The 115,343-nt window shown below is 59.4% G+C and carries 106 protein-coding genes (1 of these 106 only partly in view); 67 read left to right on the top strand and 39 right to left on the bottom strand.

Annotated elements, in window-relative coordinates; translation table 11 throughout:
* Positions 1-726: the end of a DNA polymerase I gene (gene polA / locus BK660_RS10705; protein WP_123433283.1), read on the top strand. The gene continues 2,046 nt to the left of window position 1, outside the view; the window shows 726 of its 2,772 coding nt (coding positions 2,047-2,772); its start codon lies beyond the left edge, outside the window; it ends in the stop codon at positions 724-726.
* Between the two features lie 299 nt (positions 727-1,025).
* Here polA and yihA read toward each other — a convergent pair whose 3' ends face one another.
* Positions 1,026-1,667 carry a ribosome biogenesis GTP-binding protein YihA/YsxC gene (gene yihA, locus BK660_RS10700; protein WP_027926151.1) on the bottom strand — a complete coding sequence of 214 codons (642 nt, stop codon included), beginning with the start codon at positions 1,665-1,667 and terminating at the stop codon, positions 1,026-1,028.
* A 191-nt stretch (positions 1,668-1,858) separates the two neighbouring features.
* On the opposite strand from yihA, the gene BK660_RS10695 reads away from it, so the two are divergent.
* The 7 genes from BK660_RS10695 to BK660_RS10665 all read left to right on the top strand — a co-directional run bounded on the left by BK660_RS10695 (position 1,859) and on the right by BK660_RS10665 (position 9,130).
* Positions 1,859-2,149, top strand: a complete 291-nt coding sequence (locus BK660_RS10695) for a c-type cytochrome (RefSeq protein ID WP_027926152.1) — start codon at positions 1,859-1,861, stop codon at positions 2,147-2,149.
* 46 nt (positions 2,150-2,195) lie between these two features.
* Positions 2,196-2,807 carry a c-type cytochrome gene (locus BK660_RS10690; RefSeq protein WP_027926153.1) on the top strand — a complete coding sequence of 204 codons (612 nt, stop codon included), beginning with the start codon at positions 2,196-2,198 and terminating at the stop codon, positions 2,805-2,807.
* 200 nt (positions 2,808-3,007) lie between these two features.
* A complete protein-coding gene (locus BK660_RS10685) occupies positions 3,008-3,649 on the top strand; it encodes a thiol:disulfide interchange protein DsbA/DsbL (protein WP_059181884.1) in 642 nt (213 codons plus the stop codon).
* A gap of 13 nt (positions 3,650-3,662) precedes the next feature.
* Positions 3,663-4,541, top strand: coding sequence for an endonuclease/exonuclease/phosphatase family protein (locus BK660_RS10680; RefSeq protein ID WP_123433282.1), 879 nt, complete (start codon positions 3,663-3,665; stop codon positions 4,539-4,541).
* Positions 4,538-6,559 carry a GGDEF domain-containing protein gene (locus BK660_RS10675; RefSeq protein WP_123433281.1) on the top strand — a complete coding sequence of 674 codons (2,022 nt, stop codon included), beginning with the start codon at positions 4,538-4,540 and terminating at the stop codon, positions 6,557-6,559. The genes BK660_RS10680 and BK660_RS10675 overlap by 4 nt, the downstream gene beginning before the upstream one ends.
* A gap of 102 nt (positions 6,560-6,661) precedes the next feature.
* Complete coding sequence (locus BK660_RS10670; RefSeq protein ID WP_123433280.1) at positions 6,662-7,441, top strand: N-acetylmuramoyl-L-alanine amidase; 780 nt, start codon at positions 6,662-6,664, stop codon at positions 7,439-7,441.
* 75 nt (positions 7,442-7,516) lie between these two features.
* The gene (locus BK660_RS10665; protein WP_123433279.1) at positions 7,517-9,130 is read left to right on the top strand and encodes an EAL domain-containing protein; all 1,614 of its coding nucleotides are present in this window, start codon (positions 7,517-7,519) and stop codon (positions 9,128-9,130) included.
* Between the two features lie 7 nt (positions 9,131-9,137).
* Here BK660_RS10665 and BK660_RS10660 read toward each other — a convergent pair whose 3' ends face one another.
* On the bottom strand, positions 9,138-10,928 hold the full coding sequence (locus tag BK660_RS10660) for a KinB sensor domain-containing domain (protein WP_123433278.1): 1,791 nt from the start codon (positions 10,926-10,928) through the stop codon (positions 9,138-9,140).
* 10 nt (positions 10,929-10,938) lie between these two features.
* Entirely contained in the window at positions 10,939-12,285 is a 1,347-nt protein-coding gene (gene algB, locus BK660_RS10655; protein WP_123433277.1) for a sigma-54-dependent response regulator transcription factor AlgB, read from the bottom strand.
* A gap of 439 nt (positions 12,286-12,724) precedes the next feature.
* On the opposite strand from algB, the gene BK660_RS10650 reads away from it, so the two are divergent.
* The 5 genes from BK660_RS10650 (at position 12,725) to BK660_RS10625 (ending at position 17,198) form a co-directional block, all read left to right on the top strand.
* Complete coding sequence (locus BK660_RS10650) at positions 12,725-13,012, top strand: hypothetical protein (RefSeq protein WP_123433276.1); 288 nt, start codon at positions 12,725-12,727, stop codon at positions 13,010-13,012.
* Positions 13,013-13,095: 83 nt separating this feature from the next.
* Entirely contained in the window at positions 13,096-13,260 is a 165-nt protein-coding gene (locus BK660_RS10645; protein ID WP_003177151.1) for a DUF1328 domain-containing protein, read from the top strand.
* Between the two features lie 2 nt (positions 13,261-13,262).
* Positions 13,263-13,727, top strand: a complete 465-nt coding sequence (locus BK660_RS10640) for an inhibitor of vertebrate lysozyme family protein (protein WP_123433275.1) — start codon at positions 13,263-13,265, stop codon at positions 13,725-13,727.
* 705 nt (positions 13,728-14,432) lie between these two features.
* Positions 14,433-15,764 carry a glutamate/aspartate:proton symporter GltP gene (gene gltP / locus BK660_RS10635; protein WP_123433274.1) on the top strand — a complete coding sequence of 444 codons (1,332 nt, stop codon included), beginning with the start codon at positions 14,433-14,435 and terminating at the stop codon, positions 15,762-15,764.
* A 204-nt stretch (positions 15,765-15,968) separates the two neighbouring features.
* A complete protein-coding gene (locus tag BK660_RS10625) occupies positions 15,969-17,198 on the top strand; it encodes a nucleoside recognition domain-containing protein (RefSeq protein ID WP_123433273.1) in 1,230 nt (409 codons plus the stop codon).
* A 117-nt stretch (positions 17,199-17,315) separates the two neighbouring features.
* On the opposite strand, the gene BK660_RS10615 is transcribed toward BK660_RS10625, so the two are convergent.
* From BK660_RS10615 to BK660_RS10560, 12 genes are all read right to left on the bottom strand, one after another.
* A complete protein-coding gene (locus tag BK660_RS10615; protein WP_123433272.1) occupies positions 17,316-17,942 on the bottom strand; it encodes an ABC-type transport auxiliary lipoprotein family protein in 627 nt (208 codons plus the stop codon).
* Positions 17,939-18,877 carry an MlaD family protein gene (locus BK660_RS10610; protein ID WP_123433271.1) on the bottom strand — a complete coding sequence of 313 codons (939 nt, stop codon included), beginning with the start codon at positions 18,875-18,877 and terminating at the stop codon, positions 17,939-17,941. The genes BK660_RS10615 and BK660_RS10610 overlap by 4 nt, the downstream gene beginning before the upstream one ends.
* 1 nt (position 18,878) lies before the next feature.
* The gene (locus BK660_RS10605) at positions 18,879-19,682 is read right to left on the bottom strand and encodes an ABC transporter ATP-binding protein (protein WP_123433270.1); all 804 of its coding nucleotides are present in this window, start codon (positions 19,680-19,682) and stop codon (positions 18,879-18,881) included.
* Positions 19,679-20,827, bottom strand: coding sequence for an MlaE family ABC transporter permease (locus tag BK660_RS10600; protein ID WP_123433269.1), 1,149 nt, complete (start codon positions 20,825-20,827; stop codon positions 19,679-19,681). Before BK660_RS10600 ends, BK660_RS10605 begins: the two co-directional genes overlap by 4 nt.
* A 54-nt stretch (positions 20,828-20,881) precedes the next feature.
* Positions 20,882-21,910 carry a DUF5924 family protein gene (locus BK660_RS10595; RefSeq protein WP_123433268.1) on the bottom strand — a complete coding sequence of 343 codons (1,029 nt, stop codon included), beginning with the start codon at positions 21,908-21,910 and terminating at the stop codon, positions 20,882-20,884.
* Positions 21,911-22,017: 107 nt separating this feature from the next.
* On the bottom strand, positions 22,018-23,391 hold the full coding sequence (locus tag BK660_RS10590) for a M16 family metallopeptidase (protein ID WP_123433267.1): 1,374 nt from the start codon (positions 23,389-23,391) through the stop codon (positions 22,018-22,020).
* A gap of 165 nt (positions 23,392-23,556) precedes the next feature.
* Positions 23,557-25,215, bottom strand: coding sequence for a Na/Pi cotransporter family protein (locus BK660_RS10585; RefSeq protein ID WP_123433266.1), 1,659 nt, complete (start codon positions 25,213-25,215; stop codon positions 23,557-23,559).
* 240 nt (positions 25,216-25,455) lie between these two features.
* The gene (locus BK660_RS10580; protein ID WP_123433265.1) at positions 25,456-26,085 is read right to left on the bottom strand and encodes a hypothetical protein; all 630 of its coding nucleotides are present in this window, start codon (positions 26,083-26,085) and stop codon (positions 25,456-25,458) included.
* Positions 26,085-27,242, bottom strand: a complete 1,158-nt coding sequence (locus BK660_RS10575; protein ID WP_123433264.1) for a DUF2515 family protein — start codon at positions 27,240-27,242, stop codon at positions 26,085-26,087. Before BK660_RS10575 ends, BK660_RS10580 begins: the two co-directional genes overlap by 1 nt.
* A gap of 18 nt (positions 27,243-27,260) precedes the next feature.
* Entirely contained in the window at positions 27,261-27,773 is a 513-nt protein-coding gene (locus BK660_RS10570) for a PAAR domain-containing protein (protein ID WP_123433263.1), read from the bottom strand.
* A 311-nt stretch (positions 27,774-28,084) separates the two neighbouring features.
* Positions 28,085-28,852, bottom strand: coding sequence for a TerC family protein (locus BK660_RS10565; RefSeq protein WP_123433262.1), 768 nt, complete (start codon positions 28,850-28,852; stop codon positions 28,085-28,087).
* An 84-nt stretch (positions 28,853-28,936) separates the two neighbouring features.
* The gene (locus BK660_RS10560) at positions 28,937-30,244 is read right to left on the bottom strand and encodes a CitMHS family transporter (RefSeq protein ID WP_123433261.1); all 1,308 of its coding nucleotides are present in this window, start codon (positions 30,242-30,244) and stop codon (positions 28,937-28,939) included.
* 361 nt (positions 30,245-30,605) lie between these two features.
* On the opposite strand from BK660_RS10560, the gene BK660_RS10555 reads away from it, so the two are divergent.
* Positions 30,606-31,007: a GFA family protein gene (locus tag BK660_RS10555; RefSeq protein WP_123433260.1), complete on the top strand. Its 402-nt coding sequence runs from the start codon at positions 30,606-30,608 to the stop codon at positions 31,005-31,007.
* On the opposite strand, the gene BK660_RS10550 is transcribed toward BK660_RS10555, so the two are convergent.
* Positions 31,008-31,334 carry a DOPA 4,5-dioxygenase family protein gene (locus tag BK660_RS10550; protein ID WP_123433259.1) on the bottom strand — a complete coding sequence of 109 codons (327 nt, stop codon included), beginning with the start codon at positions 31,332-31,334 and terminating at the stop codon, positions 31,008-31,010. It lies immediately after the preceding gene.
* 84 nt (positions 31,335-31,418) lie between these two features.
* On the opposite strand from BK660_RS10550, the gene BK660_RS10545 reads away from it, so the two are divergent.
* Positions 31,419-32,081, top strand: a complete 663-nt coding sequence (locus BK660_RS10545; protein WP_123433258.1) for an NAD(P)-dependent oxidoreductase — start codon at positions 31,419-31,421, stop codon at positions 32,079-32,081.
* Here the strand turns inward: BK660_RS10545 and BK660_RS10540 are convergent.
* Positions 32,078-33,028, bottom strand: coding sequence for a choline sulfate utilization transcriptional regulator (locus BK660_RS10540; protein ID WP_123433257.1), 951 nt, complete (start codon positions 33,026-33,028; stop codon positions 32,078-32,080). The two genes, BK660_RS10545 and BK660_RS10540, sit on opposite strands and share 4 nt — an antisense overlap.
* Before the next feature lie 114 nt (positions 33,029-33,142).
* On the opposite strand from BK660_RS10540, the gene betC reads away from it, so the two are divergent.
* The 3 genes from betC (at position 33,143) to BK660_RS10525 (ending at position 37,407) form a co-directional block, all read left to right on the top strand.
* Complete coding sequence (gene betC, locus BK660_RS10535) at positions 33,143-34,657, top strand: choline-sulfatase (RefSeq protein WP_123433256.1); 1,515 nt, start codon at positions 33,143-33,145, stop codon at positions 34,655-34,657.
* Between the two features lie 16 nt (positions 34,658-34,673).
* Positions 34,674-35,594, top strand: a complete 921-nt coding sequence (gene choX / locus BK660_RS10530; protein WP_123433255.1) for a choline ABC transporter substrate-binding protein — start codon at positions 34,674-34,676, stop codon at positions 35,592-35,594.
* 244 nt (positions 35,595-35,838) lie between these two features.
* The gene (locus BK660_RS10525) at positions 35,839-37,407 is read left to right on the top strand and encodes a SulP family inorganic anion transporter (protein WP_123433254.1); all 1,569 of its coding nucleotides are present in this window, start codon (positions 35,839-35,841) and stop codon (positions 37,405-37,407) included.
* A 127-nt stretch (positions 37,408-37,534) separates the two neighbouring features.
* Here BK660_RS10525 and aroE read toward each other — a convergent pair whose 3' ends face one another.
* A complete protein-coding gene (aroE, locus tag BK660_RS10520; RefSeq protein ID WP_123433253.1) occupies positions 37,535-38,356 on the bottom strand; it encodes a shikimate dehydrogenase in 822 nt (273 codons plus the stop codon).
* A 13-nt stretch (positions 38,357-38,369) separates the two neighbouring features.
* Positions 38,370-39,284 carry an oxygen-dependent coproporphyrinogen oxidase gene (gene hemF, locus BK660_RS10515; RefSeq protein WP_123433252.1) on the bottom strand — a complete coding sequence of 305 codons (915 nt, stop codon included), beginning with the start codon at positions 39,282-39,284 and terminating at the stop codon, positions 38,370-38,372.
* A gap of 156 nt (positions 39,285-39,440) precedes the next feature.
* Here hemF and BK660_RS10510 point away from each other — a divergent pair, with 156 nt between their 5' ends.
* Positions 39,441-40,418, top strand: coding sequence for an NADPH:quinone reductase (locus tag BK660_RS10510; RefSeq protein WP_123433251.1), 978 nt, complete (start codon positions 39,441-39,443; stop codon positions 40,416-40,418).
* Between the two features lie 142 nt (positions 40,419-40,560).
* Here the strand turns inward: BK660_RS10510 and tsaC are convergent, their stop codons facing one another.
* The 3 genes from tsaC to BK660_RS10495 all read right to left on the bottom strand — a co-directional run bounded on the left by tsaC (position 40,561) and on the right by BK660_RS10495 (position 43,379).
* On the bottom strand, positions 40,561-41,118 hold the full coding sequence (tsaC, locus tag BK660_RS10505; RefSeq protein ID WP_123433250.1) for an L-threonylcarbamoyladenylate synthase type 1 TsaC: 558 nt from the start codon (positions 41,116-41,118) through the stop codon (positions 40,561-40,563).
* 54 nt (positions 41,119-41,172) lie between these two features.
* Positions 41,173-42,273, bottom strand: coding sequence for a DNA-processing protein DprA (dprA, locus tag BK660_RS10500; protein WP_123433249.1), 1,101 nt, complete (start codon positions 42,271-42,273; stop codon positions 41,173-41,175).
* Positions 42,274-42,353: 80 nt separating this feature from the next.
* Positions 42,354-43,379, bottom strand: coding sequence for a LysM peptidoglycan-binding domain-containing protein (locus BK660_RS10495; RefSeq protein ID WP_123433248.1), 1,026 nt, complete (start codon positions 43,377-43,379; stop codon positions 42,354-42,356).
* A 168-nt stretch (positions 43,380-43,547) separates the two neighbouring features.
* Here BK660_RS10495 and def point away from each other — a divergent pair, with 168 nt between their 5' ends.
* From def to BK660_RS10470, 5 genes are all read left to right on the top strand, one after another.
* A complete protein-coding gene (def, locus tag BK660_RS10490; RefSeq protein WP_123433247.1) occupies positions 43,548-44,054 on the top strand; it encodes a peptide deformylase in 507 nt (168 codons plus the stop codon).
* Between the two features lie 57 nt (positions 44,055-44,111).
* Positions 44,112-45,071 (top strand): methionyl-tRNA formyltransferase, encoded by a 960-nt coding sequence (fmt, locus tag BK660_RS10485; protein ID WP_123433246.1) that lies wholly within the window; start codon positions 44,112-44,114, stop codon positions 45,069-45,071.
* On the top strand, positions 45,068-46,378 hold the full coding sequence (rsmB, locus tag BK660_RS10480; protein ID WP_123433245.1) for a 16S rRNA (cytosine(967)-C(5))-methyltransferase RsmB: 1,311 nt from the start codon (positions 45,068-45,070) through the stop codon (positions 46,376-46,378). Before fmt ends, rsmB begins: the two co-directional genes overlap by 4 nt.
* Positions 46,379-46,401: 23 nt before the next feature.
* Positions 46,402-47,775 (top strand): Trk system potassium transporter TrkA, encoded by a 1,374-nt coding sequence (trkA, locus tag BK660_RS10475; RefSeq protein WP_123433244.1) that lies wholly within the window; start codon positions 46,402-46,404, stop codon positions 47,773-47,775.
* 161 nt (positions 47,776-47,936) lie between these two features.
* Complete coding sequence (locus BK660_RS10470) at positions 47,937-48,251, top strand: tetratricopeptide repeat protein (protein ID WP_123433243.1); 315 nt, start codon at positions 47,937-47,939, stop codon at positions 48,249-48,251.
* On the opposite strand, the gene BK660_RS10465 is transcribed toward BK660_RS10470, so the two are convergent.
* The 3 genes from BK660_RS10465 to tag form a co-directional block, all read right to left on the bottom strand.
* The gene (locus BK660_RS10465; RefSeq protein WP_123433242.1) at positions 48,252-48,491 is read right to left on the bottom strand and encodes a PilZ domain-containing protein; all 240 of its coding nucleotides are present in this window, start codon (positions 48,489-48,491) and stop codon (positions 48,252-48,254) included.
* Between the two features lie 72 nt (positions 48,492-48,563).
* The gene (locus BK660_RS10460; RefSeq protein WP_123433241.1) at positions 48,564-49,451 is read right to left on the bottom strand and encodes a lysophospholipid acyltransferase; all 888 of its coding nucleotides are present in this window, start codon (positions 49,449-49,451) and stop codon (positions 48,564-48,566) included.
* 40 nt (positions 49,452-49,491) lie between these two features.
* A complete protein-coding gene (tag, locus tag BK660_RS10455; RefSeq protein ID WP_123433240.1) occupies positions 49,492-50,049 on the bottom strand; it encodes a DNA-3-methyladenine glycosylase I in 558 nt (185 codons plus the stop codon).
* A gap of 81 nt (positions 50,050-50,130) precedes the next feature.
* Here tag and glyQ point away from each other — a divergent pair, with 81 nt between their 5' ends.
* The 4 genes from glyQ to BK660_RS10435 all read left to right on the top strand — a co-directional run bounded on the left by glyQ (position 50,131) and on the right by BK660_RS10435 (position 54,540).
* Positions 50,131-51,084, top strand: a complete 954-nt coding sequence (gene glyQ / locus BK660_RS10450; RefSeq protein ID WP_003213601.1) for a glycine--tRNA ligase subunit alpha — start codon at positions 50,131-50,133, stop codon at positions 51,082-51,084.
* Entirely contained in the window at positions 51,081-53,135 is a 2,055-nt protein-coding gene (gene glyS, locus BK660_RS10445; protein WP_123433239.1) for a glycine--tRNA ligase subunit beta, read from the top strand. Before glyQ ends, glyS begins: the two co-directional genes overlap by 4 nt.
* Before the next feature lie 4 nt (positions 53,136-53,139).
* Positions 53,140-53,679, top strand: coding sequence for a D-glycero-beta-D-manno-heptose 1,7-bisphosphate 7-phosphatase (gene gmhB / locus BK660_RS10440; RefSeq protein ID WP_185045059.1), 540 nt, complete (start codon positions 53,140-53,142; stop codon positions 53,677-53,679).
* Positions 53,680-53,760: 81 nt separating this feature from the next.
* Positions 53,761-54,540, top strand: a complete 780-nt coding sequence (locus tag BK660_RS10435; RefSeq protein ID WP_123433237.1) for a lysophospholipid acyltransferase family protein — start codon at positions 53,761-53,763, stop codon at positions 54,538-54,540.
* A 298-nt stretch (positions 54,541-54,838) separates the two neighbouring features.
* Here BK660_RS10435 and gyrB read toward each other — a convergent pair whose 3' ends face one another.
* Genes gyrB through dnaA form a run of 4 tightly spaced genes read right to left on the bottom strand, consistent with a single transcriptional unit; the run spans position 54,839 to position 61,058 of the window.
* A complete protein-coding gene (gene gyrB / locus BK660_RS10430) occupies positions 54,839-57,262 on the bottom strand; it encodes a DNA topoisomerase (ATP-hydrolyzing) subunit B (protein WP_123433339.1) in 2,424 nt (807 codons plus the stop codon).
* Between the two features lie 5 nt (positions 57,263-57,267).
* A complete protein-coding gene (gene recF / locus BK660_RS10425; RefSeq protein ID WP_123433236.1) occupies positions 57,268-58,371 on the bottom strand; it encodes a DNA replication/repair protein RecF in 1,104 nt (367 codons plus the stop codon).
* Positions 58,372-58,391: 20 nt separating this feature from the next.
* The gene (gene dnaN / locus BK660_RS10420; protein ID WP_017341709.1) at positions 58,392-59,495 is read right to left on the bottom strand and encodes a DNA polymerase III subunit beta; all 1,104 of its coding nucleotides are present in this window, start codon (positions 59,493-59,495) and stop codon (positions 58,392-58,394) included.
* Positions 59,496-59,534: 39 nt separating this feature from the next.
* Positions 59,535-61,058, bottom strand: coding sequence for a chromosomal replication initiator protein DnaA (dnaA, locus tag BK660_RS10415; protein ID WP_123433235.1), 1,524 nt, complete (start codon positions 61,056-61,058; stop codon positions 59,535-59,537).
* 566 nt (positions 61,059-61,624) lie between these two features.
* Between dnaA and rpmH the strand changes: the two genes are divergently transcribed.
* From rpmH to BK660_RS10290, 24 genes are all read left to right on the top strand, one after another.
* On the top strand, positions 61,625-61,759 hold the full coding sequence (gene rpmH / locus BK660_RS10410) for a 50S ribosomal protein L34 (RefSeq protein WP_003213577.1): 135 nt from the start codon (positions 61,625-61,627) through the stop codon (positions 61,757-61,759).
* A 16-nt stretch (positions 61,760-61,775) separates the two neighbouring features.
* A complete protein-coding gene (gene rnpA, locus BK660_RS10405) occupies positions 61,776-62,177 on the top strand; it encodes a ribonuclease P protein component (protein ID WP_027926203.1) in 402 nt (133 codons plus the stop codon).
* Positions 62,170-62,415: a membrane protein insertion efficiency factor YidD gene (gene yidD, locus BK660_RS10400; protein ID WP_077430980.1), complete on the top strand. Its 246-nt coding sequence runs from the start codon at positions 62,170-62,172 to the stop codon at positions 62,413-62,415. Before rnpA ends, yidD begins: the two co-directional genes overlap by 8 nt.
* 2 nt (positions 62,416-62,417) lie before the next feature.
* Positions 62,418-64,103, top strand: a complete 1,686-nt coding sequence (gene yidC / locus BK660_RS10395; RefSeq protein WP_123433233.1) for a membrane protein insertase YidC — start codon at positions 62,418-62,420, stop codon at positions 64,101-64,103.
* Positions 64,104-64,182: 79 nt separating this feature from the next.
* Positions 64,183-65,553 carry a tRNA uridine-5-carboxymethylaminomethyl(34) synthesis GTPase MnmE gene (mnmE, locus tag BK660_RS10390; RefSeq protein WP_123433232.1) on the top strand — a complete coding sequence of 457 codons (1,371 nt, stop codon included), beginning with the start codon at positions 64,183-64,185 and terminating at the stop codon, positions 65,551-65,553.
* Between the two features lie 551 nt (positions 65,554-66,104).
* A complete protein-coding gene (mnmG, locus tag BK660_RS10380; protein ID WP_123433231.1) occupies positions 66,105-68,003 on the top strand; it encodes a tRNA uridine-5-carboxymethylaminomethyl(34) synthesis enzyme MnmG in 1,899 nt (632 codons plus the stop codon).
* Positions 68,000-68,644, top strand: a complete 645-nt coding sequence (rsmG, locus tag BK660_RS10375; RefSeq protein WP_027926207.1) for a 16S rRNA (guanine(527)-N(7))-methyltransferase RsmG — start codon at positions 68,000-68,002, stop codon at positions 68,642-68,644. The genes mnmG and rsmG overlap by 4 nt, the downstream gene beginning before the upstream one ends.
* A gap of 18 nt (positions 68,645-68,662) precedes the next feature.
* Entirely contained in the window at positions 68,663-69,460 is a 798-nt protein-coding gene (locus BK660_RS10370) for a ParA family protein (RefSeq protein ID WP_027926208.1), read from the top strand.
* A gap of 8 nt (positions 69,461-69,468) precedes the next feature.
* Positions 69,469-70,341 (top strand): ParB/RepB/Spo0J family partition protein, encoded by an 873-nt coding sequence (locus BK660_RS10365; RefSeq protein ID WP_008027541.1) that lies wholly within the window; start codon positions 69,469-69,471, stop codon positions 70,339-70,341.
* 148 nt (positions 70,342-70,489) lie between these two features.
* The gene (locus BK660_RS10360; protein WP_123433230.1) at positions 70,490-70,897 is read left to right on the top strand and encodes a F0F1 ATP synthase subunit I; all 408 of its coding nucleotides are present in this window, start codon (positions 70,490-70,492) and stop codon (positions 70,895-70,897) included.
* Between the two features lie 16 nt (positions 70,898-70,913).
* Positions 70,914-71,783, top strand: a complete 870-nt coding sequence (gene atpB, locus BK660_RS10355) for a F0F1 ATP synthase subunit A (RefSeq protein ID WP_027926210.1) — start codon at positions 70,914-70,916, stop codon at positions 71,781-71,783.
* A gap of 133 nt (positions 71,784-71,916) precedes the next feature.
* Complete coding sequence (gene atpE / locus BK660_RS10350; RefSeq protein WP_002555987.1) at positions 71,917-72,174, top strand: F0F1 ATP synthase subunit C; 258 nt, start codon at positions 71,917-71,919, stop codon at positions 72,172-72,174.
* A gap of 56 nt (positions 72,175-72,230) precedes the next feature.
* Positions 72,231-72,701 carry a F0F1 ATP synthase subunit B gene (locus BK660_RS10345; RefSeq protein WP_008027535.1) on the top strand — a complete coding sequence of 157 codons (471 nt, stop codon included), beginning with the start codon at positions 72,231-72,233 and terminating at the stop codon, positions 72,699-72,701.
* A gap of 12 nt (positions 72,702-72,713) precedes the next feature.
* A complete protein-coding gene (locus BK660_RS10340) occupies positions 72,714-73,250 on the top strand; it encodes a F0F1 ATP synthase subunit delta (protein ID WP_064680523.1) in 537 nt (178 codons plus the stop codon).
* 21 nt (positions 73,251-73,271) lie between these two features.
* Entirely contained in the window at positions 73,272-74,816 is a 1,545-nt protein-coding gene (gene atpA / locus BK660_RS10335; RefSeq protein WP_027926212.1) for a F0F1 ATP synthase subunit alpha, read from the top strand.
* 50 nt (positions 74,817-74,866) lie between these two features.
* The gene (gene atpG / locus BK660_RS10330) at positions 74,867-75,727 is read left to right on the top strand and encodes a F0F1 ATP synthase subunit gamma (protein WP_123433229.1); all 861 of its coding nucleotides are present in this window, start codon (positions 74,867-74,869) and stop codon (positions 75,725-75,727) included.
* Positions 75,728-75,754: 27 nt separating this feature from the next.
* Positions 75,755-77,134 (top strand): F0F1 ATP synthase subunit beta, encoded by a 1,380-nt coding sequence (atpD, locus tag BK660_RS10325; protein ID WP_008007883.1) that lies wholly within the window; start codon positions 75,755-75,757, stop codon positions 77,132-77,134.
* 45 nt (positions 77,135-77,179) lie between these two features.
* Entirely contained in the window at positions 77,180-77,605 is a 426-nt protein-coding gene (locus tag BK660_RS10320; protein WP_123433228.1) for a F0F1 ATP synthase subunit epsilon, read from the top strand.
* Between the two features lie 116 nt (positions 77,606-77,721).
* Positions 77,722-79,089 carry a bifunctional UDP-N-acetylglucosamine diphosphorylase/glucosamine-1-phosphate N-acetyltransferase GlmU gene (gene glmU, locus BK660_RS10315; protein WP_123433227.1) on the top strand — a complete coding sequence of 456 codons (1,368 nt, stop codon included), beginning with the start codon at positions 77,722-77,724 and terminating at the stop codon, positions 79,087-79,089.
* Positions 79,090-79,269: 180 nt separating this feature from the next.
* The gene (locus tag BK660_RS10310; protein WP_123433226.1) at positions 79,270-80,046 is read left to right on the top strand and encodes a DeoR/GlpR family DNA-binding transcription regulator; all 777 of its coding nucleotides are present in this window, start codon (positions 79,270-79,272) and stop codon (positions 80,044-80,046) included.
* Position 80,047: 1 nt separating this feature from the next.
* Complete coding sequence (gene glmS, locus BK660_RS10305; RefSeq protein ID WP_123433225.1) at positions 80,048-81,880, top strand: glutamine--fructose-6-phosphate transaminase (isomerizing); 1,833 nt, start codon at positions 80,048-80,050, stop codon at positions 81,878-81,880.
* Positions 81,881-81,959: 79 nt separating this feature from the next.
* Complete coding sequence (locus tag BK660_RS10300; RefSeq protein WP_123433224.1) at positions 81,960-82,862, top strand: LysR family transcriptional regulator; 903 nt, start codon at positions 81,960-81,962, stop codon at positions 82,860-82,862.
* Positions 82,863-82,992: 130 nt separating this feature from the next.
* Positions 82,993-83,619, top strand: a complete 627-nt coding sequence (locus BK660_RS10295) for a glutathione S-transferase family protein (protein ID WP_123433223.1) — start codon at positions 82,993-82,995, stop codon at positions 83,617-83,619.
* Positions 83,620-83,682: 63 nt separating this feature from the next.
* A complete protein-coding gene (locus BK660_RS10290) occupies positions 83,683-85,713 on the top strand; it encodes a 2Fe-2S iron-sulfur cluster-binding protein (protein WP_123433222.1) in 2,031 nt (676 codons plus the stop codon).
* 23 nt (positions 85,714-85,736) lie between these two features.
* Here BK660_RS10290 and BK660_RS10285 read toward each other — a convergent pair whose 3' ends face one another.
* The 8 genes from BK660_RS10285 to BK660_RS10250 are packed head-to-tail and all read right to left on the bottom strand — an operon-like array spanning position 85,737 to position 94,725.
* Positions 85,737-86,867, bottom strand: a complete 1,131-nt coding sequence (locus tag BK660_RS10285; protein ID WP_123433221.1) for a glycosyltransferase family 4 protein — start codon at positions 86,865-86,867, stop codon at positions 85,737-85,739.
* Entirely contained in the window at positions 86,868-87,998 is a 1,131-nt protein-coding gene (locus BK660_RS10280; protein WP_123433220.1) for a glycosyltransferase family 4 protein, read from the bottom strand.
* Positions 87,982-89,349: a glycosyltransferase family 4 protein gene (locus BK660_RS10275; RefSeq protein ID WP_123433219.1), complete on the bottom strand. Its 1,368-nt coding sequence runs from the start codon at positions 89,347-89,349 to the stop codon at positions 87,982-87,984. Before BK660_RS10275 ends, BK660_RS10280 begins: the two co-directional genes overlap by 17 nt.
* A complete protein-coding gene (locus BK660_RS10270) occupies positions 89,346-90,599 on the bottom strand; it encodes an ABC transporter ATP-binding protein (protein ID WP_027926225.1) in 1,254 nt (417 codons plus the stop codon). Before BK660_RS10270 ends, BK660_RS10275 begins: the two co-directional genes overlap by 4 nt.
* Positions 90,599-91,396, bottom strand: a complete 798-nt coding sequence (locus BK660_RS10265) for an ABC transporter permease (protein WP_123433218.1) — start codon at positions 91,394-91,396, stop codon at positions 90,599-90,601. The genes BK660_RS10270 and BK660_RS10265 overlap by 1 nt, the downstream gene beginning before the upstream one ends.
* A complete protein-coding gene (locus tag BK660_RS10260; protein ID WP_123433217.1) occupies positions 91,397-92,839 on the bottom strand; it encodes a mannose-1-phosphate guanylyltransferase/mannose-6-phosphate isomerase in 1,443 nt (480 codons plus the stop codon). It lies immediately after the preceding gene.
* 3 nt (positions 92,840-92,842) lie between these two features.
* The gene (gene gmd, locus BK660_RS10255; protein ID WP_123433216.1) at positions 92,843-93,814 is read right to left on the bottom strand and encodes a GDP-mannose 4,6-dehydratase; all 972 of its coding nucleotides are present in this window, start codon (positions 93,812-93,814) and stop codon (positions 92,843-92,845) included.
* Positions 93,811-94,725, bottom strand: coding sequence for a GDP-mannose 4,6-dehydratase (locus tag BK660_RS10250; RefSeq protein WP_123433215.1), 915 nt, complete (start codon positions 94,723-94,725; stop codon positions 93,811-93,813). The genes gmd and BK660_RS10250 overlap by 4 nt, the downstream gene beginning before the upstream one ends.
* A gap of 429 nt (positions 94,726-95,154) precedes the next feature.
* Between BK660_RS10250 and BK660_RS10245 the strand changes: the two genes are divergently transcribed.
* From BK660_RS10245 to BK660_RS10215, 7 genes are all read left to right on the top strand, one after another.
* Positions 95,155-96,732, top strand: a complete 1,578-nt coding sequence (locus tag BK660_RS10245; protein ID WP_259698498.1) for a glycosyltransferase — start codon at positions 95,155-95,157, stop codon at positions 96,730-96,732.
* The gene (locus BK660_RS10240; RefSeq protein WP_123433213.1) at positions 96,726-98,021 is read left to right on the top strand and encodes a glycosyltransferase; all 1,296 of its coding nucleotides are present in this window, start codon (positions 96,726-96,728) and stop codon (positions 98,019-98,021) included. The genes BK660_RS10245 and BK660_RS10240 overlap by 7 nt, the downstream gene beginning before the upstream one ends.
* Positions 98,018-98,911: a class I SAM-dependent methyltransferase gene (locus BK660_RS10235; RefSeq protein WP_123433212.1), complete on the top strand. Its 894-nt coding sequence runs from the start codon at positions 98,018-98,020 to the stop codon at positions 98,909-98,911. The genes BK660_RS10240 and BK660_RS10235 overlap by 4 nt, the downstream gene beginning before the upstream one ends.
* On the top strand, positions 98,908-100,065 hold the full coding sequence (locus BK660_RS10230; protein ID WP_123433211.1) for an acyltransferase family protein: 1,158 nt from the start codon (positions 98,908-98,910) through the stop codon (positions 100,063-100,065). Before BK660_RS10235 ends, BK660_RS10230 begins: the two co-directional genes overlap by 4 nt.
* Positions 100,059-100,880, top strand: a complete 822-nt coding sequence (locus BK660_RS10225) for a class I SAM-dependent methyltransferase (RefSeq protein ID WP_123433210.1) — start codon at positions 100,059-100,061, stop codon at positions 100,878-100,880. Before BK660_RS10230 ends, BK660_RS10225 begins: the two co-directional genes overlap by 7 nt.
* Positions 100,881-100,968: 88 nt before the next feature.
* Positions 100,969-102,162 carry a DUF3142 domain-containing protein gene (locus BK660_RS10220; RefSeq protein ID WP_123433209.1) on the top strand — a complete coding sequence of 398 codons (1,194 nt, stop codon included), beginning with the start codon at positions 100,969-100,971 and terminating at the stop codon, positions 102,160-102,162.
* The gene (locus BK660_RS10215; RefSeq protein WP_123433208.1) at positions 102,149-104,266 is read left to right on the top strand and encodes a hypothetical protein; all 2,118 of its coding nucleotides are present in this window, start codon (positions 102,149-102,151) and stop codon (positions 104,264-104,266) included. The genes BK660_RS10220 and BK660_RS10215 overlap by 14 nt, the downstream gene beginning before the upstream one ends.
* Positions 104,267-104,269: 3 nt before the next feature.
* On the opposite strand, the gene BK660_RS10210 is transcribed toward BK660_RS10215, so the two are convergent.
* The gene (locus BK660_RS10210; protein WP_123433207.1) at positions 104,270-104,899 is read right to left on the bottom strand and encodes a LysE family translocator; all 630 of its coding nucleotides are present in this window, start codon (positions 104,897-104,899) and stop codon (positions 104,270-104,272) included.
* A 144-nt stretch (positions 104,900-105,043) separates the two neighbouring features.
* Between BK660_RS10210 and BK660_RS10205 the strand changes: the two genes are divergently transcribed.
* The gene (locus BK660_RS10205) at positions 105,044-105,517 is read left to right on the top strand and encodes an Lrp/AsnC family transcriptional regulator (RefSeq protein WP_027926238.1); all 474 of its coding nucleotides are present in this window, start codon (positions 105,044-105,046) and stop codon (positions 105,515-105,517) included.
* A gap of 122 nt (positions 105,518-105,639) precedes the next feature.
* On the opposite strand, the gene lpdA is transcribed toward BK660_RS10205, so the two are convergent.
* Positions 105,640-107,040, bottom strand: coding sequence for a dihydrolipoyl dehydrogenase (gene lpdA, locus BK660_RS10200; RefSeq protein WP_123433206.1), 1,401 nt, complete (start codon positions 107,038-107,040; stop codon positions 105,640-105,642).
* Between the two features lie 216 nt (positions 107,041-107,256).
* Here lpdA and hflK (BK660_RS10195) point away from each other — a divergent pair, with 216 nt between their 5' ends.
* From hflK (BK660_RS10195) to BK660_RS10165, 7 genes are all read left to right on the top strand, one after another.
* Positions 107,257-109,215: a protease modulator HflK gene (gene hflK / locus BK660_RS10195; protein ID WP_123433338.1), complete on the top strand. Its 1,959-nt coding sequence runs from the start codon at positions 107,257-107,259 to the stop codon at positions 109,213-109,215.
* Complete coding sequence (hflC, locus tag BK660_RS10190) at positions 109,212-110,258, top strand: protease modulator HflC (RefSeq protein WP_123433205.1); 1,047 nt, start codon at positions 109,212-109,214, stop codon at positions 110,256-110,258. The genes hflK (BK660_RS10195) and hflC overlap by 4 nt, the downstream gene beginning before the upstream one ends.
* Positions 110,255-111,313 carry a protease modulator HflK gene (hflK, locus tag BK660_RS10185; RefSeq protein ID WP_123433204.1) on the top strand — a complete coding sequence of 353 codons (1,059 nt, stop codon included), beginning with the start codon at positions 110,255-110,257 and terminating at the stop codon, positions 111,311-111,313. The genes hflC and hflK (BK660_RS10185) overlap by 4 nt, the downstream gene beginning before the upstream one ends.
* Positions 111,310-113,220 carry a cation-translocating P-type ATPase gene (locus BK660_RS10180; protein ID WP_123433203.1) on the top strand — a complete coding sequence of 637 codons (1,911 nt, stop codon included), beginning with the start codon at positions 111,310-111,312 and terminating at the stop codon, positions 113,218-113,220. The genes hflK (BK660_RS10185) and BK660_RS10180 overlap by 4 nt, the downstream gene beginning before the upstream one ends.
* A gap of 120 nt (positions 113,221-113,340) precedes the next feature.
* On the top strand, positions 113,341-113,595 hold the full coding sequence (bufA2, locus tag BK660_RS10175) for a BufA2 family periplasmic bufferin-type metallophore (protein WP_123433202.1): 255 nt from the start codon (positions 113,341-113,343) through the stop codon (positions 113,593-113,595).
* A gap of 66 nt (positions 113,596-113,661) precedes the next feature.
* A complete protein-coding gene (gene bufB, locus BK660_RS10170; RefSeq protein ID WP_123433201.1) occupies positions 113,662-114,507 on the top strand; it encodes an MNIO family bufferin maturase in 846 nt (281 codons plus the stop codon).
* Positions 114,498-115,286, top strand: a complete 789-nt coding sequence (locus BK660_RS10165; RefSeq protein WP_123433200.1) for an HvfC/BufC N-terminal domain-containing protein — start codon at positions 114,498-114,500, stop codon at positions 115,284-115,286. The genes bufB and BK660_RS10165 overlap by 10 nt, the downstream gene beginning before the upstream one ends.
* The last annotated feature ends 57 nt before the right edge of the window (positions 115,287-115,343 follow it).

Here is a 115,343-nt window from a genome sequence, read left to right as displayed (position 1 = left end):
CGTATTCGTCAGGCATTTGTTGCCCCCGCAGGCTACAAACTGCTGGCGGCGGACTACTCGCAGATTGAACTGCGGATCATGGCCCACTTGGCCAAGGACGAAGGTTTGCTGCACGCGTTCCGCAATGACCTGGACGTGCACAAGGCCACCGCCGCTGAAGTTTTCGGCGTGGAATTGGCCAATGTCACCACCGATCAGCGCCGCAGTGCCAAGGCGATCAACTTCGGCTTGATCTACGGCATGAGCGCGTTTGGCCTGGCCAAGCAAATTGGCGTGGATCGTAAACAGTCGCAGGCCTACATCGACCGTTATTTCGCCCGTTACCCTGGCGTGCTGCAATACATGGAGCGCACGCGCGCCCAGGCGGCCGAGCAAGGTTTCGTTGAAACGATCTTCGGTCGTCGCTTGTACCTGCCGGAAATCAACGCGAAAAACCCGGCCCTGCGCAAAGGTGCCGAGCGCACAGCGATCAACGCCCCGATGCAAGGCACCGCGGCGGACATCATCAAGAAAGCCATGGTGGCTGTGGATAACTGGCTGACCTCGTCAGGGCTCGACGCCAAAGTCATCCTGCAGGTGCACGATGAATTGGTGCTCGAAGTGCGTGAGGATCTGGTCGATCAGGTTCGCGAGGAAATTCGTATCCACATGAGCGATGCGGCGAAGCTGGACGTGCCGCTTCTGGTGGAAGTCGGGGTCGGGAATAACTGGGATGAGGCTCACTGAGCCGTCTGAACAGGCGTTTTCTGCTGCGGCATAGTGCCGCGGCAGAAAACAGGGAGCACCATTATGTCGAAAGATGCTTGGGCTTATTTCCAATGGGTTTGGAACTTCTTCGGAACTAATTCCGTCAACCGCCACTCAGAGTTACTGAATGGCTGGTGAAGCCCTTCGATGCTCCTATGTTGTGTTAAGTGTTGGCAGATATCTGGACCCCGCCCTAGCGGTCCGGAACTTGGACCCCGGAACTTCCCCCTCCCCATAGAAGTCCGGGGTTTTTTTTGCCCGCAATTTGCTTCAACGCCTTACTCGGCAGCCTCGGAACCCTTGTCCGCCAGCTCCATCCAGCCCGCCAGTACAGTGTAGGCGTCTTCCAGACCCAGGCGTTTTGGCGCCGAGAACAACTGGATACTTACCGCATCCCCCCAACCCTTGCGAATATCTGCCTGAACCTTGAGCAGGACATTTTTCGCTGCCCCGTACGTCAACTTGTCGGCTTTGGTCAGCAAAATATGCATCGGCATGCCGGCGGCGACGGCCCAATCGAGCATCAGCAGGTCGAAGTCGGTCATTGGATGACGGATGTCCATCATCAGGATCAGACCTTTCAAACTCTCGCGACCGCCCAGGTACGCTTCCAGGTGACGCTGCCAGTGCAGCTTCAACGGAATGGGTACTTTTGCGTAACCGTACCCCGGAAGGTCGACCAGACGACGATCATCGTCTAGCTTGAAGAAGTTCAAGAGCTGCGTGCGCCCCGGAGTTTTCGAGGTTCGCGCAAGACTGGCGTGCGTCAGGGTGTTCAGCGCACTGGACTTGCCGGCGTTGGAACGGCCCGCGAAGGCCACTTCAAAGCCTTCATCGTCCGGGCATTGGTCGACTTTGGCAGCGCTGAGCATGAAGGTGGACTGTTGGCACAGGCCGAGGATGGGATTCTTGAGTTGCATGGGATTTCCGATGTGGGCGGCGCCGGGAATGGACGCGGCAAGCGGTGTCGTTTCCGTTTCAGTGACGCCAGTATATAATGCCGCAGATTTTGTGTGCGCTTTGTCCCAGCGTAGGATGAAGTTCACGAGAGCGATTGACCTTGATTGCGCATTAGAACGCAGAACGCTCTCAACCCTGAAAAGGTCGTTTTATGACGAAATGGCTGCTAGCTGCCGGTGTCTTGATACCGCTTTACAGCGCTCAGGCTACACAGGATCCGGAAGCTGTGTACAACCGTGTTTGTGGTGCCTGTCATTCCGGCCAACTACCCATGGCGCCTCAAAAGGGCGATCAGGAAGCTTGGACGCCGAGGTTGGCGAAAGGTATGGAGACGCTGGTGCAACACGTGACCCAGGGTTTCAAGGCGATGCCGCCGCGTGGTTTGTGCATGGACTGCAGTGCCGAGGATTACCAGGCCATCATCCACTGGATGAGCGAGTGATCCCGGTCCATAACTCTTTAACCCTTAGCCGTAGTTGGATTAGCTGATGAACAAATTGATCGTGAGTCTGCTGTTGACCGTGGGGATCTCCGGCATTGCCCATGCTGCAGGTGATGCGACTGCTGGTCAGGCGAAAGCCGCAGTATGTGGCGCCTGTCATGGCCCGGATGGCAACAGCATGGCGCCTAACTTTCCGAAACTGGCGGGTCAGGGTGAACGCTACCTGACCAAGCAATTGCACGACATCAAGTCGGGCAAGCGCACCGTTCTGGAAATGACCGGCCTGCTGACCAACCTGAGTGACCAGGACCTGGCTGATATCGCCGCCTACTTCGCCAAGCAGAACGGCAGTGTTGGCGCCGCCGACCCTAAAATCGTGGCTCGCGGTGAAGCACTGTTCCGTGGCGGCGACCTGGCCAAAGGCTTGCCAGCCTGCACCGGTTGCCACTCGCCAAACGGCGCAGGCAACGTCGCTGCCGGCTTCCCGCACCTGGGTGGCCAGCACGCTCAATACGTCGCCAAGCAGCTGACCGATTTCCGCAAGGAAGAAGGTGGACGCACCAACGATGGCGATGCCAAAACCATGCAGACCATCGCCAAACGACTGAGCGACGAAGATATCGCCGCCGTGTCCAGCTACATTCAAGGCCTGCACTAAGGCCGGTTGATCGAGCGTTGCGTGCGATGAACATCTCCTGCAACGTTAACGCTCGATTAATCCGTCGCAGCAAGTATAAAAAGGGTGGCTTTGGCCGCCCTTTTTTGTGGCCGCTGCCGTTACACTACAGAACTCAAGCCCGCCAGGACCTGTCTGAAAACAGGTCGCGCGAGGCGACCAAAATTGTCCAGGAGTAAAGCATGCGTAATCTGATCATCAGCGCCGCACTCGTCGCTGCCAGCCTGTTCGGCATGACTGCCCAAGCCGCCGAAGCCCCCGCCGCCCCTTATGTCGAACTGACCAATCCGGTTCCGGTTGCCGTGCCTGGCAAGATCGAAGTCGTGGAGCTGTTCTGGTATGGCTGCCCGCATTGCTACGCTTTTGAGCCAGTGATCAATCCATGGGTTGAGAAGCTGCCTTCCGACGTCAACTTCGTGCGCATTCCGGCCATGTTCGGCGGCCCTTGGGACGCACATGGCCAGATGTTCCTGACCCTGGAAGCCATGGGTGTCGAGCACAAGGTTCACGCCGCGGTTTTCGAAGCGATCCAGAAAGAACACAAGAAACTGGTGACTCCAGAAGAAATGGCCGAATTCCTGGCCACTCAGGGTGTCGATAAAGACAAGTTCCTGGCCACCTTCAACTCCTTCGCCATCAAGGGCAAAATCGTCCAGGCCAAAGAGCTGGCCAAGAAGTATGAGATTTCTGGCGTACCAACCATGATCGTCAACGGTAAGTATCGTTTTGACGTGGGTTCTGCCGGCGGTGCCGAGCAAGCCCTGCAACTGGCCGATAAACTGGTCGACAAAGAGCGAGCGGCTAACAAGGCTGCCGCCAACTAAGCGAAGCACTGCCATGCGCCGCTGGGGAACTGAACGCGTTGTTGGCCTGCATGATCCACGGGTCAACGAACATCACCTGGAATCCACGGGCCTGCCCGCAGACAGTCGTCTGCGCCTGCTCAGTTTTAATATTCAGGTCGGTATCAGTACCGAGCGGTATCGGCACTACCTGACCCGGGGCTGGCAACACTTGTTGCCGCACACCGGGCGTGCCGACAATCTGCAAAAAATCGGCAACCTGCTAGGCGACTTCGACCTGGTCGCCCTGCAAGAAGCCGATGGCGGCAGCCTGCGCTCAGGCTACGTCAATCAAGTCGAGCACCTGGCGCAGCTCGGTGCCTTCCCCTACTGGTATCAACAACTCAACCGCAACCTCGGACGACTCGGCCAGCACAGCAATGGTGTGCTCAGCCGCTTGCGCCCGTGGGCGATTGAAGATCACCCGCTGCCGGGGCCCAAGGGTCGCGGGGCTATCCTGGTGCGCTTTGGCGAAGGTCCGGAGGCGCTGGTGGTGGTCATGATGCATCTGGCGCTGGGCGCTCGCGTGCGCAGCCTGCAACTGGCCTACATCCGCGAATTGATCGGCGGCTATAAACACCAGGTGCTGATGGGCGACATGAACACCCATGCCAGTGACCTGCTGCAAAACTCCCCGTTGCGTGACCTCGGCCTGCTCGCGCCGCAACTGGAAGCGACCTTTCCCAGCTGGCGCCCGCAACGCTGCCTGGACCACATTCTGCTGAGCCCGACAATGACCCTTGAAAAGGTCGAAGTGCTGGCTCAGCCCATTTCCGATCACCTGCCGGTCGCGGTAGAGATTCGTCTGCCGGGTTCGCTCACGGCTGATGCATTGCCCGCGTTGAGTCCTGCCCTTCGCGGATCCCATGAATGAGCGACGAAGCACAGCGCTGGAAAGAGAAATACCTCAAAAGCATCGAACAACAGGAAAAGCTTGAGCGTCGCTGGGATGCCCGACTCGACCTGCTGCGCCGTGGACTGGTGCGCAGCACGCTGGCGGCGGAGGGCACTGACCGCGCTGTCGACCAATGCATGAAAGAGATGCGCGAAGTCGTGCGCACCGATGACATGGACGCCGGCTTGGCGGCCCTGCTGCCGCGACTCGAGAAAGCCGTGCTGGATTCCGAGCAACGCCGGGAAACCCGGGTCAACCAGACCAGCGCCGCACTGACCGCGCTGGTCGCGCAACTTCAATCGCTGCCGCTGCCCCGGGAAGTCAGTCGACCGCTCAAGAGCTTTGCCAAAAAACTCGATGGACGAGTCAGTCAGGCCCGTGAGATGCCGCTGCTGCTCAGTGAACTGAGTGGCCTGCAAGGCAAAGCCTTGAGGCAATTGGAGAACCCCGCCGAACCTGAGCGGCCCGGTTTTCTGCAAAGACTGTTCGGTAGCCACGAAACGGATGAGGAAGTGCCGCAGGTCGTCGCTCCTGCCGTTCACGCATCGGCTGCACAGGCTGTGGAACGGGTGGTCGAGATGGCGCACGCCGATGACGCAGATGAGGAAGAGGAAGAGGACCTGCCGCCAGTCGCACCGCCAGCGGTGCACAGCGTCCACCCCACGGGGGCCACCCCGGAGCTTCAAGAGACTCACGCACCGGCGCCCGCTCCGGAGGTGGTAGCGTTTGTCCCGCCCGTCCTCCAGCCCGACATCGCGCCCGCGCCTGAATCGCCAACACCCTCGAACAGTGAACGGCTGGAAGAGCCCACCCGTCCCCTCCCAGCGCCAGCCATTCAGGTTCAACCAGCCATCAATCCTGATGAACTGACCCGGGCAGCGACAACTATTGATCCGGAGCAAACCGAACACGAGGACATCTTCTACGCCTTGCCTGATTCACCGGAGCCGTCCTACAGCTCTGTCGCCAAGCACATCGAAGACACCCTGCTGGGCTTACTCGACGACCTGACGCTGCCGGAGCGCCACCGTCCACAAGCCGAAGCGATGCGTGATCGCCTTCAACATGGTCTGAACTGGTACGAGCTGATCCCGATCCTCGACGATCTGGCGACGTTGATGCTGGCAATCAACGACAGCGGCCAGCACGAATTCGAAGTCTATCTACAGCAACTCAATGAACGCCTGGAGTCCTTCCAGAGTAATTTGCAGGCGGCCAGCGAAGGCCACGCGGACAACCGTACTGCGGCGCGCCAGATGGACACGCAGATCCGCGAACAAGTCGACGGCTTGCACAGCAGCATGCAGGAAGCGGCAGACCTGGACGACCTGAAACTGGTGCTGGAAAACCACCTTGAAGGCCTGCTCGGCACCATGGATAGCCACCAGAAGCAGCGCGACGAGCGCGAGCAGGAAGTGGCTGCGCGGTTGCACAGCCTGGCCGAACGGGTCGCGCACATGGAACAGGAAGCCCAGGGCTACCGTGAACACCTTGAAGAACAACGCCAGAAAGCGCTGATCGATCCGCTCACCGGCCTGCCCAATCGCGCCGCCTGGAGCGAACGCCTGGACCACGAGATCGGTCAATGGCAGCGGCACGGCAATACCCTGTTGCTGGCCATGCTGGATCTCGATCACTTCAAAAGAATTAACGACAACTACGGCCACCTGGCGGGCGACAAGGTGCTGAAGATCATCGCCAATGTTTTGCGCAAGCGCCTGCGCGGGACGGATTTCATCGCGAGATTTGGTGGTGAAGAATTTGTGCTCCTGATGCCCGGCACGGTGCCGGCAGTCGGTGCAAAACTGCTGGAAACCTTGCGCGCCGCAATCGAAGCCTGCCCTTTCCACTTCAAGGGTGAGCGGGTCACCATCACAATTTCCATGGGCCTGACGGCGCTCAAACCCGGAGAACATAGCGATATGGCGCTGAAAAGAGCCGATCAGGCACTGTACCGCGCCAAAAACGCCGGACGTAATCGGGTGGAGGCTGGTTGAGGGCCAATTGTTCCATTTTATTTAAAACCGGGCTTTTGCCGTCGGCGCGCAAGGCAGTACGTTACACTGTTGCATTACTGTCTTGCGTGTACGCCTCCTGCCATGAAATTTCTTGCTCTCATTGTGTCGCTGCTGCTGTTGGCCGCCTGTTCCAGCGGCCCGCGTATCGACACCAGCCACCCTTCGTCCAACTACGACAGCCGCATCCAGTTCGTGGTGGTGCATTACACCAGTGCCTCGCTGGAGCGCTCGCTGCAACTGCTGACCCACGGCGAAGTCAGCAGTCATTACCTGATTGGCGACGACAAGGGCGCCACCATCTATAAGCTGATGGACGAGAATTTTCGCGCCTGGCACGCGGGCGAAAGCGAATGGGAAGGAAGGACCTGGCTGAACTCCAGCTCCATCGGCATCGAGATCGTCAACCCGGGCTTCAAAGACACCCCCACCGGTCGCCTCTGGTATCCCTACAGTGAAGACCAGGTCAAATCGTTGATCGTCCTGCTCAAGGACATCAGCAAGCGTTACAACATCAATCCCCACGCCATCATCGGCCATAGCGATATCGCGCCGCTGCGCAAACTCGATCCCGGCCCGCTGTTCCCCTGGAAACGCCTGGCCGCCGAAGGCCTGGGTGTCTGGCCAAACGAGCAGGCCGTGGCACGCCAGCAGGCCCAGTTCGCGATACAACTGCCGAGCATCAGCTGGTTTCAGGGGCAACTGGCCAGACTGGGTTACGCCACGCCTCAAACCGGTGAACTGGACGTAGCGACGCGTCATGTGTTGGCGGCTTTTCAGATGCATTTCCGCCCTTCCCGCTTCGACGGCACGCCTGACGCTGAATCCGCGGCGATCCTGCAGGTCCTGAATCAGACAAAATAATGGCGCCCGTCTGACGGTTAGAGCTTTTTCCCTAATAGCAGCTATAACTCATTGGTAATTCTTCGGATATCAATAATGGCTGCCGCACGAGAGACCCTCCGTAGCTGGTTCTATCGCCCCTGGTTTCTGGCGATACTGGCTGCTGCCCTCAGCGCAACTATCTTGATGGCCGGCAGCCTGTTTGTGGCGATGCACCAGGTTGAACAGAACGAAAGCGAAGAAATGAATGCTCAGGGCGAGCGCTTCCTTGCCCGCCTGGAGCAATTGTTCGGGCAACTGCGCGAAAGCCTCGATGACCTGGAAGCCCAGCCGCTTCGAGGCTGCGATCCTGAAATGATCGCCACCTTGCAACAGGTCAGCTTCAACTACCGTTTCGTCTACGAGGCGGCCTACATCGATGCATCCCGCCTGTGCTCCAACCGTCCTCGCCAGGAAGGGCTTTCGCTGCTGCGCCCTCCCGACATCCGGGGCCCCACCTACAGCTACTGGCTGAACACCACCACCGAACCCGATGAAAACCGTGCTGCGCTGATGCTCGGCAGAGGCAACTTTCGGGTGGCGACGTCTCGCGGGCATTTGACGGACATGGTCGACCTGACGCCCGGAAGCAGCCTGCTGGTGGTGCTCGACCACGGCACTCGCGCCATTCCCGTATTGGGTGCTGCCCAAGTCTGGCCACCGACCGAATCCTGGGCACCCAAAAGCCGCGACGCACTGCAAGTCACGCAAACCCGCTTGATCTACCGCATGCCGACCAACAACCCTGAATACCAACTGGTATTGATCACGCCACGCACAGGCATCCACGTGCCGGCGGTGTGGTGGTGGCTGCTGCCGGCCAGTCTGGTGCTTGGGATCATTGTCGGCTTCCTGGTGTTTCTGCTGGTGCGCCAGCGCCAGTCACTGGATGCCGAATTGCATGGCGCCATACGCCGGGGTGAGTTGCAGGTGTTGTATCAACCGATTTTCGATCTCGACAGCCGCAACTGTGTCGGCGCCGAAGCGTTGCTGCGTTGGCGCAGGCCCGATGGCACGTTGACCAGCCCCGACCTGTTTATTCCGATGGCGGAAAATACCGGCCAGATCAGGCAGATGACCGATTTCGTCCTGCAGCGCCTGCTCGAACAATTGGGGCAACTGCTGCGTGCCAACCCGCAACTGTACATCTCGGTCAACCTGGCAGCGTGTGATGTGATGGTGCCGCGAATCGGCCAGGTGATGGCCCGCCTGCTGACGTTGCACCGTGTCGCGGCCAAGCAGATTGCCTTCGAGGTGACCGAACGGGGATTGATCGATGTGGTGGTGGCCAGGGAAAACCTGCAAGCGTTACGCGATGTCGGGCATCAAGTGCTGATCGATGATTTTGGCACCGGCTATTGCAGCCTCGCCTACTTGCAAACCCTGCCGGTGGACTGCCTGAAGATCGACAAGGCGTTTATCGATGCACTGGGCCATGACGCCGCCAGCAGTGGCGTGGCACCGCACATCATCCACATGGCTCAAGCGCTGCAACTCAAAGTGATTGCCGAGGGCATCGAGCATGAAGCGCAGGCAACGTTTCTAAGCAGCGAAGGCGTGAAGTTCGGTCAAGGCTGGCTGTTCGCTCATGCCTTGAGCTCCGTGCAGTTCATCGAACTGATTACCCGCGGCCGCCGAGTGAAAGGCCGGCGCCTTGATGACGAGGCGTGACAGCGCCTTACACTGCCAACGCCATGTAGAACTGCGTACCCTGCCCCGGCCGCGAATAGACGCCCATCCGCCCGCCGTGCAGTTGCACGATTTCCTTGCACAGCGCCAGGCCAAGCCCCGCACCGCCCTTCTTGCGGCCGACCTGGACAAAGGGCTCGAAGATTCGCCCTTGCTGGCCATAGGCAATCCCTTCGCCGTTGTCCTCGACACTGATAATCACCCGCTCGCCATGACGCCGGGCCTGCAACCGGATCAGCCCTTCCCGCGCGGTATGGCGCAAAGCGTTGTCGATCAAGTTGTCGAGCACCCGGTCCAGCTGCGGTTGATCGGCCTGCAATCGGGGCAACGGCCCTTGCACCTCTATGCGCAATTCGATGCCCTGCTCGGTCGCCGCCTCGGCAAAGCGGGCATGTGCCTGCGTCAACAGTTCCTCGATGGAGCATGGGGCCAGGGTCAGCTTCTGCAAGCCGTTCTGGTAGCGAGAGAAATTCAGCAGGTCATTGATCAACTGCATCAAGCGCTGCATTTCTTCATTGACCGTATCCAGCAGGTCGGCCTCGCGGGAATCCTGCGGAAATTTTGCCCGTTCACGGAACAGACCGAATGCCATGTGCATGCCGGTCACTGGCGTTCGCAATTCATGGGAAGCGCGCAAGACAAACTCGCTGCGCACCCGTTCAAACGCCCGCTGTTCGGTCACGTCATGCAGCACCATCACCGCACCGAGGATGTGCCCTTGAGTATGGATAACCGGCGTCAGGCTGTAGGTCAGCAACCTCGATTCACCATCGACCTCGATACTCAGGTCTTCCGGCGCACGCTCCAGCGTGCCGCCGCGCAGCACCAGTTGCAGCTGTTCGTCCAGCTCGGGTCGCTCAAGGGCCGCGCCCAGCCCTTGGCCAAGGCGATCGGTGTCCCAACCCAACTGGCGCTGAGCCACCGGATTGAGATGCTCGAGATGGCCGTCGCGATCGATCATCAACAAGCCGTCGTCGATACTGTCGAGCACCGCTTGCAGGCGTTGTTGACCGGCGAGCAGTTCATCGATGTTGGTGGCCTGATGCTCACGCAATGCCTCGGCCATGATCCCGAAGCGCTTGGTCAGCAGGTTCAATTCCACGGCGGACGAAACCGGCAGGGTCACCTCGAAATTGCCTTGGCCAATATTATCGGCGGCCTGCGCCAAGGCTTCGATCGGTCCGCCAAAACGCCTGGCAATCGCGTGGGCCGTCACGAAGCCGATGATCAGTACCGCCAACCCCACCAAACCGAGCAGGCCCGCCACCAGCAACGCGCGCTCCCGGGACTGACGTTCGGTGGTGTTGATGTCATCCAGCGCGCGCTTGTGCTCTGAGAGCAGACCGTTGCGCACGGTGTTGAATTTTTCCGTGAGGGCTTCGTTGCCATTGAGTACCTTGGTGGGCTCAGCGGCCTGACCGTAGGCCTGAACAAACTCCAGATAATCAACCTTGGCCTGTTTGAACCCGTACTGACCGCCATTGCCGGATTGCTCAAGGGCAATGCCTTCGTCGAGCAACTGCAGGTAGTGCTGCCTGGACGCCTCGAACCCAGCGGGATCAGGCTTTTCGTTGACCATGATCATCAATTGATCGCCGAGGGTCTGGCGTAATTTCAATCCCAGGTCGAGCGTGACGAAATTGTTGCGAACGAGCGCTTCCTGGGACCCGGCCATCTGCATCACGCTGACCAGCCCGAGCAAGAGCCCGAGCAGTGCCACGGTGATCAGTGCAGAAATACTCAGGAACAGCCGAGTACGCAGCTTCATCGCCAATTTCATCGGTGGCAGCTCACAAGTTGTATTGCTTGCGTTTGCGGTACAGGGTCGAGGCATCAATGCCCAAGGTCTTGGCCGCTTGATCCAGTGTATCCGCCGTGGCGAGTACAGCACCGATGTGGGCTTTTTCCAGTTCGTCCAGGCTCAACGCCGCGCCGATGCGTGGCGCGTTGTTGATCGGGGTTTCGGCCATGCCCAAATGGCTGATCTCAACCCGTTCCTGTGGACAAATAATGCTCGCCCGCTCCACCACGTTACGCAGTTCGCGGATGTTGCCAGGCCAGCGATAACCCAGCAGCGCCTCGCGGGCCTCATCGCTGAAGGCCCGGGCCGGGCGCGCGTATTCCTTGACGAAGCGAGCGAGGAAACGGTCGGCCAGATTCAGGATGTCTTCACGGCGTTCGCGCAGCGGCGGCAGGTGCAACGTGATGACGTTCAGGCGATAGAGCAAGTCTTCGCGGAAGCGGCCGTCGCGCACCATGTCTTCAAGGTTCAGGTTAGTCGCCGCGAGAATACGTACATCGGCGCGGCGGGTCACCGGATCCCCTACCCGCTCGTATTCCTTGTCTTGAATGAACCGCAGTAACTTGGGCTGCAACGTCAGCGGAAAATCGCCGATCTCGTCGAGAAACAACGTACCGCCGTCGGCCTGATTGACCCGGCCCAATGTACTTTCGCTGGCACCGGTAAAGGCGCCACGGCTGTGGCCGAACAGTTCGCTTTCCATGAGTTCAGCGGTGAGGGACGGGCAGTTGATCGTGACGCAGGACTTCTTCTGACGCTTGCTCCAGCCGTGAATCGCCTGGGACAGCTCACCTTTACCGGTGCCGGACTCACCCAGGATCAGAATGTTGGCATCGGTCCCGGCCACCTGGCGGGCGGTTTCGAGCACCACTTTCATCGCCGGGCTGTGGGAGTCCAGGCCATCCTTGGGTTTACGCACTTCGCCTTCAAGGGCTTCCAGGCGAGCCGACAGTTGCCGCACCTCCAACTGCTTGGCGGTGGCCAGGCGCAATTGATCAGGGCTGCATGGCTTGACGAGGTAATCGGCGGCGCCCGCCTGAATCGCATCGACCGCAGTGTCCACAGCCGAATGCGCGGTGACGATTACCACACGCATCCAGGGCGCCTGAATACGCATCTGCGCCAGCACATCCAGGCCATTGTCCTCACCCAGGCGCAAATCCAGAAAGCACAGGTCGAACACCTGACGCTGCAACAAGGCATCGGCCTGAGCTGCGCTGTTCGCGGTAGAGACGCTGTAGCCCTCGTCTTCGAGGCAATAGCGGAAGGTTCGCAGGATAGCGGACTCATCGTCTACCAACAGAATGCGGCCTTGATGCACCGTGGCTGATTCCATGTTCCTGCGCTCCTTTAATGATTGATCTTGGTTAGTCCCGGATAAATCGGGCAAGTTGCATGGTCGATTCTGATCCATTCCAGCACCGGCAGGGTAGCTATCTACGGTCCGCCTACCTAATACGCTGATTTTCATGGTTTTTTATCAAAACACTGCCTGTTTGGCGGTTACCCACCTTCCTTTCTGACATCTGCGCCTGTCGCTCAATTCAAAAATATTCAAAGTGCCCACGAAATTATCGTGCATTTCGCACGACCCTGAAGGGGTCATCGTGCAGGATGCGTCGCAAACGATTTTCATAAAGTTGTTAACTAATTGATTTTATTGGTTTTTATTCGCACAAAAAAGCTGGCATGCAGGCTGCAATGGTCTGGGTAATCAGGGCGTTTATCTCTATGCCCACCAACAAGATCACCACCAAAGTGGGAGGAGCTTCAGGATGAATCGCTACCGTGCCGCCCAACTGCGAATCTCGCCACTGCATATCCAGCAAGGCTTGTTTGCTGTTCTGGCCTTGCTGATCACTTTGATCGCCGGCCAACAGTTCTTGCGCTGGGAGCAGAGCCAGCAGCCAGTGGCGCCGCACGTATCGATTCAACATGCAGCCCAAACCCACTTCAGCGCCGCCAGCAGCAGTCAGGCCGACCTCACCCCGATGCGGATGATGGACGTTGACCAGGCGCAGCCTCTGGACGAGATGCCTCATCAGGAGCGCTGGGTGTTCTAAGTAATCGAACTTGGCGTGCGGTCTGCGCCGGGACAAGCACCACAAGCGACACCTCTAAATAATGAAGCGTAAGGAGAATCACCATGTTGAGCTGGGCAATCACCTTCTTGATCATTGCCATCATCGCTGCAGTACTGGGCTTCGGTGGTATCGCGGGCACCGCCACGGGTATCGCCAAGATTCTCTTTGTCGTGTTCCTGGTGATGTTCATTGCTTCCTTCTTCTTTGGCCGTCGCGGCCGAGGCTGAACATGAGCGTTTTGTACAAGACACTGGCAGCCGCCCTGCTTCTGGGCGGTAGTGCCATGGCGCTGGCGGCCAATGACGGCCAAATGCGGGCCAATGAGCTAATCACTTCCGACCCGCAGTACCGTGAAACGTGGCAAGGCGTGGTGAAGAAGGAAGAACGCCTGCCGGAATGGGTAATGAACCTGTCCGGCGATGCCGAGCAAATGAATGCTGTCGAGGAAGATCACCACAAGTATCTGGTCGGGCCGCTGTGTGAATCACAACCCACATGCCTGAACGAGCGCCTGATCGTGGCTTTCAGTTTCGACAAGGAAGATGCCTACGCCATGCTGGTCGAAGTGCCCGCAGGACTGCCGGCCGACAAATCGCCCAAGCGACATGCCAGCTACCGCTTCCTCGGCAAACCCGACCAGGGCATGCAGGACCTGTTGATGGAACAACTGAAAAAAGATCCGAACTGGTACTGAATTTGTCATGTGAAAGAAGCACCCTGCTTCTCTCTACTGCGCTACCCGAGGAAGGTAGACGCATGACCATGGGGCCGGGACGTTCTGACTGTTACAGGGTCGGAGTGACCTACGGGTACAGGGAGTACCTGCGCAAGGGCCGGGTCAGGCAAAAGCTGCGACGCAAATTCGCCGGGTCATAGGACTCGACGAATTTGCGGAGAGCTTCATTCGCGAAAAAGCAGCGTTTCAGAGCGCATCGCTCATTTATCCCTATGCCACTTCCGCTACATCCCCGCCAAAAACATTTCGCGGTGTTTCTTCGTGACCGTATATCGAGAAAGCCGTCTGCAAACGACTGCGATTTTTCGCAGCTAAACGTAGGTTTTTTCTGAAGTTTTAACCCTGAATCCTCCACTCAAAAAACAACCAACCTCCTCTGGAATGGCCGGTTCACGGCACTTATGCCTGCCGAAATGTCGTATTCGAACCGGTTGGGACGCCAGTTTCATTTGGAAAAGCTCATGCCGATTCGGCATAGGGTAGGCGTTTACGGCATTAGACGTCGCTTCCTTGCATCGGAATAGTTGCGCCTTTTTTCGCCTGCCAGAGAGCCACTAACAAGCGCTCCGGGGCTCCTTATACGGGGGCAGATGCACGCACTTTTCGCCACAAGCGAACCAGTGACTGCGTCTGCCTGAGTCAAACGCAAGTAAGGGTAATGATATGAAGAAGGCAAAGCTTAGCCTCGCCTGGCAGATCCTCATCGGTCTGGTATTGGGGATTGCAATCGGTGCGCTGCTCAACCATTTCAGTGCCGAAAAAGCCTGGTGGATCAGCAACGTCCTGCAACCGGCAGGCGATATCTTTATCCGTCTGATCAAGATGATCGTGATCCCGATCGTGATCTCTTCGCTGGTCGTCGGCATCGCTGGTGTCGGTGACGCCAAGAAACTCGGGCGCATTGGTCTGAAGACCATCATCTACTTCGAGATCGTTACCACCATCGCCATCCTGGTCGGTCTGGTGTTAGCCAACGTGGTCCATCCGGGCACCGGCATCGACATGAGCACCCTGGGTACCGTGGATATTTCCAAGTACCAGGCGACTGCCGCCGAGGTTCAGCATGAACACGCGTTCATCGAAACCATCCTCAACCTGATCCCGTCGAACATCTTCGCGGCCATGGCCCGCGGCGAAATGCTGCCGATCATCTTCTTCTCCGTATTGTTCGGCCTCGGTCTGTCGAGCCTTCAATCGGACCTGCGCGAGCCGCTGGTGAAGATGTTCCAGGGCGTCTCGGAAAGCATGTTCAAGGTCACTCACATGATCATGAACTACGCCCCGATCGGCGTATTCGCACTGATCGCGGTGACCGTGGCCAACTTCGGCTTCGCTTCCCTGCTGCCGCTGGCCAAGCTGGTGGTGCTGGTGTACTTCGCCATCGCCTTCTTTGCCTTTGTGGTGCTGGGGCTGATCGCCAAGATGTTCGGTTTCTCGGTGATCAAGCTGATGCGCATCTTCAAGGATGAGCTGGTGCTGGCCTACTCCACCGCCAGCTCCGAAACCGTGCTGCCGCGCGTGATCGAGAAGATGGAAGCCTACGGCGCGCCGAAAGCCATTTGCAGCTTCGTGGTACCGACCGGCTACTCGTTCAACCTCGACGGTTCGACCCTGTACCAGAGCATCGCGGCGATCTTCATTGCCCAGCTGTACGGCATCGACCTGTCGATCAGCCAGCAATTGCTGCTGGTGCTGACCCTGATGGTCACCTCCAAAGGCATCGCCGGTGTACCGGGCGTGTCCTTCGTGGTGCTGCTGGCCACTTTGGGCAGCGTCGGCATTCCATTGGAAGGCCTGGCATTCATCGCCGGTGTCGACCGCATCATGGACATGGCCCGTACCGCATTGAACGTGATCGGTAACGCACTGGCCGTGCTGGTCATCTCGCGCTGGGAAGGCATGTACGACGACGCCAAGGGTCAGCGCTACTGGAACTCCCTGCCGCACTGGCGCAGCAAGGAAAAGCTGCCAGCTGGCGAGATTTCCAAAAACTAAAGCAAAACCTTGTAGGAGCGGGCTTGCTCGCGAAGAGGCCGGCACATTCAACATCTCTGTTGATTGACACACCGCCTTCGCGAGCAAGCCCGCTCCCACATTAAATTGGTGCAAGTCGTACTAAACAAACCCCGGAGAAATCCGGGGTTTGTCGTTTCTGGCTACCCCGCTATCATTCGCCGCATATTCCGGGGGATTTGACTGATGCTTAATGGCCTGTGGCTTGGCTTCTTCATCGTGGCTGCCGTTTCGGCGCTGGTGCAATGGCTGATCGGCGGTAACGCCGGGATCTTCGCGGCGATGGTGGAGAGTATTTTCGCCATGGCCAAGCTATCGGTCGAAGTCATGGTCCTGCTGTTCGGCACCCTGACCCTGTGGTTGGGCTTTCTGCGCATCGCCGAGAAAGCCGGGATCGTCGAATGGCTGGCCAAGGCATTGGGCCCGTTGTTCCTGCGCCTGATGCCGGAAGTGCCGGCAGGCCATCCAGCCATCGGCCTGATCACCCTGAACTTCGCCGCCAACGGCCTGGGCCTGGACAACGCCGCCACACCGATCGGCCTCAAGGCGATGAAGGCGCTTCAAGAGCTCAACCCCAGTGCGACGATCGCCAGCAACGCGCAGATCCTGTTCCTGGTGCTCAACGCTTCCTCCCTGACCCTGCTGCCGGTGACGATCTTCATGTACCGCGCCCAGCAAGGTGCGCCGGACCCGACGCTGGTGTTCCTGCCGATCCTGCTCGCCACCAGTTGCTCGACCATCGTCGGCTTCCTGTCGGTCGCGTTCATGCAGCGGCTGCGCATCTGGGACCCGGTGGTGCTCGCGTACCTGATTCCCGGTGCCCTCGCCCTCGGTGGCTTCATGGCGCTGCTGGCGACGCTCTCAGCCACCGCGCTGGCAGGCCTGTCATCGATCCTCGGTAACCTGACGCTGTTCGGGCTGATCATGCTGTTTCTGATCATCGGCGCGCTGCGCAAAGTGAAGGTCTACGAAGCATTCGTCGAAGGCGCCAAGGAAGGCTTCGACGTGGCCAAGAACCTGCTGCCGTACCTGGTGGCGATGCTCTGTGCGGTGGGCGTACTTCGCGCGTCCGGCGCGCTGGACTTTGGTCTGGACGGGATTCGGCACCTGGTGGAGTGGGCCGGTTGGGACACCCGCTTCGTCGACGCGTTGCCGACGGCGATGGTCAAACCGTTCTCCGGCAGCGCCGCACGGGCGATGCTGATCGAAACCATGAAAACGTCGGGCGTAGACAGCTTCCCGGCGCTGGTGGCGGCCACGGTCCAGGGCAGCACCGAAACCACGTTCTATGTGTTGGCGGTGTACTTTGGCGCGGTGGGCATCCAGCGCGCGCGGCATGCGGTGGGGTGTGCGTTGCTGGCGGAACTGGCCGGTGTGCTGGGCGCCATCGGGGTGTGCTACTGGTTCTTCGGCTGACCGAGATCCCTGTGGGAGCGGGCTTGCTCGCGAAGGCGTAGTGTCAGACAACCTCAGCGTTGAATGACAAACCGCTTTCGCGAGCAAGCCCGCTCCTACATTGGGTCCGTGTCGGGTTTAAGGTCTTGCCGGCAGTTCGACCTTCTGCCCTTGCTCAACCGCCCAGTTCACCACCTGCGCCGTCAATTGATCGCTCGCCTGACCAAACCCCGCGACCACTGCGGGGACTTTCACATCGCTCAGAGGCTGACGCACTTCGAAGCGGCGGCTGGCGAGGATGCGCTGGTCGTAACCGCGCACCAGCAGAGCATCCAGGCTTACGACCACCGTGGCGGTCGTGCCCTGATACTCGGTCTGAAACGCCTGCAAATGCCCGCCCAGCTCCAGGTCCGCCTGGAAAATGCTGTCATCGGTGCTCAGCAGCGGCACCCGCCCATCACGCTGAAAACCATCGAGCAGACGATTGCGCAGCAGCACCGGCGCCGGATCGCTCCAACGCGAGCCCTTATAGCTGCTGATCACATCACCTTGCGGGATCACCGCGATGTTCGGGCCGTCCAGTGCGTTGCTGGCCTGGAGTTTGGTCAGGCGCAGCGACCAGCGTTGCGGCGTGCCATGACTGGCCGACGCGTTGCTCTGGGCCGACGGCAATCGATAGACATCGAACGGCTCGGGCTTGGGCAGGATCGAGCACGAACTGATCAGCGTGAAGCCGGCGAGGAGGGCGATACGAGTCAGCTTCATGGCGTGAATTCCTTGTTCTTGTCACTGCCCAGCAGGTAACCGCTGGGGTTTTCCTCGAGGCGTTGAGAGATGGCGCGCAACGAGGTCAGGGTTTCACGCAACTCGCGCACCGCCGGGGCCAGGCCATTGAGGCCCTGCATGCCGCTGTTGAGCGAGTCCTGATTGGTGGCGAGCAACTTGTTGATCGTCGCGGTGCTCTGCTGCAGCGACTTCATCGCCTGCTCGGCGCTGCCCAACGCGTCCTTGCCATGCTCATTGAGCAGGCCGTTGGCATTGCGCATCAGCGCCGTGGTCTGCTCCAGCATGTTGTTGGCCTGCTTGCCCACCGACGCCAGTTGCTGCATCGCTTGACGGATATCGCCGCGCTGATCGGCAATCGCCCCGGTGGTTTGTTCCAGGTGCTCCAGGGTGTTGCTGATGCGCTCGACGTTTTCCGTGGAGAACAACAGGTTGGCGTTTTGCATCAGCGTGTTCACGCCGGCCATCAGGTCGTTGCTGTCATTGAGCAGGCGCGCGATGGGCGAGGGTGACGCGACGATGGTCGGCAGGTTGCCGTCCTTGCCCTTGAGAGCCGGGCTCTGCGGAGTGCCGCCGCTGAGCTGGATGATCGAAGTCCCGGTGACGCCGGTCAGTGCCAGTTTGGCCTGGGTATCTTCCTTGACCGGGGTGTCACCGCCCAGACGAATCCGCGCCAGCACCCGGCGCGGGTCTTTCGGGTCCAGGCGCAATGTCACCACGTCGCCGACCTTGATCCCGCTGTACTGCACCGAACTGCCTTTGGACAGGCCGCTGACCGCCTCGTTGAAGACCACTTCGTAATCCTTGAACTCGGTGTCGACGCTGGACTTGGCCAGCCACAGGCCGAAGAGCAGGGCGCCCGCCACCACAATCACGGTGAACAGGCCGATCAATACATGATGGGCTCGGGTTTCCATGTCAGACCTCGTTCAACTGTTGAGCGGCCGTCAGCGCCGCGCGGCCGCGAGGGCCATGGAAGTATTCGTGAATCCACGCGTCGTCGGTTTCCGACACCTTGTCGATGGCGTCCGCCACCAGCACTTTCTTCTGCGCCAGCACCGCCACCCGGTCGGTGATGGTGTAGAGCGTGTCGAGGTCGTGGGTCACCAGGAACACACTCAGGCCCAGCGCATCGCGCAGGGTCAGGATCAATTGATCGAACGCCGCCGCGCCAATCGGGTCGAGGCCGGCCGTGGGTTCGTCGAGAAACAGGATGTCCGGGTCCAGCGCCAACGCCCGGGCCAGCGCGGCACGCTTGATCATGCCGCCGGACAGCGAAGCGGGGTACTTGTCGGCGGCCGACAGCGGCAGCCCGGCCAGCGCCAGTTTGACCGCCGCCAGGTGCTCGGCGTCTTCACGGCTCAGGCCGGCGTGTTCGATCAAGGGCAGGGCAACGTTTTCGGTCACGGTCAGCGAAGAGAACAGGGCACCTTGCTGGAATAGCACACCAAAACGCCGTTCAATCTTCGAGCGCTCCTGCTCGGACAAGGTTGGCAGGTTTTTACCGAAAACCTTCACGTCCCCTTCATTGGGCCGACGCAGGCCGACAATGCTGCGCAGCAGCACCGATTTACCGCTGCCGGAACCGCCGACCACGGCGAGAATTTCACCTTTGTACAAATCGAGGTCGAGGTTTTCGTGCACGCTTTGACTGCCGAAGCGATTGCACAGCCCACGGACTTCGATCACCGCCTCGGAAGGCGCTCGGGGTAAACGACTCACCAGCCCATCTCCATGAAAAACAGCGCAGCCACGGCGTCGAGCACGATCACCACGAAAATCGACTGGACCACGCTGGACGTGGTGTGCGCACCGACCGACTCGGCGCTGCCGCTGACTTTGAACCCTTCAAGACAGCCAATCGAGGCGATCAGGAACGCGAAAATCGGTGCTTTGACGATCCCCACCAGAAAATGCTGAACCCCGATGTCCGATTGCAGCAGCGAAAGGAACATCGCCGGCGAAATATCCAGCGACACCGCACAGACCACGCCGCCGCCAATAATCCCCGAGAGCATCGCCAGAAAGGTCAGCATCGGCAAGGCGACCAGCAATGCCAAGACACGCGGCACCACCAGCAATTCCATCGGGTCGAGGCCCAAGGTGCGGATGGCGTCGATTTCTTCGTTGGCCTTCATAGAACCGATCTGCGCAGTGAACGCACTGGCCGTGCGCCCGGCCATCAGGATCGCCGTCAACAGCACCGCGAATTCACGCAGGAAGGAAAACGCCACCAGGTCCACGGTGAATACCGTGGCACCGAAACTGGCCAACACCGTCGCCCCGAGAAATGCCACCACTGCGCCCACCAAAAAGGTCAGCAGGGCGACGATGGGGGCGGCATCAAGGCCGGTTTGTTCGATGTGCGCGACCATCGGCGTGATGCGCCAACGCTTGGGTTGAAACAGGCCGCGGGCGATGGTTTCGATAATCAGCCCGACGAAACCCAGCAGTTGCAGGGTGTCCTGCCAAACCGCGTCCACCGCGCGACCAATGCGGGTCAGCAATTGAATGCTGACGCTGATTTCCGGCTCCTTGATCGGCACACAGAAATCGGTCATCGAGCGGTAGATGGTCTGCAGCAGGGCGCGATCGGCGGTGGACAGGGTGCAATCGGGGTGTTCGGCGGATCGGCCGAGGCGCTCGGTCCCCAACAGCTCGACCAGCAACGAGGCACCGGCGGTGTCGAGAGCACCGAGACTGTTGAGATCGATGTGGGTGTTGTCGTCGTATTGACCGCGAAGCTTTTCGCACAAGGTCTTGAGATCGGCGTAATGGGCAAGCGTCCAGTCACCCGTCACCCGCAGCTGAGCAGGGGAGTGAGAGGCGTCCAGTTGGGCATTACCGGCCATTGTGCTGCTGGTCATAAGCTCCGTGCTTGTTCGGTTAATACACAGAGCTACGTAATAGCATGAACCGCGCTACTTTTCTTTGGTCGGTGTGCTGTCCGTGACGATGAAGCGCAGCACGCCGATGACCTGGCCGTCTTCGGTCAATACCCGAACCTGCCATTTGCCCGCCGGGTTGCCCGGGAAGTTCTGTTTGTGGGTCCAGGCGCGGTAGCCTTCCTTGCGTCCACCATGGATATCCAGCGGGATGCGGTCGACCTCTTTGCCGTTGAACTGCCACACGTGATAAATCCGCTCATCCAGGCCGCGCGGGGCGTTGATCGCGGTGTAGGCATACAACCCGCCGCCACGAATCTGCTCGGCCGTGACTTCATCCAGGCTTTTGCCGGGGGTGCGGTCCTGCATTTGCGTGCTGATTGCCACATCAGTCATCCACAGGGTCGCCGGCGGCACCCACGAGCGCAGGACCCAACCGAGGGCGCCGATGCCCAGGGTGATACTGAGGATCGCCAAAGCGTTGCGCACGGTGCGGATCGGGAAGATCGACGCCAGGCTCGGGAACGACAGCAGCACGGCGATCCCCAGCGCCAGTTTGAAACTCTGGGACGTGGTGAGGTGCATGATGACGGGCAGGGCGGTCAGCAATGCCGCGAACAGCGTCAGGGTATGCAGCGCCAGGAACGCCCAGCGCCGGGGCGCCAGCCATTTGTAGTACAGCGGGTCGATGATGGAAATCAGCGCGGCGATGCTCAACAGCCCGGTGAAAAACAACTGGCCGCTGTTCCAGGTGGTGGTGATGAAAAAGAACGGCAGGACGAAGAACAGGCTTTCCTGGTGAATCATCTGCGTGGCGTAGCGCAGCAGGGGCTGGGGAATTTCGCGCTTGAAGATTTTGGCAAACAGCTTGGTGAGGCTGTTTTCCAGCATCAGCCAGACCCAGCTGAACACCATGATGATGGTGATCCAGGTCGCCAGGCCTTGTTGGCGATCAACCAGAATGAAGCTGCCGACACCGGAGATGAAACCACCGAGCGCGATGACCCCAGGATAGCGCTTCATCAATTCCAGGATGCGCTGGACGTATTGGGTCAGGATCGGCATTCGGCGGTTCACATTCGTCGTAGGAAATATCCTCGACAGGTTACCCCCCGTGCGCCCCCGTGGCGAGGGGGCTTGCCCCCGTTGGGTCGCGAAGCGGCCCCTCTTTATTATCTGCGATGAAACCGCCAGCCCAATAGTCCGAGCACCAGCAGCCCCAACACCCCGGCAATCACCCACATCACCTGGTCATCCCCCATCAGCGGCTTCTCGATCCGCAAATACCCGGGCTGCAGCAGCAACTCACGCAACGCCTTGTTCGCTTCCTCCAGCGTCACGCCCTGCAGTTCCCTCGCCGGATCGGCGAAGCGCCCGTCCTCATAGTCGCCCAGGGCACTCCAGTAATAATCCGCCAGCGCGCTATTGCCTTGCACGGCCCAGGCCTGCCGGGCGATGGCCGCCTGCTTGAGACGGTTGAAGGTGTCGGCGTCGAGACCGTCCTTGAGCAGTTGCGCTTTCAACTCCTCAAGGACTTGCTCCGCCTGGGGCACATCGTCGCGCTCAAGGTCGGCGTTGAGGCTCATGAAGCCCACACCGCCAAACAGCTCACGCTCCGCCGAAGGCCCGTAAGACAAGCCGTGGACCAGACGCATCTGGCGATAAAGCGCCCAGTCCAGATAGTCCTTGAGCAGATCGAACGTCTCGTCGTGCTCATCCTCCAGCACCGGTTCCGGCACCAGCCAGTGCAACTTGGCACCATCGCCGACGAAGCCGCTGCTCAGCGTGCGCTCATGGGCGGCACTGGCGCGAATTTCCGGCAGGGGCAAGTGTTCGCTCGGGTCGACCGCCACCAGCTCACCCCAGGCCCGTTCCAGATAGGCCGGCAGCAAGCGGTCAAGGTCGCCGACCATGATCAGGGTCATGTTGTTGGGCGCGTACCAGAGCTTGCGCACCTTCTCCAGTTGTTCACGGGTCAGGTGATCGACTTCGGCGCGCTGTGGGCATTTGAGGCCCAGTTCCACCGCCAGCTGATTACTGGCCGTGTGGCCGAGGTCCTGGCGATCCAGCCACCGTTGCAGGCGAGTGTAATGACCACCGTCTTCGCGCTCGACCACTTGCTTGGCGGCGTTGATGGCGTTGTCGTCGATGCGGGTCTGGGTCAGCAACGCCAGCAACAGGTCGAGGACCTTGCGCTGGTTTTTTGCCGGGGCTTCGATGACGAACGTGGTGTCGGCGTTGCTGGTGTAAGCATTCCACTCACCTCCCAGCGCCTGCATGCGCTCCTCCAGCCCCCCTTCGCCGGTGGCGTCGATGCCGCTGAACAACAAGTGTTCGAGCAGATGGGGCAGTTCTTTGTCGGCGCAGTTGAAATCATCCAGGCCAACGCCGACGACCAGGCGAATCGCCACATGCCCGCGGTCAGCGCCCGGTTTGAGCAGCAATTGCAGACCATTGGGCAGCGTATAGCCCTCGACCTGAAACCGATCCAGGGCAAACGAAGGAAATGAACCGAGCAGCAAACAGGCGAACAACAAACAACGCATAACAGGTTTCCATACGGCTGATTGGAGATCCGTGTCGCTTTCCGGGCAGCCATCGCGAGCAGGCTCGCGCCCACGGTTTCACCGAAGCTCCAGTGTGGGAGCGAGCCTGCTCGCGATGCTTTTAAGCCGGAACCCATGTAACTGACTGACCACACAGCCAGACGTTCAAGGCGAATGCGTGATGTCCGCCAAATCGTCGACCGACAACGCGCCCGTGTCGGACGTCTCCAGCACCACATACGCGCTGCTGCAAAACAGCGAATTCAAACGTTTCATGTCGGCAATGAGCTCCAGGTGCAGCGAACTGGTCTCGATACTTTGCACAATCTTACGTTGCAACCGGCTGACATGGGCATGAGCCAGACGCCTTTCCTGTGCGCGAAAGCGACGTTTTTCCCGCAACAACTGGCGGGCACTTTCCTTGTCGGCACTCAGGAACACGGACAACCCCAAGCGAAGATTGGAGATTAGCTGACTGTGCAGCCCGGCCAATTCCTCCAGGCCCACCTCGGAAAAAGACCGGCGCTGCGAGGTTTTCTGCTGCTGAACCTTGCGCAACATGCGCTCGATCAGGTCGCTGGCGAGCTTCAGGTTGATCGCCAATTCGATGATTTCTGCCCAGCGCCGGCTGTCCTGGTCGCTGAGGTCTTCCCGGGGCATTTGCGCCAGATAGAGTTTGATTGCGCTGTAGAGGGCCTCGACATCATCGGTCAGGCGGCGCATTTCCTGGGTCACGGCGGTTTGCTTGCCGCGCAGCACATCGAGCATCGCTTCGAGCATGTTGTCGATCAGATCGCCCATGCGCAGGGTTTCCCGCGCCGCATTGGCCAGCGCCAGGCTCGGCGTGACCAGCGCGGTGGGGTCGAGGTGCCGGGGCTTGGCCATTCCGTTGACGACTGGCCGCTCCGGCAACAGCCAGGTGCACAGCCTGGCCATCCCTGCGACAGTCGGCGTCAGAATCAAGCAACGGACGGTGTTGTAGAGCAGGTGGAAGCCGATGACGGTTTCCTGAGGACTGAAGTCCAGGCCATCGAGCCAGTGCACCAATGGGTTAAGCACCGGAATGATCAACACCAGGCCAATCAGTTTGTACAACAGGCTGCCCAACGCCACTTGGCGCCCGGCGGAGTTCTGCATGCTGGTGCTGAGAAACGCAAGAATGCCGCTGCCTATATTGGCGCCGATCACCAGGCCGATGGCCACCGGCAAACTGATGACCTTGGCGCCGGCCAGCGTCGCCGTCAGCAGCACCGCGGCCAGGCTCGAGTAGGAGATCATCGCGAACAATGCGCCGACGAGGGCGTCGACCAGAATGTCGCCGGTCAGCGAGGCGAAGATCACCTTCACCCCTTTGGCGTGGGTAATCGGCGCAGCCGATTCGACGATCAACTGCAGCGCCAGAATGATCAACCCAAGGCCAATGGCGACACGGCCCATCTGCCCGAGCCGGGTCTGTTTGCGCGACAGGAAGAAAATCACCCCGACAAAGATCAGCAGCGGCGACAGCCAGGAAAGGTCCAGGGTCAGCACCCGCGCCATCAGTGCCGTACCGACATCGGCCCCCAGCATGGTCACCAGCGCCGGGGTCAGCGCCATCAGGCCTTGCCCGACAAACGAAGTGACGAGCATGGCGGTGGCATTGCTGCTCTGGACCATCGCGGTCACCACGATGCCGGCGATAAACGCCAGCCACCGTTTGGACATGTTCTGGCCAATCACATGGCGCAGGTTGGTGCCGTAAACCCGCAGGATGCCGGTCCGGACGATGTGCGTGCCCCAGATCAACAAGGCCACGGCCGATAACAAATTGAGCAGGGTGAGCATAAAGGCCCCCTGTGGTGGTCGCGCCCCAGTGGGGCAAATTGACGGTACCGCGCGTTCTTCTACGTTCTGTACTTAAGCTGTAGTTGGCTAACGGTCTGGGCGCCAGCATTGCACAGCTAAAGACGTGAATGAAACAAAACTGTCATGAAAATCGCGCCTTCCTTGTGAGAGCCAGCCTGCTCGCCATGGCGGTTTTGCAGTCAGCCCCAATGTGGGTTGAGCTCCTCTCAGATAGGGAACTCAGTCACTGAAATGATCCTCACCCAGTCCTACGTCGATCAGATACTTGGCTGTCTCAGAGTTTCGCTCATCGCAGCGGGCGTAGCATTTGATATGAAGGATCAAGCTGTACTTGTGCGGGATCAACAGGATGACGCCGTCCATTTGATCAAAGAGTTTGGCTTGAAGAAGCGCTTTATCCTTCTGGTTTTCTGTCTTGAGCCAGTCATTTCCCTCCGCCGTTTCTGGAACCCACCCGGCCTGTTTCAACGTTTTTTGTAGTTCACCAAGGAGCTCTATTGCTTGTTCGAACGGCAACGTTTCCAGCATCGGCGATGTAGACAAAGTTATCGCTTTGAATTCGGACCAACCAATTGCACCGAACTTAGTAGCTGGCAATGTGAACCCGTGCTGCTTGTCATCGAAGGTGATGATTACTGGGGAACTGATCCAAGTGGAGCTTGGGTGAGGTGGCTCGCTCGGATATACAGCCGTTTCGCGCTCTACAGGAAATGTCGAATCACGCACAACATCGTCGTAATTTTTTCCAATATGAAAGGATATTTGTTCCGGGCCACGGCTGATATAAATAATCAAAGCGGTCGCTATCAGGATGACGGCAGCCGCAACGTAGAAAATCTGCTTCCGCATCACTTGACGCCTCCGCCACCAGCGATCTCATTGATCGATTGCTCTAACTTCGCGCGAGAGGCGGGTATTTTAAGCAACGCATCAAACTGAGTGGCTGCACGTAAGACAAACTTCATTCGTTGATTTTTATCGGCGAGGTTGGCAAGCGGATTACTACCGAAAACGACCTTCCTATCATCAGGAGCTTTGCATTGACTAGCCAGAGTCAGCTGAATTTCTTCTGCCGCCCCCGGTAATAAACCCGTTAAGACCGAAATGACGTCGCCGCCATGAGTACCCCGCATGAGCATGGCGAAATGAGTTTCATCGTACATTGCCGGTTGCAGGATATTAAGTTGTTCATGACCCGCCATTTGCTCAACGCTGCCTGCGATGTTTCCTTGGTCGATGGCTTTAAATGTTGCGTAAATCTCTGGTGTATCAGCACCAAACTCCACCTTCCCCGCAATCGGCCACATCACGTCTTTCACAATTCCCCGCCGGCTCTTCAAACACTTCTCCATTTCTTTAAAGCCCCGCACCATAAAAAACCGATGCAACGGATAAACATCCAGAAACAGTGAGGTATTGCCCAGCGCCAGCATTTCATACACATAGTCCAACTGCTGCTGGACCACTGACCGAGTGTTATCGCCAAAGGTGATGTCTTCAGTGGGCATTGGGTTGGCCGCCCGCGCTCGTTCTACTTCCTTCTCCACTTCAGGATCAGTCTTGCTGAGCTTGAACCCGAACCCTTCGAAAATAGTTTCCGACTTACCGGTCCTAAGCTTCTCTTGCGCAGCCTTTTGCGCGGCAATAGCAGTCTGCAGTTTGGTGGCATGAATCAACCCACAGCCCACCTGCTTCGAAGCAAACGCCGCCAACCCCGCCCACTGAAACCGATTATCTGCCAGCCACAACTGCGCATACGCGGCGTTGATCTTGCGGTTACGTGCTTGTGGGTCGGCGATCAGTACGCCACCCGGAGCGACCCATTCTTCGGCTTCTTTCTGAAACCGGCGCCACAGGCAGTTGCAGGTCAGTAACGGCACTTCGACGCGGGTCTTGGGGTTGGGGCCGGCCGTGGTGGTTTCGCGTTTGCAGGCGGGCAGTTCGCAGGTGCTGTCCCAGAGTTTTTTCATGTCCAGGTCGTCTGGGGCGATGCATTGTCCGGTCATTTGATTCTTCCTTGAGGCTTAGACGGTCCAGCGGACGACGGCGAGATCGGGTTTTAGCGTGGCGACACTTTGGGTCACGCCCAAGGCGTTGGTCAGGCCTTTGACGATGCGGCCTTCGGCGGTTTCGATTTCGTAGCGTTGTTCGGAAATCGGTTCGCCATTGCCGGCGCTGACGGCTTTGAATTCCACAACGGGCTGGCCAATGATCGGCAGGGGTGGAATGAACGGCGCAGGGGTGTGGGTGCTGCCGATGATGACGTTGCCAGAGCCGCCGATTATTACGCCGCCGTGGCTCGTGGTGCCATCGAGGGTCATGGCGTTCAGGCCGTTGATGAACACCGTGGAGGAGAAGCCACCGCTGAGCGTCTGGCCGCACGTGCATGTGTCGCTGACTCTCGCGGCGGCGAGGCCATTGAAAAACACATCGGGGGAGCCGCTGGCGATGGGGTTGGTGCCATGGCCCGGAATCGGGCAAGTGGTCGGGTCCGTGACGCGTGCAGCCGGTTTCCAGACATATGCATTCCTTGTCATTGTCGTTTGAGGCGAGCGGGGGACGCTACCCACCGGGGGACTGCGCGTCAACCTTGGAGTGCGACCGTATCAAGCACTGCACGGGATGGCTGTAGGAAAACGCTTAAATGCTCCCGTGCGGGGAATTGGCGGTGAGTCGAGTGCTGGATAATCTCGATCCTCAAGTCAACCACTTACCCCTAAGCCTTGCGCAAAACAAATGTGGGAGCGGGCTTGCTCGCGAAGACGGAGGGTCAGGCAACATTGATGTCGACTGATACTCCGCCTTCGCGAGCAAGCCCGCTCCCACAGGTTTTGTGGTGACGCCGGGGTTATTGCCCCGGAATGTCCTTGCGCAGTTTCACCGGATCTTGCTGTTTCTTCTTTTTCGCGATGGCAGTGCGCATCTTGATGTTGATCGCTTCAACCGCCAGCGAGAACGCCATGGCGAAGTAGACGTAGCCTTTTGGCACGTGCACGTCCAGGGATTCGGCAATCAGCACGGTACCGACGATCAGCAGGAACGACAGCGCCAGCATCTTCAGCGACGGGTGCTTGTCGATGAACTCGCTGATGGTGCCGGACGCCCACATCATCACCAGCACGGCCACGACGATCGCGGCGACCATGACCGGAACGTGAGAAACCATGCCGACGGCGGTGATCACCGAGTCCAGCGAGAACACGATGTCGATGATCGCGATCTGAATGATGGTGTAGAGGAAGTTGCCACCCTTGCCGCTCGGCTCTTCGTTGGTTTCGTCTTCACCTTCCAGCGCGTGGTACATCTCTTGCGAGCTCTTCCACAGCAGGAACAGACCACCGAAGAACAGGATCAGGTCTCGCCCGGAAATGCCCTGGCCGAACACCTCGAACAGGTCGGCCGTGAGGCGCATGACCCAAGTGATCGACAGCAGCAACAGGATCCGCGTGACCATGGCCAGGGCCAGACCGAAAATCCGGGTGCGCGCCTGCATGTGCTTGGGCATGCGGCTGACCAGGATCGAAATCATGATGATGTTATCGATACCCAGGACGATTTCCAGGGCGGTCAGGGTAAAGAAGGCAACCCAGATTTCAGGGTTGGTCAGCCATTCCATGTGTATTCCTTTGAGGATGTGTTAAACCACGAAAGGCCCGGGCTTCGAACCGCGAAGACCGGACCCGTCATGGTGAGTCTTTGGTTATAGAGTGCTGAACAGCGGAAAAATCCCCATCAGCAACGCTGCAACCAGTATGCACATGCACACCAGCACGGCCCATTTCAGGGTAAAGCGCTGATGGTCACCGAATTCAATACCGGCCAGGGCCACCAACAAATAGGTCGATGGTACCAGCGGGCTCAGCAAGTGGACGGGCTGACCGACGATCGAGGCACGTGCCATTTCAACTGCGGTTATACCGTAATGACTGGCGGCTTCGGCAAGTACTGGTAACACGCCGTAATAAAATGCGTCGTTCGACATGAAAAACGTGAACGGCATGCTCACCAGCGCGGTGATCACGGCCAGGTACGGCCCGAGGAAATCCGGGATGACCCCCAGCAGGCTTTTGGACATCGCGTCGACCATGCCGGTGCCGGACAGGATACCGGTGAAGATGCCCGCAGCGAAGATCAGGCCGACCACCGACAACACACTACCGGCGTGAGCCGCAACGCGGTCCTTCTGCATTTGCAGGCAAGGATAGTTGACGATCATCGCGATACTGAACGCCACCATGAACAGCACCGGCAGCGGCAACAGGCCGGCGATCAGGGTGCACATCAGGGCCAGGGTCAGCAAACCGTTGAACCAGATCAGCTTCGGACGACGGGCATCAGGGAACTGCGAAACGCTGATTTCACTGTGGTCGATTTCATCGCCAGCCAGGTGCAATTCACCCAGGCGCGCACGCTCGCGTTTACCGTAGAAATAGGCAATCGCCAGGATCGCCACCACACCGGCCAGCATCGCCGGAATCATCGGCACGAAAATGTCGGACGGGTCGACATGCAGGGCGCTGGCCGCACGAGCGGTCGGGCCACCCCATGGGGTCATGTTCATCACGCCACCGGCGAGGATGATCAGGCCGGCCATGATCCGCGGGCTCATGCCGATGCGGCTGTAGAGCGGCAGCATGGCGGCCACGCAGATCATATAAGTGGTCGCGCCGTCCCCATCGAGGGAAACGACGAGCGCCAGTACGGCGGTGCCGACCGAAACTTTCAGCGGGTCGCCCTTGACCAGTTTGAGGATCTTGCGCACGGCCGGGTCAAACAGGCCGGAGTCGATCATCAGGGCGAAGTACAGAATGGCGAACATCAGCATCACGCCGGTCGGCGCAAGCTTGGTGATGCCTTCGAGCATCATCGGACCGATCTTCGGCGCAAAACCGCCGAACAGGGCAAAGATGATCGGGATGATGATCAAGGCGATCAGCGCGGACAGGCGCTTGGTCATGATCAGGAACATGAACGTGATGACCATGGCGAAGCCAAGGAAAGTCAGCATGGGAATACTCCAGGCGTAGCGCGGCTAGGGGAAATGGGCGAACCGGTTGGGTCAGCGCAGAACGGGAAGCACGAGGCGTACGGGCGGAGTGACAGCGAAGCGGCGGGTAGCAAAGGACATCAGGATCACCATTGTTGTTGTTAAATGGGCCGTGCGAGAGATAGAACACTCATTTGGCCAACCGGTCTGTTGCCGGCAGTGGGGGCGATCCTAATCGGGGAAGCTTTCAGCCAGCTTTCGCCGGTGAAAGCATTGAGCGGATGGGAGACCGGTCGTCGGACCGGTTTATCCAGATGGACCGAGTTGAGGCCTTCGCGAGCAAGTCGAAGGGGTCAGCACATAGACAACAGGAGGAAACAGCATGGCCAACATCCACACCGGCGGCTGCCACTGCGGACATCTGCGCTATCAATTCAGTGGCCCGCTGCACGACATTGCCCACTGTCATTGCTCGATTTGCCGACGGGTCAGCGGCGGGATCGTCACCACCTGGATCACCGTGCCCGCGTCAGCTTTTCAATGGACCAAAGGCACACCCGCGCAGTACGAATCTTCCTCAACCGGCGTGCGCAATTTCTGCCCGAACTGTGGGGCGCAACTGACGTTCATGAACCCTCTCAGTCCCGAGAGCATCGACGTCACCATCGCCACCTTCGACCATCCGGAACTGGCACCGGCCGAGCGGCATATATGGACCGACAGCCGCTTGCCCTGGCTGCACCTGGACGAACACTTGCCCGGCGAAGCAGAAGAAACGCTCTGATCAGAAAATAGACAGGTCCAGTGGCCGGATTGCGCCCATCCAGATCGCGTGCTCGGTATGGTCGAGCAAGTCATCGCCCGTGTCCGGGTGCAGGAACACCACCAGGCCCTTACGGTTGAGTGCCAGCCACGGCAGCACTTCACCGATGAGTTCGGGCGCGAAAGCCAATTGGCAGCTCCAGTCCGGGTGCGGGCCGACAGGGCGTTCGTGTACGCGGCCCATCTTCAGACCAAACAGCTTTGCCGCTTGTTCACACAACGCTCGCGCCTGATCGATGGTGCTGGCGTCGAAATACACATGGGCGTGATAGCCCTTGATCTGCTGCATCTGAATCCCTCTGAAACCCGGTCGAACCCTCACCGTTTCCTACAGGTCACACGCCATATACGTAGGAAACAAGGAACCTCAGCCATGAAAAATGCCGAAACTCCCGTCGTGAAAGTGGTGCTTTATGGTGCCATGAGCAGCCTGGGCAGTGCGCTGATGGCTGAAATGCTGCGGCGCCAACATGAAGTTATCGCCATTCTGGACGACCTCACCGCCCTGGCGCCACGCCCTGGCTTGCGAACAAAAACCGGCGACCTGTTTGAAGCGGAGCGCGTTAAACAAAGTGTGGCTGGGTGTTCGGCGGTCATCTGCTTACTGGACGCGCCAGGCTTACCGTTCAACAGCGAATACATTGAAAAAACCATCGTGCCGGGCCCGGTCGAGCAAGTACTGGCCGTGGATGCGTTGATTGAAGGCATGCAAGCGGCGGGCATTACGCGGCTGTTTCTGGTGGGTGATTTTGAATTGCTGGACGATCCGGAAATAGAAGATCGATTGCAACGCCACGCCGCCGAAGAAATCCGCGAAGCGCTGCAAAACAGTAGCTTGCACTGGACGTTGGTCAATGGACCTCGCGGTGTATCCGGCCTGACGATCGAGCACTTCAGCCATGTCAGCGACAGCCTTGAATCGGGGCTGGCTGAACCCCTTCAACGGTTGAACCGCGTGGCCGTAGGAATCGCCGATGAACTGCATCTGAACCTGCACGTTGGCGAGCACGTGAATTTCATCGCCGCTGAACCCTAAACTGCAATAGAAGGTAACGGCAGGCCATTGAGCGATTGCGCGCTATTGGCCTGTTCCTCCATCAACCAGTCCACAAACTGTTGAATCAATACCCCGCGCCGTTTGCGTTGTGGCAGGACTACGTAATATCCCAGCCTGGAAATAACCGTCTCGGCAATCGGCCGACACAACAAGTCTTGCGCCAGCAAGTTATCCACAAGGTGCCGCCAGCCAATCGCAACGCCTTGTCCGCCAATCGCTGCTTGAATCAATAGCGTGTAATTGTCGAATCGCAGCTGCCCCGGTGCGGGCGCCGACGTTATCCCCAACTCACGAAACACGCCGCTCCAGTCGAACCAGTTACTGCTGTTTTCGCCCCTTAGATGCAGCAACGGAAACTCCAGTAACGACTGGGCTGGCAAGGGCAGGGAACGGTCCTTGAGCAACAGCGGGCTGCACACCGGAAACACTTCTTCGCTGAACAGCCAATGGCTTTCACCCTGCTTGAAACGTCCGTCACCGAACAACACCGCCACATCGATATCGGTGCGCAGCATGTTGTGATTGCGCTCGCTGGTGACCAGGCTGACATCCACGTGTGGATTGGCCTGGTGAAAGCGGTGCAGACGCGGCATCAGCCAATAGGCGGCGAAGGCGAAATCAGTCGCGACTTGCAGCACCTCATGTTGCTGCTGTGCGCTGATCGCACTCAATCCTGCATCTATATTCTGCAAACCGAGCTGAACCTGCTCAAAAAGAATCGTTCCGGCTTCGGTCAATTCGATCCCGCGATAAATACGGTCAAATAGCCGCGATGCGAGTTGCTCTTCCAACCGCTTGATCTGCTGGCTGACCGCCGGCTGCGTAGTGCCGAGCTCCACCGCCGCCGCGGTAAAACTGCGATGACGGGCGGCGGCTTCAAAGGCACGCAGCAGATCGAGCGACAAATCACCAAGGGCGTCATACATAAGCTGGGCTAATCCTAGTCATTGCCTGGCATGGGCTTTACCGCAAAGTGCATGGGTAACATGCTCGGTCGCAGCACTCTCGCATAAATATTCACTATGGAATGCCGCGATCACATGAAGCGCAAGAACATTCTTTTCATCATGGCCGATCAAATGGCCGCGCCAATGTTGCCGTTCTACGGTCCTTCGCCGATCAAACTGCCGAATTTGAGCCGCCTCGCCGCCGAAGGCGTGGTGTTCGACGCCGCTTATTGCAACAGCCCGTTGTGCGCGCCGTCGCGTTTTACCCTGGTCAGCGGTCAATTGCCGAGCAAGATTGGCGCGTACGACAACGCGGCCGATTTCCCCGCCGACGTGCCGACCTACGCCCACTACCTGCGCCGACTCGGCTACCGCACCGCGCTATCCGGCAAAATGCACTTCTGCGGCCCGGACCAACTGCACGGTTATGAAGAGCGCCTGACCAGCGACATCTACCCGGCCGACTATGGTTGGGCCGTGAATTGGGACGAGCCGGATGTGCGTCCGACCTGGTACCACAACATGTCATCGGTGCTGCAAGCGGGGCCGTGCGTGCGTACCAATCAGCTGGATTTCGACGAGGAGGTGGTGTTCAAGGCCCAGCAATACTTGTTCGATCACATCCGCGAAGACGGCGATCAACCGTTTTGCCTGACCGTTTCGATGACACACCCCCACGATCCGTACACGATCCCCAAGGCTTTCTGGGACATGTACGACGATGCCGACATTCCGTTGCCTGAAACCCCGGCACAGACTGAACTCGATCCGCATTCCCAGCGTTTGCTCAAAGTTTACGACCTGTGGGATAAACCGTTGCCTGTGGATAAGATTCGCGATGCACGCCGCGCCTACTTCGGTGCGTGCAGCTATATAGACAGCAACGTCGGCAAACTCCTGCAAACGCTTGAGGAAACCGGTCTGATCGACGACACCATCATCGTATTTTCCGGCGACCATGGCGACATGCTGGGCGAGCGCGGCCTCTGGTACAAAATGCACTGGTACGAAATGGCTGCGCGTGTGCCCCTGTTGATCAGTGCGCCGGGGCAGTTCGGGGCAGGGCGGGTCAGCGCCGCAGTGTCCACCGCCGACCTGCTGCCGACCTTCGTGGAACTCGCCGGTGGCTCGCTGGAGCCTGGCTTGCCGCTGGACGGCCGCTCACTGGTTTCGCACCTGCAAGGGCAGGGCGGTCACGACGAAGTGTTCGGCGAATACATGGCCGAAGGCACTATCAGTCCGTTGATGATGATCCGTCGCGGCGCTTACAAATTCATCTACAGCGAAGACGACCCTTGCCTTCTTTTCGATGTACATAACGACCCGCGCGAGTTGGAAGAACTTAGCCAATCGCCGCAACATCAGGCACTTTTCGAAGAGTTTCTGACCGAAGCGCGCTCAAAATGGAATATTCCGGCGATTCACCAACAAGTGCTCGCCAGCCAGCGGCGCCGACGTTTCGTTGCCGAGGCGTTGACCATCGGCAAGCTGAAGAGCTGGGATCACCAGCCGCTGGTGGACGCCAGTCAGCAGTACATGCGCAACCACATCGACCTCGATGATCTGGAGCGCAAAGCACGTTATCCACAACCCTGCCAAAACCAATAATGTTAAGGGGAAGTCCATGCAAAAGTTATCCACAGTACTGACGGTCGGGCTTTTGGCTCTGGGCAGCGCATCGGCCTTTGCCGATCAAAGCTGCGAGACGGTGAAAATGGCCGACCCTGGCTGGAGCGACATTGCCGCGACCAACGCCATCACCGGGTTTCTGCTGGATGGCATGGGCTACAAGGCCAAGGTCGACACCCTCGCGGTGCCGATTACCTTCGGCGGGTTGAAGGATGGCCAGGTCGACGTATTCCTGGGTAACTGGATGCCGGCGCAGCAGGGCTTCTACGACAAGTTCGTGGCCACCGGCGATGTCACGCAGTTGGCGAAGAACCTCGACGGCACCGAGTTCACCCTCGCCGTTCCGGACTACGTGTGGGACGCGGGTGTGCATAACTTTGCCGACCTGAACAAATTCGCCGACAAGTTCGACAAGAAGATCTATGGCATTGGCTCGGGCGCGCCAGCGAACATCTCGTTGCAGGAAATCATCAAGAAGAACGACTTCGACATGGGCCAGTGGAAACTGGTCGAGTCCAGCGAGCAGGCGATGCTGGCCGAAGTGTCTCGCGCGGTGAAGAAACAGAAATTCGTCACCTTCCTCGGCTGGACCCCGCACCCGATGAACGTGCAGCTGAAAATGCATTACCTGAAGGGCGGCGAGAAGTACTTCGGTGACACCGGCAGCGTGCACACCCTGACCCGCAAGGGCTACGCCGAAGCCTGCCCGAACGTGGGCAAGCTGCTGACCAACCTGAGCTTCACCCAGGACATGGAGAACAGCATCATGGCCGAGGTGGTGAACAAGAAAGTCAGCAATGCGGACGCGGCCAAGGCGTGGATCAAGGCCAATCCGGCAGTGCTGGATAAGTGGCTGGACGGCGTGAAGACAGCGGATGGCAAGGACGCGTTGCCGGCAGTCAAAGCCAAACTCTAAGCCAATGTGTGTGGGGGCTTTTGTGGCGAGGGGGCTTGCCCCCGTTCGATTGCAAAGCAATCGTTTAACCATTGCATGCGGTTTATCTGACAAGCAGTGGCTGCTGATTTGGGACGGCTGCGCCGTCCAACGGGGGCAAGCCCCCTCACCACAAAAAGCCAATCCTCACCACAGCAAGCTCCCCTGACCACAATGATTGCGTGACCCTGCTACCCTTGCGCCAAAACCCCACCCGAGAGGACCCATGGCCTTCCCCAGCCGCCATTCACTCTTCCCCTTCCTCAGTTGGTTGCCCCGGCAAACCCGCGCCAGCGTCGGGCGTGACCTGATCGTCGGCCTCAGCGGGGCGATTCTCGCGTTGCCGCAGTCCATTGCCTACGCGCTGATCGCCGGTCTCCCACCGGAATACGGCTTATACGCCGCGATCATCCCGGTGTTGATCGCCTGCCTGTGGGGTTCGTCGTGGCATTTGATCTGCGGTCCTACGGCGGCGATCTCCATTGTCCTGTTCGCCAGCGTCAGTCCGCTGGCCGTCCCCGCGTCACAGGACTACATCACGCTGATCCTGCTGCTGACGCTGCTGGCCGGAATTTTCCAATGGTTGCTCGGCATGCTGCGGTTCGGTGCCCTGGTGAATTTCGTCTCGCATTCGGTGGTGCTGGGTTTCACCCTCGGTGCGGCGGTGGTGATTGCCATCGGGCAATTGCCGAACTTGCTGGGGTTGGATTTGCCCAGCCAGGCCACGGCGCTGGACAGCTTCCTGATGTTGTTCAAGCACCTCGGCGCTTTGGATAAACCGTCGTTGGTGCTGGGGCTGGCGACGGTCGTCGTCGGCGTGGTGCTGAAGATGTTGCTGCCGCGCTGGCCTACCCTGTTGATCACGCTGGTACTCGCCGGGCTGATGGTGTGGCTGTGGCCAGCGATGTTCGGCCATGTGAAGTTGGTCAGCGCCTTCGTCGGACGCTTGCCGCCGTTCAGCCCGGTGCCGCTGGATCTGGACCTGATCCTGCGTCTGCTGCCGAGTGCGGTGGCGGTGGGCATGCTAGGGCTGGTGACCAGCCTGTCGATTGCCCGCTCGTTGTCGGCCCGCTCGCAGCAATTGCTCGACGCGAATCAGGAAGTCCGCGCCCAAGGCCTGTCGAACATCATCGGGGCGTTTTTTTCCGGTTCGCTGTCTGCCGGGTCCTTCACACGTTCGGGTTTGAGTTATGAAGCCGGCGCCTGCTCACCGATGGCCGGGGTGTTCTCGGCCGTGTGGGTGGCGCTGTTCGCGATTTTCGGCGCCGGGTTGATCGCTCACATCCCGATCCCGGCCATGGCCGGCAGCATCCTGCTGATCGCCTGGGGTCTGGTGGACCATCGCGGGATTCGTGCGCTGTTGCGCGTCAGTCGCGCGGAATTCGTGGTGATGGCGCTGACCTGTGTCGCGACGCTGCTGCTGGAGTTGCAGACGGCGATTTATGCCGGGGTGCTCGCTTCGTTGTTCTTCTACCTCAAACGCACCTCGCAACCGCGGGTTCAGCATTCTCGCGAAGGGGATGAAGACATTCTGCGGGTGGGTGGTTCGATCTTCTTCGGCGCCAGCCATTACCTGCAAGTGCGCCTGCAACGCCTGCACGGCGTGCGCGTGGTGATCGAGGCGCAGCAGATCAACTTCATCGATTATTCAGGGGTGGAAATGTTGCATCAGGAAGCGCGGCGACTGCTGAAGCAGGATCGCAGCCTGACGCTGCGCCGCGCGCGGCCGCAGGTGGTGGAGGAGTTGAGGAAGCTGGAAGGGGCGGAGAAGTGCCCGATCCGGTTTGAAGACTGATTGCCTGGACTGACTACCGCATAACCTGCGGCGAGGGGGCTTGCCCCCGTTGGAGGGCGAAGCCGTCCCCAAAAAGGGCACGACCGCTTCGCGGCCGAACGGGGGCAAGCCCCCTCGCCACAAAAGCCTACAGCGCTAATTGCCGGCGGAGTTCGGCCAGCACCGGCGCTGTATCCGGACGCACACCGCGCCACAGGAAAAACGCTTCCGCCGCCTGCTCCGCGAGCATGCCCAAACCATCCATCGACACCGCCGCGCCATGTTCCGTGGCCCAGCGACAGAACGAAGTCGGTTCCTTGCCATACATCATGTCGTAGCAAACGGTCTTGCCCGGCTCGATCAAGCTGCCGGCAATCGGCGGCACATCACCGGACAGGCTCGCCGATGTTGCGTTGATGATCAGGTCCACCGATTCCTTCAGCCAATCGAAACCGCTGGCCGACACCGGCCCCAGGTCCGAGAACAACTCCGCCAGCAGCTCGGCTTTTTCCACCGTGCGGTTGGCGATGATCACCGAGGCCGGTTGCTCGGCCAGCAGCGGTTCCAGTGCACCACGCACCGCGCCGCCCGCGCCGAGCAGCAGGATGCGTTTGCCCTTGAGGCTGAAACCGGCGTTGACCGTCAGGTCCCGCACCAGCCCGGCGCCGTCGGTGTTATCTCCCAGCAGGCTGCCATCGGCGAGTTTGCTTAAGGTATTCACCGCGCCAGCTCGTTGCGCACGTTCCGTCAGGCTGTCGGCCAGGCGGAAGGCGTCCTCCTTGAACGGCACCGTCACATTGGCGCCGCGACCTTCGCGGAAAAACGCCCGGGCGAAGTCGGAAAAATCGTCGAGCGGCGCCAGTGAGGTGCTGTAGTCCAGTTGCTGAGCCGTTTGCTCGGCGAACAAGCGGTGGATCAGCGGTGACTTGCTGTGGCCAATCGGGTTACCGAATACGACGTAACGGTCCATCAGAACTCCTCGTTCAGGCCTCGGCCAACCAATCGCGGTCTTGCAGGAAATACTCGGTCAGGCGCGCTTCTTCACTGCCCGGTTCGGCTTTCCAGTCATAGCTCCAGCGCACTTGCGGCGGCAGCGACATCAGGATCGACTCGGTACGCCCGCCCGATTGCAGGCCGAACAAGGTGCCACGGTCGTAGACCAGGTTGAACTCGACGTAACGGCCACGACGGAATTCCTGGAATTCGCGCTGCTTGGCGGTGAACGCATCATTTTTGCGGCGTTGCACGATCGGCAGGTAAGCGTCGATGTACGCGTCGCCGATGGCGCGCATGAAGGCGAAACTGGTGTCGAAGTCCCACTCGTTCAAATCATCGAAGAACAGGCCGCCGATGCCGCGCGGCTCGTGGCGGTGCTTGATGTGGAAATAGCTGTCGCACCAGGCTTTGTAGCGCGAATAGACGTCCGGACCGAACGGCGCACAGGCCTGCTCGGCGACGCGGTGCCAGTGCACGCAGTCTGCTTCATTGCCGTAATAAGGGGTCAGGTCGAAACCGCCGCCGAACCACCAGACCGGTTCTTCACCTTCTTTTTCAGCGATGAAAAAGCGCACATTGGCGTGGGAAGTTGGTACATGCGGGTTGTGCGGGTGAATCACCAGCGACACGCCAAGGGCTTCGAAGCCACGGCCGGCCAATTCTGGCCGATGGGCACTGGCGGACGGTGGGAGACCGCTGCCAAAGACGTGGGAAAAGTTAACGCCGCCCTTTTCGATGACCGTGCCGTTTTCGATCACTCGCGTGCGACCGCCACCACCGGCAGGCCGGATCCAGGCGTCTTCGACGAAGGGTGTGCCGCCGTCTTCAGCTTCGAGGGCCGCGCAAATACGGTCTTGCAGGTCGAGCAGATAGGCTTTTACGGCCTCGGTGCGGGTTGTCATGTCATCACCTTGAATCGGGCAAAGCTGCGCGGCGCATCAATGGCCGGCGGCAAATTGCTGCGTAGGATAACACCGCACCTTGCTTCACCGCAGTTGACGAAGATCAGGGTTAGGAGTCCGATAGGGCGCTTGGCAAATGACCTAAGGAGAGTTCTGATGGCAAAGCGAATCCAGTTCCGCGCCCATGGCGGCCCCGAAGTGCTCGAGTACGTCGAGTACCAACCCGCCGAGCCCGGCCCGCAACAAGTCCGCGTCGCCAACAAGGCCATCGGCCTGAACTTCATCGACACCTATTACCGCAGCGGCCTCTATCCACCACCCGCCCTGCCGTCGGGCCTGGGTTCGGAAGGTGCGGGCATCGTCGAAGCAGTGGGCAGCGAAGTGACCCGCTTCAAGGTCGGTGATCGCGTGGCTTACGGCAGCGGTCCGTTAGGCGCCTACAGCGACGTTCACGTGTTGCCCGAGGCCAATCTGGTGCTGCTGCCGGAGGCGATCAGCTTCGAAACGGCGGCCGGGGTGATGCTCAAGGGCCTGACGGTGCAGTACCTGCTGCGTCAGACTTATGAACTCAAGGGTGGCGAAACCGTGCTGTTCCACGCCGCTGCCGGGGGTGTCGGTTCGCTGGCCTGCCAATGGGCCAGGGCGCTGGGCGTGAAGTTGATCGGCACGGTCAGCTCGCCGGAGAAAGCCGCACTGGCCAAGGCCAACGGTGCCTGGGCGACCATCGACTACAGCCATGAAAACGTCGCACAACGCGTACTGGAATTGACCGACGGGAAAAAGGTACCGGTGGTGTACGACGGCGTAGGCAAGGACACGTGGCTGACGTCGCTCGATAGCGTAGCGCCCCGCGGGTTGGTGGTGAGCTTTGGTAATGCGTCCGGTGCAGTGGATGGGGTGAACCTGGGGATACTGGCGGCGAAGGGTTCGCTGTACGTGACCCGGCCGACGCTCGGGACTTACGCCAACAATGCCGAGAACCTGCAGCGGATGGCGGATGAGTTGTTTGAGATGATCATCAGCGGGAAGTTGAACGTGGACATCAGTCACACGTATCCGCTGGCTGATGCGGCGAAGGCGCAGACCGAGTTGTCGGCACGACGCACGACTGGCTCGACTGTTTTGTTGCCATAACACCGACCTGTGGCGAGGGGGCTTGTCGGAACGCCGCATCGCCCCGTTGGACTGCGCAGCAGTCCCCTTTCCTCCAGAAGAAAAGCGGGGCCGCTTCGCAGCCCAGCGGGAGCAAGCTCCCTCGCCACAGGTCTGCTGGGTATCAGCCCTGACGCACAACGTGGCCGGTCGCCAGATCCCGGATAACGCTCGGATTCTTGCGCCCCCCCAGGTTCCCGCCCAACACCAGATCCAGCTGCCCACGGAAATACTGCTCCACGCGAATCCGCGTGCGCGCCGCCGGCCGTCCCTGCGGATTGGCCGAGGTCGACACCAGCGGCCCGACAATCGCGCACAAATCGCGCACCAGCGGATGATCGCTGACCCGCAACGCCACGGTTTCATGCACCCCGGTGATCCACTGCGGCAACAGGTTCTGATGCGGCACCAGCCAGGTGTTCGGTCCCGGCCAGGTACAGGCCATGCGGTCCATCCACAGTTCCGGGAAGTCTTCGAAGAGGAAGTCGAACTGCCGGATATTGTCGGCAACCAGAATCAGCCCCTTGCCCACATTCCGGCCCTTGAGCATCAACAGACGCTCAACCGCCTCTTCGTCCCACGGGTCGCAACCCAGCCCCCAGACCGCTTCGGTTGGATAGGCAATCACCGCCCCTGCGCGAACGGCTTGCGCGGCTTGCTGCACACGCCAACTGTTGACCATGAAAAACTCTCCGGAAAAAGGCTCTGCGCAGTTTACCGATCTTCCTTATAAAACCTAGCTCACCCGCGCAAACCAGCGCCCGCTTTCGCAAACGGCGCGGCCATCCATTTCCAGCTCGGTCAACGCGGCCAGCACTTTGGGCAGGGCCCAGCCGCTGGTGACGGACAACGCTTCACTGGTGTGCGGGGCCGCGTGTAACAGCATGAGCAATGGATGGGTCACCGAAGTAGCTTCGCTGTACAACGGCAACTGTCGCCAGCCGCGCAAGGCTTCGAGGATATGTTCGATGGTCTCCACCAGCATCGCGCCGTCGCGGATCAACTGATGACAGCCCTTGGCGCCAGGGTGATGGATCGATCCAGGAATCGCATACACCTCCCGACCTTGCTCCGCCGCCAGCCTCGCGGTGATCAACGAACCACTCGCCACACTCGCCTCGACCACCAGCACACCAAGCGACAAACCGCTGATGATTCGATTGCGCCGGGGGAAGTTGCTGGCGGTGGGGCCGGCGTCCAGCGGGAACTCCGAAAGCACCGCACTGCCCGACGCAATCATGGCGTCGGCCAGTCGACGATTGCGCTGTGGATAAAACTTTTCAAGTCCCGTGCCAAGTACACCGACCGTTCGCCCGCCCACATCCAGTGCGGCTTGATGCGCGGCCGCATCAATGCCCAGTGCCAGACCGCTGGTGATGACGAAACCGGCGCCCGCCAGACTGCGGGAAAATGCGGCAGCGGTGTCCATGCCCGGCCGTGAAGCGCGGCGACTGCCAACCATCGCCAGCTGCGGCTTTTCCAGAATTCCCGGATCGCCCGCCACGAACAATAGCGGCGGTGCGTCGCTGATTTCCGCCAGCAGCGCCGGGTAGTCAGGCTGGTCCCACATCAGTAAATGCTGGCCCGGACGCTCTAGCCAGGCCAATGCGTGGCTGGCGCCATCACGCACATCATCGGCCCGGCGAGCCTCGGCGCACGCCAACGGCAAGCCCAGCGAACGCCAGGCACTGGCCGGCGCACTGATGGCTTTGGACGCCGAGCCGAAGGCTTCAAGCAGCTTCTTGAAACGCGCCGGGCCGAGTTCCGGCAAACGGTGCAAACGTAAACGAGCTTCCAGTTCCGCAGGGGAAACCGGAGTAATGGCAGGCAGTGACATGGATCATCCTTGATCGTTATGGGCCCCGTTCAAACGGGAATAAGCTGTGGATAACTCTGTTGGTAACTTGTGGAGCCTGCTTACGGATTTCGCACCTTGTCCATCACGGCCAACGAGCGCGAAGCGTTCAGCACCAGCCCGTAGCTGAGCTTGTCGTAGGTGCGGAAAACCATCAGCAATCCGGCCTGCTCATCGGGGATCTTCAGCGGTTGGCCAGTGATCCGGTCGCGAACGGTTTCGCCGGTTTTCATCACCACCAGCACGTTGCCTTCGACGAGGCCATCACGCTGCCCTTTGTTCAGCGTGACCACATCCAGCGCGCCAATCTGCGTCACGCCGCGCGGCACATCGATGATCAGCCCGTTGACCGGATTTTTCGGCGCGCTGGGCATGAAGGTCGAGTTGATCGAGCGTTCTTCGCCGCTGAACAAGCGGTCGCCGAGGCGCACTTCCTGGGTCGTACGCTGCAAGGCGAGGGTAGCGACGTCGCCTTCAGTGGCGACAATTTCGCCGCCACCAATGTCGTCGGCGTTGATCCCCAAAAACTCTTTGGTCTCGGGATCGGTGTAGACCTTGCCCTGACGGAAGATCCCGTAAACCGGTTGATCGGGATCGAAATGACCGCGGGCAAAGATGCGGTCTCCGGTGCCGCTCAGCACGCGTTCGGCATCGCCGGCGACGATGTAGGGTGCCTCGTTGAAATCCTCGACCTTGTCGACGATGCGGTTGCTCAGCAAAAAGCTGTTGATAGAACGCAGCGGAATGCTCGGGATCGCTTCGGCCACCGGCGAACTGCGCACCCGAGGCGAAAGCTTGATCGTGCCGCGCGATGCACCGCGATTGAGGGTCAGCCGCGGCTGGCCGTTGACGTAGACCAGCGCCAGCGAGTCGCCAGGGTAGATGAGATTGGGGTTTTCGATTTGCGGATTGGCCTGCCACAGCTCGGGCCATTGCCACGGCTGGCGCAGGTATTTACCGGAGATGTCCCAGAGCGTGTCCCCCGCAACCACTGTGTATTGCTGTGGAAAACCTTCCTTGAGTTGCACTTGCCCGTGCGCCACACCGGCCGAAGCCAGAAGGAGCAAGGCGAGTAGTGATTTCCTCATGCGGTGAATCCCTTTATTATGTGCGTTCGCGTAAAACGCCAGAGCCTTCGTGGCTCGCTCCCCGTGCTTTACTAAGAAAAGGGAGCTACGTTTTACAACGGTAGCCTGCATCTTCGGACCCGCCAGGCCATCGACCCGACTTTCCTCACATGTGCAGCAATCAAGCTTATGGCCATTTTAGACATCCTCGAATTTCCCGACTCGCGCCTGCGCACTATCGCCAAACCTGTGGCCGTAGTGGACGACGAAGTGCGTCAGTTGGTCGATGACATGTTTGAAACAATGTATGAAGCGCCAGGCATCGGCCTCGCCGCGACCCAGGTCAACGTGCACAAACGGATCGTGGTGATGGACCTCTCCGAAGACCGCAGCGAACCACGGGTGTTCATCAACCCCGAGTTCGAGACCCTGACCGACGAGATGGAGCAATACCAGGAAGGCTGCCTCTCGGTGCCGGGCTTCTACGAAAACGTCGATCGCCCACAGAAGGTCAGGATCAAGGCCCTGGACCGCGACGGCCAGCCTTACGAACTGATCGCCGAAGGCCTGCTCGCCGTGTGCATCCAGCATGAATGCGACCACCTGAATGGCAAATTGTTCGTCGACTACCTGTCCAGTCTCAAACGCGACCGAATCAAGAAGAAACTGGAAAAGCTCCATCGCCAGAACGCTTGATGCCCTCCTTTCAAAGGCTTGCTGCGGCAAGCCTTTTTCTTTTGTGAGACCTTTTACATGACTGAGCCACTGCGCATCGTCTTTGCCGGCACCCCGGAATTCGCCGCCGAACACCTCAAGGCCCTGCTCGACAGCCCTTATGAGATCGTCGCGGTCTACACCCAACCGGACCGTCCGGCGGGCCGTGGGCAAAAGCTGATGCCGAGCCCGGTCAAGCAGTTGGCGTTGGAAAACAACATCCCGGTGTTGCAGCCGCCGACCCTGCGCAACGAAGACGCTCAGGCCGAACTGGCCGCGCTCAAGCCAGACCTGCTGGTGGTGGTCGCGTACGGCCTGATCCTGCCGCAAGTGGTGCTGGATATTCCGCGCCTGGGTTGCATCAACAGCCACGCATCCCTGCTGCCACGCTGGCGCGGGGCGGCGCCGATCCAGCGCGCCGTCGAAGCGGGCGACAGTGAAAGCGGCGTGACCGTGATGCGCATGGAACTGGGCCTGGACACCGGGCCGATGTTGCTCAAAGTCACCACGCCGATCAGCGCGCAAGACACCGGTGGCAGCCTGCATGATCGTCTGGCAGAGATGGGCCCACCGGCGGTGATTCAGGCGATTGCCGGCCTCGCCGCTGGCACGCTGGAGGGCGAAGTGCAGGACGACAGCCTCGCCACATATGCTCATAAATTGAACAAGGACGAAGCGCGCATCGACTGGACTCGCCCGGCTGTTGAGCTGGAACGTCTGGTTCGCGCCTTCAATCCATGGCCGATTACCCACAGCACGCTGAACGGCGAAGCGCTGAAAGTGCTGGCCGCGAGCCTCGCTGAAGGGAAGGGCGCGCCAGGGGAAATCCTCAGCGCCAGCAAGGACGGCTTGATCGTCGCCTGTGGTGAGCAAGCGCTGTGCCTGACCCGCCTGCAATTGCCCGGCGGCAAGGCGCTGAACTTCAGCGATCTGTTCAACAGCCGTAAAGAGAAGTTCGCCGTCGGCACGGTGCTCGGCCAAGCGGTGGTCGCTCAATGAACCCGCGTCTGGCCGCCGCCAAGGCACTCGCCGCTGTTCTGAACGGAAAAGCCTCGCTCAACAGTTCTCTGCCGACACAAATGGACAAAGTTGAAGACCGCGATCGCGGCTTCACTCAGGACCTGGCGTTCGGTACCGCGCGCTGGCAGCCACGTTTGTCGGCGCTGGCGGCCAAACTGCTGCAAAAGCCCTTCAAAGCGGCGGATGCGGACGTCGAAGCGCTGTTGCTGGTCGGCCTTTATCAACTGCTCTACACCCGTGTTCCTGCCCACGCTGCCATCGGTGAAACAGTCGGTTGCGCCGATAAACTGAAAAAGCCGTGGGCCAAGGCCTTGCTCAACGCCGTGTTGCGCCGTGCCCAACGGGAAAGCGAAGCACTGCTGGCCGAGCTGGAACACGACCCGGTGGTGCGTACCGCGCACCCACGCTGGCTGCAAAAATCCCTGAAGGCATTCTGGCCCGAGCAATGGGAAGCCATTTGCGCGGCGAACAACGCACATCCGCCGATGATTCTGCGGGTCAACCGTCGCCATCACACTCGCGACGCCTACCTTGGGTTATTGACCGAGGCCGGGATCGCCGCGACGCCGTGCGTCTACAGTGAGGACGGCATCATCCTCGAAGCCGCAGCCGACGTGCGCAGCCTGCCGGGTTTCGCCGAAGGCTGGATCAGCGTGCAGGACGAGGCGGCGCAACTGGCCGCCGACCTGCTCGACCTGGCGCCGGGCCAACGGGTGCTGGACGCCTGCTGCGCTCCGGGCGGCAAGACCTGCCATATCCTCGAAGCCGAGCCAAAACTGGCCGGTGTCGTCGCGGTGGACCTGGAAGCCAAACGTCTGGTGCGGGTGCGCGAAAACCTTGCGCGTCTGGGCCTCAGCGCCGAACTGATCGCCGCCGATGGTCGCGACACCCAGACCTGGTGGGACGGCAAACCGTTCCAGCGCATCCTGCTGGACGCGCCGTGCTCGGCGACTGGGGTCATCCGTCGTCACCCGGACATCAAGCTGACCCGCCAACCCGACGACATCGCTGCACTCGCCGTGCTGCAAGGCGAATTGCTTGATGCCATGTGGATAACTCTGGAAGTCGGCGGCATCCTGCTTTACGCCACCTGCTCGACGCTGCCGACCGAAAACACCGAAGTCATTGAAGCCTTCCTCGCCCGCACGCCGGGCGCCCGTGAACTGGACCTCGCCACGGCGGCCGGAATCAAGCAACCGCATGGTCGCCAATTGCTGGCCCAGGAAGGCGGGCACGACGGGTTCTACTACGCCAAGCTGATCAAGATTGCCGCCGCGCGCGGTTAAAACGGATTTAATGGAGTGACTGGATGAAAATCATCATCCTCGGTGCAGGGCAGGTCGGCGGTTCGCTGGCGGAGCACTTGGCCAGCGAAGCCAATGACATCACCGTGGTCGACACTGACGGCGAACGCCTGCGCGACCTCGGTGATCGGCTGGACATCCGCACCGTGCATGGCCGCGGCTCACTGCCGACAGTGCTGCGCCAGGCCGGCGCGGACGACGCCGACATGCTGGTGGCCGTGACCAACAGCGACGAAACCAACATGGTGGCTTGTCAGGTCGCGCACACGCTGTTCCACACGCCGACCAAAATCGCCCGGGTGCGCGAAGCGGCGTACCTCACGCGCTCCGAATTGTTCGATAACGACGCGATCCCGGTGGATGTGCTGATCAGCCCGGAACAAGTGGTGACCAACTACATCAAGCGCCTGATTCAGCATCCGGGCGCCTTGCAGGTGATCGACTTCGCCGAAGGCAAAGCGCAATTGGTCGCGGTGAAGGCATATTACGGCGGGCCGCTGGTGGGTCAGCAACTGCGGCAATTGCGCGAGCACATGCCGAATGTCGAAACCCGGGTCGCCGCGATTTTCCGCCGCGACCGGCCGATTCTGCCCCAGGGTGATACCGTCATCGAGGCCGACGACGAAGTGTTTTTCATCGCCGCCAAGGACAATATCCGCGCGGTGATGAGCGAAATGCGCCGGCTGGATGAAACCTACAAGCGCATCGTCATTGCCGGCGGCGGGCAGATCGGTGAGCGACTGGCCGAGGCCATCGAAAGCCGTTACCAAGTGAAGATCATCGAGATGAACCCGGCCCGGTGCCGTCATCTCTCGGACACCCTCGACAGCACCGTGGTGTTGCAGGGCAGTGCGTCCGACCGCGATTTGTTGATGGAAGAGAACATCGCCGACGCCGACATCTTCCTGGCCCTGACCAACGATGACGAAGCCAACATCATGTCTTCGCTGCTGGCCAAGCGCCTGGGCGCGAAGAAGGTGATGACGATCATCAACAACCCGGCGTATGTGGATCTGATTCAGGGCGGCGACATCGACATCGCCATCAGCCCGCAACTTGCGACCATCGGCACCTTGCTGGCCCACGTACGGCGTGGCGATATCGTCAGCGTGCACTCATTGCGCCGGGGCGCGGCAGAAGCCATTGAGGCGATTGCCCACGGTGATGCGAAGTCGAGCAAGGTGATTGGCAGGGCGATCGAGAACATCGGTTTGCCGCCGGGAACGACGATTGGCGCGATTATTCGTGACGAGGAAGTGATCATTGCCCATGACGATACGGTGATCGAAACCGGCGACCATGTGATCTTGTTCCTTGTGGATAAAAAGCATATTCGCGATGTGGAAAAGCTGTTTCATGTGGGGTTGAGCTTCTTCTGATCCGGTATTTGCACTGGGCAGACTGGCCCCTTCGCGAGCAAGCCCGCTCCCACATTTGATTTGTGATCGCCACAAAACCAATGTGGGAGCGGGCTTGCTCGCGAAGGCGGTCTTCCAGAGAGAAATCTCTCCCTGATTCACCTCAACAAGGAATCCACTCAATGCTCGAATCCCTGGAAAAAATGCTCGCCAAGGGTGTGGATAACTCATTGCTGCGCTTCGGCCTGGGCAAGGGTTATCTCGATCTTGGGGATAACACCCGGGCGGCCGAGCATTTCCAGCGCTGCGTCGAATTCGATCCAAAGTATTCAGCGGCCTGGAAGCTGTTGGGCAAGGCCCATCTGGCGAAGGATGATTTCGCCGCTGCCCGCCTGGCATGGGAACAAGGTCTGGAAGCCGCCCGCGCCCATGGCGACAAGCAGGCAGAGAAGGAAATGACGGTGTTTCTGAAGAAGCTCGAGCGCAACGCTCACTGATCAGAGGTAGCGCAGGTCTATCCCGTCGGCATCGACCTGAATCACTTCCATGCGCACTCGCGGCGCACCTGTGGGTAAGTCCTGCACCTGGCCATACACCACCGCGCCTTTGGGCAACGACGACAGGCGCGGGTGCTTGACGTAGACACCCGTGGTCGACAGGTTGCGCGTCTGGCCCAGGCATTCGCCGAAGCTTTCGTGGCTGATCTTGATGCGAAACGATTTGCGATGTTCGGACATCTGCTGCGCCCTTTAATGAACAGTTGTGGATAACCCTGGCCGCAGAATTATCCACAGATCATGCCAACCTACTCAATACCAGCGTTCTTCACCCGGTGGACGTTTCTTGAAGCGTTTCATGCTCCACATGTACTGGCTGGGGTACGCCCGCACATAGCGCTCGACCACTTGGCTCATGGCCGCGCAGGACGTCTCGGTATCGGTGCTGTACATGGCCTCTGGCGCCGCTTCCAGGATCACTTTGTACCCCGAACCATCCGGCAGCCGCAGGGCATGCAGGAACACCCCGACCGCTTTGCCGCCGGCGAGCATGTTCGGCACGAACTTGCTAGTCAGGGCCTGGGTGGCAAAGAAGGGCACGAAGATCCCGGCGGATTCGGCCGGTTCCGGGTCAGCCGGAATGCCCACTGCACCACCTTTGCGCACTTCCTTGATCACGCTGAGGATGCCTTCCTTGGTAGAAGCCGCCACCCGATTGCCCAATTGCACCCGCTGTTTGCGCAGCAAATCATCCACAGCCTTCAACTTCGGTGGCCGGTAGAAAATGATCGGTTTGCACTGGTTGCAATAGAAGTGGTTCAACACTTCCCAATTGCCCAGGTGGCTGGTGATACCCACGACCCCTTTGCCGGAGGCGAGGGCGTCCTTCAAGACGTCGAGGCCTTCGACTTCGCGCACCAGGTCAATGGAACGCTGGGCCGGCCAGATCCAGGCGCAGGCACTTTCGGTCAGGGACTTGCCGATGTCTTTCAGGCTCTGGCCGACCAGACGCTCGCGCTCGGCCGGGTCCATCTCGGGGAAACACTTGGCGAGGTTGATCCGCACCACATCGCGGGAACGGTTCGGGGTTTTCCACATGGCCCAGCCAATCGCCGAGCCCACCGCCTGTACGGCCCGCCACGGGAGCAGGGCAAACAGCCGCAGAGCGCCTACCAGCAAGGCGCCTTTAAACTTATCCACAGGTCACTCCTGATTTTGTGCTGTGCGCGAGGCGGCTATTCTAACCGCCGTTCGCCAAGGTCGCGTAGCGATCGCAATCCTGGGTGTGGTCCATGACCATACCCGAGGCCTGCATCAGCGCGTAGCAAATGGTCGGCCCGACGAACGTGAAACCGGCTTTTTTCAGGCCTTTGCTCATTTCCACCGCCACTGGCGTGACCGCCGGGACTTCGGTGCGATCCTTGAAATGATTGATTACCGGGGTGCCGCCAACGAAGGACCAGAGAAATGCCACCGGGTCCTCCAGCGCCAGCCAGGCCTGGGCGTTGCGCCGGGCGGCGTTGAGTTTGAGGCGGTTGCGGATGATGCCCGGATCGAGCATCAATTCATCGATTTCCGCGTCGCTCATCTGCGCCACGCGCTGTACGTCGAAGCCGAACAGCACCTCGCGATATCGCTCACGTTTACGCAAGACCGTGATCCATGAGAGGCCGGCCTGGAACCCTTCGAGCAAAAGCAACTCGAACAATCCCTGCGCATCGCGTAGCGGCGTGCCCCACTCCTGGTCGTGATAAGCCATGTACAGCGGATCTTCGGAACACCAAAAGCAGCGTGGCATAAGGCTCCAGGGGGCGTGCGCAGCAATGAATCGGGTATACTCCCGCTCTTTAAATCGCAGCCCAAGAAACAGGTGAATTTCGTGAGCCAGCCTACGCCAGCCGTGCGTACCTTCCAAGACTTGATCCTCGCGCTCCAGCAATACTGGGCCGAGCAAGGTTGTGTGGTACTTCAGCCCTACGATATGGAAGTAGGCGCCGGCACTTTCCACACTGCCACATTCCTGCGTGCCATTGGCCCGGAAACCTGGAACGCCGCTTATGTGCAGCCCAGTCGTCGCCCGACTGACGGCCGCTACGGCGAAAACCCGAACCGTCTGCAGCACTACTACCAGTTCCAGGTGGTGTTGAAGCCGAACCCGGACAACTTCCAGGAACTGTACCTGGGCTCCCTCAAGCATGTTGGTCTGGACCCGCTGGTCCACGACATCCGCTTCGTCGAAGACAACTGGGAATCGCCGACCCTCGGCGCCTGGGGTCTGGGCTGGGAAGTCTGGCTCAACGGCATGGAAGTGACGCAGTTCACTTACTTCCAGCAAGCGGGCGGCATCGAGTGCTACCCGGTTACCGGCGAGATCACTTACGGCCTGGAACGCCTGGCCATGTACCTGCAAGGCGTGGACTCGGTCTACGACCTGGTCTGGGCTGACGGTCCGTTCGGCAAGGTGACCTACGGCGACGTGTTCCACCAGAACGAAGTGGAGCAGTCGACCTACAACTTCGAGCACGCCAACGTCGAGAAGCTGTTCGAACTGTTCGACTTCTATGAAAGCGAAGCCAAGCGCCTGATCGAACTCGACCAGCCGCTGCCGTTGCCGAGCTACGAAATGGTGTTGAAGGCTTCCCACACCTTCAACCTGCTGGATGCGCGCCGGGCGATCTCGGTGACTGCGCGTCAGCAATACATTCTGCGTGTGCGCACCCTGGCGCGTTCCGTTGCGCAAGCCTACCTGCTGGCTCGCGCCAAGCTGGGCTTCCCGATGGCGACCCCGGACCTGCGTGATGAAGTACTGGCCAAGCTGGAGGCTGCACAATGAGTGCTCTGGATTTTCTGGTTGAACTGGGCACTGAAGAACTGCCACCCAAAGCCCTGAACACCTTGGCCGACGCGTTCCTCGCCGGTATCGACAAGGGCCTGCAAGCTGCCGGCCTCAACTACGAGACCAAAACCGTCTACGCCGCGCCGCGTCGCCTGGCCGTGCTGATCACGTCGCTGGCCACCCAGCAACCGGATCGCAGCATCAACCTCGATGGCCCGCCACGTCAGGCGGCGTTCGATGCCGAAGGCAACCCGACCCAGGCAGCACTGGGCTTTGCCAAGAAGTGCGGCGTCGAGCTGAGCGAAATCGATCAGAGCGGCCCGAAACTGCGTTACAGCCAAAGCATCGCCGGCAAGCCGACTGCGAGCCTGCTGCCGACCATCGTCGAAGATTCGCTGAACGACCTGCCGATCCCGAAACGCATGCGTTGGGGCGCTCGCAAGGAAGAATTCGTTCGTCCGACCCAATGGCTGGTGATGCTGCTCGGTGACGAAGTCATCGATTGCACCATCCTCGCCCAGAAGGCTGGCCGCGATTCCCGTGGGCACCGCTTCCATCACCCGGAAAACGTACGCATCACCTCGCCGGCCAATTACCTGGCCGACTTGCGTGCCGCTTACGTCCTGGCCGATGCCAACGAACGTCGCGACATCATCAGCAAGCGCACCGAAGAACTGGCGACCCGTCAGGAAGGCACGGCAATTGTTCCGCCGGCGCTGCTCGACGAAGTGACCGCGCTGGTTGAATGGCCAGTGCCGCTGGTGTGTTCGTTCGAAGAACGTTTCCTCGACGTGCCGCAAGAAGCGCTGATCACCACCATGCAGGACAACCAGAAGTACTTCTGCCTGCTGGATGCCGACGGCAAGTTGCTGCCACGTTTCATTACCGTGGCCAACATCGAAAGCAAAGACCCGCAGCAGATCATCGCCGGTAACGAGAAAGTGGTTCGCCCACGCCTGACCGACGCCGAGTTCTTCTTCAAGCAAGACAAGAAGCAGAAACTCGAAGATTTCAACCTGCGCCTGCAAAACGTGGTGTTCCAGGAAAAACTCGGCAGCGTCTACGACAAGGCCGAGCGCGTTTCCAAACTCGCTGCGTTCATCGCGCAACGCATTGGCGGCAATGCAGCCTGGGCTTCCCGTGCCGGCCTGCTGTCCAAGTGCGACCTGTCGACCGAAATGGTCGGTGAGTTCCCGGAGATGCAAGGTGTCGCCGGTTACTACTACGCCCTCAACGACGGCGAGCCGGAAGAAGTCGCCCTGGCGCTGAACGAGCAGTACATGCCGCGCGGTGCCGGCGCTGAACTGCCGACCACCCTGACCGGTGCGGCCGTGGCCATCGCCGACAAGCTCGACACGCTGGTGGGCATTTTCGGTATCGGCATGCTGCCAACCGGTAGCAAAGACCCGTACGCCTTGCGCCGTGCTGCACTCGGCGTGCTGCGTATCCTGATCGACAAGAAGCTCGATCTGGACCTGAACGACGCCGTGGCGTTCGCCGTGAATGCGTTCGGTGCCAAGGTCAAGGCTGCCGGTCTGAACGACGCCGTGCTGGAGTTCATCTTCGACCGTCTGCGTGCCCGTTACGAAGACGAAGGCGTGGATGTCGCGACTTACCTGTCCGTGCGTGCGCTGAAACCGGGTTCGGCACTGGACTTCGACCAGCGCGTACAAGCGGTAGAAGCCTTCCGCAAATTGCCGGAAGCCGCCGCCCTGGCTGCGGTGAACAAGCGCGTATCGAATTTGCTGAGCAAGGTCGAAGGCTCCGTTCCGACGGTGGTTGAAGCCAAGTACTTCGACAATGCCAACGAGTTCTCCCTGTACTCGGCGATCCAGCAGGCGGACCAGGCTGTCCAGCCGATGGCCGCAGCACGTCAGTACAGCGAATCACTGGCACGCCTGGCCGCCTTGCGCGAGCCGGTGGATGCGTTCTTCGAAGCCGTGATGGTCAATGCGGAAGATGCCAAGGTCCGAGCCAACCGTTATGCCTTGCTGGCGCGTCTGCGTGGCCTGTTCCTTGGCGTCGCTGATATCTCGCTGCTGGGCTAAGGGGCTGCGTTTGAAACTGCTGATTCTCGATCGCGACGGGGTGATCAATTACGACTCCGACGCTTACATCAAGTCGGTGGAGGAGTGGATTCCACTCCCCGGGTCGATCGAAGCCATCGCGCAGTTGAGCAAGGCCGGCTGGACGGTAGCGGTCGCTACCAACCAGTCGGGCATTGCTCGCGGCTATTACGACATCGCCACCCTGGACGCCATGCACGAGCGCTTGCGCGTGCTGGTGGCGGAGCAGGGCGGTGAAGTCGGGCTGATCGTCTATTGCCCGCACGGGCCGGACGAAGGCTGCGATTGCCGCAAGCCAAAACCCGGGATGTTGAAAACCATAGCCGAGCATTACAACGTGTCGCTGACCCATCTTTGGTTCGTCGGCGACAGCCTTGGTGACCTGGAAGCCGCCAAAGCCGTCGATTCACAACCAGTTTTGGTAAAGACCGGAAAAGGCGAAAAGACTCTGGGCAAGACCCTACCGGTGGGCACCTTGATTTTTGACGATCTGGCGGCGATTGCCGCAGAACTTATCCACAATTAGAGTGCTTCGATTGTTCCGATTAGGGATTGATCGGGAGTGCGCTTTATATAGACGGGCAGAGCCCGCACGGTAAACGTCACCATGTCGATACTGCAGGCCATCAGAACGTTCCTCTTTTATCTGTTGCTGGGCACCAGCTCTTTGCTTTGGTGCAGCCTGAGCTTTTTCATCGCGCCTTTTCTGCCGTTCAAGGCGCGTTATCGCTTCATCAATGTGTACTGGTGCCGCTGCGCTCTGTGGCTGAGCAAAGTGTTCCTGGGCATCAGCTACGAAGTGAAGGGCGCCGAGAACGTGCCTGACCAGCCCTGCGTGATTCAATCGAACCACCAGAGCACCTGGGAAACGTTCTTTCTCTCGGCTTACTTCGAGCCGTTGAGCCAGGTGCTCAAGCGTTCATTGCTGTATGTACCGTTCTTCGGCTGGGCCATGGCCATGCTGCGACCGATTGCCATCGACCGCGACAATCCGAAAGCCGCGCTCAAGCATGTGGCGAAGAAGGGCGATGAACTGCTGAAGGATGGCGTCTGGGTACTGATCTTCCCTGAGGGGACGCGCGTTCCTTTTGGCACCATCGGCAAGTTCTCACGCGGTGGCACCGCGTTGGCCGTCAACGCCGAGCTTCCTGTACTGCCGATTGCGCACAATGCCGGCAAGTTCTGGCCTAAAACCGGTTGGGCGAAGAAGCAGGGGGTCATCACGGTAATCATCGGCGAACCGATGTATGCCGCGGGCAGCGGGCCTCGCGCCATTGCCGATCTGAACGACCGGGTGCAAGCCTGGAACGAGCAGATGCAACGAGAAATGGGGTCGCTGCCAGCAGCCCCCGCGGCACCGACTTCGACTGATCAAGTGGCTGTCTGAGATTCTGTGGATAACCTGTGTACCGTTTTCTCGAAAAACCGCGATATCGTTTTATAACTTTATGATTTATATACATATTTCTTAAACACATAAAACGCAGGAAATGGTGCATAAGTTTTTTCGGGCGCAAAAAAACCGGCTGATATAGCCGGTTTTTTTATGTCTGAAATTTGCGTTATACACACTATGTACTATGGGGAATGACGTTCGTAATCTGAACTGATCGCACGCGAATTACAGACAATAAAAAAGGCCAACGCTGAGCGTTGGCCCTTTTGGGTTTGGCAGGTTCGCTGGATCAGAAGTCCAGGTTGGAAACCGCCAGGGCGTTGCTTTCGATGAAGTCACGGCGAGGTTCGACCGCATCACCCATCAGGGTGTTGAAGATCTGGTCCGCGCCAATGGCGTCTTCGATAGTCACTTTGAGCATCCGGCGCTGAGCTGGGTCCATGGTGGTTTCCCACAGCTGATCCGGGTTCATCTCGCCCAGACCTTTGTATCGCTGGATGGTGTGACGCTTGGTGCTTTCAGCCATCAGCCATTCAAGGGCTTCCTTGAACTCGGTGACCGGCTTCTTGCGCTCGCCACGCTGGATGTAGGCACCGTCGTCGAGCAGGGTGCTCAGTTGAGCGCCCAGCGAAACAACTGTCCGGTAATCGTTGCTGCCGAAGAAGTCGCGGTTGAAGGTGACGTAGTTCGACAGACCGTGGGAGATCAGTTCGACCTCTGGCAGCCAGACGTTACGTTCACGATCTTCACGCAGGCTGGCTTTGTAGACCAGGCCAGACTTCTCGACGGTGCGCAGGCGAACTTCGTACTGAGCCAGCCAATCCTGCATCGCTGCATGATCGGACAGTTGGTCCATGCTCACCGCTGGCAGGTAGATGAAGTGCTCGGTCAGTTCCTGCGGGTACAGGCGCGACAGACGCTTGAGGGTCTTCATCACCAGACGGAAGTCATTCACCAGGCGCTCAAGCGCTTCACCGGAGATGCCAGGGGCTTCTTCGTTCAGGTGCAGGCTCGCGTCTTCCAGGGCCGACTGCGTCATGTACTCTTCCATGGCGTCGTCGTCTTTGATGTATTGCTCTTGCTTGCCTTTCTTGACCTTGTATAGCGGCGGCTGAGCGATGTAGATGTAGCCGCGCTCGATCAGCTCCGGCAACTGACGGAAGAAGAAGGTCAGCAGCAGGGTACGGATGTGCGAACCGTCGACGTCAGCATCGGTCATGATGATGATGTTGTGATAACGCAGCTTGTCGATGTTGTACTCATCGCGACCGATGCCACAGCCCAGCGCGGTGATCAAGGTGCCTACTTCTTGCGAAGAGATCATCTTGTCGAAGCGCGCCTTCTCGACGTTCAGGATCTTGCCCTTCAGCGGCAGGATGGCCTGGGTGCGGCGGTTGCGTCCCTGCTTGGCGGAGCCGCCAGCAGAGTCACCTTCCACGAGGTACAGTTCGGACAGGGCAGGGTCTTTTTCCTGGCAGTCAGCCAGTTTGCCCGGCAGGCCGGCGATATCCAGCGCGCCTTTACGACGGGTCATTTCACGGGCTTTACGCGCCGCTTCACGCGCACGTGCCGCGTCGATCATCTTGCCGACGACCAGTTTGGCTTCGTTCGGGTTTTCCAGCAGGAAGTCGGAGAAGTACTTGCCCATTTCCTGTTCGACCGCGGTCTTCACTTCGGAAGAAACCAGCTTGTCTTTGGTCTGGGAGCTGAACTTCGGATCCGGTACTTTTACCGAAATGATCGCGGTCAGGCCTTCACGGGCATCGTCACCGGTGGTCGCGACTTTGTGCTTCTTCGCCAGACCTTCAGCTTCGATGTAGGTGTTCAGGTTACGCGTCAGTGCGGAACGGAAACCCACCAGGTGAGTACCGCCATCGCGCTGTGGAATGTTGTTGGTGAAGCACAACAGGTTCTCGTTGAAGCTGTCATTCCACTGCAGGGCGATTTCCACGCCGATGCCGTCTTCACGCTGGATGTTGAAGTGGAACACCTGGTTGACCGCAGTCTTGTTGGTGTTCAGGTATTCAACGAATGCACGCAGGCCGCCTTCGTACTTGAACAGCTCTTCCTTGCCGCTGCGCTCATCCTTGAGGACGATGCCGACGCCGGAGTTGAGGAAGGACAGTTCACGAATCCGCTTGGCCAGGATGTCCCAGCTGAAGTGGATATTCTTGAAGGTATCTTCTGAAGGCTTGAAGTGAATCTGGGTGCCGGTGGTTTCGCTCTCGCCAACGATTTTCATCGGCTCTTGCGGAACACCGTGGACGTAAGTCTGTTCCCAGATCTTGCCGCTGCGGCGCACCGTCAGGATCAGTTCTTTGGACAGTGCGTTCACCACCGACACACCTACACCGTGCAGACCGCCGGATACTTTGTAGGAGTTGTCGTCGAACTTACCGCCGGCGTGCAACACGGTCATGATGACCTCGGCTGCGGAAACGCCTTCTTCTTTGTGCACGTCTACCGGGATGCCACGGCCGTTGTCGCGAACGGTGATGGACTCATCCGGGTGAATGATGATGCTGATGTCGTCGCAGTGGCCAGCGAGAGCTTCGTCGATCGAGTTATCGACCACTTCGAACACCATGTGGTGCAGACCGCTGCCATCGTCGGTGTCACCAATGTACATACCGGGACGTTTGCGTACGGCATCCAGGCCTTTCAGCACTTTAATGCTCGTTGAGTCGTACGTATTCGTATTTTCTTCGCTCAATGCCTTCACTCCCGATGGTCGTGGGTCTGGGTGATACGGCCCTGTTCCACGTGGAACAAAGCGACTGGCGTTTCCGTCTGCCAGCCTTCCCTCAATAATTCGTGATCTACACAGGTGATAAACACCTGGCAGCGTAAGTCTTCCAGCAAGCGGCAAAGCGCGCGTCGGTGGTGCTCGTCCAGTTCGGACGGCAGGTCATCCACCAGATAAATACACTGGCCGCGTCGGGCCTGGCTAACCAGGTGCCCTTGGGCAATCCGCAATGCACAGACCACCAACTTCTGCTGACCCCGGGACAAGATGTCCGCGGCGTTATGTGCGCCCAGTCTGAGACGCAAATCAGCGCGTTGTGGTCCGGCCTGGGTGTGACCCATTTGCTGGTCCCGTTGAAGGGACCCAGCGAGTACGGCACTCAGTTCGCGGTCTTTGTCCCAGCCTCGGTAATAGCTGAGGGTCAAGCCTTCAAGCTCGACCAATTCGCTCAAGGTCTGTTCAAAGACTGGTTTCAAGGCTTTGATGTAAGCGCGGCGGTATTCATCGATTTCAGCGCTGGCTTGGTACAGTTCCCTGTCCCAAACCGCTTGCGAAACGGCGTCAAGTGTACCATGTCGCAGCCAAGAGTTTCTCTGGCGCAGAGCCTTCTGCAAGCGCTGCCAGGTGGACATGAATCGAGGTTCCACATGGAATACACCCCAGTCGAGAAACTGTCGGCGAATCTTCGGCGCGCCTTCAAGCAAGCGGAAACTGTCAGGGTTGATCAGCTGGAGTGGCAGGATCTCCGCCAGTTGCGCCGCGCTGCGGGCGTTCTGGCCATCGATGCGGATCTGAAACTCACCCTGACGGTCGCGCGAGATGCCTAGCGCGCTTTGTCCGCCCTCAGCCAATTCAACCTGGCCAAACACCGTGCACGCCAATTGCTCGTACTGGATGACCGGCAACAGACGGCTGCTACGGAACGAACGGGCAAGCCCCAGCAGATGAATGGCTTCCAGAACACTGGTTTTGCCGCTGCCGTTGGCGCCGTAAAGAATGTTGATTCGGGGGGAGGGGGAGAAGGTCACCGGGTGCAAATTGCGCACCGCGGTGACCGAGACGCGACTTAGCGACATCTAGCTTCTGCTGAACATGATTACAGACGCATCGGCATGACAACGTAAGCCGAATCGTCGTTGTCGGATTCCTGCACCAGCGCACTGCTGTTGGAATCGGACAGGATCAGGCGAACTTGCTCGGTGGTCATCACGCCCAGTACGTCGAGCAGATAGCTGACGTTGAAGCCGATTTCCAGATTGCCGCCGTTGTATTCAACGCCCACTTCTTCTTCCGCTTCTTCCTGCTCCGGGTTGTTCGCCTGGATTTTCAGCTGACCGTTGGCCAGTTGCAGACGGATGCCACGGTACTTCTCGTTGGACAGAATCGCGGTACGGCTGAAGGCTTCACGCAACGCCTGACGGTCGCCGAGTACCAGCTTGTCGCCACCTTTAGGCAGAACACGCTCGTAATCCGGGAATTTACCGTCGACCAGTTTAGAGGTGAAGGTAAACTCGCCGGTGGTCGCGCGGATGTGGTGCTGGCCCAGGACGATGCTGACGATGCCGTCGGGCTCGGTCAGCAAGCGCGCCAGCTCAAGGATGCCCTTGCGTGGAACGATAACCTGATGGCGATCCGGTTGACCGATATCGGCCTGCATCGAGCACATGGCCAGACGGTGACCGTCGGTGGCCACGGCGCGAATGATCCCGGCCGAGACTTCCAGCAGCATGCCGTTCAGGTAATAACGAACGTCCTGCTGCGCCATGGCGAAGCTGGTGCGTTCGATCAGACGACGCAGTTTGCTTTGTTCCAGGCTGCAGGTCAGCGAGCCCGGGCCTTCTTCCACGGTCGGGAAATCATTGGCCGGCAGGGTCGACAGGGTGAAGCGGCTACGACCGGCCTTCACCACCAGCTTCTGCTCATCAACCTTGATGTCGATCAGCGCATCGTTCGGCAAGCTCTTGCAGATGTCCATCAGCTTGCGCGCAGGCACGGTGATGGAGCCAGGATCTGCTGGCTCTTCAAGTTGCACACGACCGACCAGCTCGACTTCCAGGTCGGTACCGGTCAGCGACAATTGCTGGCCTTCGACAACCAGCAGCACGTTGGAGAGCACCGGCAAGGTCTGTCGGCGCTCAACGACGCCTGCGACCAGTTGCAGGGGTTTCAACAGGGCTTCGCGTTGAATGGTGAAATGCATGGTCTAGTCCCTTGCCTTAATAAGCTGCGCTGGTGTTCATCAAGTGGTCAGTGTACGCAGCAGGTTCTTGTAGTCCTCGCGGATGTCCGCGTCGGATTCCTTAAGCTCGTTGATCTTGCGACAGGCGTGCAAAACAGTCGTGTGGTCGCGGCCGCCAAACACATCGCCGATTTCCGGCAGGCTGTGGTTAGTCAACTCTTTGGATAATGCCATTGCAACCTGACGCGGACGTGCGACCGAGCGTGAACGACGCTTGGACAGCAGGTCGGATATCTTGATCTTGTAGTACTCGGCGACCGTGCGCTGAATGTTATCCACAGAGACCAATTTATCTTGCAGCGCCAACAAGTCTTTCAGGGATTCGCGAATCAGCTCGATGGTGATGTCGCGGCCCATGAAGTGCGAGTGGGCAATCACGCGCTTCAGGGCGCCTTCCAGCTCACGGACGTTGGAGCGAATACGCTGGGCGATGAAGAATGCCGCGTCATGTGGCAGATCGACTTTGGCCTGGTCGGCCTTTTTCATCAAGATCGCCACGCGGGTTTCCAGCTCTGGCGGCTCGACGGCAACCGTCAGGCCCCAGCCGAAGCGGGATTTGAGGCGCTCTTCAAGGCCTTCGATTTCTTTCGGGTAGCGGTCACTGGTGAGAATGACCTGCTGGCCACCTTCAAGCAGGGCGTTGAAGGTGTGGAAAAACTCTTCCTGCGAACGTTCCTTGCGGGCGAAGAATTGAATGTCATCGATGAGCAACGCATCCACCGAACGGTAGAAGCGCTTGAATTCGTTGATGGCATTCAGCTGCAGTGCCTTGACCATGTCGGCCACGAAACGCTCCGAATGCAGGTAAACGACCTTGGCATTCGGGTTCTTCTTTAATAGGTGGTTACCCACAGCGTGCATCAAGTGGGTTTTACCCAAGCCGACGCCACCATAAAGGAAGAGCGGGTTGTAACCGTGCTTGGGGTTGTCCGCCACCTGCCAGGCCGCGGCCCGGGCCAGTTGGTTCGACTTGCCTTCGACGAAGTTTTCGAAGGTGAAGGTGCGGTTCAGGTAACTGGTGTGCTTGAGCGCGCCTTCTACCTGCACCGTGCGTTGCTCGGAGCGAACGGGAGCTTGCTGCGAGCTGGCGCCGGCCATCGGGTCGAAGCTGTCGCGAGACGGCTCTTCATTGATCTCGGCCACTTTTTGCGTCGCACGCTTGGTCGGTGCGCTGGCAGTCGGCGCTGGCGTCGGAGCACTGGCAGGTGCTTGAGCAGCCTGAGCCTGAGACGCAGCGGCAGCCAACGGCGCATTAGGCGCGGCGCGCGGTGCCGAACTGCGTTTGCTGCCTATTAATAAGGACAGCACCGGCGCCATGCCGTTGCCGTGCTCATCCAGCAGTTCAAGAACGCGACCCAGGTACTTTTCGTTGACCCAGTCGAGAACAAAGCGGTTCGGTGCGTAGACACGCAACTCGTCGCCTTCGGCTTCGACCTGTAGTGGACGGATCCAAGTGTTGAATTGTTGGGCAGGCAGCTCTTCGCGCAAAAGCTCCACGCACTGCTGCCAAAGTTCCACTGACACGGATATCCCCTAAGTTGAAAGCCGGTGAGGCAAAAACAAGCGGCCATTGTAGCGACCAGACGCCGACTTATCCACACGTAGGTGGAGCACTGAACAAGAAGAATCAATGTTTTATACGCAAAAAAGACGACCAGCGGTCTGTGCATAAGCTCTGTGGATAACCGGGTCTAAGGTCGTTGCACAAGTAGGGGGGAAACTCGGTGGATAACCAACCTGTGGATAACAGGCCCTTTCACACACAGGTTATCCGACAGCGCAGCACAGGCTGCCCCCTGTTTTCCACCGTAGTTGTCATTCTCTGTACAGCCCGCAGTAGAAGGCCTCAAGGTAGTTATCCACAGATGATCGCCGCCCTAGCTTTTATAAGCTTTACAGAAAAGCTTTAAATAATTCCTTTCTTATTTCTATTTCTAACGAGGGGTTAATCACGAACAAAACCCCTGGAGATCTATTTATAAGGAAACGCTGGTTGGAAATTGACCTAGAGGCTTGCTTTCTCTAGAATCCCCGGTCTCTTAAAACGGGGGCCATTCCGGCCCGTTGTGGACGAACCAGGTAACACGACAATGAAACGTACTTTCCAACCAAGCACTATCAAACGCGCTCGTACCCACGGTTTCCGTGCTCGCATGGCTACCAAGAACGGCCGTGCTGTTCTGTCGCGTCGCCGCGCCAAAGGTCGTGCGCGTCTGGCAGTTTGATAAGCCGGCACTGGAGGTGAGTCAGGACTTCAGTCGGGAAAAGCGTCTGCTTACTCCCCGGCATTTCAAGGCAGTCTTTGACTCCCCTACCGGCAAGGTTCCGGGGAAAAATCTCCTGCTCCTTGCGCGCAACAACGATCTTGATCACCCCCGTCTCGGGTTGGTTATCGGAAAAAAGAGCGTAAAGCTCTCCGTCGAGCGCAATCGCCTCAAACGTCTGATGCGCGAATCGTTCCGTCTGCACCAGGATTCACTGGTCGGCTGGGACATCGTTATCGTCGCGCGCAAAGGTTTGGGTGACGTAGAAAACCCCGAATTGATTCAGCATTTCGGCAAGCTCTGGAAGCGTCTGGCACGCAGCACGCCAGTACCAGCAGTCAAAACCGAAACTGTAGGGGTAGACAGTCCCGATGCGTAAACTGGCACTCGTTCCGATCCAGTTTTACCGCTATGCCATTAGTCCCCTGATGGCCAACCACTGTCGCTTCTACCCCAGTTGTTCCTGCTACGCGTTAGAAGCCATAGAAAATCATGGTCTTCTGCGCGGTGGCTGGCTGGCCTTTCGTCGTTTAGGTCGCTGTCATCCGTGGAATCCCGGTGGTTATGACCCGGTTCCACCTATCCCTACCTCCCGTTCTTCTTCGATGGCCGAGTAATCATGGATATCAAACGCACGATCCTGATCGTCGCCCTGGCAATCGTGTCCTACGTTATGGTTCTTAAATGGAACCAGGACTATGGCCAGGCTGCCCTGCCGACTCAGAATGTTGCTTCCAGTACTACCGCACCGGGCCTACCGGATTCGGCTACTGGCAATAATGCTTCTGTCAGTGACGACATTCCACGCGCCGCAAGCGATACCAGTGCCACTGCACCTGCTGAAACTCCAGTAGCTGCAAGCAAAGACCTCATCCAGATCAAAACGGATGTGCTCAACCTGGCCATCGATCCACAAGGTGGTGATGTTGCCCAGCTGACGCTGCCGCTGTATCCACGTCGCCAGGACCATCCGGAAATTCCGTTCCAGTTGTTCGATAACGGCAACGAGCGGACTTATCTGGCTCAAAGCGGTTTGATCGGCACCGACGGTCCGGACGCAAGTCCTGCCGGTCGTCCGGTTTACGCTTCGGAGAAGAAGGTTTATCAACTGGCTGACGGTCAGGACCAATTGGTCGTAGACCTGAAGTTCAGCAAGGACGGCGTCAACTACATCAAGCGTTTCACACTGAAACGTGGCCTGTATGACGTAACCGTTTCCTACCTGATCGACAACGAAAGCGCCAAGCCTTGGTCGGGTGCGATGTTCGCCCAGCTGAAGCGTGATGCCAGTTCCGATCCTTCTTCCAGCACTGCCACCGGCACCGCGACTTACCTGGGCGCCGCCCTGTGGACAAGTAACGAGCCGTACAAGAAAGTGTCGATGAAGGACATGGACAAGGCTCAGCTGAAAGAAACCGTCAACGGTGGCTGGGTTGCCTGGTTGCAACACTACTTCGTGACCGCGTGGATTCCGGCTAAGGGCGAAAACAATGTCGTCCAGACCCGTAAAGACAGCAAAGGCAACTACATCATCGGCTATACCGCCCCGGCATTGACTGTCGCGCCAGGTGCTAAAGCTGAAGTCAGCGCTGTTCTGTACGCCGGCCCGAAAAGCCAGGCTGTGCTGAAAGAGTTGTCCCCAGGTCTGGAACTGACCGTCGACTACGGCATCCTGTGGTTCATTGCGCAGCCAATCTTCTGGTTGCTGCAACATATCCACGCCATCGTCGGTAACTGGGGCTGGTCGATCATTTTCCTGACCATGCTGATCAAGGGTTTGTTCTTCCCTCTGTCGGCCGCCAGCTACAAATCCATGGCGCGCATGCGTGCAGTGGCACCGAAACTGGCCGCGCTGAAAGAGCAACATGGCGATGACCGGCAGAAAATGTCGCAAGCCATGATGGAGCTGTACAAGAAAGAGAAGATCAATCCGCTGGGTGGCTGCTTGCCAATCCTCGTGCAGATGCCGGTTTTCCTTTCGCTGTACTGGGTTCTGCTGGAAAGTGTTGAAATGCGCCAAGCGCCGTTCATGCTTTGGATTACTGACCTGTCGATCAAGGACCCGTTCTTCATTCTGCCGATCATCATGGGTGCAACCATGTTCATCCAGCAGCAGTTGAACCCGACACCTCCGGATCCGATGCAGGCCAAGGTGATGAAGCTGATGCCAATCATCTTCACCTTCTTCTTCCTGTGGTTCCCGGCTGGTCTGGTGCTGTACTGGGTAGTGAACAACTGCCTGTCCATCACTCAACAGTGGTACATCACTCGTAAAATCGAACGGGCTACCAAAGCAGCCGCTTGATTTACACTGTGGATAACCACTCAAAACGCCCCCTAGTGGGGCGTTTTGCTATCTGTCACTTTTGTCTGGATACCGGTTTATGAGCGTTCCTCGTGAAACCATCGCAGCCGTCGCAACCGCTCAAGGTCGCGGCGGTGTGGGCATCGTCCGTATTTCCGGACCGTTGGCGAGCCTTGCAGCCAAGGCCATCAGTGGTCGGGAATTGAAACCCCGGTTTGCCCATTACGGCCCGTTCCTCAGTGCAAACGAAGAGGTGCTGGACGAAGGCATTGCGCTGTATTTCCCGGGACCGAACTCCTTCACCGGCGAAGACGTGCTGGAACTGCAGGGCCATGGCGGGCCAATTGTTCTGGACATGTTGCTCAAGCGTTGCCTGGAACTGGGCTGTCGTCTCGCCCGTCCCGGTGAATTCAGTGAGCGTGCGTTCCTCAATGACAAACTCGACCTGGCTCAGGCTGAAGCCATTGCCGACTTGATCGAGGCGAGTTCTGCACAAGCGGCTCGAAATGCGCTGCGTTCCTTGCAAGGGGCATTTTCCCAGCGTGTGCATAACCTCACCGAGCAATTGATAGGGCTGCGTATCTATGTCGAGGCAGCCATCGACTTTCCGGAGGAAGAAATCGACTTCCTTGCCGATGGTCATGTATTGGCCATGCTCGACAAAGTACGTGATGAATTATCCACAGTGCTTCGCGAAGCCGGGCAAGGCGCCTTGCTCCGTGACGGCATGACCGTGGTGATTGCCGGTCGCCCGAACGCCGGTAAATCCAGCCTGTTGAATGCCCTGGCCGGTCGGGAAGCCGCGATCGTGACCGAAATTGCCGGCACAACCCGGGACATTCTTCGCGAACATATCCACATTGATGGCATGCCGCTGCACGTGGTGGATACCGCCGGTCTGCGAGATACCGACGATCACGTGGAAAAAATCGGTGTAGAACGCGCACTGAAAGCCATTGGCGAAGCGGATCGTGTGTTGCTGGTCGTCGATGCAACAGCGCCCGAAGCGCTGGACCCCTTCGCATTGTGGCCGGAATTCCTCGAAATCCGCCCCGATCCCGCGAAAGTCACGCTGATTCGTAACAAGGCAGACCTGACAGGGGAAGCGATTGCCCTAGAAGTCAGCGAAGATGGCCACGTCACCATCAGCTTGAGTGCCAAGTCAGCAGGCGAAGGCCTGGAGTTACTGCGCGACCATCTAAAGGCCTGCATGGGTTACGAGCAGACGTCGGAAAGCAGCTTCAGCGCACGCAGGCGTCACCTTGAGGCCCTGCGTCATGCCAGTGCATCCCTTGAGCATGGCCGAGCGCAATTGACCCTGGCCGGTGCCGGCGAGCTGTTGGCCGAGGATTTACGTCAGGCGCAGCACTCGCTGGGTGAAATCACCGGTGCATTCAGCTCCGATGACCTGTTGGGACGAATCTTTTCCAGCTTCTGCATCGGTAAATAACCCTTCCGTTGTCTACAGACAGGCCATTCGCGCCTGTCTGTCCCCTCTTTTTGAAAAGTCCCCCCTCAGTGCCGAGCAGATAATCTCTGCTTCAGCGGTTTTTCTTCGCCCGGAATTATGCCGACAAGGGCCTTTTCTGTGGATTAAGCCCTGTGAATAACTGCCACTAAGGGCAGTTGATAACAGGGCCTGAAAACTGAAGATAACCGCCTCTGTGGATAACCACCGCTTTAATCCACAGGCTTAAACCGGTTATCCAAGGGTCTCTTTGCCACATGACCACAGGGTTTTGAATCTCTGTACATATTGAAAATAAAGGCCTGTAGCATTCTATCCACAGAAAGGTGCCTCAGTAGAAATAAACATAAAAACAAAGGTTTAATAAATTTCTCTCTTTTTAATTTCTATAACCCCGACTTCTCCACAGCTGGTTAAATTTTGTGCAAAGGGTTCTTTAGGAAGGGCGAAGTCCCTATACTTGTCGACCAGGTCCAGAAACCTGAGCTCAAACTATTCCTGATTACCTAACTGAAGCAGGCACGAGGTGCGTGGTGGATTTCCCTTCCCGTTTTGAAGTGATCGTCATCGGCGGCGGTCATGCCGGTACCGAGGCAGCACTGGCCTCAGCACGTATGGGTGCGAAAACCCTGTTGCTGACGCATAACGTGGAAACCCTCGGAGCGATGAGTTGCAACCCCGCCATTGGTGGGATCGGTAAAAGCCATCTGGTTAAAGAAATCGACGCCCTTGGCGGCGCGATGGCCATGGCTACCGACAAAGGTGGTATTCAGTTTCGCGTGTTGAACAGCCGCAAAGGCCCGGCCGTGCGTGCAACTCGCGCTCAGGCAGACCGGGTTCTGTACAAGGCCGCTGTCCGCGAAGCATTGGAAAACCAGCCGAACCTGTGGATATTTCAACAAGCCGCTGACGACCTGATCGTCGAGCAGGAACAAGTGCGTGGTGTTGTTACCCAAATGGGCCTGCGTTTCCTCGCGGATTCCGTGGTGTTGACCACTGGCACCTTCCTCGGCGGACTTATCCACATCGGCATGCAGAATTATTCCGGCGGTCGCGCCGGTGATCCGCCATCGATCGCCCTGGCCCACCGTCTGCGTGAATTGCCACTGCGTGTCGGTCGTTTGAAAACCGGTACGCCGCCGCGTATCGACGGTCGTTCTGTGGATTTCTCGGTAATGACCGAGCAAGCAGGCGATACACCGATCCCGGTGATGTCGTTCATGGGCTCCAAAGAGCAACACCCGAAACAGGTGAGCTGCTGGATTACCCACACCAACGCCCGCACCCACGAAATCATTGCCGCGAACCTCGATCGCTCGCCGATGTATTCCGATGCAGGATTGATCGAGGGCATCGGTCCGCGTTATTGCCCGTCGATCGAAGACAAGATCCACCGCTTTGCCGACAAGGAAAGCCATCAGGTCTTTATCGAGCCGGAAGGTTTGACCACTCACGAGCTTTATCCGAACGGGATATCCACATCCCTGCCGTTCGACGTGCAATTGCAGATCGTGCAATCGATCCGCGGCATGGAAAACGCGCACATCGTGCGTCCGGGCTACGCCATCGAATACGACTACTTCGACCCGCGTGACCTGAAATACAGCCTGGAAACCAAAGTGATTGGCGGGCTGTTTTTTGCCGGTCAAATCAACGGCACCACCGGTTACGAAGAGGCCGGCGCCCAAGGTTTGCTGGCCGGTGCCAACGCGGCACTGCGTGCACAGGGCAAAGACGCCTGGTGCCCGCGTCGCGACGAGGCGTACATCGGTGTGTTGGTCGACGACCTGATTACACTCGGAACCCAAGAGCCGTACCGGATGTTCACGTCCCGTGCCGAGTACCGCCTGATCCTGCGCGAGGACAACGCCGACCTGCGGTTGACCGAAAAAGGTCGTGAGCTGGGCTTGGTTGATGACGCGCGTTGGGAGGCGTTCTGCAAGAAGCGCGAAAGCATCGATCTGGAAGAGCAACGCCTGAAAAGTACCTGGGTTCGCCCGGGCACCGAGCAGGGCGATGCGATTTCCGAGAAGTTCGGTACGCCGCTGACCCACGAATACAATTTGCTCAACCTGCTGAGCCGTCCGGAAATCGACTACGCTGGTCTGATTGCCGTGACCGGTGGGGGCGCAGAAGATCCACAGGTCGCCGAACAGGTCGAAATCAAGACCAAGTACGCCGGTTACATCGACCGTCAGCAGGATGAAATCGCACGCCTGCGCGCCAGCGAAGACACCAAACTGCCTGTGGATATTGATTACACGAACATTTCCGGTCTCTCCAAAGAGATCCAGAGCAAGCTCGGCGCGACCCGTCCTGAAACCCTGGGCCAGGCGTCACGTATCCCGGGCGTTACCCCGGCAGCCATTTCGCTGTTGCTGATTCATTTGAAAAAACGCGGCGCGGGCCGTCAGTTGGAGCAAAGCGCTTGAGTTCGTTGGTCACCTCGCAACACGCCGAAGAGTTATCCACAGGTGCTCGCCAGCTCGGTGTCACACTGACAGAAACCCAGCACGCGCAGCTGCTGGGTTATCTGGCCCTGTTGATCAAATGGAACAAGGCCTACAACCTGACCGCCGTGCGCGATCCGGACGAAATGGTCTCTCGCCATCTGCTCGATAGTTTGAGCGTGATGTCGTTCATCGAAAACGGTCGCTGGCTGGACGTTGGCAGCGGTGGCGGCATGCCGGGTATTCCGTTGGCCATCCTGTTTCCCGAGTCCCAAGTGACTTGCCTGGACAGCAACGGCAAGAAAACCCGCTTCCTGACCCAGGTCAAACTCGAACTCAAACTGGATAACCTGCAAGTTATCCACAGCCGCGTTGAAGCCTTCCAGCCTGCACAGCCATTCAACGGGATTGTTTCCCGGGCGTTCAGCAGCATGGAAAACTTCAGTAATTGGACTCGCCACCTCGGCGATGCCGATACTCGCTGGCTGGCAATGAAGGGCGTTCATCCGGCCGATGAGCTGGTAGCATTGCCGGCAGACTTCCACCTCGATAGCGAACACGCCCTGGCCGTCCCTGGTTGCCAAGGCCAACGCCATCTGCTGATACTGCGCCGCACGGCATGATTGGGAACACAAGCAAGAATGGCTAAGGTATTCGCGATTGCGAACCAAAAGGGTGGTGTGGGTAAAACCACCACCTGCATCAACCTCGCAGCTTCCCTGGTCGCTACCAAGCGTCGGGTGCTGCTGATCGATCTCGATCCACAGGGCAACGCCACCATGGGTAGCGGTGTGGATAAACACGGTCTGGAAAATTCGGTATACGACCTGCTGATCGGCGAATGTGACCTGGCCCAGGCCATGCACTACTCCGAGCACGGTGGTTACCAGCTGTTGCCGGCCAACCGCGACCTGACGGCGGCCGAAGTGGTTCTGCTGGAAATGCAGATGAAGGAAAGCCGCCTTCGCAGTGCATTGGCGCCGATCCGTGAAAACTACGATTACATTTTGATCGACTGCCCACCGTCGTTGTCGATGCTCACGCTGAACGCGCTGGTGGCCGCCGATGGGGTGATTATCCCCATGCAGTGCGAGTACTTCGCGCTCGAAGGCTTGAGCGACCTTGTGGATAACATCAAGCGCATCGCCGAACTGCTGAACCCGAACCTGAAAGTCGAAGGCCTGTTGCGGACCATGTACGACCCGCGCCTGAGCCTGATGAACGATGTGTCTGCCCAGCTCAAGGAACACTTCGGCGAGCAGCTCTACGACACCGTGATTCCGCGCAACATTCGCCTGGCCGAAGCGCCTAGTTATGGGATGCCGGCGTTGGCGTACGACAAGACATCCCGGGGCGCCATTGCCTACCTGGCCTTGGCAGGCGAAATGGTTCGCCGTCAGCGCAAAAACTCACGCACCGCCGCCGCTCAGGCAACTTAAGGAATCCCATGGCCGTCAAGAAACGAGGTCTCGGACGAGGACTGGATGCACTGCTGAGTGGTCCGACTGTCAGCTCGCTGGAAGAACAAGCGGTGCAAGCTGACCAGCGTGAGCTGCAGCACTTGCCCCTGGACCTGATCCAGCGCGGCAAGTACCAACCCCGCCGGGACATGGATCCTCAGGCGCTGGAAGAGTTGGCGCAGTCGATCAAGGCCCAGGGCGTGATGCAGCCGATCGTGGTTCGCCCGATCGGCAGCGGTCGCTTCGAAATCATTGCCGGTGAACGCCGCTGGCGCGCCAGCCAGCAGGCTGGCCAGGAAACCATCCCGGCGATGGTTCGCGATGTGCCTGATGAAACGGCCATTGCCATGGCGCTGATCGAGAACATTCAGCGCGAAGACCTCAATCCGATCGAAGAAGCCGTGGCGTTGCAGCGTTTGCAGCAGGAATTTCAGCTGACTCAGCAACAGGTTGCGGAAGCGGTGGGCAAATCCCGCGTGACCGTGGCCAACCTGCTACGCTTGATCGCGTTGCCGGAAGTTATCAAAACCATGCTGTCGCACGGCGACCTGGAAATGGGTCATGCGCGTGCTTTGCTCGGTTTGCCGGAGAATCAACAGGTAGAAGGGGCGCGACATGTTGTCGCACGGGGGCTGACGGTGCGCCAAACTGAGGCACTGGTTCGCCAGTGGTTGAGTGGCAAACAGGAGCCTGCCGAACCGGTAAAACCGGACCCGGATATAGCCCGACTTGAACAGCGCCTGGCCGAACGCCTAGGCTCTGCGGTGCAGATCCGCCACGGTAAGAAGGGGAAAGGGCAGTTGGTCATTGGTTACAACTCCCTCGACGAACTGCAAGGTGTGCTCGCACACATTCGTTGAAACATTTCCTCATGTAGCGTGCAGTCGGAAATCACTACCTGACAGTTGAATAGGGGCTGAACCGCCCCTATACTCTGCGCGCATTTTGTCGGCACAAATTATGCCAAGTTATTGATTTCTGGCAGCCGACCATTGGAGAGTAAACGTGATGGAAAGACGCACGCCAAACCGCTTGCCGTTCCATCGCCTGGCAGTTTTTCCGGTGTTAATGGCTCAACTTGTCGTTTTGCTGATCGCTGCTTTGGCGCTTTGGCAATGGCACGGAGTCGTTGCCGGGTACTCAGGACTTTGCGGAGGCCTGATAGCCTTGCTTCCCAATGTTTATTTCGCTCACAGGGCATTTCGGTTTTCCGGCGCCCGAGCAGCTCAAGCCATCGTCCGGTCATTTTATGCCGGCGAGGCGGGCAAACTGATTTTGACGGCAGTGCTCTTTGCATTGACGTTTGCAGGTGTGAAGCCATTGGCGCCGCTAGCTGTATTCGGCGTCTTCGTGTTGACCCAACTGGTCAGCTGGTTCGCGCCCCTGCTGATGAGAACAAGACTTTCGAGACCTTAGGGCGTTTGAGGCAACCATGGCAGAAACAACCGCTTCGGGCTATATCCAGCACCACTTGCAGAACCTGACTTTCGGTCAGCTCCCAACTGGCGGGTGGGGTTTTGCCCACACCGCAGCAGAAGCCAAGGAAATGGGCTTCTGGGCTTTCCACGTCGATACTCTCGGCTGGTCGGTCGCGTTGGGTCTGATCTTCGTTCTTCTTTTCCGCATGGCGGCAAAGAAAGCGACTTCCGGTCAGCCTGGTGCTTTGCAGAACTTCGTTGAAGTATTGGTCGAATTCGTCGATGGCAGCGTGAAAGACAGCTTCCATGGCCGTAGCCCGGTGATTGCACCGCTGGCACTGACCATCTTCGTGTGGGTGTTCCTGATGAACGCCGTCGACCTTATCCCGGTCGACTGGATTCCTCAGCTGGCCATCCTGATTACCGGCGACCATCACATTCCGTTCCGTGCAGTGTCGACCACTGACCCGAACGCGACCCTGGGTATGGCCCTGTCGGTGTTCGCGCTGATCATTTTCTACAGCATCAAGGTCAAGGGCATCGGCGGCTTCATCGGCGAACTGACCCTGCACCCGTTCGGCAGCAAGAACATCTTCGTTCAAGCCCTGCTGATTCCGGTGAACTTCCTGCTGGAGTTCGTGACGCTGGTGGCCAAGCCGATCTCGCTGGCACTGCGTCTGTTCGGCAACATGTACGCCGGCGAGCTGGTCTTCATTCTGATTGCTGTGATGTTCGGCAGCGGTCTGCTCTGGCTTAGCGGCCTGGGCGTAGTTCTGCAGTGGGCGTGGGCTGTGTTCCACATCCTGATCATCACCCTGCAGGCGTTTATCTTCATGATGCTGACCATCGTTTACCTTTCGATGGCGCACGAAGAGAACCATTAAGACCAGTCTCGACTAGTCTGATGTCCCACTCGGTCAAACGAGTGGGTGCCCGAACAGGGCTATGAAACGATTTGTTTTACCGCTTTAAAATCTAAAAAACCTAAACCATACGACGTAAAAGTCGGGAGGAAAGATGGAAACTGTAGTTGGTCTAACCGCTATCGCTGTTGCACTGTTGATCGGCCTGGGCGCACTGGGTACCGCAATTGGTTTCGGCCTGTTGGGCGGCAAGTTCCTGGAAGGCGCAGCGCGTCAGCCAGAAATGGTTCCAATGCTGCAAGTTAAAATGTTCATCGTTGCCGGTCTGCTCGACGCCGTAACCATGATCGGTGTTGGTATCGCTCTGTTCTTCACCTTCGCGAACCCATTCGTTGGTCAACTCGCTGGCTAATTACTCGAACCTTCGAGTAGTTGGTGTGATGTGTAACGAACGAGCGAGGTGTTGGCGTGAACATTAATGCAACCCTGATTGGCCAGTCCGTTGCGTTCTTCATTTTTGTACTGTTTTGCATGAAGTTCGTGTGGCCTCCGGTCATCGCGGCTTTGCACGAACGTCAGAAGAAGATTGCGGATGGACTGGACGCTGCCGCCCGAGCAGCTCGCGACCTGGAATTGGCCCAAGATAAAGCGGGTCAACAACTGCGCGAAGCTAAAGCTCAGGCAGCCGAAATCATTGAGCAAGCCAAGAAACGCGGTAACCAGATCGTTGAAGAGGCTGTTGAAAAAGCCCGTATCGACGCTGACCGTGTGAAGGTTCAGGCTCAGGCCGAGATCGAACAGGAACTGAACAGTGTCAAAGACGCGCTGCGTGCCCAACTGGGTGCTCTGGCCGTCGGCGGCGCCGAGAAGATCCTGGGTGCCACAATCGATCAAAACGCGCACGCGGAGCTGGTAAACAAACTGGCTGCTGAAATTTAAGCGAGGGCGATCATGGCAGAATTGACCACGTTGGCCCGACCTTACGCTAAGGCAGCCTTCGAGCACGCCCAGGCCCACCAGCAACTGGCCTCTTGGTCAGCCATGCTCGGCCTGGCTGCAGCAGTGTCGCAAGACGACACCATGCAGCGCGTGCTCAAGGCCCCGCGACTGACGAGCGCAAACAAGGCCGCCACGTTTATTGACGTGTGCGGCGACAAGTTTGATGCCAAGGCACAGAACTTCATCAACGTCGTTGCCGAAAACGACCGTCTCCCGCTGTTGCCGGAGATATCCGCTCTGTTCGACCTGTACAAGGCCGAACAAGAGAAGTCGGTAGACGTTGAAGTGACCAGTGCTTTTGCATTGAACCAAGAACAGCAAGACAAACTCGCCAAGGTTCTCAGTGCACGACTCAACCGGGAAGTGCGCCTGCAAGTCGAGGAAGACAAATCCCTTATTGGGGGCATTGTCATCCGCGCCGGCGACCTGGTTATCGATGGCTCGGTTCGCGGCAAACTCGCGAGCCTTGCCGAAGCATTGAAATCTTGAGTTTGAAGGGGCAGCAGAGCAATGCAGCAACTCAATCCTTCCGAAATAAGTGAAATTATCAAGGGCCGCATCGACAAGCTCGATGTGACCTCCCAAGCCCGTAACGAAGGCACTGTCGTCAGCGTATCTGACGGTATCGTGCGGATTCACGGTCTGGCCGACGTAATGTACGGCGAGATGATCGAGTTTCCGGGCGGCGTCTTCGGTATGGCTCTCAACCTGGAGCAAGACTCTGTAGGTGCCGTTGTATTGGGCGCATACCAGACTCTGGCTGAAGGCATGAGCGCCAAGTGCACCGGCCGCATCCTCGAAGTTCCGGTTGGTAAGGAACTGCTGGGTCGCGTAGTCGACGCACTGGGTAACCCAGTTGACGGCAAAGGTCCGCTGAACAACACCTTGACCGACGCGGTCGAGAAAGTTGCTCCAGGCGTGATCTGGCGTAAGTCGGTAGACCAGCCTGTACAGACTGGCTACAAGGCTGTCGATGCCATGATCCCTGTCGGCCGTGGCCAGCGTGAGCTGATCATCGGTGACCGTCAGATCGGTAAAACCGCTCTGGCGATCGACGCGATCATCAACCAGAAAGACAGCGGCATTTTCTGCGTCTACGTAGCGATCGGTCAGAAACAATCGACCATCGCCAACGTGGTTCGCAAGCTGGAAGAAAACGGCGCACTGGCTAACACCATCGTCGTGGCAGCGAGCGCTTCGGAATCTGCAGCACTGCAATTCCTGGCACCGTACTCCGGTTGCACCATGGGTGAATTCTTCCGCGACCGCGGTGAAGACGCGCTGATCGTTTATGACGATCTGTCCAAGCAAGCAGTGGCTTACCGCCAGATTTCCCTGCTGCTGCGCCGTCCACCAGGCCGTGAAGCTTACCCAGGCGACGTGTTCTATCTCCACTCCCGTCTGCTGGAGCGCGCATCCCGCGTTTCGGAAGAATACGTAGAGAAGTTCACCAACGGCGCAGTGACCGGCAAAACCGGTTCCCTGACCGCACTGCCGATCATCGAAACCCAGGCTGGCGACGTTTCCGCGTTCGTTCCGACCAACGTGATTTCCATCACCGACGGTCAGATCTTCCTGGAATCGGCCATGTTCAACTCCGGGATCCGTCCTGCTGTGAACGCCGGTGTTTCGGTATCCCGTGTGGGTGGTGCCGCTCAGACCAAGATCATCAAGAAGCTCTCCGGTGGTATCCGTACCGCTCTGGCTCAGTACCGTGAACTGGCGGCATTCGCCCAGTTCGCTTCTGACCTGGACGAAGCGACCCGTAAGCAACTTGAGCATGGTCAGCGCGTTACCGAGCTGATGAAGCAGAAGCAATACGCACCAATGTCGATCGCTGACATGGCGCTGTCGCTGTATGCCGCTGAGCGTGGGTTCCTGACTGACGTCGAAATCGCCAAGATCGGCAGCTTTGAACAAGCGCTGATTGCTTTCTTCAACCGCGATCACGCCGAATTGATGGCGAAGATCAACGTGAAGGGTGACTTCAATGACGAAATCGATGCTGGCATGAAAGCCGGTATCGAGAAGTTCAAGGCCACCCAAACCTGGTAAGCCGCAGCGGGAGCCGCAAGGCTCCCGCTTGCTAACCTGATAGGTGTTACATGGCAGGCGCAAAAGAGATTCGCAGTAAGATTGCGAGCATCAAAAGCACGCAAAAGATTACCAGCGCCATGGAAAAAGTGGCGGTCAGTAAAATGCGCAAGGCACAAATGCGCATGGCTGCTAGCCGTCCTTACGCGGAGCGCATCCGCCAGGTTATTGGTCATTTGGCCAACGCCAACCCGGAATATCGCCACCCGTTCATGATCGACCGTGAAATCAAGCGCGTCGGTTACGTCGTGGTGAGCAGTGACCGTGGTTTGTGTGGTGGTTTGAACACCAACCTGTTCAAGGCCCTGGTCAAGGACATGGCGGTAAACCGCGAAAATGGCGTCGAGATCGATCTGTGTGTAGTGGGTAGCAAGGGTGCGGCTTTCTTCCGCAACTTCGGCGGCAACGTCGTAGCAGCTATCAGCCACCTGGGTGAAGAGCCGTCGATCAATGACCTGATCGGCAGCGTCAAGGTGATGCTGGATGCCTACCTGGACGGCCGTATTGATCGCCTGTCCGTGGTGTCCAACAAGTTCGTCAACACCATGACGCAAACGCCTACCGTGGAGCAGTTGATTCCATTGGTGGCAACCCCGGATCAAGGCCTCAAGCACCACTGGGACTATCTCTATGAACCGGACGCCAAAGAGCTGCTTGACGGCTTGATGGTTCGTTACGTGGAGTCGCAGGTCTACCAGGCGGTGGTCGAGAACAACGCGGCTGAACAAGCTGCGCGGATGATCGCGATGAAGAACGCTACCGACAACGCCGGTGATTTGATCAGCGATTTGCAGCTGGTCTACAACAAGGCGCGTCAGGCTGCGATCACCCAAGAGATCTCGGAAATCGTCGGCGGCGCTGCCGCGGTTTAACGGTTCAAATATTCAGAGGATCCAGCTATGAGTAGCGGACGTATCGTTCAAATCATCGGCGCCGTTATCGACGTGGAATTCCCACGCGACAGCGTACCGAGCATCTACAACGCGCTGAAAGTAGTGAGCGCGGCCGAAACCACCCTGGAAGTTCAGCAGCAGCTGGGCGACGGCGTGGTTCGTACCATTGCGATGGGTTCCACCGAGGGCTTGAAGCGCGGTCTGGAAGTCAATGACTCTGGCGCAGCCATCTCCGTACCAGTCGGTAAAGCGACCCTGGGCCGGATCATGGACGTTCTGGGCAACCCGATCGACGAAGCTGGCCCGATCGACACCGAAGAGCGCTGGGGCATTCACCGTCCTGCGCCAACCTTCGCTGAACAAGCGGGCGGCAACGACCTGCTGGAAACCGGCATCAAGGTTATCGACCTGGTTTGCCCGTTCGCCAAGGGCGGTAAAGTCGGTCTGTTCGGTGGTGCCGGTGTAGGCAAAACCGTAAACATGATGGAACTGATCCGTAACATCGCCATCGAGCACAGCGGTTATTCCGTGTTCGCCGGTGTGGGTGAGCGTACTCGTGAGGGTAACGACTTCTACCACGAGATGAAGGATTCCAACGTTCTGGACAAAGTGGCACTGGTTTACGGTCAGATGAACGAGCCGCCGGGTAACCGTCTGCGCGTAGCACTGACCGGCCTGACCATGGCCGAGAAGTTCCGTGACGAAGGTAACGACGTTCTGCTGTTCGTCGACAACATCTATCGTTACACCCTGGCCGGTACTGAAGTATCCGCACTGCTGGGCCGTATGCCTTCCGCAGTAGGTTACCAGCCGACCCTGGCCGAAGAGATGGGTACTCTGCAAGAGCGTATCACTTCGACCAAAAACGGTTCGATCACCTCGATCCAAGCGGTATACGTACCTGCGGATGACTTGACTGACCCGTCGCCAGCGACCACTTTCGCCCACTTGGACGCCACCGTCGTTCTGTCCCGTGACATCGCTTCCCTGGGTATCTACCCAGCGGTCGATCCACTTGACTCGACTTCGCGCCAGCTGGACCCGAACGTAATCGGCCAGGACCACTACGACACCGCTCGCGGTGTACAGTATGTTCTGCAGCGTTACAAAGAACTGAAGGACATCATTGCGATCCTGGGTATGGACGAGCTGTCGGAAGCCGACAAGCAGTTGGTAAACCGTGCTCGTAAGATCCAGCGTTTCTTGTCGCAGCCGTTCTTCGTGGCTGAAGTCTTCACCGGTGCTTCGGGTAAATACGTTTCCCTGAAAGACACCATTGCTGGCTTCAAAGGCATCCTCAACGGTGACTACGACCACCTGCCAGAACAAGCGTTCTACATGGTCGGCGGCATCGAAGAAGCGATCGAGAAAGCCAAGAAACTGTAATCCCGGCGCCCGGAAACGGGCGCTAATTTAGGTTGAGGCAATCAGATGGCTATGACAGTCCATTGCGATATCGTCAGCGCGGAAGGAGAAATCTTTTCCGGTCTGGTCGAGATGGTGATTGCGCACGGTGCACTGGGTGATCTTGGTATCGCACTGGGTCACGCGCCGTTGATCACTAATCTCAAGCCGGGCCCGATCCGCCTGGTCAAGCAGGGCGGGGAAGAGGAGGTGTATTACATCTCCGGTGGTTTCCTCGAAGTTCAGCCGAACATGGTCAAGGTTCTTGCCGACACCGTGCAACGTGCTGGCGACCTGGATGAAGCCTCCGCTCAGGAAGCCGTCAAGGCTGCCGAGAAAGCCCTGCATGAGCGGGGCGCGGAATTCGACTACGGTTCTGCTTCCGCACGTCTGGCCGAGGCTGCAGCACAGCTGCGCACCGTCCAGCAGATCCGCAAGAAGTTTGGCCGCTAATAGGCCATCACTTGTTGCGCGATTGATTAAAAAGGGTAGCCTCGGCTACCCTTTTTTCTTTTCCGACTTTCATAACCTGGTCGCAGCCGCTGACCACCCAGGATTGGTAGCCAGTCATGTCACTTGAAATCGTTATTCTTGCTGCCGGCCAAGGCACCCGCATGCGTTCGGCGTTGCCGAAAGTTCTGCACCCGATTGCCGGCAACTCGATGCTTGGCCATGTTATCCACAGCGCCCGCCAACTTGATCCACAGCGCATTCATGTGGTGATCGGCCATGGCGCCGAAGCCGTACGTGAGCGCCTGGCGGCGGACGACCTGAACTTCGTCCTTCAGGACAAACAATTGGGGACCGGTCACGCAGTGGCTCAGGCTGTGCCGTTCATTGAGTCCGATACCGTACTTATTCTTTACGGTGACGTACCGCTGATTGAAGTAGAAACCCTGCAACGCCTGCTCAAGAAAGTCGCGCCGCAGCAACTGGGCCTGTTGACCGTCGAGTTGGACGACCCGACCGGCTATGGCCGTATCGTCCGCGATGCCGCTGGCAAGGTCACGGCAATCGTTGAGCAAAAAGATGCCAACGAAGCCGAGCGTGCGATTACTGAAGGCAACACCGGGATTCTCGCCCTGCCTTTCGCCCAACTGGGTGGCTGGATGAGCCGTCTCTCCAACAACAATGCCCAGGGCGAGTACTACCTGACCGACGTGATCGCCATGGCGGTCAACGATGGTTTGGTCGTCGCGACCGAGCAACCGCACGACGCCATGGAAGTGCAGGGCGCCAACGATCGCAAGCAACTTTCCGAACTCGAGCGTCACTATCAATTGCGCGCTGGTCGCCGTTTGATGGCCCAAGGCGTGACCCTGCGCGATCCGGCCCGTTTCGATGTACGCGGCGAAGTCACCGTTGGCCGCGATGTGCTGATCGACATCAACGTGATCCTCGAAGGCAACGTCGTCATAGAAGACGACGTGGTGATCGGCCCGAACTGCGTGATCAAGGACAGCACCTTGCGCAAAGGCGTAGTGATCAAGGCCAACAGTCATATCGAAGGTGCGATTCTGGGCGAAGGCAGCGATGCCGGCCCGTTCGCACGCCTGCGTCCGGGTACCGTGCTTGAAGCGCGCGCGCATGTGGGTAACTTTGTTGAACTGAAGAACGCTCACTTGGGCGAAGGCGCGAAAGCCGGTCATCTGACTTATTTGGGTGATGCCGAGATCGGTGCGCGCACCAACATTGGCGCGGGCACCATCACGTGCAATTACGACGGCGCCAACAAGTGGAAAACCGTGCTGGGTGAAGATGTCTTCATCGGTTCCAACAACTCGTTGGTAGCGCCTGTGGATATCTCTTCCGGTGCGACCACGGCGGCTGGTTCGACCATCACGCAGAATGTGGATAACGCACAGTTGGCAGTAGGCCGTGCACGGCAGAAGAACATCGACGGCTGGAAGCGACCGGAGAAGGTCAAGAAGAGCTGAGTTATCCACAGCCCTTAAAAACTGAAAAAATCGCAGTCTGTGACAGGCCTCCAAAGCCTTCATCGCAGGCTGCGATTTTTTTGGTTATACACAGGCCTTTTTATCGCAACACGCTTGACGAAGTTTCGCCAATAGGTTTTGATTGCTTCCGTTATCTTTCGAATCGAAACTTACCAAACCATGTCGAAGCGCAATACCCCCCAACGCCGACACAATATCCTTACCTTGCTCAACGAGCAGGGCGAAGTCAGTGTGGATGAACTGGCAAAGCGCTTCGAAACGTCGGAAGTTACGATTCGCAAGGATCTGGCGGCGCTTGAGAGTAATGGCCTGCTGCTACGCCGTTACGGCGGAGCGATTACCATGCCTCAGGAACTGGTGGCTGACATCGGCCAACCGGTCTCCAAATACAAACAAGCCATTGCTCGCGCCGCCGTGACGCGGATTCGCGAGCATGCGCGGATCATCATCGACAGCGGCAGTACCACGGCGGCCATGATTCCGGAACTCGGTCAGCAACCGGGACTGGTAGTGATGACCAACTCGTTGCACGTGGCCAATGCCTTGAGCGAGCTTGAGCACGAACCGGTTCTGTTGATGACCGGTGGCACCTGGGACCCGCATTCCGAGTCCTTTCAGGGGCAGGTCGCTGAGCAGGTACTACGCTCTTACGACTTTGATCAGTTGTTTATCGGTGCCGATGGCATCGACCTGGTCCGCGGTACCACCACCTTCAACGAATTGTTGGGGCTCAGCCGGGTCATGGCTGAAGTCGCTCGTGAAGTCGTCGTGATGGTGGAGGCCGACAAGATCGGCCGCAAAATCCCCAACCTGGAGCTGCCTTGGAGCAGCGTCCATACCCTTATTACCGATGATCGCTTGCCGATGGAGGCACGCGATCAGATTCAGGCCCGCGGCATCAATTTGATTTGCGCGGCTGTCAGTCAGGAGAAATAGCATGTGTGGAATTGTCGGCGCAGTCGCAGAACGTAACATCACCGCCATCTTGCTCGAAGGCCTCAAGCGCCTGGAATACCGTGGCTATGACAGCGCCGGTGTGGCGGTCTTCACCAACGACGAAAAACTCGAGCGCATGCGTCGCCCGGGCAAGGTCAGCGAACTGGAAAACGCGCTTGAAGCCGAGCCACTGGTGGGTCGCCTCGGCATCGCCCACACCCGTTGGGCCACACACGGCGCACCGTGCGAGCGCAACGCGCACCCGCATTTCTCCGGCGACCTGGCCGTGGTCCACAACGGCATCATCGAAAACCACGAAGCCCTGCGTGAGCAGCTCAAAGCCTTGGGTTATGTGTTCACCTCGGACACCGACACCGAAGTCATCGCGCACCTGCTGAACCACAAGCTCAAGGATTTACCTGACCTGACCGCGGCACTCAAAGCCACCGTCAAAGAATTGCACGGCGCCTATGGCCTGGCGGTCATCAGCGCCAAGCAGCCGGATCGCCTGGTCGCCGCTCGCAGCGGTAGCCCGTTGGTGATTGGTCTGGGCCTGGGTGAAAACTTCCTGGCTTCCGACCAACTGGCCCTGCGTCAGGTTACCGACCGTTTCATGTACCTGGAAGAAGGCGATATCGCCGAGATTCGCCGCGACAGCGTGCACATCTGGGACGTTGACGGTAAAGCTGTCGAGCGTGAAACCGTGCAGTACCGCGACGGCGCTGAAGCTGCTGATAAAGGCGAATTCCGCCACTTCATGCTCAAGGAAATCCACGAGCAACCGGCCGTGGTTCAACGCACCCTCGAAGGTCGTCTGAGCCCGAACGGTGTGCTGGTACAGGCATTCGGTCCACAGGCTGCCGAGCTGTTCGCCAAAGTGCGCAACGTACAGATCGTCGCCTGCGGCACTAGTTATCACGCCGGTATGGTTGCCCGTTACTGGCTCGAAGAACTGGCCGGCATCCCGTGCCAGGTCGAAGTCGCCAGCGAATTCCGCTACCGCAAAGTCGTGGTGCAGCCGGACACCCTGTTTGTCACCATCTCCCAGTCCGGCGAAACCGCCGACACCTTGGCCGCGCTTCGCAACGCCAAGGAACTGGGCTTCCTCGCCAGCCTGGCGATCTGCAACGTCGGCATCAGCTCGCTGGTGCGTGAATCCGACCTGACCCTGCTGACCCAGGCCGGTCGCGAAATCGGCGTGGCCTCGACCAAAGCCTTCACCACTCAACTGGTAGGCCTGCTGTTGCTGACCCTGTCCCTGGGTCAGGTTCGCGGCACCTTGGCCAAGGGCGTCGAAGCCACGTTGGTCGAAGAACTGCGCCGTCTGCCAACCCGCTTGGGCGAAGCCCTGGCCATGGACAGCACCGTGGAGAAAATCGCCGAGCTGTTCGCCGAGAAAAACCACACGCTGTTCCTCGGCCGTGGCGCGCAATTCCCGGTAGCGATGGAAGGGGCCCTGAAACTCAAGGAAATCTCCTACATCCACGCCGAAGCCTACCCGGCTGGCGAACTGAAACACGGCCCGTTGGCGCTTGTGGATAACGACATGCCAGTGGTCACCGTAGCGCCAAACAACGAGCTGCTGGAGAAGTTGAAATCCAACCTCCAGGAAGTCCGGGCCCGTGGCGGCCAATTGATCGTCTTCGCAGACGAGAAAGCCGGCATGATCAATGGCGAAGGCACGCACGTTGTGCACATGCCGCACATCCACGACATCCTGTCGCCGATCCTCTACACCATCCCGCTGCAGTTGCTGTCGTACTACGTTGCTGTGCTGAAAGGCACGGACGTTGACCAGCCGCGTAACCTGGCGAAGTCGGTGACGGTGGAATAAGTTATCCACAGGTGATCGAAACCCTTAAAAATCGCAGCCTACGGTTGCGATTTTTTTTATCTGAATAAAGGACGTGCCCATGGACCGATTCCAGGAAATGCAGGTCTTCGCCGCCGTCGCCAAGGCGCAAGGTTTCTCGGCGGCGGCGCGAAGTCTGGGGATGTCGGCGGCGAGCGTCACCCGGGCCGTTGCGGCGCTGGAGCAGCGCATTGGTACGCAGTTGATTACCCGTACGACGCGCAGCGTGCATTTGAGCGAGGCGGGGCAGCGTTATCTGGAGGATTGTCGGAGGATTCTTGCCGAGGTGCAGGAAGCGGAGGATTCGGCTGCGGGGAGTCACGCACAACCCCGTGGGCAATTGACGATCACCGCGCCGGTATTGTTTGGAGAGTTATTTGTCACGCCGGTCATGGTCGGTTATCTCACCCAATTTCCTGAAGTCAGCATCAATGCCCTATTGCTCGACCGAGTCGTGAGCATGGTTGAAGAGGGCATTGATGTGGCGGTGCGAATCGGTGAGCTGCCTGACAGCAATCAACACGCGATTCGCGTGGGCGAGGTGCGACGAGTAATCTGTGCGTCCCCGGCGTTTTTGACGGCCCGTGGCAGGCCACTGCACCCGAATGAGCTCAGCGGTGCCCCGATCATTGCAACATCGTCCATCGGGCAGCTCAGAACCTGGCCATTTCTTGAATCGGGCGAGCCACTGAGCGTTCGCCCGGAGCCGCGTCTTGTGGTCACTGCCAATCAGGCGGCGATCACGGCGGCCTCCATGGGACTGGGATTCACCCGGGTCCTGTCTTATCAAGTGGCGAGCAAGGTAGCCGCCGGAGAACTGGAAGTCGTGCTGGCTGACTTCGAACAGCCGCCCCTGCCCATTCATGTGGTCTACCAAGGGGGTCGCAAGGCGCCGGTGCGAGTCCGCAGTTTTGTCGACTTCGCGGTTAAGACTTTAAGGGAGCATCCAGCCCTGAGCCGTTAGAGCGTTATTGCACTGGATGAAACAATGGATTGCGTTTGCTGGTTATTCTGTTGTTTTGGTTGAGAGTGGAAGATAGCGGCCATTGGTGCTGATCTTTCCTGATTGGCGCCTCCACCCAGCGGAGTCGACCATGCAAGCCATCAAACTCTACAACTTCCCACGCTCCGGCCATGCTCACCGTGTGGAGCTGATGCTGTCCCTGCTGCAATTGCCGACCGAGCTGATCTTTGTCGATCTGGCCAAGGGGGCGCACAAGCAGCCGGATTACCTGGCGATCAACCCGTTTGGTCAGGTGCCTGCCATCGATGATCAAGGCGTGGTGCTGGCCGATTCCAACGCGATCCTGGTGTATCTGGCGCAGAAATATGGCAATGGTCGCTGGTTACCAACCGAACCAGTCGGTGCGGCCAAGGTGCAGCGCTGGTTGTCAGTCGCCGCCGGGCCGATTGCCTTCGGCCCCGCCCGGGCCCGGCTGATCACGGTGTTTGGCGCGCCTTACAACGCTGAGGAGGTGATCGCCTATTCCCATACCGTGCTCAAAGTGATCGATCAGGAACTGGCCGCAACGCCGTACCTGGCTGGCGCGGAGCCAACCATCGCCGATGTGGCCGCCTACAGTTACATTGCCCATGCGCCGGAAGGCAACGTCTCGCTCGACGAGTACGCCAACATCCGGGCCTGGCTGGCACGCATTGAAGCGTTGCCAGGGTTTGTCGGCATGCCGCGCACGGTGGCCGGTCTGCAAAAAACTGCCTGATGCTCACGGCCCGATCCGCTCGGGCCGTTCACGATGCGCGATTGGCGCAGGGGAGAAGCCGTAATGGAACATTCACCTTGGCACGCTGGCGAGAAACAGTTGCAGGCTCACGTGGGGGTTGCCGAGCGAATGGAGGCGTTCGGACGTAAGGTGATTCGCAGTCAGATGCCGGATCAGCACCGCACGTTCTATCAGCAACTGCCGTTCATGCTGTACGGCGCCGTTGATGCCGATGGCAACCCCTGGGCCAGCATTCTTGAAGGGGAACCGGGCTTCGCTCATTCCCCCGACCCATCGCTGTTGCAGTTCGACTACCTGCCGGGCGCCGACGACCCCGCACAACTGCAAGACGGTGCCGCCATCGGTCTGCTCGGTATCGAGTTGCACACCCGGCGTCGCAACCGCCTCAATGGCCGAGTCAGCACCGTTACGGCCAGCGGATTCGGCGTGACGGTGGAGCAATCGTTCGGCAACTGCCCGCAATACATCCAATTGCGCCAGTTTCGTTCGGTGCCCTTGGCGGACCCCGCGAGTCGCGTAGCGCAGCACCTGACTGAACTGGATGACGCAGCGAGAGCCATGATCATTGAGGCGGACACATTCTTTGTCGCCAGTTACGTGGACGTCGATGGCCAACGTTCGGTGGATGTTTCTCACCGGGGTGGTCAGGCTGGTTTCGTACAGGTGGAAGGGAGTCGCCTGACGATCCCGGACTTCGCCGGCAACCTGCATTTCAATACGCTGGGCAATCTGCTGATCAATCCTCGCGCCGGCTTGTTGTTCATCGATTTCAATTCAGGCGACCTGCTGCACCTCAGCGGGCGCACTGAAATCATCCTTGACGACCCACTAATCGAAGCCTTTCAAGGGGCCGAGCGGCTGTGGACCTTCGAGGTCGAGCACGTGGTGCGCCGGCCTGCGGCGTTGGCCTTGCGCTGGCGCTTTGACGGCGTGTCGCCCACCAGTTTGCTGACCGGCAGCTGGGCGCAGGCCAATGCACGCCTGCAAGCCAAGGCCTTGGGCGATCACTGGCGGTCACTGCGGGTGGCGCGGATCGAACCGGAAAGCCACACCATCCGTTCGATCTACCTGGAGCCTGCCGATGGCGCCGGATTGCCGGTGTTTCAGGCCGGGCAGCATTTGCCTTTGCGGTTCAACATTGACGGTGATGTGCATATCCGCACGTACAGCCTGTCGAGTGCGCCGTCCGATGACTTTTTCCGTATCAGCGTGAAGCGTGACGGCTTGGTGTCATCGCACCTGCACGAGAGGATTCGTGTCGGTGATGTGCTGGAGGCCCGTGCGCCTCAAGGGCATTTCACCGTGGCTCCGCACGAGCGGCGACCGCTGGTGTTGCTGGCCGCTGGCGTGGGCATTACGCCGCTGCTGTCGATGGTGCGTGAGGTGGTTTATCAAGGCCTGCGCACGCGGAGCATCCGCCCGACCTGGTTCATCCAGAGCTCGCGAACCCTGGCCGATCAACCGTTTCGCCCTGAACTGAACCGCTTGCTCGACGGGCTCGGCGACGCGGTGCGGGTCCTGCGTTTGCTCAGTCAGCCGGAGCCCGAGGCGCGCGAAGGTGAAGATTTCGACCTGACCGGGCGAATCGACGCCGACTTGCTCAAGAACATGCTTGAGGTTGAAGACTACGATCAGCTGGATTTTGTCCTCTGCGGCCCAGGAGCGTTTACCCAGGCGATGTACGACAGCCTGCGTGACATGGACATCCGCGATTCAAGGATTCACGCCGAGACCTTTGGCCCGTCGACGTTGCGCCGGGTACCTGATCCGGATGCCGTGGTCATCGAGCAACCCCCGGCCGCCACGACGTCGGTACCGGTGGTGTTCGAGCGCTCGGCCAAAGAGGCGCGCTGGAAACCCGATAGCGGCAGTTTGCTGGAGTTGGCTGAAAGCCGGGGCTTGCGTCCGGAATTCAGCTGCCGTGGCGGTTCCTGCGGCACGTGCAAGACGCGCTTGATCAGCGGCGAAGTGACTTATCCACAGGTGCCGGCAGAAATTCCGGGTGCAGGAGAAGTGCTGATTTGTTGTGCGGTGCCGGCGCAGGGTTCGCAGCCGTTGGTGCTGGATCTGTAACCCCGGCTCCCACAGAAAGGCAGTTACGCGTAGGACAGGGACTTTTCTTCCAGCAGCTCTTCGTACAATTCGGTCCACTTGCGGCCCATCTCATCGGCTGTGAATAACTGCCGATACCGAGTCTCAGCCTTAACGCCCATTTCTGCCGCACGCGTCGGGTTTTCCCACAGCGTGCGCATCGCTTCACGGAAGGCCTGTGGATGACTGGGAGGTACCACCAATCCGGTTTCGTTGTGAATATTGATGTAGCTGGTGCCGGTGCCGATCTCACTGGAGATCATCGGCTTGCCATACATCGCCCCTTCCAGCAGCGAAATGCCGAACGCTTCGGAGCGCAGGTGCGAAGGGAATACGATGGCGTAGCTCAATTGCAGTAGCGCCACTTTGTCTTCGTCCCCCAGCCGTCCGAGGAAGTGAATATTGCGCAGCCCCAACGCCGCTGCCTGGGCGTGAAGCTCTGCTTCCAGCGGGCCGGCACCGACAATCACCGTCGGGTAATCCAGGTCCTTCAAGGCGTCGAGCAGGATGTGCAAACCCTTGTAGTAACGCATCACCCCCACAAACAGGAAAAACTTATCCCCAAGCTTCTGCCGCCAGTGGGCCATGCGCTCGACGTTGGGCTGTGGATAACCTGCCTTGTTCAGGCCATAGGGGATCACTCGGGTCTTGTCCTGAAACTGTTGCAACACATCGCTGGTGTGCAAATAGTTGGGCGACGCGGCGACGATCCGGTCGGCGCTGGCCAGAAAGCGGTTCATCAGGGGCCGGTAGAGTTTGAGCAGGTGTTTTTGGCGAATGATGTCCGAATGGTACGTCACCACGCTCGGCTTGTTCATGCCGCTGGCGAAATGCACCAGGTCCATGAACGGCCAGGGAAAGTGGTAATTGACCACGTCGGCCTCGGCCGCCAACTCGCGAAATTGTTTGAAGACGCTCCAGGAAAAACCCGTGGAAGCGAATTGAATGTCGAGTCTGGCCCGATGGACTTCGTGCTGGCCGAGCTGCACCACCGGCGGTGTCGGATCGGCGCTGAGTGTCAGTACCCGGCCTTCAACGCCGTGCTGGGCGCCGCTTTCGCACAACTGGAAGATGACTTGTTCGATCCCGCCGACCGAATCCGGCAAGTACGTCTTGAAAAAATGAAGAACTCGCATTCAACCTCCCATGGCCTGGCGGTAGGCGCGGGCCGTGACCTTCGCGCAACGTTCCCAGGTAAAAAGCCTTGCCTGTTGCAATCCTGCATCCGTGCACGCCTGCCAATGTGCTTGATCGTCGATCAGACGGCTCATGGCCTCGCGCAAGCCGTCGGGGTCGTCAGGTTCGATATAGTTGCCCGCTGCGCCCGCCACCTCGGGCATGGCCGAACGCCGGGTCAGAATGACCGGTGTGCCGCTGGCCATGGCTTCCAGCACCGGCAGGCCGAAGCCTTCGTAGAGTGATGGAAAAATCAACGCCCGAGCACCGGCCAACAGCTGCGCGACTTGTTCGTCGGGCAGGTAGCCGAGCAAACAGACGTGACCGCTGGCCAGGGCCTGATGCAGCTCTTCGCTGAACTGCTCGCGCTGCCATCCGGCCATGCCGACGATCAGCAGCGGAAAACGCTGGCGTACAACTTCTGGCAACAAAGCGTGGGCGCGCAGGGCCAGGGTCAGGTTCTTGCGTGGCTCCAGGGTGCCGACGCAGAGGAAGTATTCCCGCGCTTCGACGCCGTGGGCCTTGAGTACGGCGTCGATGGCCTCGGGCGCCCGTGGGTGGAAGCGCGCCGCTACACCCAGTGGCGCGACAACAAACCGCTCGGCCGGCAGCCCGAAATGCGCCAGGGCTTCGTCAGCAATGAACTGCGAGTCGGTGAGAATCAGGCTCGCCTGGCGTACGCCATCGGCCAGTCGCCGTTCGATTTCTCGCAAGCGTGCAGGCGGTTGAGTGTCGGGGTAGTGCAGGTGAGTCAGGTCATGCAGGGTGATGACCGTCGGGCCGTCGAAGGACAGCGGCCATAAACTTGGCTCGTGGTAGAGGTCGATGGTTTGCGCACGCCCCTGATCGAAGCGTTTCTGCTCCAGCCAGCGTCGGGCCTGATAGGCCCCCGGAATCTGCCGCAGCAACGGCGTCAGTCGCGAATAACCGGGCATGGCCGCTTCCGGCAGAGCCGAGCTCCAGCCCCAGCCATGGAACAACGCCAGTTCAATATCCGGCTCACCGGCTAAGGCGTTCGCCAGTTCGGCGACGTAGTGGCCGATGCCGGTACGCGGGGCCTGGAGGATCCGGGCATTAAGGGCAATTCGCATGTTGCCTCTCTGGCATGACCGGCGCTTCTACAAGATTGCGCAAGGTTCGCTCGGCCAATTGCGCACTCGCTTCACGCCAGCCGATCCAGCGCCAGTCCGCGACGTCGCGGGTGGCCGGGAATTGACCGTTGCGCTCGAAACCCACGACCAGGTCCGCCAGGCTGTGTGGCTCGGCCAGATCGAAGTACGCCATGAAGTCGCCGCCGATTTCGCGAAACACCGGAATATCGCTGCCCATCGCGGGCAATCCGCGCTGCATGGCTTCCACCAGCGGCAGGCCGAAGCCTTCGACATACGACGGAAACACCAGTGAGCTGGCGTGGCTGTAGGCATGTTCGAGGCTGGTGTCGCTCAGGTCGTTGAACATGAACAGGCGCTGGTTCAGTTGCGGGTGATGGCGTACCCGGGCGAGCAGTGCGTCGCACTTCCAGCCGATTCGACCGGCAATGCACAACCGGGCCCTGGAGCCTGCTGCCCAGGCCAGTTCGAAAGCGTCCAGCAGGTAATCATGGTTCTTGCGCGGTTCGATGGTACTGACCATCAGGAACACCGGCTCCGGAGCCTCGAACAGCTTGGCAAGGCGCGGCTCCACGGCGGCAGTGGCTTCGCTCAGGTCGAGTTCGGAACCGAGGTGGAAATAGTCGAACCACAACTCATTGGCCCTGGCAGGGCCGAGGCGGCGCTGCAATTCCTCGCGCACCTGATCGCGCACCGTGGCAGAAATAGCCACGTAGCCATCGGCCGTTCGGGTGATCCAGTCAAACCACTCGTTGAAGACCTGCACCAGCCGCGTGTCGTAGAACTGCGGATGTGTCAGGGGAATCAGGTCGTAGATCACCGAAACGATGCCCACGCCATCGCGTTTGAGCTGTTCGGCAAACGGGAAAAAATCGGTGTGCCAGGACGAATCCAGCAACACCAGTTGATCCCCCGGCTGGTGCTGCAACGGCGAGCAGCGTTTGGGCAGTTGATACTGGTTGATGCCTTCGATTATCCGCAGCGGAATACTGAAACAGGTGATCGCCATCACCCGGTAGGCCACGTGCAGCAAACGCTTGATCATTCGCGAGTTGCTACGGTTGTGCAGGCGTTGATGCAGTTGCCAGAAACGGTGCGCCAAGCGCCCCAGCCGTCCACCGAAGATCATCAAGTGATCGAAAAACGGAATGTTCAGCGCGCCGAGCATCAGCACTCGGTACAGTTGGCCCCTGAGCATCACCACCGGAATGCATTCGACCCCGTCGACCGATTCGGGCAGTTGATTGACGACGTTGCGCACCACTCGCTGAATGCCCGAGTTGACCTTGGGGTGCTGGAAAACGTGGGTGCATTCGACCAGAAGGCGCGTCATGGTGTGTTTTCCGGCATCAGCGTTTCAACGGAGCGGGTGATGGTGGTTTTCGCCCCCAGCCACGAGCAGCCAACGAAGTCTTCGTGGCGGTTATTGATCACGTGGAACACCAGGCCGTAGTCCCGCCATTCGAAATTGCGATCGAGGTGCGAATCCAGTCGGGACAGGCTCAGGGCGACCGAATAGTTACCCTTGCCCAGTCCCATGATGAAGGCAAAGCGGTAGGTCACACGCTCCCCGGCCTTCAGATCATTCAGCGCCTGATCCTGGCGATGGGTATTGATGCCGTACATGGCCTGGCCCAGGCGATCCTTGATCATGAAGCCCAGCACCAGCCGCTCGATGTCCTGGCGGATTTCGACGTCCACCTCCAGCACCACCGGCTGACCGACTTCTGCCGCATCGATGGACCGTTCGTGTTCGTCCAGCAAACGCACCCGCAAAATCCCGGCTTCACCGGTGCCGGAAATGGTGCTGACCTGGCCGCCAGAGAGCATTTCCTGACGCACCGTCTGGCCTTCGCGCTCGGCGAGCAGCGCGTTGTAGTAATCCATGACGGCTTCGGGCGTGCTGTGCATGGCCATCCGCCCCTTTTCCAGGAGGATCGCCGAGTCGCAGATCGACTGAATCGCCGAGCGGTCGTGGGACACGATCAACAGCGTGGTGCCGGCTTTGCGGAAGCTGCGGATGCGGTCGAAACTTTTGTGCTGGAAATAGGCGTCGCCCACTGACAGCGCTTCGTCGACGATCAGGATGTCCGGGCGCCGCGCGGTGGCCACGCTGAACGCCAGGCGCATCTGCATGCCACTGGAATAGGTGCGCACGGGGTGGTCGATGGCGTCGCCGATTTCCGCGAAGCGTTCGATTTCCGGCATCAATGCTTCGATTTCTTCAACTTGCATGCCCAGCAGTTGCCCGGCCATTACCGCGTTCTGCCGGCCGGTGAAGTCCGCATGAAAACCCATGCCCAGCTCCAGCAGAGCGGCAACGCGACCTTCGAGCTGGATACTGCCGCAGGTGGGTTGGGTGGTGCCGGTGATCATTTTCAGCAGGGTACTTTTGCCCGCGCCGTTGACCCCGACAATGCCCACGGACTCACCGGGGGCAATCTCGAAAGCCACATCTTGCAGCACCCAGTGCTGGCGATGACGGATCGGCGAAAAAGGGATCAGCCATTCAGCCAGTCGGCTCCAGCGATTGGGGTATTGCTTGTAGGCCTTGCCCAGGCCGGTGACGCGTATGTGCCCCATCAGAGTTCATCCACCATTTCACCGACCCGCTGACGAAACAGGCGCAGGCCGATGATGAAGAACAACACGCTGGCCACCATGATCGGCAGCAGCGAATTCCAGACCGGCCATTGGCCGTAAAGGAACACGTTCTGGTAGCTGGTGATCAGGTTGGTCAGGGGGTTGAGTTGCAGCAGGCGCTGCACCCAGTCGGGCAGGATGCTCATCGGGTACACGATCGGCGTCAGCCAGAACCAGAATTGCAGGCAGATGGCGAAAAATTGCCCGACATCGCGAAAGAACACATTCAATACGCCAAGAATCATCCCCAACCCGGCACAGAACACAACCTGCAAGGCCAACAACGGAATCAGCGCCAGCAGCGCCATGCCGGGCAGTCGCCCGGTAATCAGCAGAAAACCGAGGAACAGGCTGATGATGATTGCGAAGTTGATGCCGGCGTTGAACAGCACGATCACCGGCAAGCAAATCCGCGGGAAGCTGATTTTCTTCAGCAGGTTGGCGTTGTCGAGAAACATGTTCTGACTGCGCACGGTGATTTCTGCAAACAAGCCCCACGTCAGCAGGCCGGCGCAGAGATACACGCTGTAGGCCAAACCATCATCCACCCCCGGCAAACGGGCGCGCATGATGTGGGAAAAGATCACGGTGTAGACGACGATCATCGACAGCGGGTTCAGCACGGTCCACAGGGCACCGAACAACGAATTGCGGTAACGCGCCTGGAACTCTCGCTTGACGCTACCGAGGATGAATCCCCGATAGCCCCACAGCGAGCGGTACAAAGAAAGCAGCATTCAAACCGTCCTGCCGTATTGGTCTTCGAAGCGAACGATATCGTCCTCTCCCAGGTATTCGCCGCTTTGCACTTCGATGATCACCAGGTCAATTACGCCCGGGTTTTCCAGACGATGCTTGTGACCGGCAGCAATGAACGTGGATTCGTTCTTCGCGACCAGGTGAGTACCGGTGCCGTTGTTGGTGACCTTGGCCATGCCTTCGACCACCACCCAATGTTCATTGCGATGGTGGTGCATCTGCAGCGACAACTTACCACCGGGCTTGACCACGATGCGTTTGATTTTGAAGCGCGGGCCTTCTTCGAGCACGGTGTAGGTGCCCCAAGGTCGACTGACCGTGCGGTGCAGGCGATAGGCTTCGTGCTTTTTGTCCTTGAGCTGCTTGGCCACGCGACGCACATCTTGCGCGCGATCGGCATGGGCGACCAACACCGCGTCGGCAGTGTCGATGATGATCAGGTTATCCACACCCACGGCCGCTACCAGCCGGTCTTCGCTCTGGACAAAGTTGTTGTGGCTGTCGATGAACACGGCATCGCCGCTGGCGCGGTTGTTTTGCGCATCGGCGGGTACCAGTGCAGCCACTGCGCCCCAGGAGCCGATATCACTCCAGTCGAATTGGGCGGGCACCACGACTACCTTGTCCGAGTGCTCCATCAACGCGTAGTCGATGGAGATGTCGGTGATCTCGGCGAACAGCGTCGGGGACAATTCCTGTTGCAGGCAGCCGACGGTTTCCACCGGGCTGCTGGCCGCCATGCAGGTTTTCGTCTGCTCGAGTAACTCGGGGGCGTGGATCTGCAATTCAGCCAGCACGGTGCCGATCGAGAAGCAGAACATCCCGGAGTTCCACAGGAAATTGCCGCTTTCCAGATAATGCGTCGCGGTTTGCAAATCAGGTTTTTCGACGAAACGCTGCACCTTGGCCGCGCCTTTTCCGTCCAGTGCAGCACCGGTTTCGATGTAGCCAAAACCGGTGTCCGGCGCGGTCGGCACCACGCCGAAGGTCACCAGGAAACCATCCTTGGCCAGCGCCACGGCGTGTTCCACGGCGGTCTTCAACGCATCTTCGTTGAGGATCAAATGGTCGGCGGGCATCACCACCATGATCGCTTCGTCACCGTGCAGGGCTTGCAGCGACAACGCTGCCGCCGCGATGGCCGGGGCCGTGTTGCGGCCCGTCGGTTCCAGCATGAAATGCCCGCGATGACGGCTGAGCCCAGCCTCGTGATAGTGATCCTTGCTCTGGAAGTAGTAGTCGCGGTTGGTCACCGTGACGATATCGCCCCAGCCATCGAGCAGGCCGGCGGCTCGCCGATAGGTCTTGCCCAGCAGCGACTGACCGTCGGGCAAGGTCATGAACGGCTTGGGATGACCCTCGCGGGACACCGGCCACAAGCGAGTACCGGCACCGCCGGAGAGAATCACGGGAATCAGCATGGCCTACTCCTTGGCGACGCGTTTCATGTCCGCATCCATCATCATGCGGATCAAGGTATCCAGATCGGTCTTCGGCTTCCAGCCCAGCACACGCTGGGCCTTGGCCGGGTTGCCCAGCAGCACTTCCACTTCTGCCGGGCGGAAAAACGCCGGGTCGATTTTCACGAAATCGCGGTAGTTCAGGTCGACGTGTTCGAAGGCGATCCGGCACATTTCGCGCACGGTGGTGGTCACGCCGGTGGCGACCACAAAGTCATCGGGCTTGTCTTGTTGCAGCATCAGCCACATGGCTTCGACGTAGTCGCCGGCAAATCCCCAGTCGCGCTTGGCGTCGATGTTGCCCAGGCGCAGTTCCTGCTGTTTGCCCTGCTTGATGCGGGCGGCGGCGTCGGTGACTTTGCGGGTCACGAACTCGATGCCGCGCAGGGGTGATTCGTGGTTGAACAGGATTCCGCTGCTGGCGTGCAGGTTGAAACTTTCGCGGTAGTTCACGGTGATCCAGTGGCCATACAGCTTGGCCACGCCGTATGGACTGCGCGGGTAAAACGGGGTGTTCTCGTCCTGCTGCTCGGCCTGGATCAGGCCAAACATTTCGCTGGTGGACGCTTGATAGAAACGCGTGTGCGGACTGAATTGGCGAATGGCTTCCAGCAGGTGGGTCACGCCCAGACCGTCGACGATACCGGTGGTGACCGGTTGGTCCCAGGAGGCGGCGACGAAGCTTTGCGCGGCCAGGTTATAGACCTCGTCCGGGGCCGACTTGATGACCGCGCGCTGCACCGAGCAGGCATCGGCCATGTCACCGTCCAGGTAAACGATGTCGGCCTCGACGCCCATCTCACGCAGTCGCCAGCGTGAATCGCTGCTGCGCCGCGCCACCAGGCCGTGGACCTTGTACCCCTTGTCGAGCAGCAGTTTGGCCAGATAAGCACCGTCCTGCCCGGTGATCCCTGTGATCAATGCACTTTTAGTCATTCTTGTCGTACTCGCTTCTCCCAGTCGGACAGGATCGCCCGCAGGGATTGTTGTGTTGTGATTTCAGGCGTCCATCCTGTGGTCTGGGCAAGCCTGGCGTGGCTGCCACAAACGCGACGCTGATCCGCGCGACGAAGGCGCGCGGGGTCTTGAATCAGTTGCATGTCGACCTGGGCGAGGTCCCCCAGTTGTTCGATCAAACTGCGAATGCTCTGCTCGTGCCCCGAGCAGATGTTGTAGACCTGTCCCGGCACGCCCTTTTCCAGCAGCGCCAGGTAGGCCGAAATCACGTCGTCAACGTCGAGGAAATCGCGCGTGACGTCGATGTCACCGACTTCCAGTTGCGGCGCTTGCAAGCCTTGTTTGATTCGACTGATCTGCCGGGCAGCGCTGGCGATGACAAAGTTGTCGCTCTGGCCGGTGCCGATGTGGTTGAACGGACGGGCGACCATGACCGGCCAGCCTTCGCTCAGGCCCCATTGCAGGCTAAGGAATTCCGCCGACAGCTTGCTCACTGCATAAGGATTGCGCGGGCAGGGCGGCTGATGTTCGGTGATGGGCAGATCGGTTTCGGTGACCTGGCCGTAGACGTCGCCAGAGCTGACGTACAGAAACGTACCGGTGAAGCCGCGGGCCTTCAGGGCCTGCAGCAGGTTCAGGGTGCCGAGCAGGTTGATGTTGAGCGTGCGCGCCGGGTCGCGGAAGGCTTCGGGGACGAAGGTCTGGCCAGCCAGGTGAATGACCGCGTCGGGCATCTCGGGCCACAGGCCTTCGAGGCTGCCGGGCTCAGCGAGATCGTAACGGGAAGTGGCAGGCAGTAGCGCCCATTCCGAGTCATCAGCGATCAGGCGAGATTGGATGTGTTGTCCGACGAATCCACTCAGACCCGTCACGAACAGACGCTTTTTCAAACAGCAGCCCCTTGGTCATTCATTTCGTCCGTTTCCCCACAGGCTTTATGGAAATGTCTGACGGACCGGGTGGATTGCTTGGTCGAAAGACAGGCGAAATGCATTGTTGTAGTTGTTTGGTTGCCAATCTGTGCCAATTGCTCGGCAATTTCAACAGGTCCAACCGTGACTGGTCAGTTCTCGTTAGCGTAGCCCGATTTATTCTCGCCGGGCGGTTCACGAATCCTCGACGGATGTGTTTAGAATGCCCCTCGTCACGATTATCCAGCGTTCGTGCGGGTTGTTCCCGAACCCCGCGAGACTGACCATTAAAACAAGAACGTAGACGAGCAAAAAGACGATGGACGACGACCGGCAAACACCGGCGCTCCGTTGGCTTTGCCGTCATAGAGTGGGGCTGCCGGGATGGCGGTTTCATCGTGGGATGCCATGAATTTCATTCTTTACTCGGACGTCAACGACAGCTCCATCAGCCAGAGCCTCGGTCGTCCCGAATACAGCTACTACTTCGTGCTCAAGGCGTATCGCCCGGTGCTCGAAAGCCTTGGGCGCGTGCATGTGGTGTCCTCCACCGCCGAGGTCGATCCCCTCTACAAACAACTGCTGGCCACTGGCGAGGACAGCCTGTTCCTGTCTTTTACGCCGCCGCAGAAAACCCCGAACGACCTTGAGTGCCCGACAATTTGCGTGGTGGCCTGGGAGTTTGATTCGATTCCCGATGAGCAGTGGGACAACGACCCGCGTCAGGACTGGACGCAAATGCTCGCGCGTCAGGGCCGGGTGATCACGCTTTCCAGCCATACAGCCCGGGCGATTCGTCGGTCCATGGGTGAAGACTTCCCGGTGCTGGTGTTGCCAACGCCGTTGTGGGAAAACTTTGCGGCCATTCGCAGTCAGCACACCAGTGTCCCGGTGAACGCCGGTTCGGTGCTGGACATCAAGGGCTGTATTTTCGATACGCGCACCCTTGGCCTCAGCGCTGATGCACTGATTCCCGCGGTGCCGACCGCCGAGGAACTGGCCGCGCGCGAGGCCGAACTGGAAGCGTTGAAACCGCCGCCACTGACACTGAAGCGCCGCTTCGTGATTGCCCGCCATTACTTGCACATGTGGCGCCGGGACATGGGCAAAACGCTGCCGGTTCCGCTGCATCGCACGCACTTCCTGAGCCAGTGGTACTGGGAAGGCATCCGCGATTTGCTCTCCGATGCGGCGCACGCTCGAGTGGCCGAATACCTGCCCGCCATCGCCGGTCCGCAGACGATTGCGGTGCCAGAACCTGAGCCGCGTCATTGGCCGGACACCACCTCTTTGGTAGAAACCCGGGTCGACGGTGTGGTCTATGTCACCGTGTTCAACCCGCGTGACGGGCGCAAGAACTGGCATCAATTAATCACGGCGTTTTGCTGGGCCTTTCGCGAAACGTCTGACGCCACGCTGGTGCTGAAGATTACCCAAAGCGACCTGTCGTCCTACTACGACGAGCTGATGACCTTGCTCGCGCAGCTCTCGCCATTCGCCTGTCGGGTGGTGGTGATGCACGGTTACCTGGACGATCCGCAATACGCCCGGCTTTACCAAGCGGCCAGTTTCTACGTCAATGCATCGCGCTGCGAAGGGCTGTGCCTGCCGCTGATGGAATTTATGGCCAGCGGTAAACCGGTGATCGCTCCCGATCACACGGCCATGGAGGACTACATCGATGAGCGCGTGGCGTTTGTGGTCAAGTCCAGCGAAGAGCTGACCATCTGGCCGCAGGACACCCGGATCATCTACCGCACCCTGCGCTATCGACCGGACTGGGGCTCACTGAAAATCGCCTACGAAAACAGCTACCGGATGGCCAAGACGCAACCGCAGGACTATCAGCGCATGTCCCTCGCCGCCGTCGAGCGGATGCACGACTACTGCGCTTTCGCCCCGGTGCAGAAGCGCCTGGCGGATTTTTTCGGGCTGGCGCCACAGGTTCTGCCGGCAGCGACCGAAACGGATAACGCCGCATGCTGATCATCATTCATTCGGAAACCAACCAGCACACCATCGCCCAGAACCTGGGCCGTTCGGAATACAGCTACTACTTCGTGCTCAAGGAATACCGCCCCGTGCTGGAGCGGTTGGGGCGAGTGGTGGAAGTCCGTGATCCGCAGGCCGAAGTCGATGCCTTGTACCGGGAGTGTCTGTCCCGAGGCGAAGATTGCGTGTTCCTGTCGTTCTCGCCGCCTCATCGCACGCCGGTCAGTCTTGCTTGCCCGACACTGCCGGTGTTCGCCTGGGAATTCAGCACCATCCCCAACGAACCCTTTGCCGGTGACCCGCTCAATGACTGGCGCACCGTATTACGCGCAGCGGGTGCGGCGATTACTCATTCCAGCTACACCGTGACGGCGGTGCGCGAGGCGATGGGCGCCGACTATCCGATCGTCGCGGTGCCGGCCCCGGTGTGGGACCGGTTTTCCGAGCGCGGCGCGCAATTGCAGCGGCAGCCGCTGGCCCGCCAGGTGCGATTGAAGATCAAGGGGTTGCTGGCGGACAGCCGCGAACTCGACTTGCGGGCCTTCGGGCCGGCGTCATCGCGCGAAGGCGTGGGCATCGACTTCGAGGCCCCGCCGAGTGAACACGAGTTGGTCCTCGACGGAGTGATCTACACCTCGGTGTTCAATCCCGGCGACGGGCGCAAGAACTGGGAAGACATGCTCAGCGCGTTTTGCGTGACGTTCCGTGAAGTGGACGACGCGACGCTGGTGCTCAAACTGACCCACCACGATGCCGAAGCCGCGCTGACCGACATCCTTCATCACTTGTACAAAAACCAGTCCTATCGCTGCCGGATCGTGCTGATTTATGGCTACCTCGCGGATGCGGATTACGAGCGTCTGGTGCAGGCAACCAGCTACGCGGTCAACACGTCCTACGGCGAAGGCCAGTGTCTGCCGCTGATGGAATTCATGTCCTGCGGCAAGCCGGCCGTGGCGCCACGAACCACGGCGATGATCGATTATCTGGACGCCGATAATGCGTTCCTCATCGACTCCACGGACGAACTGACTGCTTGGCCGCATGATCCGCGCCGGGCGTTCCGGACGTTGCGCTACGTCACCAACTGGGCGTCGTTGTGCCGCGCATACCGGACAAGCTACGAGGTGGCCAAGAGCGACCCCGAACGTTATGCACAGATGTCCACGCACGCCGTGGCCAGCCTCAAGACATTCTGCAGCCAGGCCACTGCCGAGCAGCGCCTGAAGGCCTATTTTGCCCAGCTGTTCGAAACCCGCGCCGTGGAAACCCCCGAGGCATGATCCGCGCATTGGTCAGACGTTTCTTTCCTGAAGCGAAACCCGAGCCCGCGCCGTTGCCGGTTGAACCCACCCGTGTGTCGCCAAGAGAGGTCGGCTTGCACGATGCAATGCACGACGGCTGGTTTTGCGGCGACAGCGGCGAACTGCTCAAGGGGTTTGCCATTAGCGCCGACGACACCTTGCTGGACGTCGGCTGTGGCGAAGGGGTCGCGACCTTGTTTGCGGTGCGCCAGGGGGCGTCGGTGATCTTCACCGACAGCGAACACGACAAAGTCCGTGACCTCGCCCGGCAAGTAGAAGTGCAGTCGGATAAAGCCAATCTAGGCCTGGTCAGCAACAGCCTGCCATTGCCGCTGGCTGACGGTTGCGCGAGCAAAGTGGTGTGCATGGAAGTGCTGGAGCATATCGATCAACCCGAGCCTTTCATGGCCGAGTTGGTGCGCATGGGCCGGCCCGGTGCGCTGTATCTGCTCAGCGTTCCAGCGCCGGTGGGCGAACATTTACAAAAGGGCATCGCTCCGGCGAGCTACTTCCAGTCGCCCAATCACGTACAGATTTTTACCCCGGAGCGTTTTGCCGCACTGGTGGAGGACGCGGGGCTGGTGATCGAGCACCGTCAGGCCACCGGGTTTTTCTGGGTGATGGGCATGATTTTCTTCTGGGCCAGTGAGCGGGTCGCGGGACGGGATTTGGGCGGCGCGGTACGTGACCGCATCCAGGCCCCGTACCCGCCGCTGATGGAAAGCTGGGCGAAAACCTGGCAGGACTTGCTGGCGCAACCCGACGGTTTGGCGATCAAGCAGATGCTCGATCGGTTCATGCCCAAGAGCCAGGTGATCATCGCGCGCAAACCGGTGGATGCCGATGCAGCGTCCAGGAGGACGGCATGAGTAACGACAAACGGATCATGGACATCGAGTTGTTGCGCGGCATCGCGGTACTCGGCGTGCTGTTTCATCACCTGCAAGACAGCCTCTTTGCAGCCTCGGTGCCGTTGCTGCAAACCATCACTGCGTTCGGTCAGCCGTGGTGGGGCGTCGACCTGTTTTTCGCGATCTCGGGATTTGTCATCGCACGCAGCTTGATCCCGGCGTTGCAAGGGTGCAGCACCCGTCAGGAGTACTGGCAGCAGACGCGCAATTTCTGGCTGCGCCGAGCCTTTCGATTGTTGCCGTCAGCCTGGTTGTGGCTGGCGCTGATGTTGCTGGCGTGCCTCTTTCTCAACCGCTCCGGCGCGTTCGGTACGCTGCACGCCAACGTGCAGGCGACGCTGGCCGGTGTGGCGCAATACGCCAACTTCCGCTTCGCCGACAGCTTCTATCACTACGAATACGGCACCAGTTTTGTGTACTGGAGCCTGTCGCTGGAAGAGCAGTTCTACCTGCTGTTTCCGCTGCTGATCCTGGCCTGCCGCAAGCACCTGGTATGGGCCTTGCTGGCGCTGGTCGCGGTGCAAATTTTCACGCTGCGCACGCCGATCCTGATGGTGGTTCGCACCGATGCGCTGGCCCTTGGTGTGTTGTTGGCGATGTGGAGTGCGCAACCTTCTTACTGGCGCTGGGAACCGACGTTTTTGCGTCGGCCATGGGCCGGCGTCTCGGCGCTGATCGTGCTGTCGCTGGCGCTCAGTTTCATGGCGACTGATCGCTTCACCTTCACCCAATACCGCATCGGCGTGATTGCCCTGTTGTGCGCGGTGTTGGTTTGGGTGGCGTCGTATAACCGTGATTATCTGCTGCCTCGTGGCCTGCTGAAAAACGTGATGACCTGGGTCGGCAGCCGTTCCTACGGGATTTACCTGATCCACATTCCGGCCTACTTGCTGGTGCGCGAATTCACCTTTCGTCTACAGGCTGCCGGCCTGCCCAGTCCGGCCGGCCATCCAATCCTGACGTTGCTGATGGCTGGCGGCCTGATCGTGCTGCTGAGCGAACTCAACTACCGCTTCATCGAAATGCCCATGCGCAACCGCGGCGCCTCGCTGGTCAAGCGCCTGAGCACGTCCCGAACAGCCGTCCCATCCTCTGGAGCTACCTCATGCTGAGCCTTTTGAAGAAACTCACGGCGGGCACGCCCGCTCCCGCGCAGCCTGTGGCGGACAAGGTCGAGAAAGTCGACCCGTACATGCTCGGCCTGCACGACGCGATGCTCAGTGGCTGGTTCAATCAGCAAACCGGCGAGCTGTTCACCGGGTTCCCGGTGAGCGCCGAAGACACGCTGCTGGACGTGGGCTGTGGTGACGGCGGCAACGTGCATTTCTGCGGCATGCGCGGGGCGAAGATCATCATCGCCGACATCGACGCCGCCAAGGTCGAAGCCACCCGCCAGCGTCTCGGCGATACCCCGGCGCGCGACATCGAATGCCACGTCACCGACTGCAATCCGCTGCCGATTGCCGACGCCACCGCCACCCGCGTGGTGTCCACCGAAGTCATCGAGCATGTGGACGATCCGGCGCAGTTCCTCGCCGAACTGGTGCGAGTTGGCAAGCCGGGCGCGCTGTATTTGCTCAGTGTTCCGCACCCGAGCTCCGAAGACCTGCAAAAGGACATCGCCGCACCGGAGTATTTCCAGAAGCCCAACCACATTCGCATCATCAGCGAAGAGCAGTTCAAGGCGATGGTCAGCGACGCCGGCCTCGAAGTGCTCAGCCACAGCCAGTACGGGTTTTACTGGTCGATGTGGATGCTGCTGTTCTGGGAAGCCAAGGTCGACTTCAGCAATGCCGACCACCCGCTGCTCAACCACTGGGCCGACACCTGGCAAGCGGTTCTGGCGTCCCCTCGCGGCGCGCAGATCAAACAGGCGCTGGACGCGGTCGTGGCGAAAAGTCAGGTGATCATCGCCCGTAAACCCTAAGCACTTACCTGTGGACCTGTGGGAGTGAGCTTGCTCCCACAGGTTTTGTGTACCCTGTAGCCCTGTGTTTGTAGGGATCAGGGATTTCATGGTGTCTTTCGTTCGACTCTCGGTCCTGCTTGGTGCAGTGCTGCTCAACGGCTGCGAGCAACAAGATGCGCCGCCGCTCGATCAGCAACTCTACGTCTGGCAACGGCAATGGACGCCGGCCCACGACGCGGCCCTGCGCGACAGTCGTGCGGATTTCTCGACGTTGCGGGTATTGGCCTTGCAGGCGTTCCCCCAGGCCGGCTGGCGTCGTGCGCGGATCGATCCATCGCTGCTCAATCGCGATGGTCGGCCACTGATTGCAGTGATTCGCCTGGATGGTCAGCTCCAGTCGCTGGACCAGGATGAGGTCACGGCGCAAATCCAACAGCTGCTCAGCGACTGGCAAGCCCAAGGGCTGACGCTGGCCGGTGTGGAAATTGACCACGATGCGGGCAATGCCCGGTTACCGGCTTATCGAGCATTTCTGACGCACCTGCGTACGGTTTTACCGGCGACGTTACCGCTGAGCATCACCGCGCTGCCGGCCTGGCTCGACAGTCCCGAACTGCCGGCGCTGTTGTCGACCGTCGATAGCAGCGTGTTGCAGGTACACGCGGTGAGCGATCCTCGGCGCGGGTTGTTCGACCCGGATCAGGCACGAAAGTGGGCCAACGGCTGGGGGCGCGTCACGACGAAGCCTTTCTATCTGGCACTCCCGGCCTACGGCGTGGCCTTGTTGCCCGGCACCACTGGCGCACCGGTCGTGGAAAGCGAAGTATCGGTGGGGCGCGGCGGCGAACGTCGCGAATTGCTGGCTGATCCACTGCAACTGCGCACACTCGCCGTGGATTTACGCGCCGATCCGCCTGCTCATCTGGCCGGCCTGATCTGGTTTCGCCTGCCGCTGGCGGGTGATCGTCGGGCCTGGAGCCTGACGACCCTGGGCGCGGTGGCACGCGGTGACGCACTCGACAGCCTCTTGAGCGTGAAACTTAGTGCGCAAGACGGCCTCTATGACATCAGCGTCAGCAACCAGGGCAACCTCGACAGCCCATGGCCCGAACGCGTGACCCTGGCCGTGCAGGGCTGTGACGGCGCCGATGCGCTGGCCGGTTATGCGTTGCAACAAAGCCCCGATCTGCTTACCTTCACCCGCCTTAACGACGGTCGAATAGCCGCCGGTGGGCAGCGTGCAATCGGTTGGGCACGCTGCACAAAAATTGATCAAGGAGGTTCGAATGTTCACCCGTAACTGGCCCCGCCATCTGCTCTGCCTGAGCCTCAGCTTGCCCCTGGGTTCGGCGCTGGCCTGCGGGCCGGACTTTCCGATGCGCTTGCTGGATAACCGCGGCCAGTCCTTGGCTGAGCTGCCGGAAGGCAACTTCCAGTTTGAGGTCAATCGGCTCGGACATGCGATTGCAGGACTCAAGCATGTCGCGCAGACGCCCTACAGCATGGAAGCGACGGATTACGCAGCGCAGCGCGATACGGCCGAGCAGACCGGGCTGACGGCGGAACAGCTAGAACGGGTGAAACAACTGCGCAGCCTGACGGATGCGCATCAGGTCGAAGAACAAGGCGCGAGCCTGCCCGCCGAGCTCAAGCTGTATCTGGCGGGCGCTGCGGCGTTCAGTGCGGGTGATCAGCGTTTGGCCGCCGAATACTTCGAAAAAGTGCTGGCGCTGCCGGCCGATCAACGCGCCTTGCGCAGCACCTGGGCTGCGTATTCGCTGGGCCGTGCGCTGTTTGCCATGAGCACTGAGGCGCACGCATCACCCGATCTGCTGGTGCAGTCGCGCAAGGCGTTCGAGCAGACCCGTCAGCTGAGCATCGACGGTTTCAGTGATCCGCTGGAACTCGGTGTTGCCAGCCTCGGCGAAGAAGCGCGCGTGGCCCGTACCGCTGGCGATTGGGACAGCGCCATCGAACTCTACGCGACGCAAAACCTTCATGGCTCGGCGGTGGGTTACACCTCGTTGAAGCTGCTGATGGCCGATCTGCTGGCGATGCCAGACGATCAATTGACCGCGTTGCTCAAGGGTAAACCGGTGCAACAACTGGTCACCGCGTCCTTGATCAGCCGCCTGGGCTGGTCATTTGGTGATCAGCCCCCCAACGAATTGAAACTGATCAAACTGCTGCAAAGCAGCACCCGCGGCAGCCTGGATAACGCGGATCGACTGGCCGCGATGAATTATCAACAAGGTGATTACGCCAGCGCCAAGGCCTTCCTTGAACACGCAGGCGACGGCGGTCTGGCGTGGTGGTTGCGGGCGAAACTGGCGTTGCGCGATGGCGATAAAAACGCGGCGGCAGCGGCGTATGCCAAGGCGGCTCAGGCATTCCCGCAGAACGAATCGTGGGGTGAGCGACGCACGCCGGACTACGACTACGAAACCCTTCAGCCCAAGTGCCGGGTCGAGGGTGAAAGTGCGATTCTGGCGCTGCAGCGCGGGGATTATCTGCAAGCGTTTGATCAGCTGTATCGCAGCCAAAGCCTCTATTGGTTCGATGCCGCGACGGTGGCCGAACGGGTGCTGACCGTCGATGAACTCAAGCATTACGTCGACACTCAAGTACCCGCGCCACCGCCGTTGAGCCAGCAGGATCGTGACAACTACGTGCCCCTGCCGGTGGCGGCGAAACTGCGCAATCTGCTCGGCCGTCGGTTGTTGCGCGAAGAACGCTACGACGAAGCGCTGGCGTACTTCGACAATCCCGATCTGCAGAAAAAAGCACGTTTGTATGCACAGCAGCGTCAGCTGGCAGATTCGGCATGGTGGCCGACTAAACGCGCCGCCGCCCTGTTCAATGCCGCCTGGACGGCGCGAGAGTGGGGGATGGACATTCTCGGCTACGAAATGGCCCCGGACTACGCCACGTTTGGCGGCAATTACAGCCTTGAAACCACGGAGCTGAAGGTCGGGCCGTTAGTGGCGGAAGGTGAAGTCCAGCGACAGCAAGCCAGCGCCGCCAAACCTGACGAGCGTTATCACTATCGATTCGTGGCTACGGCCTTGGCCAGCCGCGCCGCCGATAACTTGCCGCACACCAGCCAGGCCTTTGCGGCGGTGCTGTGCTCGGCGGCGGGCTGGAACAGCAGCCTTGAAGACCAAAGTGCGCTGTATCAACGCTACGTCAATGAAGGGCCTTACGTGGATTGGGCAGTGAATTTCGGTTACCAGTGCCCTTATCCCGACTTCGAAAACGCCAGCAAACGTTATGTCACACAAGCCACTGATGCGACGCGTGCGGTGCTGCGTCCCTACAAATGGCCGTTGCAGATCGGTGGTGTCGTCGGCGTGACGGCGGTGGTATTGCTATTGATCAACCGTCGCCGCCGTCGGACGCAGTAAGGCCTACGCCTGTTGCACAAAGGTCAGCCGCACGGCGAAGCCGATCAACAGGCTGCCAAACAGCCACTGCTGGAGTCGCTGGGCCGAAGGACTGCGTTGCAGCCATCGGCCCAGCGCCGCGCCGACCAGCGCATAGGCACTGTCGAAGAGGAAGCCGACACCGACCAGCAGCATGCCCATGATCGCGAATTGCGTGAGGACTGATCCGGCGTGTGGGTCGATGAACTGCGGCAGCAGCACCGAACAGAACAGCAACGCCTTGGGGTTGAGCAGATTGGTCAGCAAGCCGCGCTGGATAGACGCCGACCAGCGCGGTTTTGCTGCCGTCGTTTCGGTGCCGTTCAGGTTCGGCAGCATCGTCGTCCGTAGACATTGAATACCAATCCACAGCAGATACGCGGCCCCGGCCAGACGCACCACATCGAACGTCCAGGGCGCCGCTTTGAACAACGCCGCCAGCCCCAACGCGGCTAACGCCACATGGCAGCCACGCGCAATCCCCAGGCCTACCGCCGTCGCCAACGCCGCTCCTTTTCCCTGACGGGCGCCGGTTTGCAGCAGGAGGATCATGTCCGGCCCGGGCAACAAATACACCACCGCCAATGCCATGAAAAACAGCCAGAGTCCTGCCATGTTGCGCTCCTTTCGTTGTCGATTCGGTAGCTCAGTCTAGGACGCAAGGGCAGGGCAGGTGGTTGCTTAGTCAGCTTCTAAAGCAGGGGAAATTGGCATAACCTGCTGCTTACGCATGATCGGACCATCAGGATCTACCAAACCATGAAACTGGACGCCTACGACCGCAAGATCCTCGCGGCCCTGCAACGGGACGGTCGACTGAGCAATGTGCAATTGGCCGACGAAATCGGTTTATCCGCCTCACCCTGTTTGCGTCGGGTACGGATGCTGGAAGAGGCCGGGGTGATTCGCGGCTATCAGGCCAATCTGGATCGCGACGAAGTGGGGTTGGGGCTGACGGTGTTTGTCGGGGTCAAAGTCGAGCGGCACAACGATGAGCAAGCCGAAGCGTTCCGGGTGGCGGTGACGGCGTTGCCTGAGGTGATTTCGGCGTTTCTGGTGTCTGGGGAATCGGATTTTCTACTGCAGGTGGTGGTGCCGGATTTGCGTGGGTATGACCGCTTTCTGACCGAGCGGCTGCTGAAATTGCCGGGGGTGAGCGATATCCGCAGTAACTTTGCGATTCATACGGTGAAGACGCCGGGGGCGTTGCCGTTGGGGCATTTGCCGCTTTAGACCGGGTCGCCCCTTTCGCGAGCAGGCTCGCTCCCACAGTTGATGTGTGGCGTACACATAACCAGTGTGGGAGCGAGCCTGCTCGCGAAGGGGCCAGACCTGTTTACGCAAGACTCAAAGCCTTACATCTGCGTCGCCATCCCCTCCACATTCATCGCCGCCTGACGCAACGCTTCTGACCGTGTCGGGTGCGGATGGCATGTCAACGCAATGTCCTCGGCCGAGGCGCTGAACTCCATCGCCACGCAATACTCGCCAATCATTTCACTGACGCTCGGGCCTACGAGATGCACGCCGAGAATTTCGTCCGTGCGTTCATCGGCCAGCACTTTGGCGAAGCCTTCGGTTTCGTGGTTGATCTTGGCTCGGCTGTTGGCGGTGAACGGGAATTTACCGACCTTGTACGCGCGACCTTCGGCCTTGAGCTGCTCTTCGGTCTTGCCGACGCTGGCCAGCTCCGGTTTGGTGTAGACCACGCTGGGAATCAGGTTGTAATTCACCTCGCCAGCCTTGCCGACGATCTGTTCCACGCAGGCCATGGCTTCATCTTCGGCCTTGTGGGCGAGCATCGGCCCGGAGGTGACGTCCCCGATCACCCACACGCCTGGTGCTTCGGTGCGGTGGCCCTTGTTGGCGAGCATGCCGCGCTTGTCCGTGGCGAGGCCGACGTTTTCCAGCCCCAGGCCCTGGGTGTAAGGCCGGCGCCCGATCGACACCAGCACGTAATCGGCCTCGAGCAGCTCGGCGGTGCCACCGGCCGCCGGTTCAATGCTGAGCTGAACACCGCCGGCCGTTGAAGTGGCGCTGGTGACTTTCGAGCTCAACTTGAAGGTGATGCCTTGTTTACTCAGCGAACGCTGAAGGGTTTTGCCAGCCTCCACATCCACGCCGGGACAGATGCGGTCGAGAAATTCGACTACCGTGACTTGAGCACCCAGGCGCCGCCACACGGAGCCCAGTTCCAGGCCAATGACGCCGGCACCGATCACCACCAAATGCTTGGGCACTTCGGCCAGCGACAGCGCGCCGGTGGAATCGAGGATGCGCTGGTTATCGATGTCGACGCCCGGCAGGGGAGTGGGCTCGGAGCCGGTGGCGATGATGATGTCCTTGGCGCTCAGCTCGGTCTTGCCGCCGGCACTGTCGGTGACCGTGACTTTGCCCGGCCCGTCGATGTGGCCCCAGCCCTTGATCCAGTCGACTTTGTTTTTGCGAAACAGAAACTCGATGCCTTTGGTCAGCCCGGTAACGCTTTCATCCTTTTGTTTCATCATCTGGGCGAGGTTGAGGGTGGGTTTGACCTCGATGCCCAGGTTGGCGAATTCCACGCCCATGGCCGCGTCGTAGAGTTCGGACGCGTGCAACAGCGCCTTGGACGGCATGCAGCCGACGTTCAGGCAGGTGCCGCCGAGGGTGGCGCGACCTTCAACGCAAGCCGCTTTCAAACCCAGCTGGCCGGCACGGATTGCGGCGTTATAACCACCGGGGCCACCGCCCAGAATCACGACGTCGTAGCTGCTCATGGATGTACTCCTGAAGTGAAGGGATCGGGCTGGTTAAACGTAGTAGTTGATAAAAATTACGAACGTAATATGTGCGTTTATCGCTGTTTCGGTCAAGGCTTCAGCCAAGCGACAGGTTCAGCGTCTTTAGATAGAGCGATTTAGAACAAAAATTTCACCGTTTTCGTTATATCGTAACGAAACGCGATGTCCGCATTGAACAAGCACTGGGGTGGTATGCAAGTCGATCTCGAAGTCGATGGCGCGCAGGTAGCAGGGCTGCCGCGCTTTCAGCAGGCGCTCTTTCAGGGGCGGCGATTGCGCCAGTTCGCCATTGGCCTGAGTGCGTTGGCAGCGGTCGGGCTGGTGTTGGCGTTGTTTGTCGGGTTGTTTGCGCCGCAGTCGATGTGGGGCGCGTTATTGGTGAGTCAAAGCGCCGCTTTACTGGTGCTGGTCGCCGGTTTGCAATCCGCCTGGTGGGTGACTCGCTGGCGCGCTCAAGCGATGAACCCGCCGCTACCCGTGGTCGTCGTTGACGAAACCGTTGCGCCGCAAGGCTGGTATGAGCGGCTGCTGGAGCGACTCAGTCAGGGCTCGATGAAAATGCTCGGCCAGATCGGCGCGCCGACACTCTGGCTCGGCGGCTGGGCGTTGTTGACGTTGTTCAGCCTCAGTCAGTTCTGGAACCTCGCGTTACCGCCCGCCGCGCTGGGGTTATCGGCCAGTGTCGGCGCGGCGCTGGCGTTGCTGCTGGCGTTTGGTCTGCTGGTGGTCGAGCGGCAACTGGCCCAGGAAAACGTCGCTCAATGGCCGGAAGCCGGCGCGTTGGCGCAACTGACGCGGGTGGCAATCATTTGCCTGGTGATCGGCGCGTTGTGCCTGTTGTTTGCCAGTGAAACCTCGGTCTGGCCGGTGCGGTTGGCGGTGCTGATAGGTTTGCTGCCGGGCCTGGTTGCAGTCGAGATGCTGCTGCGGGCGGTGTTGTCGCTGTTCAGTCCACAGCGCGAACAACTCGAACCAACGTTGCTGGCGCGTAGTTTTGTCGCCGACATGCTGCGCTGGCCGCCACAACCGCTGCTAGCCTTGCAGCACGAGCTGCACAACCGCTTTGGCATCGACTTGCGGCAGATCTGGGCCTTCACTTACATGCGTCGAGCGTTTCTGCCGGTGCTGGCGGTGGTTACCCTCGTCGGCTGGTCACTCACTGGCATTCACGAAATACCCTTGCAGGGGAGGGGCATCTACGAGCGATTCGGCAAACCGGTGGAGGTGTTTGGTCCTGGTTTGCACGCTGGATTGCCGTGGCCGTTGGGCCGTGTGCTGAATGTTGAAAATGGCGTGGTTCACGAGTTGGCCACCAGTGTTGGCGAAGCGTCGGCACCGGTCGTACCCGAACCTGCCGAAGGCCCGGCGCCGGCGATTGCCAATCGCCTATGGGACGCCAGCCACGTGAACGATAAATCCCAAGTCATCGCCAGTAGCCGCGCCGACAAACAGAGCTTCCAGATCGTCAACATGGACGTGCGTTTCGTCTATCGCATCGGCCTGACCGATCAAGCGGCGCTGGCGGCCACCTACAACAGCGCGGACGTGCCGACGCTGATTCGCAGCACCGCCAGCCGGATTCTGGTGCATGACTTTGCCTCGCGAACCCTTGACGGTTTGCTCGGCGAGGACAGGGTAGGGCTCGCTGAAGAGATCGGCCGGGCGGTGCAGGCCGACTTGCAGAAACTCAACAGCGGTGTGGAAATTCTCGCCACCGTGGTCGAAGCGATTCACCCGCCAGCCGGCGCCGCCAATGCCTATCACGGTGTGCAGGCTGCGCAGATTGGCGCGCAAGCCTTGATCTCGCGGGAACGCGGTGCGGCTGCGGAGGCGACGAATCAGGCGCAAATGCAGGCGAGCATTGCCCGCGATCAAGCGACCGCCAATGCCCATGAAATCAACGCCACGGCACAGGCGGCTGACCTGAAATTCAGCGCCGAGCAGAAAGCCTACGCCAGCGCCGGTCAAGCCTTTGTGCTGGAGCAATACCTCAGCCAGCTGAGCCAGGGTCTGGCCAACGCCAAGCTGCTGATTCTTGATCATCGTCTGGGTGGCAGCAGCAATGCGCCGACCATCGACCTCCGTACATTCACGCTGCCGGCTGATCCTGCGTCGCCGCGTACGAGCGCCCAGCCAGGAGCAACCCATTGAGCCAGTCGCACACACACGATCACGATGACCACGCCGGCCACGATCACGGCCATGGCGGACATGGGCATCACCACGGTCACCATCATCACCACCACGGCGATCCGCAGGAAGCCGGCCCGTTCCCATGGCGGCGCATGGGCTGGGCGGCATTGCTCGTGGCTTTCGCCATCGCTGCCGCAAGCCTGGTCCAGGTGCGCTCGGGGGAAGCCACCGTGATCACGCGCTTCGGCAATCCCTCGCGGGTGTTGCTGGAGCCGGGTCTTGGCTGGCGCTGGCCGGCACCGTTCGAAGCGGCCATTCCTGTCGACTTGCGACTGCGCACCACCTCCAGTGGTTTGCAGGATGTCGGCACCCGTGACGGTTTGCGCATCATCGTTCAGGCCTACGTGGCGTGGCAGGTGCAGGGCGATCCGGACAACGTGCAACGCTTCATGCGCGCGGTGCAGAACCAGCCGGATGAAGCGGCGCGGCAGATCCGCACCTTTGTCGGCTCAGCGCTGGAAACCACGGCCGCCAGTTTTGACTTGGCCAGCCTGGTTAACACCGACGCCAATCAAGTACACATTGCCGAGTTTGAGGCGCAACTTCGTCATCAGATTGATCAGCAATTGCTCACCACTTATGGCGTGCGCGTGCTGCAAGTCGGGATTGAGCGTTTGACCCTGCCGTCGGTAACCTTGACCGCCACGGTTGATCGCATGCGCGCCGAGCGTGAAACAATTGCGACAGAACGCACCGCCATTGGCAAACGTGAAGCTGCGCAAATTCGTTCCGCTGCCGAGCGAGATGCGCGAATCGTTCAGGCCGATGCGACGGTGAAAGCGGCTGACATCGAAGCTGAATCGCGGGTTGAAGCAGCGCAGATCTACGGCCGTGCGTACGCCGGCTCTCCGCAGCTGTACAACTTGCTGCGCTCGCTCGACACCTTGGGCACCATCGTTTCGCCGGGCACCAAACTGATATTGCGCACCGATGCCGCGCCGTTCCGGGTGTTGGTCGACGGGCCGCCGACCCTCGAAAACAAGTTCGGTTCGCAGCCATGAATTTAGTTCCACGTGGAACACATGAGTTAAGCAGCCCCTGGATTCAGGCCGGACGCCTGGCTTTTTTGGCGCTGTATGCCGTGACGGTTCTGGCTGCGTTAGCCTGGGCGTTCTCCAATGTGCGGCAGATTGATCCGCAGAATCGCGCGGTGGTCCTGCATTTCGGAGCGCTGGATCGCATCCAGAATGCCGGTTTGTTACTGGCATGGCCGCGGCCGATTGAGCAGGTGGTTTTACTGCCAGCAGCCGATCGAGTCATCGAGCGTCGCGTGGAAAACCTGTTGCGCAGTGATGTCGCCTTGCAGGCTGATCGCGTTGCCACGTTCGCCACACCGCTCAGTGATGCACTCGCCGGTTCCGGCTATTTGCTGACGGGCGATGCAGGCGTGGTGCAACTCGATGTTCGGGTGTTTTACAAAGTCACCGAGCCGTATGCGTTCGTGCTGCAAGGTGAGCATGTACTGCCAGCGCTGGATCGGCTGGTCACTCGGAGTGCCGTGGCCCTGACCGCCGCGCGAGACCTGGACACCATTCTGGTAGCGCGTCCGGAACTGATCGGCGCCGATAATCAGGCTGCGGAACGCCGTGAACGTCTGCGCGGTGATCTGGTGCAGGGCATCAATCAGCGCTTGGCTGAGCTGAAAGCAACAGGGCAGGACTTGGGTATCGAAGTCGCGCGAGTCGATGTGCAATCGAGTTTGCCCGGCCCTGCGGTGAATGCCTTCAACGCAGTACTGACCGCAAATCAGCAGGCCGACAAGGCCGTGGCGAACGCGCGTACAGAAGCCGAGAAGGCAACCCAGGCTGCCAACGAACAAGCGGATCGAATGCTGCAAGTGGCCCATGCCCAAGCCAGCGAACGACTGGCCAAAGCGTCAGCCGACACCGCCACCGTCCTGAGCCTGGCCACGGCGCAACAGCAGGGCACCGACCCGCAAATGCTCTTGCGCATTTACCGCGAACGGATGCCGAAGATCCTCGGCCAGGCCGGTTCCGTGACCACGGTTGATCCGAAAGACGATTCCCGCCTGATCATTCAGGGAGCTGCACAATGACCGCGCAATCCGCCGCCGCACCGAGCATGTTGTCCTCGGCCGAACAACGCAGCGCCGCTCGCCAATTGACGCTGGCCATGCTCGCACTGGGCCTGCTCGGGCTCGGTCTGATCTGGCGCTGGTTGTCACCGGAGCAGACTGGCGTCAGCCAATTGCTGCTCGGGTTTGCTTCGCTGTTGGTGGCCGTGCCGGTCATGCGTTCGGCGTGGTACAGCCTGCGCTACCCCAGCTTGCACGGGATCACCGACCAGTTGATTGCGCTCGCCATGCTCGGTGCCTGGGCCACGGGTGATCTGCTGACCGCCGCGTTATTGCCGATCATCATGATCTTCGGTCACGTGCTGGAAGAGCGCAGCGTGATCGGTTCTCAGGAGGCGATTCACGCCCTCGGCAAACTGACCCGCAGCCATGCGCGCAAGGTGCAGGCGGATGGTTCGATTCTCGAAGTCGACAACAGCACACTCAAGGCCGGCGACCTGGTTGAGGTGCGCGCCGGTGATCGCGTACCGGCGGACGGTCGGGTGTTGTCCGGTCAGGCGAGCCTCGATACCGCCTCGATTACCGGCGAGTCGGTGCCGATCGAGGCCGGCGTTGGCATGCCGGTGTTCGGTGGCGCGATCAACCTCGATGGCCTGCTTCGCATCGAAGTGACCCGCACGGGCAACGAATCGACCCTGGGCAAAGTCATCGCGCTGATGCAAAGCGCCGAGCGCTCCAAGCCGCCGATAACTCGTTTGCTCGAGCGTTACGCCGGCAGCTACATGGTGCTGGTTTTGCTGCTGGCGGCGGTGACCTGGTTTGTCACCAATGACGCGCAGGCCATGCTCGCGGTGCTGGTCGCAGCGTGTCCCTGTGCGCTGGTGTTGTCAGCACCGGCAACGGCGATTGCCGGGGTGGCGGTGGCGGCGCGGCACGGCATTTTGATCCGCAGTTCGGCGTTCCTTGAAGAGCTGGCGGACCTGACGTCGCTGGTAGTCGACAAGACGGGCACGCTGACGTTCGGCACCTTGCGCCTGCAGTCGATCGACAGTCCGCTGGAAGACCGAAGTCACGTTCTGAAACTGGCCGCCAGCCTCGGGTCAGCCAGCAGTCATCCGGTGAGTCGTGCGCTCGCCGGGTTGGTCACGCAGGAGCATTTTCTGTTGCTGTCGGACATCCACGAGCGCCAGGGGTTGGGCGTGGTCGCGATGACCGAACAGGGCGAGGCCGCACTCGGTCGCCCTGAGTTGTTCGCGCAATTGGGCATCGCTACGTCGGTGGTTCCTGAGCACGACGGCCCGATTGCCGGGCTGGCGCTTAACGGTGAATTCCTCGCCTGGTTGTTGCTGGCCGACAGTGTCAAACCCGAGGCGCGATTTGCCTTGAGTGAATTGCGTGAGCTGGGCCTGGGTCGGCAGTTGCTGCTCACGGGGGATCGGCAGAGCGTCGCGCACACGCTCGCACGCGACGTCGGCATCAGCGATGTCGAGGCGCAGGCGTTGCCGGAGGACAAACTCAATCGCGTGCTCAAGGAAATCGGCAGCGGCTTTCGGCCGATGGTGGTGGGGGATGGGATCAACGATTCCCTGGCGCTCAAGGCCGGTGTCGTGGGTGTGGCGATGGGCGCGGGCGGGGCGGACATTGCATTGGCCTCGGCTGACATCGTGTTGATCGGGAGTGACCTGCGTCGGCTCGGCACCTGTGTGCGTTTGAGCCGTCAGTGCCGCCAGACCTTGCAGGTCAATGTGATCATCGGTCTGGGCTGGACGCTGGCGATTGTGGCCTTCGCCGCGTTTGGCTGGCTGGGTGCGGCAGGGGCGATGATTGCGGCATTGCTGCATAACTTGAGCACGTTGCTGGTCTTGGGCAACGCCGGCCGTTTGCTGCGCTTCCAGGAGCCTTTGCTCAAGCTCAAAGAAGACAGTTGAGGGAATCGAAAACTTTTTTGCAGGCCTCTGTAACGCCGTTGGGGCAGCGCTCTCTAGTGCTGTGTCGGGACTGAACAACGTTCCAGCCGACAACCCTGACGATCACCGAGGATACAAAAAATGAACTTCAAATCCGCTACCGCTGGTGCCGCTCTCGCTTTCGCCGCTGCCACCCTGTTTGCCGGTGTTGCGACTCAGGCTCAGGCCGCCGATGCGCCTCAGGTTCACTGCTACGGCGTGACCTCGTGCAAAGGTATGAACGATTGCAAAACCGCAGAAAACGCCTGTAAAGGTCAGGCCGTTTGCAAAGGCCACGGCTTCAAGGCGATGACTCAGACCGAATGCATGAAAGCGGGCGGCAAGGTCGGCGAATAACCGACCCCTGCTTGGCGCCGCAGTGGCTTCCTTGGCCACTGCGGCCTTTTTGCGAGGAGTCCGCAAATGTCTGCATCCCTTCCTTGTCTGGGCTACGGCCTGGGTTTGCGCAGTGCTTACTACCAACAGATTCTCGATCAGTCGCCGGCCGTGGACTGGTTCGAAGTCGTCTCCGAAAATTTCATGGTGCAGGGCGGTAAAGCCCTCTATTACCTTGATGCCATTGCCGAGCGTTATCCGCTGGTGATGCATGGTGTGTCGTTGTCCATCGGTGGGCCGCATGCCCTCGATCCCGACTACTTGCAACAACTCAAACGTCTGGCGGATCGCGTCAAACCGGCGTGGGTTTCCGATCACTTGTGCTGGAGCCGTGGCAACGCCCATCAGTTGCATGATTTGTTGCCGTTACCGTACACCGAAGAAAGTCTCTATTACGTGGCAGGTCGAGTGCGCCAGGTGCAAGACGTATTGCAGCGTCCATTGGTATTGGAGAATGTCTCCAGCTACGTGCGCAGTGCCGGCGATGATTTCAGCGAGTGGGAATTTCTCGAAGCTCTGAGTCGGCTCAGCGATTGCGAGCTGTTGCTGGACGTCAACAATGTCTATGTCAGCTCACGCAATCATGGCTTCGATCCGTGGACTTTTATTCAAGGTTTGCCGGCGAACAAGATCCGCCAACTTCACCTGGCGGGCCATAGCGATTACGGCGATTACGTCATCGACACCCATGACCATCCCGTCAGCGATCCGGTCTGGGCGCTTTACCAACAAACCCTCGATTACCTCGGCCCGGTCGCCACGCTGCTGGAACGCGATGACCATTTCCCGCCGTTTGAAGAACTGCTCACTGAGCTGCAAAAAGCCCGGGAGCTGGGCGAGGGTGTGTTGGCCCGGAGACAAAAATGCGCCTGAACGAATGGCAACTGTCCTTTGAGCGTTACCTGTCGGGAGAGTCTTCGGTGGCGGATGTGGCGCTCGGCTCAAGCCTGATGGGTGGTCCGACGCTGGACGTCCGCACGGGGCTGGCGATTTATCACAATGCTTACCAAGCCCGACTGCAGGAAGTGCTGCGCGGCGACTATCCCGCCGTTCTTAACTGGCTGGGTGACGACGAGTTCGAACAGCTCGCCGCAGCGTACATCCGCCAGAAGCCCTCGACTCATTACAGCCTTCGCTGGCTCGGCAAAGGTTTTGAAGCGTTCATTCGTCAGCACTTGGTGCCTGAGCAAAATGCACCTCTGGCCGAACTCGCCGCCTTGGAGTGGGCTTTCACACTGGCATTCGATGCACCACCGGGAACGCCGTTGACGATGCAGGACATGGCGGATCTGGCACCGCAAGATTGGCCGACGCTGCAAGTCAGCCCCAGCCCTTCACTGCAATGGCTTGAATGTGCTTTCAACAGCGTGGCGCTTTGGCGATCGGCCAAGGATGAAACACCGTTCCCTGGCAGTAGGGGGCTCGACACTCCCAGCATTGTGGTGATCGGTCGAAATGATCTGGTTTGCCAATATCGAAGCCTGGAGCCTGAAGAGGCCAATGCGCTAAAAGGGCTGTTTGAGCACGGCTGGAATTTTGCTGAACTGTGCTCTGAATTGACAGTCATCTATGGAGAGGGCGCACCACTTCAAGCTGTAACCTGGCTCAAGCAGTGGATTCACGATGGTTGGTTACAGTGTCACTCATCATAGAAAACGGCTATTAATTCGATAGCCAGCTAATTTTCTAGGATGGTCTACCCTCAGATC

This window comes from Pseudomonas brassicacearum (genome assembly GCF_003732265.1).
Classification (GTDB): Bacteria; Pseudomonadota; Gammaproteobacteria; order Pseudomonadales; family Pseudomonadaceae; genus Aquipseudomonas; species Aquipseudomonas brassicacearum_D.
This window is presented reverse-complemented; position numbering and strand designations above follow the sequence as displayed.

Excerpts from the sequence above, each read along its gene's own strand:
- yihA (WP_027926151.1), bottom strand. The coding sequence starts at position 1,667 with ATGCAACTCAAGAATCCCATCCTCGGCCTGTGCCAACAGTCCACCTTC.
- BK660_RS10695 (WP_027926152.1), top strand. The coding sequence starts at position 1,859 with ATGACGAAATGGCTGCTAGCTGCCGGTGTCTTGATACCGCTTTACAGC.
- BK660_RS10690 (WP_027926153.1), top strand. The coding sequence starts at position 2,196 with ATGAACAAATTGATCGTGAGTCTGCTGTTGACCGTGGGGATCTCCGGC.
- BK660_RS10685 (WP_059181884.1), top strand. The coding sequence starts at position 3,008 with ATGCGTAATCTGATCATCAGCGCCGCACTCGTCGCTGCCAGCCTGTTC.
- BK660_RS10680 (WP_123433282.1), top strand. The coding sequence starts at position 3,663 with ATGCGCCGCTGGGGAACTGAACGCGTTGTTGGCCTGCATGATCCACGG.
- BK660_RS10675 (WP_123433281.1), top strand. The coding sequence starts at position 4,538 with ATGAGCGACGAAGCACAGCGCTGGAAAGAGAAATACCTCAAAAGCATC.
- BK660_RS10670 (WP_123433280.1), top strand. The coding sequence starts at position 6,662 with ATGAAATTTCTTGCTCTCATTGTGTCGCTGCTGCTGTTGGCCGCCTGT.
- BK660_RS10665 (WP_123433279.1), top strand. The coding sequence starts at position 7,517 with ATGGCTGCCGCACGAGAGACCCTCCGTAGCTGGTTCTATCGCCCCTGG.
- BK660_RS10660 (WP_123433278.1), bottom strand. The coding sequence starts at position 10,928 with ATGAAATTGGCGATGAAGCTGCGTACTCGGCTGTTCCTGAGTATTTCT.
- algB (WP_123433277.1), bottom strand. The coding sequence starts at position 12,285 with ATGGAATCAGCCACGGTGCATCAAGGCCGCATTCTGTTGGTAGACGAT.
- BK660_RS10650 (WP_123433276.1), top strand. The coding sequence starts at position 12,725 with ATGAATCGCTACCGTGCCGCCCAACTGCGAATCTCGCCACTGCATATC.
- BK660_RS10645 (WP_003177151.1), top strand. The coding sequence starts at position 13,096 with ATGTTGAGCTGGGCAATCACCTTCTTGATCATTGCCATCATCGCTGCA.
- BK660_RS10640 (WP_123433275.1), top strand. The coding sequence starts at position 13,263 with ATGAGCGTTTTGTACAAGACACTGGCAGCCGCCCTGCTTCTGGGCGGT.
- gltP (WP_123433274.1), top strand. The coding sequence starts at position 14,433 with ATGAAGAAGGCAAAGCTTAGCCTCGCCTGGCAGATCCTCATCGGTCTG.
- BK660_RS10625 (WP_123433273.1), top strand. The coding sequence starts at position 15,969 with ATGCTTAATGGCCTGTGGCTTGGCTTCTTCATCGTGGCTGCCGTTTCG.
- BK660_RS10615 (WP_123433272.1), bottom strand. The coding sequence starts at position 17,942 with ATGAAGCTGACTCGTATCGCCCTCCTCGCCGGCTTCACGCTGATCAGT.
- BK660_RS10610 (WP_123433271.1), bottom strand. The coding sequence starts at position 18,877 with ATGGAAACCCGAGCCCATCATGTATTGATCGGCCTGTTCACCGTGATT.
- BK660_RS10600 (WP_123433269.1), bottom strand. The coding sequence starts at position 20,827 with ATGACCAGCAGCACAATGGCCGGTAATGCCCAACTGGACGCCTCTCAC.
- BK660_RS10595 (WP_123433268.1), bottom strand. The coding sequence starts at position 21,910 with ATGCCGATCCTGACCCAATACGTCCAGCGCATCCTGGAATTGATGAAG.
- BK660_RS10590 (WP_123433267.1), bottom strand. The coding sequence starts at position 23,391 with ATGCGTTGTTTGTTGTTCGCCTGTTTGCTGCTCGGTTCATTTCCTTCG.
- BK660_RS10585 (WP_123433266.1), bottom strand. The coding sequence starts at position 25,215 with ATGCTCACCCTGCTCAATTTGTTATCGGCCGTGGCCTTGTTGATCTGG.
- BK660_RS10580 (WP_123433265.1), bottom strand. The coding sequence starts at position 26,085 with ATGCGGAAGCAGATTTTCTACGTTGCGGCTGCCGTCATCCTGATAGCG.
- BK660_RS10575 (WP_123433264.1), bottom strand. The coding sequence starts at position 27,242 with ATGACCGGACAATGCATCGCCCCAGACGACCTGGACATGAAAAAACTC.
- BK660_RS10570 (WP_123433263.1), bottom strand. The coding sequence starts at position 27,773 with ATGACAAGGAATGCATATGTCTGGAAACCGGCTGCACGCGTCACGGAC.
- BK660_RS10565 (WP_123433262.1), bottom strand. The coding sequence starts at position 28,852 with ATGGAATGGCTGACCAACCCTGAAATCTGGGTTGCCTTCTTTACCCTG.
- BK660_RS10560 (WP_123433261.1), bottom strand. The coding sequence starts at position 30,244 with ATGCTGACTTTCCTTGGCTTCGCCATGGTCATCACGTTCATGTTCCTG.
- BK660_RS10555 (WP_123433260.1), top strand. The coding sequence starts at position 30,606 with ATGGCCAACATCCACACCGGCGGCTGCCACTGCGGACATCTGCGCTAT.
- BK660_RS10550 (WP_123433259.1), bottom strand. The coding sequence starts at position 31,334 with ATGCAGCAGATCAAGGGCTATCACGCCCATGTGTATTTCGACGCCAGC.
- BK660_RS10545 (WP_123433258.1), top strand. The coding sequence starts at position 31,419 with ATGAAAAATGCCGAAACTCCCGTCGTGAAAGTGGTGCTTTATGGTGCC.
- BK660_RS10540 (WP_123433257.1), bottom strand. The coding sequence starts at position 33,028 with ATGTATGACGCCCTTGGTGATTTGTCGCTCGATCTGCTGCGTGCCTTT.
- betC (WP_123433256.1), top strand. The coding sequence starts at position 33,143 with ATGAAGCGCAAGAACATTCTTTTCATCATGGCCGATCAAATGGCCGCG.
- choX (WP_123433255.1), top strand. The coding sequence starts at position 34,674 with ATGCAAAAGTTATCCACAGTACTGACGGTCGGGCTTTTGGCTCTGGGC.
- BK660_RS10525 (WP_123433254.1), top strand. The coding sequence starts at position 35,839 with ATGGCCTTCCCCAGCCGCCATTCACTCTTCCCCTTCCTCAGTTGGTTG.
- aroE (WP_123433253.1), bottom strand. The coding sequence starts at position 38,356 with ATGGACCGTTACGTCGTATTCGGTAACCCGATTGGCCACAGCAAGTCA.
- hemF (WP_123433252.1), bottom strand. The coding sequence starts at position 39,284 with ATGACAACCCGCACCGAGGCCGTAAAAGCCTATCTGCTCGACCTGCAA.
- BK660_RS10510 (WP_123433251.1), top strand. The coding sequence starts at position 39,441 with ATGGCAAAGCGAATCCAGTTCCGCGCCCATGGCGGCCCCGAAGTGCTC.
- tsaC (WP_123433250.1), bottom strand. The coding sequence starts at position 41,118 with ATGGTCAACAGTTGGCGTGTGCAGCAAGCCGCGCAAGCCGTTCGCGCA.
- dprA (WP_123433249.1), bottom strand. The coding sequence starts at position 42,273 with ATGTCACTGCCTGCCATTACTCCGGTTTCCCCTGCGGAACTGGAAGCT.
- BK660_RS10495 (WP_123433248.1), bottom strand. The coding sequence starts at position 43,379 with ATGAGGAAATCACTACTCGCCTTGCTCCTTCTGGCTTCGGCCGGTGTG.
- def (WP_123433247.1), top strand. The coding sequence starts at position 43,548 with ATGGCCATTTTAGACATCCTCGAATTTCCCGACTCGCGCCTGCGCACT.
- fmt (WP_123433246.1), top strand. The coding sequence starts at position 44,112 with ATGACTGAGCCACTGCGCATCGTCTTTGCCGGCACCCCGGAATTCGCC.
- rsmB (WP_123433245.1), top strand. The coding sequence starts at position 45,068 with ATGAACCCGCGTCTGGCCGCCGCCAAGGCACTCGCCGCTGTTCTGAAC.
- trkA (WP_123433244.1), top strand. The coding sequence starts at position 46,402 with ATGAAAATCATCATCCTCGGTGCAGGGCAGGTCGGCGGTTCGCTGGCG.
- BK660_RS10470 (WP_123433243.1), top strand. The coding sequence starts at position 47,937 with ATGCTCGAATCCCTGGAAAAAATGCTCGCCAAGGGTGTGGATAACTCA.
- BK660_RS10465 (WP_123433242.1), bottom strand. The coding sequence starts at position 48,491 with ATGTCCGAACATCGCAAATCGTTTCGCATCAAGATCAGCCACGAAAGC.
- tag (WP_123433240.1), bottom strand. The coding sequence starts at position 50,049 with ATGCCACGCTGCTTTTGGTGTTCCGAAGATCCGCTGTACATGGCTTAT.
- glyS (WP_123433239.1), top strand. The coding sequence starts at position 51,081 with ATGAGTGCTCTGGATTTTCTGGTTGAACTGGGCACTGAAGAACTGCCA.
- BK660_RS10435 (WP_123433237.1), top strand. The coding sequence starts at position 53,761 with ATGTCGATACTGCAGGCCATCAGAACGTTCCTCTTTTATCTGTTGCTG.
- recF (WP_123433236.1), bottom strand. The coding sequence starts at position 58,371 with ATGTCGCTAAGTCGCGTCTCGGTCACCGCGGTGCGCAATTTGCACCCG.
- dnaN (WP_017341709.1), bottom strand. The coding sequence starts at position 59,495 with ATGCATTTCACCATTCAACGCGAAGCCCTGTTGAAACCCCTGCAACTG.
- rpmH (WP_003213577.1), top strand. The coding sequence starts at position 61,625 with ATGAAACGTACTTTCCAACCAAGCACTATCAAACGCGCTCGTACCCAC.
- yidD (WP_077430980.1), top strand. The coding sequence starts at position 62,170 with ATGCGTAAACTGGCACTCGTTCCGATCCAGTTTTACCGCTATGCCATT.
- yidC (WP_123433233.1), top strand. The coding sequence starts at position 62,418 with ATGGATATCAAACGCACGATCCTGATCGTCGCCCTGGCAATCGTGTCC.
- mnmE (WP_123433232.1), top strand. The coding sequence starts at position 64,183 with ATGAGCGTTCCTCGTGAAACCATCGCAGCCGTCGCAACCGCTCAAGGT.
- BK660_RS10370 (WP_027926208.1), top strand. The coding sequence starts at position 68,663 with ATGGCTAAGGTATTCGCGATTGCGAACCAAAAGGGTGGTGTGGGTAAA.
- BK660_RS10365 (WP_008027541.1), top strand. The coding sequence starts at position 69,469 with ATGGCCGTCAAGAAACGAGGTCTCGGACGAGGACTGGATGCACTGCTG.
- BK660_RS10360 (WP_123433230.1), top strand. The coding sequence starts at position 70,490 with ATGGAAAGACGCACGCCAAACCGCTTGCCGTTCCATCGCCTGGCAGTT.
- atpB (WP_027926210.1), top strand. The coding sequence starts at position 70,914 with ATGGCAGAAACAACCGCTTCGGGCTATATCCAGCACCACTTGCAGAAC.
- atpE (WP_002555987.1), top strand. The coding sequence starts at position 71,917 with ATGGAAACTGTAGTTGGTCTAACCGCTATCGCTGTTGCACTGTTGATC.
- BK660_RS10340 (WP_064680523.1), top strand. The coding sequence starts at position 72,714 with ATGGCAGAATTGACCACGTTGGCCCGACCTTACGCTAAGGCAGCCTTC.
- atpA (WP_027926212.1), top strand. The coding sequence starts at position 73,272 with ATGCAGCAACTCAATCCTTCCGAAATAAGTGAAATTATCAAGGGCCGC.
- atpG (WP_123433229.1), top strand. The coding sequence starts at position 74,867 with ATGGCAGGCGCAAAAGAGATTCGCAGTAAGATTGCGAGCATCAAAAGC.
- atpD (WP_008007883.1), top strand. The coding sequence starts at position 75,755 with ATGAGTAGCGGACGTATCGTTCAAATCATCGGCGCCGTTATCGACGTG.
- BK660_RS10320 (WP_123433228.1), top strand. The coding sequence starts at position 77,180 with ATGGCTATGACAGTCCATTGCGATATCGTCAGCGCGGAAGGAGAAATC.
- glmU (WP_123433227.1), top strand. The coding sequence starts at position 77,722 with ATGTCACTTGAAATCGTTATTCTTGCTGCCGGCCAAGGCACCCGCATG.
- BK660_RS10310 (WP_123433226.1), top strand. The coding sequence starts at position 79,270 with ATGTCGAAGCGCAATACCCCCCAACGCCGACACAATATCCTTACCTTG.
- glmS (WP_123433225.1), top strand. The coding sequence starts at position 80,048 with ATGTGTGGAATTGTCGGCGCAGTCGCAGAACGTAACATCACCGCCATC.
- BK660_RS10300 (WP_123433224.1), top strand. The coding sequence starts at position 81,960 with ATGGACCGATTCCAGGAAATGCAGGTCTTCGCCGCCGTCGCCAAGGCG.
- BK660_RS10295 (WP_123433223.1), top strand. The coding sequence starts at position 82,993 with ATGCAAGCCATCAAACTCTACAACTTCCCACGCTCCGGCCATGCTCAC.
- BK660_RS10290 (WP_123433222.1), top strand. The coding sequence starts at position 83,683 with ATGGAACATTCACCTTGGCACGCTGGCGAGAAACAGTTGCAGGCTCAC.
- BK660_RS10285 (WP_123433221.1), bottom strand. The coding sequence starts at position 86,867 with ATGCGAGTTCTTCATTTTTTCAAGACGTACTTGCCGGATTCGGTCGGC.
- BK660_RS10280 (WP_123433220.1), bottom strand. The coding sequence starts at position 87,998 with ATGCGAATTGCCCTTAATGCCCGGATCCTCCAGGCCCCGCGTACCGGC.
- BK660_RS10275 (WP_123433219.1), bottom strand. The coding sequence starts at position 89,349 with ATGACGCGCCTTCTGGTCGAATGCACCCACGTTTTCCAGCACCCCAAG.
- BK660_RS10270 (WP_027926225.1), bottom strand. The coding sequence starts at position 90,599 with ATGGGGCACATACGCGTCACCGGCCTGGGCAAGGCCTACAAGCAATAC.
- BK660_RS10265 (WP_123433218.1), bottom strand. The coding sequence starts at position 91,396 with ATGCTGCTTTCTTTGTACCGCTCGCTGTGGGGCTATCGGGGATTCATC.
- BK660_RS10260 (WP_123433217.1), bottom strand. The coding sequence starts at position 92,839 with ATGCTGATTCCCGTGATTCTCTCCGGCGGTGCCGGTACTCGCTTGTGG.
- gmd (WP_123433216.1), bottom strand. The coding sequence starts at position 93,814 with ATGACTAAAAGTGCATTGATCACAGGGATCACCGGGCAGGACGGTGCT.
- BK660_RS10245 (WP_259698498.1), top strand. The coding sequence starts at position 95,155 with ATGAATTTCATTCTTTACTCGGACGTCAACGACAGCTCCATCAGCCAG.
- BK660_RS10240 (WP_123433213.1), top strand. The coding sequence starts at position 96,726 with ATGCTGATCATCATTCATTCGGAAACCAACCAGCACACCATCGCCCAG.
- BK660_RS10235 (WP_123433212.1), top strand. The coding sequence starts at position 98,018 with ATGATCCGCGCATTGGTCAGACGTTTCTTTCCTGAAGCGAAACCCGAG.
- BK660_RS10230 (WP_123433211.1), top strand. The coding sequence starts at position 98,908 with ATGAGTAACGACAAACGGATCATGGACATCGAGTTGTTGCGCGGCATC.
- BK660_RS10225 (WP_123433210.1), top strand. The coding sequence starts at position 100,059 with ATGCTGAGCCTTTTGAAGAAACTCACGGCGGGCACGCCCGCTCCCGCG.
- BK660_RS10220 (WP_123433209.1), top strand. The coding sequence starts at position 100,969 with ATGGTGTCTTTCGTTCGACTCTCGGTCCTGCTTGGTGCAGTGCTGCTC.
- BK660_RS10215 (WP_123433208.1), top strand. The coding sequence starts at position 102,149 with ATGTTCACCCGTAACTGGCCCCGCCATCTGCTCTGCCTGAGCCTCAGC.
- BK660_RS10210 (WP_123433207.1), bottom strand. The coding sequence starts at position 104,899 with ATGGCAGGACTCTGGCTGTTTTTCATGGCATTGGCGGTGGTGTATTTG.
- BK660_RS10205 (WP_027926238.1), top strand. The coding sequence starts at position 105,044 with ATGAAACTGGACGCCTACGACCGCAAGATCCTCGCGGCCCTGCAACGG.
- lpdA (WP_123433206.1), bottom strand. The coding sequence starts at position 107,040 with ATGAGCAGCTACGACGTCGTGATTCTGGGCGGTGGCCCCGGTGGTTAT.
- hflK (WP_123433338.1), top strand. The coding sequence starts at position 107,257 with ATGCAAGTCGATCTCGAAGTCGATGGCGCGCAGGTAGCAGGGCTGCCG.
- hflK (WP_123433204.1), top strand. The coding sequence starts at position 110,255 with ATGAATTTAGTTCCACGTGGAACACATGAGTTAAGCAGCCCCTGGATT.
- BK660_RS10180 (WP_123433203.1), top strand. The coding sequence starts at position 111,310 with ATGACCGCGCAATCCGCCGCCGCACCGAGCATGTTGTCCTCGGCCGAA.
- bufA2 (WP_123433202.1), top strand. The coding sequence starts at position 113,341 with ATGAACTTCAAATCCGCTACCGCTGGTGCCGCTCTCGCTTTCGCCGCT.
- bufB (WP_123433201.1), top strand. The coding sequence starts at position 113,662 with ATGTCTGCATCCCTTCCTTGTCTGGGCTACGGCCTGGGTTTGCGCAGT.
- BK660_RS10165 (WP_123433200.1), top strand. The coding sequence starts at position 114,498 with ATGCGCCTGAACGAATGGCAACTGTCCTTTGAGCGTTACCTGTCGGGA.